The sequence below is a fragment of the Streptomyces sp. NPDC090442 genome (assembly GCF_044769405.1).
Lineage (GTDB): Bacteria > Actinomycetota > Actinomycetes > Streptomycetales > Streptomycetaceae > Streptomyces.
On record NZ_JBIVXW010000003.1, the window covers coordinates 1 to 113743 of the forward strand.

General features: G+C 73.2%; 104 protein-coding genes and 1 riboswitch (1 of these 105 cut by a window edge). Of the genes, 67 read left to right on the forward strand and 37 right to left on the reverse strand.

What is annotated here, in order from left to right; translation table 11 throughout:
- Positions 1 to 199 precede the first annotated feature (199 nt).
- Positions 200 to 481, reverse strand: coding sequence for an Lrp/AsnC ligand binding domain-containing protein (locus tag ACIQU6_RS03425; protein ID WP_248011558.1), 282 nt, complete (start codon positions 479 to 481; stop codon positions 200 to 202).
- Entirely contained in the window at positions 478 to 1209 is a 732-nt protein-coding gene (locus ACIQU6_RS03430; RefSeq protein ID WP_403479943.1) for a rhomboid family intramembrane serine protease, read from the reverse strand. The genes ACIQU6_RS03425 and ACIQU6_RS03430 overlap by 4 nt, the downstream gene beginning before the upstream one ends.
- Before the next feature lie 186 nt (positions 1210 to 1395).
- Between ACIQU6_RS03430 and ACIQU6_RS03435 the strand changes: the two genes are divergently transcribed.
- The 5 genes from ACIQU6_RS03435 (at position 1396) to ACIQU6_RS03455 (ending at position 7089) form a co-directional block, all read left to right on the forward strand.
- Positions 1396 to 1635 carry a hypothetical protein gene (locus tag ACIQU6_RS03435; protein WP_376565916.1) on the forward strand — a complete coding sequence of 80 codons (240 nt, stop codon included), beginning with the start codon at positions 1396 to 1398 and terminating at the stop codon, positions 1633 to 1635.
- An 18-nt stretch (positions 1636 to 1653) separates the two neighbouring features.
- The gene (locus ACIQU6_RS03440; protein WP_403479944.1) at positions 1654 to 3027 is read left to right on the forward strand and encodes an NYN domain-containing protein; all 1374 of its coding nucleotides are present in this window, start codon (positions 1654 to 1656) and stop codon (positions 3025 to 3027) included.
- A 308-nt stretch (positions 3028 to 3335) separates the two neighbouring features.
- Positions 3336 to 4361 (forward strand): NlpC/P60 family protein, encoded by a 1026-nt coding sequence (locus ACIQU6_RS03445; protein WP_403479945.1) that lies wholly within the window; start codon positions 3336 to 3338, stop codon positions 4359 to 4361.
- Between the two features lie 236 nt (positions 4362 to 4597).
- Positions 4598 to 5644, forward strand: a complete 1047-nt coding sequence (locus ACIQU6_RS03450; protein WP_403479946.1) for an NlpC/P60 family protein — start codon at positions 4598 to 4600, stop codon at positions 5642 to 5644.
- Between the two features lie 53 nt (positions 5645 to 5697).
- On the forward strand, positions 5698 to 7089 hold the full coding sequence (locus ACIQU6_RS03455) for a hypothetical protein (RefSeq protein ID WP_403479947.1): 1392 nt from the start codon (positions 5698 to 5700) through the stop codon (positions 7087 to 7089).
- Here ACIQU6_RS03455 and ACIQU6_RS03460 read toward each other — a convergent pair.
- Positions 7046 to 8365 (reverse strand): glycosyltransferase 87 family protein, encoded by a 1320-nt coding sequence (locus ACIQU6_RS03460; RefSeq protein ID WP_403479948.1) that lies wholly within the window; start codon positions 8363 to 8365, stop codon positions 7046 to 7048. The two genes, ACIQU6_RS03455 and ACIQU6_RS03460, sit on opposite strands and share 44 nt — an antisense overlap.
- A 186-nt stretch (positions 8366 to 8551) precedes the next feature.
- On the opposite strand from ACIQU6_RS03460, the gene ACIQU6_RS03465 reads away from it, so the two are divergent.
- Positions 8552 to 9694, forward strand: a complete 1143-nt coding sequence (locus ACIQU6_RS03465; protein WP_403479949.1) for a glycosyltransferase family 4 protein — start codon at positions 8552 to 8554, stop codon at positions 9692 to 9694.
- A gap of 59 nt (positions 9695 to 9753) precedes the next feature.
- On the opposite strand, the gene ACIQU6_RS03470 is transcribed toward ACIQU6_RS03465, so the two are convergent.
- On the reverse strand, positions 9754 to 11550 hold the full coding sequence (locus ACIQU6_RS03470) for an AMP-dependent synthetase/ligase (RefSeq protein WP_403479950.1): 1797 nt from the start codon (positions 11548 to 11550) through the stop codon (positions 9754 to 9756).
- 270 nt (positions 11551 to 11820) lie between these two features.
- Between ACIQU6_RS03470 and ACIQU6_RS03475 the strand changes: the two genes are divergently transcribed.
- From ACIQU6_RS03475 to ACIQU6_RS03500, 6 genes are all read left to right on the forward strand, one after another.
- Positions 11821 to 12597 (forward strand): metallophosphoesterase, encoded by a 777-nt coding sequence (locus ACIQU6_RS03475; RefSeq protein WP_274916110.1) that lies wholly within the window; start codon positions 11821 to 11823, stop codon positions 12595 to 12597.
- Positions 12598 to 12733: 136 nt separating this feature from the next.
- Positions 12734 to 13219, forward strand: a complete 486-nt coding sequence (locus ACIQU6_RS03480; protein WP_403479951.1) for an SRPBCC family protein — start codon at positions 12734 to 12736, stop codon at positions 13217 to 13219.
- Positions 13220 to 13221: 2 nt separating this feature from the next.
- The gene (locus ACIQU6_RS03485) at positions 13222 to 14430 is read left to right on the forward strand and encodes an ArsA family ATPase (protein ID WP_403479952.1); all 1209 of its coding nucleotides are present in this window, start codon (positions 13222 to 13224) and stop codon (positions 14428 to 14430) included.
- Between the two features lie 109 nt (positions 14431 to 14539).
- Positions 14540 to 15013 (forward strand): DUF5304 domain-containing protein, encoded by a 474-nt coding sequence (locus ACIQU6_RS03490; RefSeq protein ID WP_403479953.1) that lies wholly within the window; start codon positions 14540 to 14542, stop codon positions 15011 to 15013.
- A gap of 61 nt (positions 15014 to 15074) precedes the next feature.
- On the forward strand, positions 15075 to 16016 hold the full coding sequence (locus ACIQU6_RS03495) for an ROK family glucokinase (RefSeq protein WP_403479954.1): 942 nt from the start codon (positions 15075 to 15077) through the stop codon (positions 16014 to 16016).
- Positions 16017 to 16114: 98 nt separating this feature from the next.
- Positions 16115 to 16894 (forward strand): endonuclease/exonuclease/phosphatase family protein, encoded by a 780-nt coding sequence (locus ACIQU6_RS03500; RefSeq protein WP_403479955.1) that lies wholly within the window; start codon positions 16115 to 16117, stop codon positions 16892 to 16894.
- A 54-nt stretch (positions 16895 to 16948) separates the two neighbouring features.
- On the opposite strand, the gene ACIQU6_RS03505 is transcribed toward ACIQU6_RS03500, so the two are convergent.
- Together ACIQU6_RS03505 and ACIQU6_RS03510 are read right to left on the reverse strand one after the other, a co-directional pair.
- Entirely contained in the window at positions 16949 to 17557 is a 609-nt protein-coding gene (locus ACIQU6_RS03505) for a hypothetical protein (protein ID WP_403479956.1), read from the reverse strand.
- A complete protein-coding gene (locus ACIQU6_RS03510) occupies positions 17544 to 18341 on the reverse strand; it encodes an alpha/beta hydrolase (protein ID WP_403479957.1) in 798 nt (265 codons plus the stop codon). The genes ACIQU6_RS03505 and ACIQU6_RS03510 overlap by 14 nt, the downstream gene beginning before the upstream one ends.
- 262 nt (positions 18342 to 18603) lie before the next feature.
- On the opposite strand from ACIQU6_RS03510, the gene ACIQU6_RS03515 reads away from it, so the two are divergent.
- From ACIQU6_RS03515 to ACIQU6_RS03535, 5 genes are all read left to right on the forward strand, one after another.
- Positions 18604 to 19305 (forward strand): 1-acyl-sn-glycerol-3-phosphate acyltransferase, encoded by a 702-nt coding sequence (locus ACIQU6_RS03515; RefSeq protein ID WP_274916118.1) that lies wholly within the window; start codon positions 18604 to 18606, stop codon positions 19303 to 19305.
- A 101-nt stretch (positions 19306 to 19406) separates the two neighbouring features.
- Positions 19407 to 20726, forward strand: coding sequence for a MacS family sensor histidine kinase (gene macS / locus ACIQU6_RS03520; protein WP_403479958.1), 1320 nt, complete (start codon positions 19407 to 19409; stop codon positions 20724 to 20726).
- A 66-nt stretch (positions 20727 to 20792) separates the two neighbouring features.
- Positions 20793 to 21464, forward strand: a complete 672-nt coding sequence (locus tag ACIQU6_RS03525) for a response regulator (RefSeq protein WP_383407862.1) — start codon at positions 20793 to 20795, stop codon at positions 21462 to 21464.
- A 187-nt stretch (positions 21465 to 21651) separates the two neighbouring features.
- Positions 21652 to 22680, forward strand: coding sequence for a 6-phosphofructokinase (locus tag ACIQU6_RS03530; protein WP_403479959.1), 1029 nt, complete (start codon positions 21652 to 21654; stop codon positions 22678 to 22680).
- Between the two features lie 143 nt (positions 22681 to 22823).
- The gene (locus ACIQU6_RS03535; RefSeq protein WP_403479960.1) at positions 22824 to 23840 is read left to right on the forward strand and encodes a 2-hydroxyacid dehydrogenase; all 1017 of its coding nucleotides are present in this window, start codon (positions 22824 to 22826) and stop codon (positions 23838 to 23840) included.
- Here ACIQU6_RS03535 and ACIQU6_RS03540 read toward each other — a convergent pair.
- A complete protein-coding gene (locus ACIQU6_RS03540; protein WP_403479961.1) occupies positions 23806 to 25782 on the reverse strand; it encodes an anthranilate synthase family protein in 1977 nt (658 codons plus the stop codon). The two genes, ACIQU6_RS03535 and ACIQU6_RS03540, sit on opposite strands and share 35 nt — an antisense overlap.
- A gap of 262 nt (positions 25783 to 26044) precedes the next feature.
- On the opposite strand from ACIQU6_RS03540, the gene ACIQU6_RS03545 reads away from it, so the two are divergent.
- Positions 26045 to 27394 (forward strand): class II 3-deoxy-7-phosphoheptulonate synthase, encoded by a 1350-nt coding sequence (locus tag ACIQU6_RS03545; protein ID WP_403479962.1) that lies wholly within the window; start codon positions 26045 to 26047, stop codon positions 27392 to 27394.
- A gap of 157 nt (positions 27395 to 27551) precedes the next feature.
- A complete protein-coding gene (locus ACIQU6_RS03550; RefSeq protein ID WP_403479963.1) occupies positions 27552 to 27866 on the forward strand; it encodes a bacterioferritin-associated ferredoxin in 315 nt (104 codons plus the stop codon).
- Between the two features lie 37 nt (positions 27867 to 27903).
- On the opposite strand, the gene bfr is transcribed toward ACIQU6_RS03550, so the two are convergent.
- Entirely contained in the window at positions 27904 to 28380 is a 477-nt protein-coding gene (gene bfr / locus ACIQU6_RS03555; RefSeq protein WP_403479964.1) for a bacterioferritin, read from the reverse strand.
- A gap of 156 nt (positions 28381 to 28536) precedes the next feature.
- Between bfr and ACIQU6_RS03560 the strand changes: the two genes are divergently transcribed.
- A complete protein-coding gene (locus tag ACIQU6_RS03560) occupies positions 28537 to 29157 on the forward strand; it encodes a sulfite oxidase-like oxidoreductase (RefSeq protein ID WP_403479965.1) in 621 nt (206 codons plus the stop codon).
- A gap of 29 nt (positions 29158 to 29186) precedes the next feature.
- Here the strand turns inward: ACIQU6_RS03560 and ACIQU6_RS03565 are convergent, their stop codons facing one another.
- Entirely contained in the window at positions 29187 to 30086 is a 900-nt protein-coding gene (locus ACIQU6_RS03565) for a deoxyribonuclease IV (protein WP_403479966.1), read from the reverse strand.
- Between the two features lie 76 nt (positions 30087 to 30162).
- Positions 30163 to 32133: a Stk1 family PASTA domain-containing Ser/Thr kinase gene (pknB, locus tag ACIQU6_RS03570; protein ID WP_403479967.1), complete on the reverse strand. Its 1971-nt coding sequence runs from the start codon at positions 32131 to 32133 to the stop codon at positions 30163 to 30165.
- 203 nt (positions 32134 to 32336) lie between these two features.
- Between pknB and ACIQU6_RS03575 the strand changes: the two genes are divergently transcribed.
- Positions 32337 to 32738: a MerR family transcriptional regulator gene (locus ACIQU6_RS03575; protein ID WP_403479968.1), complete on the forward strand. Its 402-nt coding sequence runs from the start codon at positions 32337 to 32339 to the stop codon at positions 32736 to 32738.
- Between the two features lie 22 nt (positions 32739 to 32760).
- Here the strand turns inward: ACIQU6_RS03575 and ACIQU6_RS03580 are convergent, their stop codons facing one another.
- From ACIQU6_RS03580 to thiO, 3 genes are all read right to left on the reverse strand, one after another.
- Entirely contained in the window at positions 32761 to 33603 is an 843-nt protein-coding gene (locus tag ACIQU6_RS03580) for a thiazole synthase (protein WP_403479969.1), read from the reverse strand.
- A gap of 7 nt (positions 33604 to 33610) precedes the next feature.
- Entirely contained in the window at positions 33611 to 33862 is a 252-nt protein-coding gene (gene thiS / locus ACIQU6_RS03585) for a sulfur carrier protein ThiS (protein ID WP_403479970.1), read from the reverse strand.
- Entirely contained in the window at positions 33859 to 35091 is a 1233-nt protein-coding gene (gene thiO, locus ACIQU6_RS03590; protein WP_403479971.1) for a glycine oxidase ThiO, read from the reverse strand. Before thiO ends, thiS begins: the two co-directional genes overlap by 4 nt.
- A riboswitch (TPP riboswitch) is annotated at positions 35089 to 35201 on the reverse strand. It overlaps the preceding gene by 3 nt.
- A 139-nt stretch (positions 35202 to 35340) precedes the next feature.
- Between thiO and ACIQU6_RS03595 the strand changes: the two genes are divergently transcribed.
- The 5 genes from ACIQU6_RS03595 (at position 35341) to ACIQU6_RS03615 (ending at position 39993) form a co-directional block, all read left to right on the forward strand.
- Complete coding sequence (locus ACIQU6_RS03595; protein ID WP_403479972.1) at positions 35341 to 36612, forward strand: NAD(P)/FAD-dependent oxidoreductase; 1272 nt, start codon at positions 35341 to 35343, stop codon at positions 36610 to 36612.
- A gap of 110 nt (positions 36613 to 36722) precedes the next feature.
- Positions 36723 to 37088, forward strand: coding sequence for an Rv2175c family DNA-binding protein (locus tag ACIQU6_RS03600; RefSeq protein ID WP_403479973.1), 366 nt, complete (start codon positions 36723 to 36725; stop codon positions 37086 to 37088).
- Positions 37089 to 37191: 103 nt separating this feature from the next.
- Positions 37192 to 37842: a thiamine phosphate synthase gene (thiE, locus tag ACIQU6_RS03605; protein ID WP_403479974.1), complete on the forward strand. Its 651-nt coding sequence runs from the start codon at positions 37192 to 37194 to the stop codon at positions 37840 to 37842.
- Between the two features lie 132 nt (positions 37843 to 37974).
- A complete protein-coding gene (gene metF, locus ACIQU6_RS03610) occupies positions 37975 to 38892 on the forward strand; it encodes a methylenetetrahydrofolate reductase [NAD(P)H] (protein ID WP_403479975.1) in 918 nt (305 codons plus the stop codon).
- Between the two features lie 36 nt (positions 38893 to 38928).
- The gene (locus ACIQU6_RS03615; protein WP_403479976.1) at positions 38929 to 39993 is read left to right on the forward strand and encodes a hypothetical protein; all 1065 of its coding nucleotides are present in this window, start codon (positions 38929 to 38931) and stop codon (positions 39991 to 39993) included.
- A gap of 86 nt (positions 39994 to 40079) precedes the next feature.
- Here ACIQU6_RS03615 and ACIQU6_RS03620 read toward each other — a convergent pair whose 3' ends face one another.
- The 5 genes from ACIQU6_RS03620 to ACIQU6_RS03640 all read right to left on the reverse strand — a co-directional run bounded on the left by ACIQU6_RS03620 (position 40080) and on the right by ACIQU6_RS03640 (position 46276).
- On the reverse strand, positions 40080 to 41603 hold the full coding sequence (locus ACIQU6_RS03620) for a phytoene desaturase family protein (RefSeq protein WP_403479977.1): 1524 nt from the start codon (positions 41601 to 41603) through the stop codon (positions 40080 to 40082).
- A 70-nt stretch (positions 41604 to 41673) separates the two neighbouring features.
- Positions 41674 to 42294, reverse strand: coding sequence for a DUF4126 domain-containing protein (locus tag ACIQU6_RS03625; RefSeq protein WP_403479978.1), 621 nt, complete (start codon positions 42292 to 42294; stop codon positions 41674 to 41676).
- Positions 42295 to 42655: 361 nt separating this feature from the next.
- Positions 42656 to 43270: a TetR/AcrR family transcriptional regulator gene (locus ACIQU6_RS03630; protein ID WP_403479979.1), complete on the reverse strand. Its 615-nt coding sequence runs from the start codon at positions 43268 to 43270 to the stop codon at positions 42656 to 42658.
- A gap of 35 nt (positions 43271 to 43305) precedes the next feature.
- Positions 43306 to 45513 carry a YhgE/Pip family protein gene (locus ACIQU6_RS03635; protein ID WP_403479980.1) on the reverse strand — a complete coding sequence of 736 codons (2208 nt, stop codon included), beginning with the start codon at positions 45511 to 45513 and terminating at the stop codon, positions 43306 to 43308.
- Positions 45485 to 46276, reverse strand: coding sequence for an ATP-binding cassette domain-containing protein (locus ACIQU6_RS03640; RefSeq protein WP_403479981.1), 792 nt, complete (start codon positions 46274 to 46276; stop codon positions 45485 to 45487). The genes ACIQU6_RS03635 and ACIQU6_RS03640 overlap by 29 nt, the downstream gene beginning before the upstream one ends.
- A gap of 231 nt (positions 46277 to 46507) precedes the next feature.
- Between ACIQU6_RS03640 and ACIQU6_RS03645 the strand changes: the two genes are divergently transcribed.
- From ACIQU6_RS03645 to ACIQU6_RS03655, 3 genes are all read left to right on the forward strand, one after another.
- Positions 46508 to 47041 (forward strand): SAV_6107 family HEPN domain-containing protein, encoded by a 534-nt coding sequence (locus ACIQU6_RS03645; protein WP_403479982.1) that lies wholly within the window; start codon positions 46508 to 46510, stop codon positions 47039 to 47041.
- A 105-nt stretch (positions 47042 to 47146) separates the two neighbouring features.
- Positions 47147 to 47902 (forward strand): methyltransferase, encoded by a 756-nt coding sequence (locus tag ACIQU6_RS03650; protein WP_403479983.1) that lies wholly within the window; start codon positions 47147 to 47149, stop codon positions 47900 to 47902.
- Positions 47903 to 48289: 387 nt separating this feature from the next.
- The gene (locus ACIQU6_RS03655; protein ID WP_403479984.1) at positions 48290 to 48688 is read left to right on the forward strand and encodes a DUF3040 domain-containing protein; all 399 of its coding nucleotides are present in this window, start codon (positions 48290 to 48292) and stop codon (positions 48686 to 48688) included.
- Between the two features lie 438 nt (positions 48689 to 49126).
- On the opposite strand, the gene ACIQU6_RS03660 is transcribed toward ACIQU6_RS03655, so the two are convergent.
- The 4 genes from ACIQU6_RS03660 to ACIQU6_RS03675 all read right to left on the reverse strand — a co-directional run bounded on the left by ACIQU6_RS03660 (position 49127) and on the right by ACIQU6_RS03675 (position 54748).
- A complete protein-coding gene (locus ACIQU6_RS03660; RefSeq protein ID WP_403479985.1) occupies positions 49127 to 51541 on the reverse strand; it encodes a transglutaminaseTgpA domain-containing protein in 2415 nt (804 codons plus the stop codon).
- Positions 51538 to 52920 carry a DUF58 domain-containing protein gene (locus ACIQU6_RS03665; protein ID WP_403479986.1) on the reverse strand — a complete coding sequence of 461 codons (1383 nt, stop codon included), beginning with the start codon at positions 52918 to 52920 and terminating at the stop codon, positions 51538 to 51540. Before ACIQU6_RS03665 ends, ACIQU6_RS03660 begins: the two co-directional genes overlap by 4 nt.
- Positions 52920 to 53945 carry an AAA family ATPase gene (locus tag ACIQU6_RS03670; RefSeq protein WP_403479987.1) on the reverse strand — a complete coding sequence of 342 codons (1026 nt, stop codon included), beginning with the start codon at positions 53943 to 53945 and terminating at the stop codon, positions 52920 to 52922. Before ACIQU6_RS03670 ends, ACIQU6_RS03665 begins: the two co-directional genes overlap by 1 nt.
- Positions 53946 to 54199: 254 nt before the next feature.
- Positions 54200 to 54748: a beta-class carbonic anhydrase gene (locus ACIQU6_RS03675; RefSeq protein WP_403479988.1), complete on the reverse strand. Its 549-nt coding sequence runs from the start codon at positions 54746 to 54748 to the stop codon at positions 54200 to 54202.
- 492 nt (positions 54749 to 55240) lie between these two features.
- Here ACIQU6_RS03675 and rsmH point away from each other — a divergent pair, with 492 nt between their 5' ends.
- From rsmH to ACIQU6_RS03755, 16 genes are all read left to right on the forward strand, one after another.
- Entirely contained in the window at positions 55241 to 56200 is a 960-nt protein-coding gene (gene rsmH / locus ACIQU6_RS03680) for a 16S rRNA (cytosine(1402)-N(4))-methyltransferase RsmH (protein WP_403479989.1), read from the forward strand.
- Entirely contained in the window at positions 56197 to 56808 is a 612-nt protein-coding gene (locus tag ACIQU6_RS03685; RefSeq protein ID WP_403479990.1) for a septum formation initiator family protein, read from the forward strand. The genes rsmH and ACIQU6_RS03685 overlap by 4 nt, the downstream gene beginning before the upstream one ends.
- Before the next feature lie 105 nt (positions 56809 to 56913).
- Positions 56914 to 58887, forward strand: coding sequence for a peptidoglycan D,D-transpeptidase FtsI family protein (locus tag ACIQU6_RS03690; protein WP_403479991.1), 1974 nt, complete (start codon positions 56914 to 56916; stop codon positions 58885 to 58887).
- An 18-nt stretch (positions 58888 to 58905) separates the two neighbouring features.
- A complete protein-coding gene (locus ACIQU6_RS03695; protein WP_403479992.1) occupies positions 58906 to 60645 on the forward strand; it encodes a UDP-N-acetylmuramoyl-L-alanyl-D-glutamate--2,6-diaminopimelate ligase in 1740 nt (579 codons plus the stop codon).
- A 62-nt stretch (positions 60646 to 60707) separates the two neighbouring features.
- Positions 60708 to 62150, forward strand: coding sequence for a UDP-N-acetylmuramoyl-tripeptide--D-alanyl-D-alanine ligase (gene murF / locus ACIQU6_RS03700; protein ID WP_403479993.1), 1443 nt, complete (start codon positions 60708 to 60710; stop codon positions 62148 to 62150).
- Between the two features lie 5 nt (positions 62151 to 62155).
- A complete protein-coding gene (gene mraY, locus ACIQU6_RS03705) occupies positions 62156 to 63220 on the forward strand; it encodes a phospho-N-acetylmuramoyl-pentapeptide-transferase (protein WP_274916155.1) in 1065 nt (354 codons plus the stop codon).
- The gene (gene murD, locus ACIQU6_RS03710; protein WP_403479994.1) at positions 63217 to 64668 is read left to right on the forward strand and encodes a UDP-N-acetylmuramoyl-L-alanine--D-glutamate ligase; all 1452 of its coding nucleotides are present in this window, start codon (positions 63217 to 63219) and stop codon (positions 64666 to 64668) included. The genes mraY and murD overlap by 4 nt, the downstream gene beginning before the upstream one ends.
- A 59-nt stretch (positions 64669 to 64727) precedes the next feature.
- Complete coding sequence (gene ftsW / locus ACIQU6_RS03715) at positions 64728 to 66080, forward strand: putative lipid II flippase FtsW (RefSeq protein WP_403479995.1); 1353 nt, start codon at positions 64728 to 64730, stop codon at positions 66078 to 66080.
- A gap of 6 nt (positions 66081 to 66086) precedes the next feature.
- On the forward strand, positions 66087 to 67178 hold the full coding sequence (gene murG, locus ACIQU6_RS03720; protein WP_383407748.1) for an undecaprenyldiphospho-muramoylpentapeptide beta-N-acetylglucosaminyltransferase: 1092 nt from the start codon (positions 66087 to 66089) through the stop codon (positions 67176 to 67178).
- Positions 67179 to 67200: 22 nt separating this feature from the next.
- Positions 67201 to 68016, forward strand: a complete 816-nt coding sequence (locus ACIQU6_RS03725; protein WP_403479996.1) for a cell division protein FtsQ/DivIB — start codon at positions 67201 to 67203, stop codon at positions 68014 to 68016.
- Positions 68017 to 68304: 288 nt separating this feature from the next.
- Positions 68305 to 69546 carry a cell division protein FtsZ gene (gene ftsZ, locus ACIQU6_RS03730; protein WP_403479997.1) on the forward strand — a complete coding sequence of 414 codons (1242 nt, stop codon included), beginning with the start codon at positions 68305 to 68307 and terminating at the stop codon, positions 69544 to 69546.
- Between the two features lie 14 nt (positions 69547 to 69560).
- Positions 69561 to 70313 carry a peptidoglycan editing factor PgeF gene (pgeF, locus tag ACIQU6_RS03735; protein ID WP_403479998.1) on the forward strand — a complete coding sequence of 251 codons (753 nt, stop codon included), beginning with the start codon at positions 69561 to 69563 and terminating at the stop codon, positions 70311 to 70313.
- Positions 70277 to 71044: a YggS family pyridoxal phosphate-dependent enzyme gene (locus tag ACIQU6_RS03740; RefSeq protein ID WP_403479999.1), complete on the forward strand. Its 768-nt coding sequence runs from the start codon at positions 70277 to 70279 to the stop codon at positions 71042 to 71044. Before pgeF ends, ACIQU6_RS03740 begins: the two co-directional genes overlap by 37 nt.
- A 123-nt stretch (positions 71045 to 71167) precedes the next feature.
- Positions 71168 to 71788 carry a cell division protein SepF gene (locus tag ACIQU6_RS03745; protein WP_403480000.1) on the forward strand — a complete coding sequence of 207 codons (621 nt, stop codon included), beginning with the start codon at positions 71168 to 71170 and terminating at the stop codon, positions 71786 to 71788.
- A gap of 68 nt (positions 71789 to 71856) precedes the next feature.
- Positions 71857 to 72150, forward strand: a complete 294-nt coding sequence (locus ACIQU6_RS03750; RefSeq protein ID WP_039637383.1) for a YggT family protein — start codon at positions 71857 to 71859, stop codon at positions 72148 to 72150.
- A gap of 49 nt (positions 72151 to 72199) precedes the next feature.
- Positions 72200 to 73318 (forward strand): DivIVA domain-containing protein, encoded by a 1119-nt coding sequence (locus ACIQU6_RS03755; protein WP_403480001.1) that lies wholly within the window; start codon positions 72200 to 72202, stop codon positions 73316 to 73318.
- Between the two features lie 237 nt (positions 73319 to 73555).
- Here the strand turns inward: ACIQU6_RS03755 and ileS are convergent, their stop codons facing one another.
- Positions 73556 to 76699, reverse strand: a complete 3144-nt coding sequence (gene ileS / locus ACIQU6_RS03760; RefSeq protein ID WP_403480002.1) for an isoleucine--tRNA ligase — start codon at positions 76697 to 76699, stop codon at positions 73556 to 73558.
- 570 nt (positions 76700 to 77269) lie between these two features.
- On the opposite strand from ileS, the gene ACIQU6_RS03765 reads away from it, so the two are divergent.
- The 4 genes from ACIQU6_RS03765 (at position 77270) to ACIQU6_RS03780 (ending at position 81444) form a co-directional block, all read left to right on the forward strand.
- The gene (locus tag ACIQU6_RS03765; RefSeq protein WP_403480003.1) at positions 77270 to 77965 is read left to right on the forward strand and encodes a TraR/DksA family transcriptional regulator; all 696 of its coding nucleotides are present in this window, start codon (positions 77270 to 77272) and stop codon (positions 77963 to 77965) included.
- Positions 77966 to 78092: 127 nt separating this feature from the next.
- Positions 78093 to 78695, forward strand: coding sequence for a signal peptidase II (gene lspA / locus ACIQU6_RS03770; RefSeq protein WP_403480004.1), 603 nt, complete (start codon positions 78093 to 78095; stop codon positions 78693 to 78695).
- Positions 78696 to 78780: 85 nt separating this feature from the next.
- The gene (locus tag ACIQU6_RS03775) at positions 78781 to 79722 is read left to right on the forward strand and encodes an RluA family pseudouridine synthase (protein WP_403480005.1); all 942 of its coding nucleotides are present in this window, start codon (positions 78781 to 78783) and stop codon (positions 79720 to 79722) included.
- Between the two features lie 126 nt (positions 79723 to 79848).
- The gene (locus ACIQU6_RS03780) at positions 79849 to 81444 is read left to right on the forward strand and encodes a Na+/H+ antiporter (protein ID WP_403480006.1); all 1596 of its coding nucleotides are present in this window, start codon (positions 79849 to 79851) and stop codon (positions 81442 to 81444) included.
- 47 nt (positions 81445 to 81491) lie between these two features.
- Here the strand turns inward: ACIQU6_RS03780 and ACIQU6_RS03785 are convergent, their stop codons facing one another.
- Entirely contained in the window at positions 81492 to 82595 is a 1104-nt protein-coding gene (locus ACIQU6_RS03785; RefSeq protein WP_403480130.1) for a mechanosensitive ion channel family protein, read from the reverse strand.
- A 95-nt stretch (positions 82596 to 82690) separates the two neighbouring features.
- Here ACIQU6_RS03785 and ACIQU6_RS03790 point away from each other — a divergent pair, with 95 nt between their 5' ends.
- On the forward strand, positions 82691 to 83311 hold the full coding sequence (locus ACIQU6_RS03790) for a dienelactone hydrolase family protein (protein WP_403480007.1): 621 nt from the start codon (positions 82691 to 82693) through the stop codon (positions 83309 to 83311).
- A gap of 65 nt (positions 83312 to 83376) precedes the next feature.
- Here the strand turns inward: ACIQU6_RS03790 and ACIQU6_RS03795 are convergent, their stop codons facing one another.
- From ACIQU6_RS03795 to ACIQU6_RS03815, 5 genes are all read right to left on the reverse strand, one after another.
- Positions 83377 to 84285 carry a thioredoxin domain-containing protein gene (locus tag ACIQU6_RS03795; RefSeq protein WP_403480008.1) on the reverse strand — a complete coding sequence of 303 codons (909 nt, stop codon included), beginning with the start codon at positions 84283 to 84285 and terminating at the stop codon, positions 83377 to 83379.
- A gap of 59 nt (positions 84286 to 84344) precedes the next feature.
- Positions 84345 to 85040 (reverse strand): hypothetical protein, encoded by a 696-nt coding sequence (locus ACIQU6_RS03800; RefSeq protein ID WP_403480009.1) that lies wholly within the window; start codon positions 85038 to 85040, stop codon positions 84345 to 84347.
- Between the two features lie 121 nt (positions 85041 to 85161).
- Positions 85162 to 86004, reverse strand: a complete 843-nt coding sequence (locus tag ACIQU6_RS03805) for a thioredoxin domain-containing protein (protein ID WP_403480010.1) — start codon at positions 86002 to 86004, stop codon at positions 85162 to 85164.
- A 103-nt stretch (positions 86005 to 86107) separates the two neighbouring features.
- Positions 86108 to 86764, reverse strand: coding sequence for a hypothetical protein (locus tag ACIQU6_RS03810; protein WP_403480131.1), 657 nt, complete (start codon positions 86762 to 86764; stop codon positions 86108 to 86110).
- 58 nt (positions 86765 to 86822) lie between these two features.
- Positions 86823 to 88148, reverse strand: a complete 1326-nt coding sequence (locus ACIQU6_RS03815) for a DUF2252 family protein (RefSeq protein ID WP_403480132.1) — start codon at positions 88146 to 88148, stop codon at positions 86823 to 86825.
- A 250-nt stretch (positions 88149 to 88398) separates the two neighbouring features.
- On the opposite strand from ACIQU6_RS03815, the gene dnaE reads away from it, so the two are divergent.
- Positions 88399 to 91950: a DNA polymerase III subunit alpha gene (gene dnaE / locus ACIQU6_RS03820; protein ID WP_403480011.1), complete on the forward strand. Its 3552-nt coding sequence runs from the start codon at positions 88399 to 88401 to the stop codon at positions 91948 to 91950.
- Between the two features lie 137 nt (positions 91951 to 92087).
- Here dnaE and ACIQU6_RS03825 read toward each other — a convergent pair whose 3' ends face one another.
- Positions 92088 to 92252 carry a hypothetical protein gene (locus ACIQU6_RS03825; protein WP_403480012.1) on the reverse strand — a complete coding sequence of 55 codons (165 nt, stop codon included), beginning with the start codon at positions 92250 to 92252 and terminating at the stop codon, positions 92088 to 92090.
- Between the two features lie 268 nt (positions 92253 to 92520).
- Between ACIQU6_RS03825 and ACIQU6_RS03830 the strand changes: the two genes are divergently transcribed.
- From ACIQU6_RS03830 to ACIQU6_RS03845, 4 genes are all read left to right on the forward strand, one after another.
- The gene (locus ACIQU6_RS03830; RefSeq protein ID WP_403480013.1) at positions 92521 to 93807 is read left to right on the forward strand and encodes an NYN domain-containing protein; all 1287 of its coding nucleotides are present in this window, start codon (positions 92521 to 92523) and stop codon (positions 93805 to 93807) included.
- A 174-nt stretch (positions 93808 to 93981) separates the two neighbouring features.
- Entirely contained in the window at positions 93982 to 94992 is a 1011-nt protein-coding gene (locus ACIQU6_RS03835) for an ABC transporter ATP-binding protein (RefSeq protein WP_403480014.1), read from the forward strand.
- A gap of 121 nt (positions 94993 to 95113) precedes the next feature.
- Positions 95114 to 95929 (forward strand): ABC transporter permease, encoded by an 816-nt coding sequence (locus ACIQU6_RS03840; protein ID WP_403480015.1) that lies wholly within the window; start codon positions 95114 to 95116, stop codon positions 95927 to 95929.
- A gap of 76 nt (positions 95930 to 96005) precedes the next feature.
- The gene (locus tag ACIQU6_RS03845) at positions 96006 to 96632 is read left to right on the forward strand and encodes an ABC transporter permease (protein WP_403480016.1); all 627 of its coding nucleotides are present in this window, start codon (positions 96006 to 96008) and stop codon (positions 96630 to 96632) included.
- Positions 96633 to 96834: 202 nt separating this feature from the next.
- Here the strand turns inward: ACIQU6_RS03845 and ybaK are convergent, their stop codons facing one another.
- The 3 genes from ybaK to ACIQU6_RS03860 form a co-directional block, all read right to left on the reverse strand.
- Complete coding sequence (ybaK, locus tag ACIQU6_RS03850; protein WP_403480017.1) at positions 96835 to 97350, reverse strand: Cys-tRNA(Pro) deacylase; 516 nt, start codon at positions 97348 to 97350, stop codon at positions 96835 to 96837.
- Between the two features lie 83 nt (positions 97351 to 97433).
- Positions 97434 to 98174 (reverse strand): LON peptidase substrate-binding domain-containing protein, encoded by a 741-nt coding sequence (locus tag ACIQU6_RS03855; RefSeq protein WP_403480018.1) that lies wholly within the window; start codon positions 98172 to 98174, stop codon positions 97434 to 97436.
- Between the two features lie 60 nt (positions 98175 to 98234).
- Positions 98235 to 99836, reverse strand: a complete 1602-nt coding sequence (locus tag ACIQU6_RS03860; RefSeq protein WP_403480019.1) for an oxidoreductase — start codon at positions 99834 to 99836, stop codon at positions 98235 to 98237.
- A 397-nt stretch (positions 99837 to 100233) separates the two neighbouring features.
- On the opposite strand from ACIQU6_RS03860, the gene hisD reads away from it, so the two are divergent.
- Genes hisD through hisF form a run of 8 tightly spaced genes read left to right on the forward strand, consistent with a single transcriptional unit; the run spans position 100234 to position 106103 of the window.
- Positions 100234 to 101559, forward strand: coding sequence for a histidinol dehydrogenase (gene hisD, locus ACIQU6_RS03865; protein WP_403480020.1), 1326 nt, complete (start codon positions 100234 to 100236; stop codon positions 101557 to 101559).
- A 26-nt stretch (positions 101560 to 101585) separates the two neighbouring features.
- A complete protein-coding gene (locus tag ACIQU6_RS03870) occupies positions 101586 to 102719 on the forward strand; it encodes a histidinol-phosphate transaminase (RefSeq protein WP_403480021.1) in 1134 nt (377 codons plus the stop codon).
- Positions 102716 to 103321, forward strand: a complete 606-nt coding sequence (gene hisB / locus ACIQU6_RS03875; protein WP_018536733.1) for an imidazoleglycerol-phosphate dehydratase HisB — start codon at positions 102716 to 102718, stop codon at positions 103319 to 103321. Before ACIQU6_RS03870 ends, hisB begins: the two co-directional genes overlap by 4 nt.
- Positions 103321 to 103485 (forward strand): hypothetical protein, encoded by a 165-nt coding sequence (locus ACIQU6_RS03880; RefSeq protein ID WP_018536734.1) that lies wholly within the window; start codon positions 103321 to 103323, stop codon positions 103483 to 103485. The genes hisB and ACIQU6_RS03880 overlap by 1 nt, the downstream gene beginning before the upstream one ends.
- Positions 103476 to 104159 (forward strand): imidazole glycerol phosphate synthase subunit HisH, encoded by a 684-nt coding sequence (gene hisH, locus ACIQU6_RS03885; RefSeq protein ID WP_403480022.1) that lies wholly within the window; start codon positions 103476 to 103478, stop codon positions 104157 to 104159. Before ACIQU6_RS03880 ends, hisH begins: the two co-directional genes overlap by 10 nt.
- A gap of 5 nt (positions 104160 to 104164) precedes the next feature.
- On the forward strand, positions 104165 to 104887 hold the full coding sequence (priA, locus tag ACIQU6_RS03890; protein WP_274919279.1) for a bifunctional 1-(5-phosphoribosyl)-5-((5-phosphoribosylamino)methylideneamino)imidazole-4-carboxamide isomerase/phosphoribosylanthranilate isomerase PriA: 723 nt from the start codon (positions 104165 to 104167) through the stop codon (positions 104885 to 104887).
- A gap of 42 nt (positions 104888 to 104929) precedes the next feature.
- On the forward strand, positions 104930 to 105340 hold the full coding sequence (locus tag ACIQU6_RS03895; RefSeq protein ID WP_274916184.1) for a Rid family hydrolase: 411 nt from the start codon (positions 104930 to 104932) through the stop codon (positions 105338 to 105340).
- A gap of 7 nt (positions 105341 to 105347) precedes the next feature.
- Entirely contained in the window at positions 105348 to 106103 is a 756-nt protein-coding gene (gene hisF, locus ACIQU6_RS03900; protein ID WP_403480023.1) for an imidazole glycerol phosphate synthase subunit HisF, read from the forward strand.
- 71 nt (positions 106104 to 106174) lie between these two features.
- Here the strand turns inward: hisF and ACIQU6_RS03905 are convergent, their stop codons facing one another.
- Genes ACIQU6_RS03905 through ACIQU6_RS03915 form a run of 3 tightly spaced genes read right to left on the reverse strand, consistent with a single transcriptional unit; the run spans position 106175 to position 109566 of the window.
- The gene (locus ACIQU6_RS03905; RefSeq protein WP_403480024.1) at positions 106175 to 106918 is read right to left on the reverse strand and encodes a succinate dehydrogenase/fumarate reductase iron-sulfur subunit; all 744 of its coding nucleotides are present in this window, start codon (positions 106916 to 106918) and stop codon (positions 106175 to 106177) included.
- A complete protein-coding gene (locus tag ACIQU6_RS03910; RefSeq protein WP_403480025.1) occupies positions 106915 to 108861 on the reverse strand; it encodes a fumarate reductase/succinate dehydrogenase flavoprotein subunit in 1947 nt (648 codons plus the stop codon). The genes ACIQU6_RS03905 and ACIQU6_RS03910 overlap by 4 nt, the downstream gene beginning before the upstream one ends.
- Before the next feature lie 3 nt (positions 108862 to 108864).
- Positions 108865 to 109566: a succinate dehydrogenase gene (locus ACIQU6_RS03915; RefSeq protein ID WP_403480026.1), complete on the reverse strand. Its 702-nt coding sequence runs from the start codon at positions 109564 to 109566 to the stop codon at positions 108865 to 108867.
- A gap of 94 nt (positions 109567 to 109660) precedes the next feature.
- On the opposite strand from ACIQU6_RS03915, the gene ACIQU6_RS03920 reads away from it, so the two are divergent.
- Positions 109661 to 110560, forward strand: a complete 900-nt coding sequence (locus tag ACIQU6_RS03920; protein ID WP_403480027.1) for a LysR family transcriptional regulator — start codon at positions 109661 to 109663, stop codon at positions 110558 to 110560.
- 33 nt (positions 110561 to 110593) lie between these two features.
- Here the strand turns inward: ACIQU6_RS03920 and ACIQU6_RS03925 are convergent, their stop codons facing one another.
- Complete coding sequence (locus tag ACIQU6_RS03925; RefSeq protein ID WP_403480028.1) at positions 110594 to 111226, reverse strand: TIGR03085 family metal-binding protein; 633 nt, start codon at positions 111224 to 111226, stop codon at positions 110594 to 110596.
- Between the two features lie 215 nt (positions 111227 to 111441).
- Here ACIQU6_RS03925 and hisI point away from each other — a divergent pair, with 215 nt between their 5' ends.
- The 3 genes in view from hisI to ACIQU6_RS03940 are tightly spaced (at most 55 nt apart) and all read left to right on the forward strand, a layout consistent with a single transcriptional unit that may run on beyond the window.
- Positions 111442 to 111822, forward strand: coding sequence for a phosphoribosyl-AMP cyclohydrolase (hisI, locus tag ACIQU6_RS03930; protein ID WP_403480029.1), 381 nt, complete (start codon positions 111442 to 111444; stop codon positions 111820 to 111822).
- A gap of 11 nt (positions 111823 to 111833) precedes the next feature.
- Positions 111834 to 113369, forward strand: coding sequence for an anthranilate synthase component I (locus tag ACIQU6_RS03935; protein WP_403480030.1), 1536 nt, complete (start codon positions 111834 to 111836; stop codon positions 113367 to 113369).
- A gap of 55 nt (positions 113370 to 113424) precedes the next feature.
- On the forward strand, positions 113425 to 113743 hold the 5' end (the start) of the coding sequence (locus tag ACIQU6_RS03940; protein ID WP_403480031.1) for a TIGR02234 family membrane protein. It continues 335 nt past the right edge of the window; only the first 319 of its 654 coding nucleotides appear in the window; the start codon lies at positions 113425 to 113427; the stop codon falls past the right edge of the window.

Below are 113743 nucleotides of genomic sequence, written 5' to 3' on the forward strand. Positions count from 1 at the left end.
GGTCTCCGGGGGTGGTAGGCCAGACTGCTTCGCTTTACGTCTGGCCTACCACCCCCGGAGGCCCGTCACCGCAGCCGACAGCCCCGCGCAGCGGACAACTCGGCGCGCCCCGCGCAGCGGCCCCGCGCCGCAGGCGCAAAGAACAGCAACCCGCGCGGCGGGAAAGCCAACAACGTGGGAAGCAAAGCCAAGCGCAGCGTCACGCGTCGAGGCCGATGGAGAACGCCGCCTCAAGGTCGTGCTGGGAGTACGTGCGGAACGCGATGTGCGTCTCGGTGGAGGCGACGCCGGGGACCTTGCTGATGCGGCCGGGGATGACGTCCGCGAGGTCGTCGTGGTGGGCGACCCGGACCATCGCGATGAGGTCGTGGGCGCCGGTCACCGAGTAGACCTCGCTGACGCCTTCCAACGCGGCGATCTGCTCGGCGATCTCCGGGATCTGGTCCACGCTGGTCTTGATGAGCACGATCGACGTGATCACGGCTGGCTCTCTTCCTCGGCCGACGGTCCACTGCCCCTGGTGGCCCCCAGGGTATCCCGCCCGTAGCGGGCCCATGCGTAGAGGAAGCCGAGGGCGAAGCCGACGACGTGGGCGAGGTAGGCGACGCCGGGGCCGGCCGGGTCGTGCCGGGCGGCCTGCCACTGGAGGCAGAACCAGAAGAGCAGCACGATCCAGGCGGGGAAGCGCAGCGGGAGGAAGAACAGGAACGGGAAGAGGCTGGTGACCCGGGCCCGGGGGAAGAGGAAGAGGAAGGCGCCCAGGACGCCGGAGATCGAGCCGGAGGCGCCGACCAGGGTCTGGTCCGAGTGCGCGTGCGCGGCCGCGTAGCCGATCAGGGCGAGGTAGCCGACGGCCAGGTAGAAGACGGTGAAGGGGAGCCGGCCCATCCGGGTCTCGGTCATGCCGCCGAAGACGTACAGGAACAGGGCGTTGCCGAGCAGGTGCAGCCAGCTGCCGTGCACGAAGAGCGCGGTGAGCGGGGTGAGCAGGGCCCGCGGGGAGCCCCTCCACAGTTCGAGCGGAATCACGCCCCAGTGCGCGAAGTAGGCGTTCTGGGCGCGGAGCAGGGCGGCGCCGGTGCCGTAGGTCCGCAGCAGGCCGGAGGCGGGGCCGAGCACGAAGAGCGCGCAGCACAGCGCGATCAGCACGTTCGTCATCCGTGAGAACACCGCGCGTAGCGAGTGGGCGGGGTGGGCCGGCGCCGTCATGAAGTGATCATGGCGCAATGCGGGCACACGGGACAGAGTGCCTCGCCGCGTCCCGGCTTCCGGGCGGGCCCGCGCCGGGCCCCTGCCAGGCCGTAGGGTTACAGGCAGTACGTTGCGTATTTCCGCAGTCCGGCGGCGCACCCGCGCGGGGCGCACCGCAGTACGAGTACGAAAGAGGACGACACGATGGCTGTTCCCCTGCCGACGGCGGAAACCCGGTGGCGTTGTGCGCTCTGTGGCAATCTCACCCGGTTTGATGTGACCCGCCGGTCCAAGGTGGTGGAGTACGTGCACCTGGATCTGGCCGGTGAGCCGTCGGTGGAGGAGCGCGAGGTCGTCAGCGAGACCGTGGAGTCCGTGCGCTGCCGCTGGTGCAACGCGGTCGACCAGATCGAGCTGGTGGACCGTCCGGGCGCGAGCGCCTGAGATCGGAGCGATGCAGCCGTGGTGGAACGTCCAGAAGGGGAGCCGGGGGCGGAGCGTGCGGACGCGCCCGGAGGGGTGGCCGACGAGGTGCTCGATCAGCCACTGCCCGAGGGCGTACGGCGGCGCGTCGTGGCGCTCACCGCGGAGTGGTTCGGGGCGCTGACGGTCTCCGAACTCCCGCCCCCCTTGCGGCAGTACGCCCGTTTCACCCCGACCCGTCGGGCCAAGTTCGCCGGGAACGCGATGGCCGCGGCGCTGGAGGGCGACGCGGTGTTCCGGCAGCGGATCGCGGGCAAGCTGCGGCAGGCGCAGCCGGAGCTCGCCGAGGCGCTGGAGCAGGGGACCCTGCCGGCCGCCGCCGACCCGCTGGACGTCGCGGCGGCGGCGTACGTGCTGCGGCCCGAGGGCTGGGTCAAGCTGGTCGCGGCGGCCGGCGAGGAGGCGCAGCGGGCGCGCGCCGAGCGGGCCGGCGAGGAGGCCGAGCGGGAGTTGGCCCGGCTGCGCGAGGAGTTGGCGCAGGCGCGCGGCGAGGCGCGCAGCGAGGCGGACCGGGTCCGGGCGGATCTGGAGGCGGCCCGCAAGGAGAACGAGTCGTTGCAGCGGAAGCTGCGCAGCGCGCTCAGCGACATCCGGCGCGGGGAGGCCGCGGTCCGCAAGGCCGAGGCCGCGCTGGTCGAGGCCCGGGAGCGGGCGGCGACCGACAAGGCGGCGGCGGACAGCGAGGTGCGCCGGCTGAAGGCGCGGATCGCGGAGGCCGAGGCGGCGTTGGAGGCCAGCCGGCGGTCGGCCCGCGAGGGGCGCAGCGTGGAGGACATGCGGCTGCGGCTGCTGTTGGACACGGTGTTGGACGCGGCGCAGGGGCTGCGCCGGGAGTTGGCGCTGCCGCCCGCGGCGGGGCGCCCCGCGGACACCGTCGAGGCGGTCGAGCCGGGCCGGATGACGCCCAAGGACATCGCGACCCGGGCGCTGTCGGAGACCGATCCGGCGCTGCTGGACCAACTCCTGGCGCTGCCCCAGGCGCATCTGGTCGTCGACGGTTACAACGTCACCAAGACCGGCTATCCGACGATGCCGTTGGAGAAGCAGCGGCTGCGGCTGCTGGGCGGGTTGGCGGTGCTGGCGGCCCAGACCGGTGCGGAGATGACGTGCGTCTTCGACGGGGCGGAGCTGGCCGCGCCGGTGCTGTTGGCGCCGCCGCGCGGGGTGCGGGTGCTGTTCAGCAAACCGGGCGTGACGGCCGACGAGTTGATCCGGCAGCTGGTGCGGGCCGAGCCGGCCGGCCGGCCGGTGGTGGTGGTCTCCTCGGACCGTGAGGTGGCCGACGGGGTCGCCAAGGCGGGGGCCCGGCCGGTGGCATCCGCCTTGCTGCTCAGGCGACTTGCCCGAACCTGACATTTCGTGCGCGGACCGGAATATCGCCGGGGGCGTGCGCCCGCGCTTCGTATCGGAGCGTCAAATGCCGCTTACTGGCCGTGTGATGTTGGTAAAAGTTGGGGCCCCCGGCACGGAAATTCCCCGTGAGGATTTGAAGCGATCACAACTCGGTTACTAAGGTCGGGCCTCGAACCTTCATACAGGTGATCATCCACCCGGGACGGTCAGTGAAGGTACCGCCGAGTCCGCGGCGTTCGCGCGGAGCCGGGGACCCCAAGCTCCCCCCACTCCCGGTAGGCGGCTGGAGGAAGAAGGAGCTCGCCCCCGTGGCGTCCCACCGTCGACCCAAGCAGCCGAGCCGTACTCGTGTGACCGTGCTCACCGCGACCGCCGCCGCGGCCGTCGCCCTCTCGTCCCAGGCGGCGCACGCCGATCCGAGCCAGTCGAAGAAGGACGTCAAGTCCGAGGTCGACAGCCTCTACAGCGAGGCGGAGCAGGCCACCGAGAAGTACAACGGCGTCAAGGAGCAGCAGGACAAGCTCCAGAAGGAGGTCGACGACCTCCAGGACAAGGTGGCCCGCGGCCAGGGCGATCTGAACCAGCTGCGCAAGGGCCTCGGCGCGATCGCCTCCGGCCAGTACCGCAGCGGCAGCATCGACCCCTCGGTCCAGCTGTTCCTCTCCGGCAACCCGGACACCTACCTCGAAAAGGCCGCCACGCTCGACCAGTTGAGCGGCAAGCAGGCCGAGCAGCTCAAGACCATCGCGGACAAGCAGCGCCAACTCGCCCAGGAGCGCGCGGAGGCCGCCAGCAAGATCCAGGACCTCTCCGAGACCCGCAAGTCGCTCGGGGACAAGAAGGACGAGATCAAGGCCAAGCTGGCCAAGGCGCAGGAGCTGCTCAACACCCTGACCGCCAAGGAGCGGGCGGCCATGCAGGCCGCGGACGACCGGGCCAACCGCAGCAACGACCGGGTCAACCTCGGCGACGACGTGCCGGCCTCGCAGCGCGGCGCGGCCGCCCTGGCCGCCGCCCAGTCGAAGATAGGTTCCCCGTACGTCTGGGGCGCCACCGGCCCGTCCTCCTTCGACTGCTCGGGCCTGACGTCCTGGGCGTACTCGCAGGCCGGCCAGTCGCTGCCGCGCACCTCGCAGGAGCAGGCCAACGCCGGCACCCGGATCGGCTCGGAGAGCGCCCTGAAGCCCGGCGACCTGGTGCTCTTCTACGGCGACCTGCACCACATCGGCCTCTACGCCGGCAACGGCACCGTGCTGCACGCGCCGAAGCCGGGCGCCGCGGTGCGCTACGAGTCGATCAACAACATGCCGTTCCAGTTCGGCGTGCGGGTCTGAAAAGACGCACAACACCCGCAACCCGCCGCCCGATCGGGCGAATTGCGGCCCCCGCCGCTGACCTGCCGCTCCGCCGGTGACCTGCGAAGTCACCGGCGGAGCGGCTTTTTGGGTACCAAAAGCGGTCTTTGGTCGGCGCACCGCGGCACGGTTACTGTCTGCCCTCGCAGTCGCCGGATCACCGACCGTCCCGCCCGGGCGGACAGGGGCTGCACACGGAAGGAGTTGCGGCCCTCGTGGTGTCCCATCGCCGTACCTCGCAGCGCGGTCAGACCACCCTCGCCTCGGTCACCGTCCTGTCCGCCGCCCTGGCGACCGCGGCCGCCGCGCTGTCGGCCCAGCCGGCCAGCGCCGACCCCGTCGAGCACCCGTCGGCCGGCCGCCAGGACGCCGCCGCCCGGGTCGGCAAGCTCTACGAGGAGGCCGAGCGGGCCACCGAGAAGTACGACGAGGCCAGCGCCCACACCGCCCGACTGCGCGGTGAGGTCTCCGCCCTCCAGGACCGCGCCGCGCGCACCCTGGAGCGGGTCAACGGCATGCGGTCCCGGCTCGGCGCGCTGGCCGCCGCCCAGTACCGGTCCGGCGGGATCGACCCCGCCGTCCGGCTGATGCTCTCCGAACGGCCCGAGAGCTACCTGGAGAAGGCGTCCGCGCTGGACCGGCTCAGCGGCACCCAGGCCCGCGAACTGCACCGGCTCCAGGCCGCCACCCGTCAACTGGACCAGCAGCGCCGGGAAGCGGCCCGGAAGCTGGCCCAACTGGAGGCCGGCCGCGTCGAGGTGGCCCGGCACAAGAAGGACGTCCAGCGGAAGCTGGCCACCGCGCGGCGACTGCTCAACGCCCTGCCCGCGCCGGCCCGGGCCGCGTACGACCGGGCCACCCGCAGCGACGGGCGGGACGAGCAGATGCCGGACCTGAGCGGGGTCGTGGCGGGCACGGACCGGGCCGCCGCGGCGGTCGCCGCGGTGCGCGCCGCGATCGGCTCCCCCTACGCCTGGGGCAGCACCGGCCCCTCGTCGTTCGACTGCTCCGGCCTCACCCAATGGGCCTACGGCAGGGCCGGCGTCTCGCTGCCGCGCACCTCCCAGGCCCAGCGCGGCGCCGGCACCCGGGTCCCGCTGTCCCAGGCCCGCCCCGGCGACCTGGTCATCTACCGCTCGGACGCCAGCCACGTCGGGATGTACGTCGGCAACGGGCAGGTCGTGCACGCGCCCTATCCGGGCGCCCGGGTGCGCTACGACCCGGTCGGCATGATGCCGGTCTCGTCGGTCACCAGGCCCTGAGCCGTCCGACCCTGCGTTTTTGTGCCGGCCGGGCCGCCCTTACGATCGGCCGCATGGCGGACCAGAGGGCGCGACGCAGGGGGCCGGGGCGGGTCGCACGGCCGGTCGGCTGCGCGGTGTCGCTGTGTGCGCTGCTGGTCCCGCTCGCCGGGTGCGCTCCCGCGCAGGGGCTCACCGAGCAGTACCCGGGGGCCCAACAGATGCTCGACGCGCGGGCCGACGCCGTCCGGCGGCACGACACCACGGCCTTCCTGGCCTCCGTCGACCCCCGGGCCACCGGTTTCCGCGCCCGGCAGCGCGACGTCTTCGACCACCTCGCCACCGTCCCGCTCGCCGACTGGCGCTACGACCTGGTCGCCACCGGCGCCTTCCCGCTGCCGGTGGGCGGCGGGAAGCGGCTGGCCGTGCAGGTGCGGCTGCGCTACCGCCTCAAGGGCTTCGACACCGCGCCGGTCACCGGCTTCCAGTACCTCACCCTGACCGAGCGGGACGGCCGTTGGCTGGTCAGCTCCGACTCCGACGGCGCCGCGGACGGCCGGGTCGGCACCCGTCAGCTCTGGGACCAGGGGCCGGTGAAGGTGGTGCGCGGCCGGTACGGCCTGGTGCTGGGCGGGGCCGGCGACCCGGCGCGGCTGCGTGACCTGGCGAAGCGGGTGGACGCGGCGGTGCCCGCGGTCTCCGCCGCCTGGAAGGAGAAGTGGGCCCGGAAGGTGGTGGTGGAGGCGCCCGACACCGTCGAGCAGATGGCCCAACTGATGGGCGGCGACGACCCGTCGGCGTACTCCGGGATCGCGGCGGTCACGACGGGGGAGGCGGGCGCGGAGAGCGCGGCCCCCGCGGACCGGGTGATCGTCAACCCCGATGCCTACGAGGAACTCAACGACCTGGGCCGCACGGTCGTCCTCACCCACGAGACCACCCATGTCGCCACCCGCGCGCTGACCACGCCGGCCACCCCGCTGTGGCTCTCCGAGGGGTTCGCGGACTGGGTCGCCTACCGGGAGGTGCGCCGCCGGCCCGCGTCCACCGCGCCGGAGCTGACCCGTGCGGTCACCGCCGGCCACCCGCCGGCCCGACTGCCGAGCGACGCCGACTTCGGCTTCCGGTCCGGCGCGGAGCGGCTGGCCACCGCGTACGAGGGCGGCTGGCTGGCCTGCCGGATGATCGCCGACAAGTGGGGCGAGGCGCGGCTGATGGCCTTCTACCGGGACACCGGTCGGCGCGGGCTGCGCACCGCCGCGTCCCGTCCGGGCACGGCCCCCATGGAGGCGCGCACCCCCGCCCCGTCGGCGGCGCCCGGATCGGCGGCCCCCGCGGTGGGCGGCACCCCGCGGACCGGCCGCGGGACCGCGGTGGTGGAGCGCGCCATGCGCACCCAACTGGGCGTCGGGATGGCCGAGTTCACCGCGATGTGGCGGGCGTATGTGCGTCAGGAGCTGGACTGAGCGAGGGGCGGGCACCGGGGACGCCGGTGTCGGGCGCGGGCCGGCCGCGACCCTCGGCGGTCCACAGGCGGTGGCAGGCGAGCAGGGACGCGGCGACCAGGAGGCCGTTGCGCGCGGTCAGCAGCGCGATGCCCCAGGGGGTGCTCGTCACCACGTCCGCGAAGTGGACCGGGAACTCCAGCAGCGTCACCCCGGCGGCCAGCAGCACCAGCACGGCCGGCGGCCCCTGCCTGCCGGCCCGTACGGTCAGGCCGGCCGCGGCCGTGCCGACCAGCCACAGCAGGTACTGCGGGCTGATCACCCGGCTCGTGGTGACGAAGAGCAGGACGGCGGTGAAGGCGGCGTCGCCGAGCGTCGCGGGGGTCGGCCCGTCCGCCCGCAGCCGCCAGTGGACCAGCCACGCCAGCGCGGCGCCGGACAGGGCCAGCGCCGCCGCGCTGACCAGGGGGACGCCGGGGCCGAGGAACTCCAGCGAGCCGTAGTGGAGTTGGACCGCGCCGGGCCAGCCGGCGTGCCGGGCGAGGTGCAGCGCCAGCGCGCCCAGCGACTCGACTTCGGTGCCGCGGTCGTGCTGGAAGCCGACGAAGGCGAGCGCGCCCGGCGCGGCCAGGACCGCGACCAGCAGCAGACCCGCGCCCCAGCCGATCGCGCTGCACCACAGGGCGCGGGCCCGGCGGCCGCGCAGCGGCGCCCCGACCAGCAGCAGCACCGGCCACACCTTCAGCAGGGCGCCGCAGGCGAGCAGCGCGCCCGCGGTGCGCGGCCGGCGGGCCGCCGCGAGCAGCGCCGCCGCGGCCACCGCGGCCACCAGCAGGTCGTAGCGGGCGTATGCGGTCGGGCCGAGCAGGGCGACGCCGGCGATCCACGTCCAGGCCCCCGCGCGGCGGTGCCCCGGGCGGCGCCCGGCGCGCAGCAGCAGCGCCAGCGTCGCGGCGTCCACGGCCAGCAGCAGGGCGAAGAACGCGGTGGCGTACGGGAGGAACGGCAGCAGGCGGGGGGCGAGGATCGGCAGCGCGGCGGCCGGCGGGTACTGCCAGGTGACGTCGTCGAGCGGGAAGGTGCCGGAGGCCAGGACGTCGGCCCAGTCGTGGTAGGTCACCGAGACGTCGGTGGCGACGTCCGGGCCGGGGAGTGTCAACACCCGTAGCACGCACAGCAGGAGCAGCGCCCGGGTCGCGGCCCACGCCGCCCAGGCCACCGCGGTTGAGCGGGCGGCGCGGGGGAGTAGGCCGGGGCGGTCCGTCGTCGCGTCCGCCTGGCTGTCGGTGCTGGTCATCGTCACCCCGTCGGTCGTGGTGCCTGCATGATGCCGGGCGGTCGGGGCACGGCCGGGCAGGCCGGGTGCGGGCGTGGCGGGGCGCGGGACCCGGGGCGGACCGGCCACCCGGTACTGTCGGCCCCGGAGCCTCGGGCCGCCCGTGGCCCGCTCGCCGAGAGACCGCGACCGCCTAAAGAGACCACCGTGCACAAGACCCTCATCGTCACCAACGACTTCCCGCCCCGGCCCGGCGGCATCCAGGCATTCCTGCACAGCATGGCGCTGCGGCTGGACCCGGCCCGGGTCGTCGTCTACGCCTCCACCTGGAAGCGGAGCGAGGAGGGCCGGGCGGCCACCGCCGCCTTCGACGCCGAGCAGCCGTTCCCGGTGGTCCGGGACGCCACGACGATGCTGCTGCCGACGCCCCGGGTGACCCGGCGGGCGGTCTCGCTGCTGCGCGAACACGGCTGTTCCTCGGTGTGGTTCGGGGCCGCCGCGCCGCTGGGGCTGATGGCGCCGGCGCTGCGCGCGGCCGGCGCGGAGCGGATCGTGGCGACCACCCACGGCCACGAGGCCGGCTGGGCGCAGCTCCCGGCCGCCCGGCACCTGCTGCGCCGGATCGGCGAGGGCACCGACACCCTCACCTACCTCGGCGAGTACACCCGCTCGCGGATCGCCGCCGCGCTCACCCCGGACGCCGCCGCCCGCATGGTCCAACTCCCGCCCGGCGTCGACGAGAAGACCTTCCACCCGGGCTCGGGCGGCGACGCGGTACGGGCCCGGCTCGGGCTCGCCGACCGGCCGGTGGTGGTCTGCGTCTCCCGGCTCGTCCCGCGCAAGGGGCAGGACACCCTGATCGAGGCGATGCCGAGGATCCTCGCCGAGGTGCCGGACGCGGTGCTGCTGGTCGTCGGCGGCGGCCCGTACGAGGAGCAACTGCACGCGCTGGCGGGGGAGAAGGGCGTCGCCGACGCGGTCCGCTTCACCGGCGCCGTCCCGTGGGAGGAACTGCCCGCCCACTACGGCGCGGGCGACGTCTTCGCGATGCCGTGCCGCACCCGGCGCGGCGGCCTGGACGTCGAGGGCCTGGGCATCGTCTACCTGGAGGCGTCCGCCACCGGACTCCCGGTCGTCGCGGGCGACTCGGGCGGCGCCCCCGACGCGGTGCTGGACGGCGAGACCGGCTGGGTGGTGCCCGGCGGCTCCCCGACGGCCGCCGCCGAACGCATCGTCGCCCTCCTCAAGGACCCCGCCCTGCGCCGCGCCATGGGCGCCCGCGGCCGCGCCTGGGTGGAGGAGAAGTGGCGCTGGGACCTCCTGGCGGAGAAGCTGCGGGAACTGCTGTAGCCACGACGGCGCCCCGCCCGGCGGCCCGCCGTGACCACCCGCGGGAAAAAAGTCCCGCCCTAGGAGCGGTAGATCGCCTCGATCTCCTCCGCGAAGTCCTTGGCGACGACGTTCCGCTTCAGCTTCAGCGACGGCGTCACATGCCCGGACTCCTCGGTGAACTGGGTCGGCAGGATGCGGAACTTGCGGACCGACTCGGCCTTGGAGACCGCCGCGTTGCCGTCGTCGACGGCGCGCTGGACGGCGGCCAACAGCTCGGGGTCGGTGGCGAGTTGGGCCGGCGTGAGGTCCGCCGGGCGGCCGTGCTCCTCGGCCCAGCGGGGCAGGAACTCCTCGTCGAGGGTGACCAGCGCGCCGATGAACGGGCGGCCGTCGCCGACCACCATGCACTCGGCGATCAGCGCATGGGCGCGGATGCGGTCCTCGATGACCGCGGGAGCGACGTTCTTGCCGCCCGCGGTGACGAGTATCTCCTTCTTGCGGCCGGTGATGGCGAGGTAGCCGTCCTCGTCGAGGGTGCCGAGGTCGCCGGTGTGGAACCAGCCGTCGGAGAGCGCCTCTTGGGTGGCCGTCGGGTTGTTCCAGTACTCGGTGAAGAGGTGCTCGCCGTGCAGCAGCACCTCGCCGTCGTCGGCGATCCGGACCACCGAGCCGGGCAGCGGCTGCCCGACGGTGCCGATCTTCTGCCGGTCCCAGGGGTTGAACGCGGTGGCCGCGCAGGACTCGGTGAGGCCGTAGCCCTCCAGGGCGGTGAAGCCGATGCCGCGGTAGAAGTGGCCGAGCCGCTCGCCGAGCGGGGCGCCGCCGGAGATGGCGTGGGTGGCCCGGCCGCCCAGCACCGCCCGCAGCTTGCCGTAGACGAGGCGGTCGAAGAGCTTGTAGCGGAGCTTGAGGCCGAAGGAGGCGCCGCCGGGGGTGTCCAGGGCGCGGCTGTAGGCGATCGCGGTCTCCGCGGCCTTGTCGAAGATCCGGCCCTTGCCGTCGGCCTGCGCCTTGGCCCGGGCGCCGTTGTAGACCTTCTCGAAGACCCGGGGGACGCCCAGGATCAGCGTCGGCCGGAAGGAGGCCAGGTCGTCGGTGAGGTGCTTGATGTCCGGCGCGTGGCCCAGCTTGATCGGGGCCATGACGGAGGCGACCTGCACCAGCCGGCCGAAGACGTGCGCGACCGGCAGGAAGAGCAGCACGGAGGAGTGGCCGGTGCGGAAGAGGGGACGCAGCCGTTCGACGACGTTGCCGCACTCGGCGAAGAAGCTGCGGTGGCTGAGCACACAGCCCTTGGGGCGGCCGGTGGTGCCGGAGGTGTAGACGATGGTGGCGGGGGAGTCCGCGTCGGCCAGCGCGCTGCGCTCGTCGACCTCCGCGTCGGTGATGCCGTCCCCGGCGGCCCGCAGCCGGGCGATCGCGTCCCGCTCGATCTGCCAGATGTTCGCCAGATCCGGCAGCCGGTCGCGGACCGACTCCACCGTCGCCTCGTGGGCGGGCGTCTCCACCAGGCACGCCACCGCGCCGGAGTCGCCGAGGATCCACTGGATCTGCTCGGCGGAACTGGTCTCGTATACGGGGACGGTGATGGCGCCCGCGCTCCAGATGGCGAAGTCCAGCAGCGTCCACTCGTAACGGGTGCGCGACATCAGGCCGACCCGGTCGCCGGGCTGGATCCCGGCGGCCATCAGCCCCTTCGCGGCCGCCCGGACCTCGGCGAGGAAGACGGTGGCGGTGACGTCCTCCCAGGCGCCGTTGACCTTCCGCCCCAGGACCGCGACGTCCGGGTGCTGCGCGGCGTTGCGGCGGATCAGGTCCGTCAGATTGCCGTCCGCGGGGACCTCGTACAGGGCCGGAAGGCTGAACTCGCGCAAGACTGCTGCTCCTTGAAAGCGCCGGCGCCACGACGCTGTGTGCGCACCGGCTGCGGTCCATGATCATGCGGGGGATTGGACGGCCCGGACGTTACCCATCGGTAGTGCGTTGGGGTAGGGGGTTACGGCCAGATGTTCGATGCGTCACATGCTGGGGACACGTCATGGGGACTGCACGCGCAGACTAGACCAGCCCAGAGGTGACCCGAAAGTAACCGCGGAGCCGGCACCGGCCTCCCGCCGCCGCCCGACGCGATCTAGGGTGACGCCATGCGCGTGCATGTGGTCAGTGACGTCCATGGCAACAGTCGGGACCTGGCGGCGGCCGGGGACGGGGCCGACGCCCTGGTCTGCCTCGGCGACCTGGTCCTCTTCCTCGACTACGCGGACCACTCGCGCGGCATCTTCCCCGACCTCTTCGGCGCCGCCAACGCCGACGCCCTGGTCGCACTGCGCACCGCCCGCCGCTTCGACGAGGCCCGCGCGCTGGGCCGCCGGCTCTGGGCCGAGTTGGACGCGAGCGGCGCCAGTCGGGAGGAGGTCATCGAGGCCGCGGTCCGCCGCCAGTACACCGACCTCTTCGCCGCCTTCCCCACCCCGACCTACGCCACCTTCGGCAACGTCGACATGCCGCGGCTCTGGCCCGAGTACGCCGGGCCCGGCACCACCGTCCTCGACGGCGAGCGGGTGGAGATCGGCGGCCGGGTCTTCGGGTTCGTCGGCGGTGGGCTGACCACCCCGATGCGGACGCCCTACGAGATCGGCGACGAGGAGTACGCGGCCAAGGTCGAGGCGCTCGGCGAGGTGGACGTGCTGTGCACCCACATCCCGCCGGACGTCCCCGAGCTCTGCTACGACACCGTCGCCCGCCGCTTCGAACGGGGCAGCGCCGCCCTGTTGGACGCCATCCGCACGACCCGGCCGCGCTACGCCCTCTTCGGCCACGTCCATCAGCCGCTCGCCCACCGGGTGCGGATCGGCGGTACGGAATGCGTCAATGTCGGCCACTTCAACGCGACCGGCACCCCCTACGTGCTGGAGTGGTGAGCCCGCCGCGGCGGCCCGCTGGTGTCGGTCCGTCCCCCGCCGCGCGGTAGCCTTCAGCAGCAGCGACACCTTGGGAACGGGGTCTTCCCCGCAGGGTCGGCGGACCGGCATGAATCGGTATGGAGGAGTCACGGCGATGGCCGAACACACCAGCTCGAACATCACGATCGAGGCGGCACCGGCCGAGGTGATGGGAGTGATCGCCGACTTCGACCGCTATCCGGAGTGGACCGGAGAGGTCAAGGAGGCCGAGATCCTCGCCAGCGACGACCGGGGCCGCGCGGAGAAGGTGCGCCTGGTGCTGGACGCGGGCGCCATCAAGGACGACCACACCCTCGCCTACACCTGGACCGGCGAGGACGAGGTGAGCTGGTCGCTGGTGAAGTCGCAGATGCTGCGCGTCCTGGACGGCTCCTACCGGCTCGCCGCGCTGGACGGCGGCGCCCGCACCGAGGTCACCTACCAGCTCACCGTCGACGTCAAGATCCCGATGCTCGGGATGATCAAGCGCAAGGCCGAGAAGGTCATCATCGACCGGGCGCTGGCCGGCCTGAAGAAGCGCGTGGAGGGCGACCCCGCGACGTCCGCCGCCGCCCCCGCCGACGAGGCCGAGAAGCGCTGAGCGTGCGGACCGTCCTCGTCACCGGCCCCGGCGGCGCGGGCCGCACCACGCTCGCCGCCGCGACCGCCCTGGCCGGTGCCCGCCAAGGCGCCCGGACCCTCCTGCTCACCACCCAGGCGAGCGCCCCGGAGATGGTCCTCGACGCCCGCCCGGGCACCGCCGAACCGACCGCGATAGCCGGGGCCCCCGGCCTCTACGCCCGCCGGATCGACCCCGCGGACCGCTTCCGCCAGGAGTTCCTCGCCTTCCAGGAGCGCGCCGGCGTCGCCCTCGACCTGCTCGGCGCGGCCCCCCTCGACGAGGACGAACTGACCGAACTCCCCGGCTCCGAGCCCTTCGCGCTGCTGCACGCGCTGCGCGCCGCGCACGCCTCGGGCGACTGGGAGCTGCTGGTCGTCGACGCGCCACCGGCCGCCGAAACGATCCGGCTGCTGGCCCTGCCCGCGCAGGTCCGCCGCTACCTCCGCCGCCTGCTGCCGCCCGAGCGCCAGGCGGCCCGCGCGTTGCGCCCGGTCCTCGCCCAGCTCGCCGGCGTCCCGATGCCGGCCCAGAAACTGTACGAGGCCGCCGAGCGCTGGGAGGACGAACTCGCCGCCGTCCAGCGGGTGGTGGACGCCCCCGGCACCTCCGTACGGCTGGTCACCGACGCCGGCCCGGTCGCCCACGCCACCCTGCGCGCGCTGCGCGTCGGGCTCGCGCTGCACGGCCGCCGCACCGACGGCGTCCTGGTCAACCGGCTGCTCCCGGTCGGCTCCGCGGACCCCTTCCTGGCCGGCCTCTCCGACGGCCAGCAGACCGCCCTCAAGGCGCTGCGCGAGGAGTTCCCCGACGTCCCGGTGCACGAGGTGCCCCACCTGGGCCGCGACCCGCAGGGCGTGGCGGAGCTCGGCGCGCTGCTGCCCGCGCCCGCCGGGCACGCCACGGAGCCGCCCGCCGCGCCCACCGACCCCTGGACCGTCGAGGACCGGCTGGCCACCGACGGCATCCTCGTCTGGCGGGTACCGCTGCCCGGCGCCCGACGGGACGGCCTGGGCCTGGTGCGCCGCGGCGACGAGATCGTGGTGACCGTCGGCCGCTTCCGGCGGATCAGGACGCTGCCCTCGGCGCTGCGCCGCTGCACGGTCTCCGGCGCCGCGCTGCGCGACGGCGCCCTGGAGATCCGCTTCACCCCGGACCCGGGACTGTGGCCGCGGAGCGCGCCGAGCGACTGAAGTGGGCACCCCCGTTCGGGTAACGTCGTAAGCGGTCACCGCCCCGCGGTGCCCGCACCGCAGCGCACCGTCCCGGTCCGCACCGTCCGAGGAGTCCACGGAGCCCGCCATGAGTGAAGCCACCGAGCGTCCCGCCGACCACAGCGCCGCGCCGGACGCCGACGCCTGGGAGACGGCCTGCGCCGAGGACCTCGCCGCGGAGCAGGCCCGCCGCCGGGCCGCCTACGGCCCCCCGCCCGGCAGCGCCGCCGACGAGCTGCGCAAGCTGGCCGAGGCGGTCACCGACAAGCTGGCCGGCATCCAACTGCCCGGCGCGCTCGGCGGGATGGCCGCCAGCGGCGCGGTGGGCGGGCTGCTGCGCCAGGCCAAGGCGGCCGTCGAGCCGGTCATCGAGCGCAACCCCGACGTCTTCGACCACCTCGCCGCGGCCGGCTCCGAACTCCTCGCCGCCTACCGCTCGGCGGTCGAGGGCAGCGAGCGCCGCTGGACCCGCGAGGCGGGCACCGACGAGGGCCCCGGGGGCCGGTCCGACGATCCGCGCGACGACGGCTCGTCCGGCACCGAACGCATTGACCTCGACTGACGCTTCCCCCGCCTCCGGTACGGTGGGGCACGGCGGGGTTCGAGCGAAAACTGAGGGACACATGGGACTCACCATCGGCGTTGACATCGGCGGCACGAAGATCGCGGCCGGCGTGGTCGACGAAGAGGGTTCGATCCTTGAGACGTGCAAGGTAGCGACCCCGCGAGCCACCGACGAGCTGACCGAGGCCATCGCCGACGCCGTCCGCACGGTCGGCGCCGGCCACCACGTCGAGGCCGTCGGCATCGGCGCCGCCGGCTACGTGGACGAGAAGCGGGCCACGGTCCTCTTCGCCCCGAACATCGACTGGCGCCACGAGCCGCTCAAGGACAAGGTCGAGCAGCGCGTCGGCCTCCCCGTGGTGGTCGAGAACGACGCCAACGCCGCGGCCTGGGGCGAGTACAAGTTCGGCGCCGGCAAGGGCCACAGCGACGTCATCTGCATCACTCTCGGCACCGGCCTGGGCGGCGGCATCATCATCGGCAACAAGCTGCGCCGCGGCCGCTTCGGCGTCGCCGCGGAGTTCGGCCACATCCGGGTCGTCCCGGACGGCCTGCTGTGCGGCTGCGGCAGCCAGGGCTGCTGGGAGCAGTACGCCTCCGGCCGCGCCCTGCTGCGCTACGCCCGGCAGCGCGCCTTCGCCACCCCGGAGAGCGCCGCGGCGCTGCTCGCGCTCGGCGACGGCACCCCCGAGGGCATCCAGGGCAAGCACATCAGCGAGGCCGCCCGGCACGGCGACCCGGTCGCCATCGACTCGTTCCGCGAGCTGGCCCGTTGGGCCGGCGCCGGCCTCGCCGACCTGGCCTCGCTCTTCGACCCGTCGGCGTTCATCGTCGGCGGCGGGGTCTCGGACGAGGGCGAGCTGGTGCTGGACCCGATCCGCAAGTCCTTCAGACGCTGGCTGGTCGGCAGCCAGTGGCGGCCGCACGCCCAGGTGCTCGCCGCCCAACTCGGCGGCAGGGCCGGGCTGGTGGGCGCGGCCGACCTGGCGCGCCAGGGCTGACGCGGATGGGCGGCGAGCGCTCCGGACGGCCCGCGTCCGGCTCCGCGGGGCCGGGGTCCGAGACCGCAACGGCCGAGCCCACGACCGGACTTGCAGCCTTGGCCAGCGAGACGTGCGCTGCTTCCGAGGTCTGGGAAGAGAGCAGGGGCGGCGCGGAGCGGCACGGTTCGGCGGTCGTCCGGGTGCTCAGCTACAACGTCCGCTCGCTGCGCGACGACACGGCGGCGCTGGCCCGGGTCATCCGGGCCTGCGCCCCCGACGTCGTCCTCGTCCAGGAGGCGCCGCGGTTCTTCCGCTGGCGCAAGGCCGCCGAACGGCTGGCCCGGTCCGCCGGCCTGGTTTACGTCACCGGCGGTGCGACGACCGCCGGCCCGATGGTGCTGGCCACCCTCCGCGCCCATGTCGAGCGCACCGAGGACGTGCTGCTGCCCCGCACCCCCGGGCTGCACCAACGGGGCCTGGCCGCCGCGGTGCTCCGGCTCGGCGGGGCCCGGCTCGGCGTCGTGAGCTGCCATCTGAGCCTGTCCGCACGGGAGCGGTACGCGCAGGCCGGGCTGGTGCTGGAGCGCGTCGCCGGGCTGGGGGTGCGGCACGCGGTGGTCGGCGGGGACCTCAACGACCGCCCGGGCGGCCGGAGTTTCCGGCGGATCGCGGCGGAGCTCCGGGACGGCTGGGCGGCGGCGCCGTGCGGCGGCGAGTTCACCTCCGGCTCGCACGAGCCCCGGCAGCGGATCGACGCGGTGTTCGCCACCGGGGGCGTCGAGGTGCTCGGGTGCGGGGTGCCGCGGGAGCTGCCCGGCCTGCGCCCGGCGGACCTGCGGGCGGCCTCGGACCACCTGCCGGTGCTGGCCGCCCTGCGGGTGCCGGCCGACGGCTGACCGGCCGCCCGGCGGCAACGGCCCGTCCGGGCCGCCGCGTTCGGGCGCCGGCGCTCAGACCACCGCGCCGCCGCCCGGCAGGTCGTCGTCCTCGTCGTGGCCGTTGTTCATCCGGGCGAAGAGGGTGACCAGGCCGCCCAGGAAGCCGCCGACGCCCAGGACGACGATCCACCAGGTGAGCGGCTGCTGGAGGACGACCATGGCGACCAACAGCAGCGGGCCGCCGAGCGCCGCGATCCAGGCGAACTTGGTGGTGGTGTCGGCCTGCGGCAGCGGCGGCGGCTCGGGCGGCGTGAAGTGGCCCTCGTCGTCCTCGTGGAAGTCGTCGTCGGAGGGCTCGCGGGCGGACCAGTCGCGCGGGCCCACGCCGGGGGCGAAGACCACGAAGCTGCCGGGGCGGGACGGGGGGACGTCGCCGGGGGCGCCCGGGTCCGGGGCGCCCGGGGCGGGATGGTCGTCGTCCGCGGGGCGCGGCGCGGGGGAGTCCGGGGCGGTGGCCTCGCCCTCGGCCGGCGCGGTGCCCTCCCGTCGTCCGTCGCCGGTCGCTTCGTCGGTGTCCGGGCCCGGGAACTCCGGGCGCTCGCCGTAGCCCGCCACGATCTCCGCCCAGGCGGCGTCCTCGTCGAGCGGGTCGCGGGGGTCGCGGGGACTACGCTCCGCCACTGGCCGCCGTCCCTTCCTGGACCGCGTCCGGCCGGGCCTCGGGGGCGAGCCGGGTGATGAAGTCATGGGTGTCCGCGAAGATCCGCTCCGCGTCGTGGTCGAGGGTGGCGACGTGGTAGCTGCGCTCAAGCCGGGTGTGCCGGACGTCGGTGGACGAGACCCGGCTGAGGATGCGGTCGGAGTCGGCGGGCCGGACGACGTGGTCCTGCGGGCTGGTCATCACCAGCAACGGCTGGGTGACGCGCGGGAGTTCGTCGTCGACCAGCCGGAAGAACGCCCGCAGCGAGTACGCGGCGTGCAGTGGCACCCGGTCGTAACCGACCTCGGTCGCGCCGGGCTTGGCGATGTCGCTGGCGATGCCCTTCGTGGAGCGGACGACGTGCCGCAGCGCCGGCAGCAGCGGCGCCGCCCGCTCGTGGACCTTGTTGCCCGGATTGACCAGCGCCACCCCGCTGACGGCGTCGCCGTGCCGGGCGGCCAGCCGCAGCGCCAGCGCGCCGCCCATCGACAGGCCGCAGACGAAGACCGTGCCGCAGCGCTCGGTCAGCGCGCGCAGCTCCCGGTCGACCTCGGCGTACCAGTCCTGCCAGGTGGTGAGCTGCATGTCCTGCCACCGGGTGCCGTGGCCGGGCAGCAGCGGGACGGTGACGCTCAGACCCCGATCGGCGAGGTACTCGGCCCAGGGGCGGACGGACTGGGGGGAGCCGGTGAAGCCGTGGCAGACGAGGACGCCGACGTCTCCGCCGTCACGGCGGAACGGCTCGGCTCCGGGGAGGAGCGGCACCGGAGGACTCCGATCGATGAAGGGGCTGGCGGGTTACTTCAGGGTACGCAAAGTAATCGCGGCGGGGTAGGGCCGTGGACGGTGGGAGCGGTGGGCGCAGGAGCGCGGTGCGCCGGGCGCGCGCCGTCCCGGGCGGGACCCGCGCGCGGCCCGCCGGTGGGCGTGCGCGCGGCCCGATGGCCCGCCGCGGCCCCCGGCGCGCCGCGCGGGGGTTAAGGTCATTGCGTCAGACACAGGAGGCAGTCGGTTGATCTACGGCGCAATGAAGTTTTCCATCGGCGGTTCGCTGCGGCTCGCGTTCCGCCCCTGGGTGGAAGGCATCGAGAACGTGCCCGCCGAGGGTGCGGCGATCCTCGCGAGCAACCATCTGTCCTTCTCGGACTCGTTCTTCCTGCCCGCGGTGCTCGACCGCAAGGTGACCTTCATCGCGAAGGCGGAGTACTTCACCTCCCCGGGGGTGAAGGGCAAGTTGACGGCCGCGTTCTTCAAGGGCGTGGGGCAGCTCCCGGTGGACCGCTCCGGCGCCCGCGGCGCGGGCGAGGCGGCGATCAAGAGCGGCATCGAGGTGCTGGAGCGCGGGGAGCTCTTCGGCATCTACCCCGAGGGCACCCGTTCCCCGGACGGCCGGCTCTACCGCGGCAAGCCCGGCGGGCTGGCGCGGGTGGCGCTGGCCACGGGGGCGCCGGTCATCCCGGTGGCGATGATCGACACCGAGAAGGTGCAGCCGCCGGGCAAGGTGCTGCCGAAGATGGTCCGGCCCGGCATCCGGATCGGCAAGCCGCTGGACTTCAGCCGTTACCAGGGCATGGAGAACGACCGGTACATCCTGCGCTCGATCACCGACGAGGTGATGTACGAGATCATGAAGCTCTCCGGCCAGGAGTACGTCGACATCTACGCGACCGCCGCCAAGCGGCAGATCGCCGAGGCGGCCAAGGCCGCGGAGGCGCAGAAGAAGGCGTAGCGCACGGGGCGGTGCGGGCCGGTGGGGGCCGGCGCCGCGGCGGACGGAAGGACGAGTCGAGACCGGGGGCGGCGCGGCCCCCGGTGAGGGGTGGGGCCCGCATGACGGATGCCGACATACAGGACGCCCGGACCGCGGGTGGTGACGCGTCGGGCGCCCGGGACGCGGGAGGCGCGGCCGACGGCGGCCGCCAGCAGGCGCTGCGGATGTCCGTCGAACTGCCGCTGTGGCGGGCGCTGACCGGCTACCGGATCCTGACCCTGGTCTACGCGCTGTGCCTGTGCACCGTGGCCTACCCGCACTACGCGCACCCGTGGGGCGCTGCCGCGTACCTGGCCGTGCTCACCCTCTGGACCGGGCTGACCTGGCGCCGGACGACCTCCGCCGAGCGCTGCACCCGGCGGTTCCTCGTCGTCGACCTCGGCTTCGCGGTCGGCGGCATCCTGCTCACCGCGGTCATCGACACCCAGGCCCGCATCATGGACGGCAGCCCGACGCTCCCGTCCATCTGGACGGCGGGCGCCGTGTTGGGGTTCGCCATCAAGGGCGGCTGGCGGTGGGCGGCGGTGGCCTCCACCATCGTGGCGGCGGCCAACCTCGTCGAGCGCCAGGAGCTGGCCCGGGACACCGTCCACAACGTGGTCCTGGTGTGGGTGGCCAGCGTCGCCATCGGCTACGTCGTCGAGGTGGCGCGGGCCAGTGAGCGCACGCTGGCGCGCGCCCTCCAGATCGAGGCGGCCACCCGCGAGCGGGAGCGGCTGGCCCGCGACATCCACGACAGCGTGCTCCAGGTGCTCGCCATGGTGCAGCGGCGCGGCACCGCGATCGGCGGCGAGGCGGCCGAACTGGGACGGATGGCGGGCGAACAGGAGGTGGCGCTGCGCACGTTGGTGGCCGGCGGGCTGGTGCCCCGGCAACGGGGGGCGGTGACGCCGGCGGACACCACGACGGACGGCGCGGCGGCCCGCGGCCCGGCGCCGGCCGGCTGCGGCGGCCCCTGCGACCTGATGGCGCTGCTCGCCCCGTATGCCGGGGCCGGGGTGACGCTGTCCGGTCCGGGCGGCCCGGTCGCGCTGCCGGCCGTCGCCGCGGGGGAGTTGACCGCCGCTGTCGGTGCCGCGTTGGACAATGTCCGGGTGCACGTGGGGGCCGAGGCCCGCGCGTGGATCCTGGTGGAGGACGAGCCGGACGCGGTGATCGTGACGGTGCGCGACGAGGGCCCCGGCATTCCCGAGGGCCGGCTCGCCGCGGCCGAGCGCGAGGGCCGCCTCGGCGCGGCGCTCTCGATCCGCGGCCGGCTGCGGGAGTTGGGCGGCGGCGCCGAGTGGCTCTCGGTCCCCGGCCAGGGCACGGAAGTGGAGTTGAAGGTTCCCAAGGGCGCCGCGCCCAGGGACGGACGACGGGGGAGGACCGGCGGGTGAACGAGCGCGGCGGAAGCGGCCCTTCGTCGGTGCGTGCCGGGCGGGGCGGGCGAAGCGAGGTGGGGCATGAGTGACGGGACGGGCCTGCGGGTCATGGTGGTCGACGACCACCCGATGTGGCGGGACGCGGTCGCCCGGGATCTGGCGGAGGCCGGGTTCGAGGTGGTGGCGACGGCCGGGGACGGGCCGCAGGCGGTGCGTCGGGCCCAGGCCGCGGCGCCCGACGTGCTGGTCCTGGACCTCAATCTGCCGGGGCTGCCCGGCGTCCAGGTGTGCCGGCAACTGGTCGGCGCCGACCCGTCGTTGCGGGTGCTGGTGCTCTCCGCCAGCGGCGAGCACGCCGACGTCCTGGAGGCGGTGAAGTCCGGCGCCACCGGCTATCTGCTGAAGTCCGCCAGCACCGAGGAACTGCTCGACGCGGTCCGCCGCACCGCCGCCGGCGACCCCGTCTTCACCCCCGGCCTGGCCGGCCTGGTCCTCGGCGAGTACCGCCGGCTGGCGACCGAACCGACCCCGGCGGCCGCCGACGAACCGGACGCCCCCCGGCTGACCGAGCGCGAGACCGAGGTGCTGCGCCTGGTCGCCAAGGGGCTCTCGTACAAGCAGATCGCCGAACGGCTGGTCATCTCGCACCGCACCGTGCAGAACCACGTCCAGAACACCCTGGGCAAGCTCCAACTCCACAACCGCGTCGAGCTGGTGCGCTACGCGATCGAGCGCGGCCTGGACGGCGTCTGACCCGTAGGTCGCACCCGCCGCGCCCGCCCCTTCCGCTCGTACGGGTGAAGAGCGGGCGCCAACTCCCCTGGCACGGAGGGGAATCGGCGCACACCCCATCCCTGGGTGACCCAGATCACCATTAGCGTGACGGTCGTTACGTTCACGGACGGCCGTACGCGGCCACGGACGGGATGAAGGTGAAGCGATGCGGGTCGGAGTACTGACCGGCGGCGGCGACTGCCCGGGTCTGAACGCGGTGATCAGGGGCATCGTCCGCAAGGGCACCCAGGAGTACGGATACGACTTCGTCGGCTTCCGGGACGGCTGGCGCGGACCGCTCAGCGACAGGACGGTGCGGCTGGACATCCCGGCCGTGCGCGGCATCCTGCCCCGCGGCGGGACCGTCCTCGGCTCGTCCAGGACCAACCCCTTCAAGGAGGAGGACGGCGTCCGCCGGATCAAGGAGACCCTCGCCAAGCACGAGACCGAGGCGCTGATCGCGATCGGCGGCGAGGACACCCTCGGCGTCGCCTCCCGGCTCTGCTCGGAGTACGGCGTCCCCTGCGTCGGCGTGCCCAAGACCATCGACAACGACCTGTCGGCCACGGACTACACCTTCGGCTTCGACACCGCCGTCGGCGTCGCCACCGAGGCCATCGACCGGCTGCACACCACCGCCGAGTCGCACATGCGGGTGCTGGTCGTGGAGGTGATGGGCCGGCACGCCGGCTGGATCGCGCTGCACTCCGGCCTGGCCGGCGGCGCCAACGTCATCCTCATCCCGGAGCAGCGCTTCGACGTCGACGAGGTCTGCCGCTGGATCGAGTCCCGCTTCAAGGCCAGCTACGCGCCGATCGTGGTGGTCGCCGAGGGTGCCATGCCCAAGGACGGCGACATGGTCCTCAAGGACGGCAGCACCGACTCCTTCGGCCACGTCCGGCTCTCCGGCGTGGGCGAGTGGCTGGCCAAGGAGATCGAGCGGCGCACCGGCAAGGAGGCCCGCACCACCGTCCTCGGCCACACCCAGCGCGGCGGCACCCCCAGTGCCTTCGACCGCTGGCTGGCCACCCGCTTCGGGCTGCACGCCATCGACGCGGTGCGCGACGGCGACTTCGGCAAGATGGTCGCGCTGCGCGGCACCGACATCGTCCGGGTGCCGCTGACCGAGGCGACCGCCAAGCTCAAGACGGTCGACCCCGCGCTCTACGCCGAGGTCGGCGTCTTCTTCGGCTGACGCCGCCGCCCGCTCCCGGGCGGCACCGCCGGGCGATGGGCCGTATATTCGCCGTGTCGCGACATGTCCGGCCCATTGCTTGTGCGCACCGCCGCCGCCCGGCGCCGCCGCGCCACCACCGGCGGGGGAGAACGGGAGAGAACGTGGAGATCGTCGCCTTCGGTGTGCAGGCGGACGAGCGGCCGCTCCTGGAGAAGGCGTTCGCCGGCCGCCATCAGGTCCGCTGCCTGGACGTCTTCCTCAACCGCGACACCGCCCCCATCGCCCACGGCTACGAGGCCGTCTCCACCAGCGTCAACGACGACCTGACCGCCGAGGTGCTGCAGACCCTCGCGGCCGGCGGCACCAAGATGGTCGCCCAGCGCTCCACCGGCTTCAACAACATCGACCTGGAGGCCGCCGCCGACCTCGGCATGACCATCGGCCGGGTCTCCGCCTACTCGCCGTACGCGGTCGCGGAGTTCGCCTGGCTGCTGGCGCTGGCGGTGAACCGGCGGCTGGTCCCGGCCGCCAACCGCACCCGGAACTTCGACTTCCGGCTGGACGGCCTGATGGGCCGCGATCTGCACGGCCGCACCGCCGGGGTGCTCGGCACCGGCAAGATCGGTGCGGCCTTCGCGAGGATCGCGCACGGCTTCGGGATGGAGCTGCTGGGCTGGGACCTCGTCGAGAACCCCGAGTGCCTGGCGCTGGGCATGCGCTACGTCCCCCGGGAGCGGTTGTTCGCCGAGGCGGACCTGGTCAGCCTGCACGTCCCGTTGACCGAGGAAACCCGGCACCTGGTCGACGCCGCCGCGCTGGCCGCGATGAAGGCCGACGCGATCCTGGTCAACTCCAGCCGCGGCGGGCTGATCGACACCGCGGCCCTGGTGGAGACGCTCAAGGCCGGCCGGCTCACCGGCGTCGGCCTGGACGTCTACGAGGAGGAGGCCGGCCTCTTCTTCTACGACAAGTCCCTGGACGTGATCAGCGACGACACCCTGGCCCGGCTGATGACCTTCGCGAACGTGCTGGTCACCTCGCACCAGGCGTACTTCACCGCGGAGGCGGTCGGCCAGATCGTCGAGACCACCGTGGTCAACGTCGAGGACCATCTGGCCGGCCGCACCAACGGCAACATGCTGGTCACACGAGGACAGCGGCCAGCAACTGTGCGGTGACCGCCGCGCCGTCGAGCGTCAGCACCGACTCGGGGTGGAACTGCACCCCCGCGAAGCCGGGGCCGCGCAGCGCGTGCACCTCGCCGCTCGCCTCGTCCCGGCTCAACTCGACGCGGTGCATGGCCAGTTCGACCGCCGTCCGGTCGTCGCAGCGGGCCGTGAAGGTGTTGTAGAAGCCGACCGTCTCGGGCCGTCCGAAGAAGTCGATCCGCTCCTGGGCGCCCTGGAACGGCACCTCCTTGCGGACGATCTCCAACCCCAGCTCGGCGGCGATGAGTTCGTGGCCGAGGCAGACGCCGAGGAGGGAGCGGCCGGAAGGGGTGCGTTCCGGGGCGGCGGTGGGGCGGCGGTGGCCGGCCACCAGGTCGGCGGCGAGCGCGCGCAGGAAGCGCATCTTGGGGTCGGCGGTGTCGGTCGGGTCGCCGGGGCCCGGGCCCAGCACCACCGGCCCCGGGTGCGCCAGGGCGGCCGCGCGCAGCCCCGGCTCGTCGTAGCGGCGGACCGTCACCGTCAGCCCGGCGGCGCGCAGCAGGTGCGCCAGCATCGCGGTGAAGGTGTCCTCGGCGTCGATCACCAGGGCGTGCCCGTGCAGCCCGGCGACCGGGGCGGTGGTCTGCATCCGCAGCCAGAACGGGGCCAGGTCGGCGCGGCGGGCGTCCAGCGCGGCCCGCACCCGCGGGTCGTCGGCCAGCCGCGGCGCCGGGTCGGCCGCGGCCCGCGCGGGGGCCGGCCGGACGCCCAGCGCGGTCAGCACCCCGGCCGCCTTGGCGTGCGTCTCGGCCACCTCGCCGTGCGGGTCGGAGGCGCGCACCAGGGTGGCGCCGACCGGGACCCGCAGGCGGCCGTCGGCGGCGATGTCCGCGGTGCGGATCAGGATCGGGGAGTCCAGCGTCTGGACGCCGCTCGCGTCCCGGCCGAGCAGCGCCAGCGCGCCGGCGTAGTAGCCGCGGCCGCGGCCGTCCGGAGCGACCGGCTCGTGCCGCTCGATGACCCGGCAGGCGTTCTGCACCGGCGACCCGGTGACCGTCGCCGCGAACATCGTCTCCTTGAGGACCTCGCGCACGTCCAGGGTGGAGCGGCCGCGCAGCTCGTACTCGGTGTGCGCCAGGTGCGCCATCTCCTTGAGCCGGGGCCCGACCACCACCCCGCCCCGGTCGCCGACGGTGCACATCATCTTCAGCTCCTCGTCGACCACCATCGACAGCTCCTCGACCTCCTTGCGGTCGTCGAGGAACGCCAGCAGGCCCTCCGCGGTGGGTCCCTGCGCGGGGTAGCGGTAGGTCCCGCTGATGGGGTTCATCACGACGGTCCCGCCGGCCATCCGGACGTGCACCTCGGGGCTGGCGCCGACCAGCGTGCGCACGCCCGGCCGGTGCACCACGAACGTCCAGTACGCCCCGCGCTCGCCGGCCAGCAGCCGCCGGAACAGCGCCAGTGCGTCGGCCGCCGAGAAGTCCGCGATCCCGCCCTCGAAGGTGCGGCGGACGACGAAGTTGGCGCCCTCGCCGGTGCCGATCTCCTCCCGCACCACCCGCTCGACGATCTCCGCGTAGGCCGCATCGGAGACGTCGAAGGCCCCGCCGTCCACCGTCACCTCGTGCGCCGGCAGCGCCGACAGCAGCGCGGGCAGCGGGAGTTCGTGGTGCTCGTCGGGCCGCAGCACGGCCAGCGGGGTGCCGTCGTCGTGCGCCCGGAAGCCGCGCTCGCGGATCTGCCGGAACGGGACCAGGGCCAGCGCGTCGGTCACCGGCGCGTCCGGCACCCCCGTGCCCAACGGGATGTCGGCCAGGCACTCGACCTCGGTCACCTCGCCGATCAGCACCTCGACGACGGTGCCGTCGAGGCCCGGAGAGTGCCGGCGGAGCAGGGCGAACGGCGGGCAGGCGGGGTCGAGCAGCCGCTGGACCAGCGCGGCGGCGTCGGGCTGGGGCTGGGGGTGCATGGCGGTTCCTTCCGGGAGGTGAGTGCTTCCGGTACGGAGGGAACGGCCGCGGGAACACCGAAGGCCGCCCCTCGGGCGGCCTTCGCGGTTCGTCGTGCGCGTACGCGAATCAGTGGGCCGCCGGTTGGGCGGTCCACCACCAGTTCATGGTCGTGATCGATCGCGTCTGCATGGCGGGAACCCTACCGGATCGCCGGTCACTCGCGTCTCAGAGTCCGGATGCCGGACGGACACCCCCCGGGGACCCCGTAATGTGGGGCATGTGACCGTGAACGCTGAAACCCACGCCGGTGGCCACACCTGGCGAGACCTGCCCGCGGCGCAGCAGCCTGACTGGCCGGACCAAGAGGCTCTGCGCGATGTGATCGCTGAGCTCACGTCCTATCCGCCGCTCGTCTTCGCGGGCGAGTGCGACCAGCTTCGCGAGCGGATCGCCGCGGTCGCCCGGGGCGAGGCGTTCCTGCTCCAGGGCGGCGACTGCGCGGAGGCGTTCGACGCCGTCTCCGCCGAGCACATCCGCAACAAGCTCAAGACCCTGCTCCAGATGGGCGCCGTGCTGACGTACGCAGGGTCCGTCCCGGTGGTCAAGGTCGGCCGGATCGCCGGTCAGTACAGCAAGCCGCGCTCCAAGCCGACCGAGACCCGCGACGGGGTGACCCTGCCGACCTACCGCGGCGACTCCGTCAACGGCTTCGAGTTCACCCCCGAGGCCCGCACCCCGGACCCCGAGCGCCTGAAGCGGATGTACCACGCCTCCGCCTCGACGCTGAACCTCGTCCGGGCCTTCACCACCGGTGGCTACGCCGACCTGCGCCAGGTGCACGCCTGGAACCAGGACTTCGTGAAGTCCTCGCCGTCGGGCCAGCGGTACGAGGCGCTGGCGCGCGAGATCGACCGGGCGATGAACTTCATGAACGCCTGTGGGGTGGACCCGGAGGCGTTCAAGACGGTGGAGTTCTTCTCCTCGCACGAGGCGCTGATCCTCGACTACGAGTCGGCGCTGACCCGCACCGACTCCCGCACCGGCAAGCTCTACGACGTCTCGGGCCACATGGTCTGGATCGGCGAGCGCACCCGTCAACTGGACGGCGCGCACATCGAGTTCGCCTCCCGCATCCGCAATCCGATCGGCGTCAAGCTGGGTCCGACGACGACGGCGTCGGACGCGCTCACCCTGATCGACCGGCTCGACCCGGAGCGCGAGCCGGGCCGGCTGACCTTCATCACCCGCATGGGAGCGGACAAGATCCGCGACAAGCTGCCCGAGCTGGTGGAGAAGGTCACCGCCGCCGGTGCCCAGGTCGCCTGGATCACCGACCCGATGCACGGCAACACCTTCGAGGCGGCCTCGGGCCACAAGACCCGCCGCTTCGACGACGTGCTGGACGAGGTCAAGGGCTTCTTCGAGGTCCACAAGGCGCTCGGCACGCACCCGGGCGGCATCCACGTCGAGCTGACCGGCGACGACGTCACCGAGTGCGTGGGCGGCGGCGACGAGATCTTCGTCGACGACCTGCACCAGCGCTACGAGACCGCCTGCGACCCGCGACTGAACCGCAGCCAGTCGCTGGACCTGGCCTTCCTGGTGGCGGAGATGTACCGCGACCAGTGAGGCGCGCGGCATGACGGTGGGGCGCGGATCCTGTGATCCGCGCCCCACTGCGTTGCCGTGCGTTGTTCCGCGCCCGCCGAGGCGGGTAAGGTAAGGGTAACCTCACCGGCGATCACGGAGATCGGGTCGAGGCGCTCTTATTCGGAGGTGAACCCGCGTGTACGTCTGCTCCTGCTTCGGCATCACCGAGCAGCAGGTTCGTGAGCACGCGGACCGGGGTGCCTGCACGCCCCGCCAGGTCGCCTCCGCCTGCAAGGCCGGTACCGACTGCGGCAGTTGCGTCCGCCGCATCCAGGCGCTGCTGGGTCGCGGTGCGTGCCCCCGCCGGGAGCTGATCGACCGCGGCGCCCCTGATGCGCTGCGCTCGGACTCCGCGGAGTGGGACCAGGCGCCGGACCCGGAGTCCGTGCCCCTGTCGCCGGTCGTGGAGGAGGACGCACCGGGGCCCGTGGGCCTCCCGGCGGCCGCGTGACCTCCCGGGTCGTCCCGCCGGCGCGCACCGCCGGCCCTCAGCTCGGCTGCTCGATCACCTGGGCGAGGTAGAGCGCTTCCCCCAGCTTCTCGACCAGCTCCAGCTGGGTGTCGAGGTAGTCGATGTGGTGCTCCTCGTCCTCCAGGATGGCCTCGAAGATGTTGGCCGAGGTGATGTCCCCCTTGGCGCGCATGACCTCGATGCCGCGCTTGAGGCGGTCGATGGCCTCCACCTCGATCTGCCGGTCGGCCTGGAACATCTCGGTGACGGTCTGCCCGACGCGGACGTGGAACAGTCGCTGGTAGTTCGGCAGCGCCTCCAGGAAGAGGATCCGGTCGGTCAGCGTCTCCGCGTGCTTCATCTCGTCGAAGGACTCGGCGCGGGTGTACTTGGCGAGCTTGTACCAACCGAAGTTCTCCTGCATCTTCGCGTGCAGGAAGTACTGGTTGATCGCGGTCAGCTCGCCGGTCAGCTGCTCGTTGAGGAATTCGATGACCTCGGGGTCGCCCTGCATGGTTGCGGGCCCCTTTCACGCGAGTTACTGGGCAGGTGCCGCGCATCCTCGCACCGCCCCGAGCGCAACGTCCAGTAAGTGCACGCTTAGTACGGTTTGCCTGAATCCGTCCCACCCTGGTCATCGGCACCCTGCACCGTCTGACACCATGGAGGCATGGGTCAGCCGGAGAGTCGCGAAGAGGAGCCGGTGCTGCCTCCGGGTCAGCGGCTCCAGCGGGGCTGGCCGGTCACGCACTACGGTCCGGTGCCGAAATTCCGCCCGGAGCGCTGGGAATTCCGGGTCTTCGGCGCCACCGCCGACGGCGCCAAGCACTGTTGGACGCACGAGGAGTTCACGGCCCTGCCGTACGAAACCGTCGTCGCGGACATGCACTGCGTCACCAAGTTCAGCATGCTCGGCGCCGAGTGGGGCGGGGTGCGCACCCGCACGATCCTTGAGCTCGCACCGCCCGCGCCCGACGTCACGCACGTGATGGTCTGGGCCGAGTACGGCTTCAGCTCCAACCTCCAACTCGCCGACTTCGGCGGGGAGCGGTGCATCTTCGCCACCCACCGCTCCGGCGAACTGCTCACCGCCGAACACGGCTTCCCGGTCCGGCTGATCGTGCCGCACCTCTACGCCTGGAAGGGCCCCAAGTGGGTCCGCGGTATCGAGTACATGACGGCCGACCGCCGCGGCTTCTGGGAGGAGCGCGGCTACCACAACCTCGGCGACCCCTGGCGCGAGCAGCGCTACTCGTACCAGGAGGAGCCGGGCGACGGGCCGGAGTTGTAGGGCCCCGGCGCCGCCCGGCCCGGAGCGCCTCAGGGCGTCCGCAGTTCCTTCAGGCGCGCCACGTCCGCCGCATGCCCCGCCTCGCCGCCCGGGGTCTCGATCACCAACGGGACGCCGGCGGTGGCGGGATGGGCGATCAGCTCGGCGAACGGCTCCGCGCCGATGTGGCCGGCGCCGATGTTGGCGTGCCGGTCCTTGTGCGCGCCGACCACGTCCTTGGAGTCGTTGGCGTGGATCAGCTTCAGCCGGCCCTCGCCGGTGACCTCCACCAGCTCGTCCAGCAGCGCCTTGGTGCCGCCGGGCGCCGCCATATCGTGCCCGGCCGCGAACGCGTGGCAGGTGTCCAGGCACACCCCGAGCCGCGGGTGGTGGTCCAGCGCGTCGAAGTACGGCCCGAGATCCTCGGCCAGCGCGCACAGCGAGGCACCCTGGCCGGCGGTGGGCTCCAGCAGCAGCCACGGGTCGTCGTCCCGCGTCAGCTCGTCCAGCAGCGGCCGCATCTGCTCCCTGACCTGCGCCAGGGCCGTCTCGCGCGGGCGCCCGCCGGTCGCCGAGCCGGTGTGCACGACCACGCCGAGCGCGCCGATCTCCCGGCCGCGGCGCAGCGAGTGGCGCAGCGACTCCACGGACTTCTCCACCGTCGCCGCGGTGTGCGAGCCGAAGTTGATCAGGTACGGCGCGTGCACGTAGGCCGGGATGTCCTCGGCGGCGCAGCGCTCGCGGAACGCGGCGTCCTGCTCGGGGTTGCCGGGCGGGGTCGCCCAGCCGCGCGGGTTGGCGACGAAGACCTGGACGGCCTCGCAGCCGATCTGCCGGGCGTACGAGAGGCCGACCTTGGCCAGGCCGCCGGCCACCGGCACATGGCCGCCGACGGGATTGCGGGCGCGGGCGCGCTGGGCTGCGCCCTCGGGGGACAGGGAAGTGCTCACCCTCCCAAGGGTGCCAGGTCCGCCGTGGCCGCCCACGGGCCACCCGGCACGGTCCGCTCCATCGGGCGGGCCGCGCCTACAGCGCCCCCTTGAGCCGGATCGTGATCATGCTCCCCTTGGGCGCCCGGTCGCCGGCGGCCACCGACTGGGACGCCACGCTGTCCTGCGGGAAGAGGAACGGCTTGTCCACCGTGACCTTGAAGCCGGCGTCGGTCAGGGCCTTGGTGGCGTCCGCGGTGTTCTTGCCGCCGACGTCCGGCACGGCGACCATCTCCGGCCCCTTGGAGAGTGTCAACGTCACCGTCTCGCCCTTGCCGAGGGTGCCGCCCGCGCCGGGCGACTGCTGCGCCACGGTGTCCTTGTCCTGCGGCGCGAAGACCGGTTGGTCGGCGAAGCGCACCCGGAAACCGGCCTCCTTCAGGGCCGTCGCGGCGTCCGCGCGGGGCTTGCCGACCACGTCCGGCACGTCCTCCGGCGCGCCCCGGCTGACGGTCAGGCCCACCGCGGTGTCCGGCCGCCGGGTGCTGCCCGCCGCCGGGTCCGTGGCGATCACCGAGCCCTTGGCGACCTCGTCGCTGAACTGCCGGGTCTCGGTGCCCGGCACCAGACCCAGGTCGCGCAGCTTGCGCCGGGCGTCCGCGAGCGGGGTGCCGGCCAGGTCGGGGAGGGTGACCTTCTCCGGGCCGCGCGAGACGGTCAGGGTGACGGTGCCGTTGCCGCGGATCCGCTTGCCGATCCCCGGGTCCGTCGCCATCACCCGCCCCCGCGCGACGTTGGGGCTGAAGTCCCGCGCCACCTTGATCCGCAGGCCCTCGCCGCGCAGCGTCTGCTCGGCCTTGGCCTGCGGCATGTCCAACACCGCCGGGACGCTGGTGAACTGGCCGGAGTTGATGTACCAGACGCCGGTGCCGACGCCCAGGACCAGCAGCACCGCCGCCACGACCGTCGCGATCCGGCGCCGCCGGGGTCGTCCGCCGGTGCCCGCCGGGGCCGGCGCCGGGCGGAGCCGGGTGGTCCGGTGGTCCGCGGGCGCGGCGCCGGCCGGCGGCATCTCCAGCCGGCTGGTGCGGTCCAGCCTCGCCTCGCCCTCGACGGGCAGCGCGAGCTGCACCCCCGCCGGGCGCGGCAGCACGTTCGTCCGCTCCTCGGCGGCCGCGGCCGCCTCCTCGGCGCGCGGCGGGACGAGGTCGAGCTGGGCGTCGGTCAGGTGCGCCCGGGCCGACCGGGCCCGGGCCAGCAGCGCCACCGCGTCCCGCGGGCGCTCCTCGGGGGAGCGGGCGGCGGCCGCGGCGACCAGCTCGTCCAGCTCCGGCGCCAGGCCCGGCACCAGCTCCGAGGGCGGGGTGACGTCGTCGTGCAGATGGCTGTAGAGGATCTGCGCCGCGGTGCCACCGGTGTGCGGTTTGCCGCCGGTGAGCATCTCGTAGAGCACCACGCCGCAGGCGTAGACGTCGACCCGGGCGTCCGCCGTGCCGTGCTCCATCTGCTCGGGCGCGAGGTAGGAGACGGTGCCCAGGACCGAGCCGGTGGAGGCGGTGGTGTGGGTGTCCACCGCGCGCACCAGGCCGAAGTCGGCGACCTTGACCCGGCCGTCGTCCCCGATCAGGACGTTCTCCGGCTTCATGTCGCGGTGCACCAGGCCGGCGCGGTGCGCGGCCCCCAGCGCGGCCAGGATCGGCTCCAGGATGTCCAGCGCGGCCCGCGGCTGGAGGGCGCCGCGCTCGCGCAGCACGTCGCGCAGGGTGCAGCCGGCGACGTACTCCATGGCCAGGTAGACGTAGGTGCCGTCGGTGCCCTGGTCGAAGACGCCGACCACGTTCGGGTGCGCGAGACGGGCGACGGACTTGGCCTCCCGGATGAAGCGGTCCACGAACGCCCCGTCCACGGCCAGGCTCGGGTGCATCACCTTCAGCGCCAGCACGCGGTCCAGCCGGGTGTCCACGGCCCGGTAGACGGTGGCCATGCCCCCGGCGGCGATGCGCCCCTCGACGCGGTAGCGGCCGTCGAGCAGCTGGCCCTCCAACGGGTCCTGCAGCGTCGTATCCACGGCAGACGAGTCTACGAGCCGCGCCGGCGTGCCCGGACGCTCCGGCCGCCGCCCCGGTACACCGCAGCGGAACCGTGACCGGGCCGGGCCGGGACGGGGACTCCGGGCCGGACCCGGAATAATCCGGACCGGATCATGGTCGCCATGGGACGGCGGCCGGGTCGTGCGGCCGCACGACCACACCGCACCAAAGGGGGAAGGCGATGACGACGCTGCTCATCGGTGAGCTGGCCCGGCGGACCGGCACCACCGAGCGGCTGCTGCGCTACTACGAGGAGCAGGGGCTGCTCCGCCCGGAGCGGACGGCGGCCGGCTACCGCCGCTACGAGGAGGTCGACGTCGCCCAGGTCCGCCGCATCCGCACGCTGCTGACCTCCGGGCTGAACACCGCGACCATCGCGCAGGTGCTGCCCTGCCTGCGCGACGACGACGGCCGACTGGTGCCCACCTGCCCGCAGTTGGTGGGCGAGCTCCACCGGGAGCGGGCCCGGCTCACCGACTCCATCGAGTCCCTGATGGCCTCCCGGGACCTGCTCGACGAGGTGATCACCGCCGCCCCGGAGGAGTTCGCCGGGCGGGCCGGGGCGGCCGCCGGCCCGGCCTGAGGCGGCCCCGCACTCCGGCGCTCTAGAAGGCCGGCCGCTCCGGATCCAGCTCCGCCACGCCGTCGGCGGGCGAGGAGGCCAGCGCGAAGTGGCGGCGCGGGATCCGGCCGGCGCGGTGGGCCAGCCGACCCGCCGCCACCGCGTGCCGCATCGCCGCGGCCATCAACTCCGGCTCCTGCGCGCGGGTCACCGCCGACGCCAGCATCACCGCCGCGCACCCCAACTCCATGGCGAGCGCGGCGTCCGAGGCGGTGCCCGCGCCGGCGTCCAGGACGACCGGGACGCCCGCGCGCTCGGTGATCAGTTGGAAGTTGTGCGGATTGCGGATGCCCAGGCCGGAGCCGATCGGCGAGCCGAGCGGCATGATCGCCGCGCACCCCACGTCCTCCAGCTTCCGGGCCAGCACCGGGTCGTCACTGGTATACGGGAGCACGGTGAAACCGTCGTCCACCAGGGTCTCGGCGGCGTCCAGCAGCTCCACCGGGTCCGGCAGCAGGGTCCGCTCGTCGGCGACCACCTCCAGCTTGACCCAGTCGGTGCCGAGCGCCTCCCTGGCGAGCCGGGCGGTGAGCACCGCCTCGCCGGCGGTGAAGCAGCCCGCGGTGTTCGGCAGCACCCGGATCCCGTGCCGGGCCAGGACGGACAGCACCGAGCCCTGCACGGTCGGGTCCAGCCGCCGCATGGCGACGGTCGTCAGCTCCGTGCCGGAGGCCAGCAGCGCGCGCTCCAGGACGTCGAGGCTGGGCGCGCCGCCGGTGCCCATGATGAGCCGAGACCCGAACGAGGTGCCGGCGATGGTGAGGTGGTCGGCGTCGGCGGCGGGCGCCGCGGAGGCGGTGCCCGGTGCGACTGCGGTGTCGGTCATGGCGCGATCAGCCTCCCTGGACGGCGGTGAGCACTTCGACGCGGTCGCCGTCGCCGAGCGCGGTGCCGGGCCACTGGGAGCGCGGCACCACGGTCTCGTTGACCGCGGCGGCCACCCCGGCAGGGGCCCGGGACAGCGTGGCGACCAGCCGGTCGAGGGTCAGCCCGCCCGGGATCCGGCGGGCCTCGCCGTTGACGGAGACGGACACCGTGGGGCCGTCGGGGGCCTCGGACGGGACGGGGGTACCGGGGGCGCTCATGCGGGCAGCTCCTCGAGGGCGTGGGCGCGCCGGGCCCCTTGGGGGGTGGGGGCGAAGCGCGTGGGGGAGAAGGGGCGGGCCTCTTCCGGGACCGTCCCGGTGGTCAGCGCCTCGGCCATCACGTCCCCGGTGAGCGGCGTCAGCAGGACGCCGTTGCGGTAGTGGCCGGTGGCCAGATGGAGGCCGGGCAGCGCGGTCGGTCCGAGCAGCGGCGCGTTGTCGGGGGAGCCGGGGCGCAGCCCGGCGCGGCTCTCGGTCAGCGGCAACTCGGTGATGCCCGGGACCAGTTCGTGGGCGTCCCGCAGCAGCTCGTAGACGCCGCCCGCGGTGACCGTGGTGTCCCAGCCCAGCTCCTCGTTGGTGGCGCCGAGGACCAGTTCACCGCTCTCCCGCGGCACCAGGTAGACGGGGTTGCCGCGGACGACGGCCCGTACGGTGCGGGAGAGGAACGCCCCGCCCCCCGGGAGCGCGTCCGGCAGCCGCAGCCGCAGCACCACGCCCTTGACGGGCCGCACCGGCGGCCGCACCGCCTCCGGGACGCCGGCCAACCGGCCGCTGAGGCTGCCGCCGGCCAGCACGACCTGACCGGCCACCAGGCGTGTGCCGTCGGCGAGTTCGGCGCCCGTGGCGCGCCCGGCGGCGGTCGTCAGCCGCTCCGCCGACGTCCGGTGGAAGGCCACCCCGGCCCGCTCGCAGGCGGCCAGCAGGGCGCCCGCCAGCCGGCGCGGATCGACCTGGTGGTCGCCGTCCACCCGGAGGCCGCCGCGCACCCCGGGGGCGAGCATCGGCTCCAGCCGGCGGCACTCCCGCCCGGTCAGCCACTCCGACTCCAGGCCCGACCGGACCTGGAGGGCGTGCAACTCCCGTAGGTGGGCACGGTCGTCGGCGTCCAGCGCGACGGCCAGGGTGCCGCACCGCCGGTAGCCGATGCGCTGACCGCTCGCCTCCTGGAGCTCCTCCGTGAAGCGCGGATACCGCTCGGCCGAGGCCAGGTTGAGCCCCAGCAGGGTCTCCTCGCCGTAGTGGAGCTCGGTGACCGCGGCCAGCATGCCGGCCGCGACGAGCGCCGCGCCGCCGCCGGGCGCGGGGTCCGCCATCGCGACGCGCAGGCCCCGGCCGGCCGCCCGCCAGGCGGTGACCAGCCCGATGATGCCGCCGCCGATGACCAGCACATCGGGGTGCCGACCGTCCGGCCGCGGTGGGTTCGATGGTGTGGCAGATGGATGCATGGGCGTCCAGCCCCTCCCTTCGCCGGCATGACCCGGATCAGGTTCGTACGGTCGGAGGCCGGCCAGCCTCCCTCTCAGCCCGGTCCGTCCGGGCTCCCGCGAGTGCGTGCATCCGCCACCCTAGTACGGGGCCGCGACGCGTCGTAAGGGAGCGCACCGGGACCGGGCGCCCCCGACCGGTGACGTTGTGTCAGAGATCTCCTTGCGCGCTGCTGCGGGCCGCGTCGCCCGCCGTCCTAGAGTGAGCGGGTGAGCGAGCAGAGCAACTCTCCCCAGGCCCCTGACCGCACGCCGCGCGTGGTGATCGCCGGCGCGGGGATGGCGGGTGTGCAGACCGCCGTGGCCCTGCGCGAGCACGGCTGGCGCGGGGCGATCACCCTCCTCGGCGACGAGCCCCACCAGCCCTACGACCGCCCGCCGCTGTCCAAGGCCGTGCTGCTCGGCAAGGCCGAGGGCTCCGCGTTCGACATCGACTTCGCCGGCCTCGGCATCGACCTGCAACTCGGCCGCCCGGTCACCGCGCTGCGCCCGGACGACCACGTCGTTCAGACCGCCCAGGGCCCGATCCGGTACGCCTACGCGGTGCTCGCCACCGGCGCCGAACCGATCACCCTGCCCGGCAGCGAGGGTCTGCCCGGCGTGCACCTGCTGCGCACCCTGGACGACGCCGAGCGGCTGCGCCCGGTGCTCGCCGCCCAGCACCGGATCGTGGTGGTGGGCGCCGGCTGGATCGGCGCCGAGTTCGCCACCGCCGCCCGCGAGGCCGGCTGCGAGGTCACGGTCGTGGAGGCCGCCGACCACCCCCTGGCCGGCGCCCTGCCCACCGAGGTCGCCGCGCACATGGCCGGCTGGTACGCCGACGCCGGGGCCGAGCTGCGCACCGGCGCCCGGGTCGCCTCCGTCGCCCCCGGTGCGGTGACCCTCGCCGACGGCACCACCCTGCCCGCCGACGCGGTCGTCGTCGGGATCGGCGCCCGGCCCGCCACCGCCTGGCTGGCCGGCTCCGGCGTCGCCCTCTCCCCCGAGGACGGCTCGGTCCTGGCCGACGAGCGGCTGCACACCTCCGCCCCCGACGTCTACGCGGTCGGCGACTGCGCCTCGTTCCCCTCCGCCCGTTACCGCACCCGGCTCCTGGTCCACCACTGGGACAACGCCCTCCAGGGCCCCCGCACGGTGGCCGAGAACATCGCCCGCGGCACGGCGGAGGGCGTGGTCTACGACCCGGTCCCGTACTTCTGGTCCGAGCAGTTCGGGCGGTTCGTCCAGTACGCCGGCCACCACGGGGACGCCGACGAACTGGTGTGGCGCGGCGACCCGACCGGTGCCGCCTGGTCGGTGCTCTGGCTCCGCCACGAGCCCGGCGCGGGGGCCGGGGAGCCGGCCGGCCGGCTGGTCGCGCTGCTGGCGGTGGGGCGCCCGCGGGACCTGGCCCAGGGGCGCCGGCTGATCGAACGGGGTGCGCTGCTGGACCGGGAGCGCGCGGCGGACGCGGCCGTTCCGCTCAAGTCCGCGGTGCGGTAGCGCGATCCACCGGCACGACGGGCCCGCCCGGCCCCGCCGGCCGACGTGCCGACGTGCTCCACGGCGAGGCCCGGCTACCGACTGTCAGTGGGAGGTGGCAGGCTTGTCCTGTGACCGAGATTGACGCAAACATCGATGGGCTCGTCCCCGCCTGGCTCACCCTCCCCGACATCGCCGAGGAATGCGGCGTCGAGGTGACCCGCGTGCGACAGCTGGTGAAGGAGGGCCAGCTCATCGCCGTGCGCCGCGGTGAGAACCGCGTGCTCCAGGTGCCCGCCGAATTCATCAAGGACGGCAAGGTCGTCAAGGGGCTCGCCGGCACGCTGACCCTCCTCAAGGACGACGGCTTCACCGACGAGGAGATGCTGGAGTGGCTCTTCACCGCGGATGACACCCTGCCCGGCACCCCGGCGCAGGCCCTGCGCGAGAATCGCGGCACGGAGGTCAAGCGCCGGGCCCAGGCGCTCGCCGTCTGACGCACCCGCGTCCCGCAGCAACCACAATCCGTAACCACCACCGCACGGCGTACGGGTCGGCACCGCCCGGCCCGTACGCCGCCGACGAGGGGGAAGCCGCCTGATGGCCACCGTTCGACAGGCCCTGTCCGACGCCCGGCTCTACCTGTGCACCGACGCGCGCACCCGCCAGGGCGATCTCCCGCAGTTCCTGGACGCGGTGCTCTCCTCGGGCGTGGACATCGTCCAACTCCGCGACAAGGGCATGGAGGCCGGCGCGGAGCTGCGCCACCTGGAGGTCTTCGCGGACGCCTGCCGCCGGCACGGCAAGCTGCTCGCGGTCAACGACCGCGCGGACGTCGCCCATGCCGCCGGCGCCGACGTGCTCCACCTCGGCCAGGGCGACCTGCCGGTCCCGGCCGCCCGCGCGCTGCTCGGCCCCGAGCCGCTGATCGGCCGCTCCACCCACGCCGAGGCCGAGGTCGACGCCGCCCTCGCCGAGCCCGGGGTGGACTACTTCTGCACCGGCCCCTGTTGGCCGACGCCCACCAAGCCGGGCCGGCACGCCCCCGGCCTGGACCTCGTCCGGTACGCCGCCGCGCAGGACCCCGAGCGCCCCTGGTTCGCGATCGGCGGGATCGACGCCGGCAACCTCGACGAGGTGCTGGCCGCCGGCGCCCGCCGGGTGGTGGTGGTCCGCGCGCTCACCGAGGCCGACGACCCGGGCGCCGCGGCCGCCGAGCTGGCCAAGCGGATCCGCTCCCACGTCGGCTGACCTGCGCCTTAGGCGTCCGTCGGAGGACGCCGGAGGGCCGTGAGGTGTCCACGTTGTGGACACCGCCGGCGCCAACCAGCCAATACGCCGCCGTCGGTTGGTGTCCGTCCGGCGGGTGGTTAACCTGCCCGTATGGCCCTAGGTACAGCTTCCACCAGGACTGATCGTGCGCGGACGGTGCGCGACCTGCTCGCCTCCGGCAAGCAGTCCTATTCGTTCGAGTTCGCCGCCCCGAAGACCGAGAAGGGCGAGCGGACGTTGTGGAACGCCATTCGCCGCATCGAGGCCGTCGCCCCGACCTTCGTGTCGGTGACCTACGGCGCCGGCGGCACCTCCCGGGACGGAACGGTCCGCGCCACCGAACGCATCGCCACCGACACCACCCTCACCCCGGTCGCCCACCTGACCGCGGTCAACCACTCCACCGCGGAACTGCGCAACATCATCGGCCAGTACGCCGGCGCCGGGATCCGCAACATGCTCGCGCTCCGCGGTGACCCGCCGGGCGACCCCATGGGCGAGTGGGTCCGGCACCCCGACGGCATCAGCTACGCCGCCGACCTGGTCCAACTGATCAAGGAGTCGGGCGACTTCTGCGTCGGCGTGGCCGCCTTCCCCGAGATGCACCCGCGCTCGACGGACTGGGACACCGACATCGGGCACTTCGTCGACAAGTGCCGCGCCGGCGCGGACTTCGCGATCACCCAGATGTTCTTCTACCCGGAGGACTACCTCCGGCTGCGCGACCGGGTCTGTGCCGCGGGCTGCCCGACGCCGATCATCCCGGAGATCATGCCGGTCACCAACGTCCGCCAGATCGAGCGATTCGCGCAGCTCAGCAATGCCGCGTTCCCGCCCGAGCTCGCATCGCGCATCCTCGCGGTCAAGGACGACCCGGCGGCGGTACGCTCCATTGGCATCGAGTACGCGACGGAGCTGTGCGCGCGCTTGATGGCCGAGGACGTGCCCGGGTTGCACTTCATCACCCTGAACCACTCCACGGCGACCCTGGAAATCTACGAGAACCTCGGGCTGCACCAGCGGTCCTGATCACGGTGGCCGGAATCCGGCGGAAGCGGGGCGCATATGGGCTGGACGATCCTCTACCTCGCGTTCGGCCTGGTCGCCCTGTGGTTGCTCGGTGAGGTCCTGTTCCAGCACAAGGCGCCGCTGCGGTGGCGGCTGTTGGCGCTGGGCGGCTTCCTCGGCGTGGTGGCCGGCGTTGTCATCCCGTCGGTCGTCGTGATCGCGCTGGGGGCCATCGCCTTCGCGGTCGGGCAGACCTATGTGACGCTCTCCGTCCGCCGGGGCTACGAGGAGGGCTGGACGATCGGCGGGCGGCCCAAGCCGAGCCGCCGGCGCCGGGCCCGCTCGTCCCGCGCCCCGGCCGCCAAGCCGAAGCTCCAGGTCTCCGGGCTGGCGGAGGAGACCGCCCCGGCCGCCGGCGCGGCCCCGGCCCCCGATCCGGCCGGCCACGGCGTAGAGGGTGCCGGTGACCTGGGCCCGTACCCGCCGCAGCCGGACCCGTCCGCCCCCGGTGCCTTCGGTGCCGCGGACGCCACCGCCGCCTTCGGCGCCGTCGGTGAAGTGCCCGCCGCCGCCCAGGACTTCGGGTACGCCACCGCGGACGCCACCGCCGTCTACGCCCCGCAGCCGATGCCGGACGAGACCGCGGCCTACGGCATCTACAGCCCCGACGCCCGCCCCGACGCGCCGGCCGCCGCTGGCGCCTCCTACGACCTCTTCGGCAACCCCACCGTCGTCGGAGACGCCAACGGCCATGGCTACGACGGCGGTTACGGCCCGACCCCCGGGCACGACGGCTACGCCGACCCCTACCCGTCCTACGACGACGGCGCCTACCAGGGCGGCCACGGGCCCTACTCCGACCCGTACATCGGCACCCAGCAGTACGCCGCGCACTACGACCCCTACGAGGAGCCCGACCCCTTCGGCCGGGCGCCCCACCAGGCCGGGGCCTACGACCCCCTCGGCGGGCAGCCGGCGCAGCACTATCCCCAGGGCTACCCGCCCGAGACCCCGCCCGGCGGCGTCTGGATGCCGCAGCAGCGCGAGACCGGGCACCCGGAGGAGCAGCAGCCCTACCCGCCCCAGCAGCCGGGGTACGACGAGCAGCGGTACCACTACTGAGCGGCGGGGCGGTCTCCCCCCACGGAGGCCAACCGCCGCCGCCCCGGCCCGAGTCGGGCCCGGGCGCGGCCCTCAGGGGCGCGGTCTCACTCCGAGCCACGCCAGCCGTCGCCGTTGACGATCAGGCCCGCGACCAGTGCCCCGGACATCCCGGCGTGCGCCAGCCCGCCGCCGGGGTGGTACCAGCCACCGACGCCGTAGAGCCCGGGTATCCGGGTGCGGTTGCCGGGCCGCAGGAAGCGCCCCTCCTGGCCGGCCAGGGCCGGGCCCGGTACCAGGGAGCCCTCGGTCGGCGGCAGGACCTGCCGCCACAGCATCCGCTCCCGCAGCCCCGGCACGGCCGCCTCGGCGCGCTCGATCATCCGCTCCGCGTCCCGCTCCAGCGCCTCGGGGTCCAGCCGGTCGACCGGGCCGTGCGGGGCGACGGCGGCGGTCAGGGTGACCGCCTCGTGGGAGTCGTCGGGGCGGGTGGCGGGGTCGTCGGGGCGCAGCACCGTGACCGTTGGGTGGGCGCACGGGGCGCGCAGGTCGTGCCCGTCGCCGAAGACGCCGGCCAACTCCGCGGCGCGGTCCGGGGCGTGCACCACCGTGCGGTGCACCGCGTCCGCGGGGCGGGCGCCGCGGAGGGCCAGACAGACCGTCAGCCGGGCCGTGGCGCGGTCGCCGGGCCCGAGGGCGGGCCGGACGTCGTGCTCGCCCCAGGGCTCGTGGCCCGCGCAGAGCTTGGGCAACTGGACCGGATCGACGCCGGCGACCACGAACTCCGCGTCCGCCACCCGCCCGTCGGCGAGCTCCACGCCCGCGGCCCGGCCGCCCTTCTGAAGGATTCCGGTCACCTCGGCGCCGAAGGTGAACTCCACCCCGCGGGCCCGGCAGCGCTCGTACAACGCCCCGGCCAGCGCCCGCATCCCGCCGCGCGCATACCAACTGCCGAAGGTCTGCTCCATGTACGGCAGCACGACCGCGCTCGCAGGGACGGTGCGCGGGTCGAAGCCGTAGGCCAGGGCGTGGCTCTCCAACAGGGCGATCAGGCGCGGATCGGCCAGCTCGCGGCGGGCGACCTCGGCGAGGGTGGCCGTGGTCGGGCCCTTGCCGCCGCGCGGGCCGAACAGGCCGCGCCGGCGCACCGCCGGATACGGATCGCGCCCCAGCACCCGCCAGTCCGCCCACAGCGGCTCCTCCAGGAGCGGCCGGCGGGTGGCGTCCCACGCCTCGCGGGCGCGGACCAGCAGGGCGCTCCAGCGCTCGCCGCCGCCCGCGCCCAGCGCCTCGTCCAGGGCGGAAAGGACGCCGGCGCGCGAGGCGTTGGGCAGATCGACGGCGGTGCCGTCGGCGAAGACGTGCCGGGCGGCCGGGTCGACCTGGGTGAGCTCGACACAGCTCTCCAGGGGCTCGCGGCCGGTCTTGACGAACAGGTCGCGGTAGACCGCCGGGAGGTGCAGCAGACCGGGCCCCGTGTCGAAGGCGAAGCCGTCCCGCTCCAGGCGGCCCACCGCGCCGCCGTACGTCGCACCGCGCTCGAACACCGCCACCCGGTGGCCCGCGACGGCCAGCCGGGCGGCGGCCGCCATCGCGCCCATCCCGGCGCCGATCACCACAGTCCCTGCCATGCCTGCGACTTTATCCGGCGGCACTGACAACGCCGCTCGCGGCCGGACACGGCCCGGGCCGGCGGCGGACTCAGCCGGCCGGCGGCGCCGCGCCGTCGGCCGCGGCCGGCCTCCGCTGCGCGCGCCGTTCCCGACGCCGCCGCAGATACCGGCGGATCCGCGACCACAGGAAGATCACCACCGCGATCCCGGCGACCAGCAGCACCGCCGCGATGCCCGCCGCGATCCACGGGTGGAACAGCGCGAACGCGACGATCCCCGCGACGCCCAGGTCCTCCGCCAGGCTCAGCACGATGTTGCTGGCCGGCTCCGGGGAGGTGTTGACCGCGATCCGGGTGCCCGCCTTGACCAGATGGCTCACCAGCGCCGTGGAGCCGCCCACGGCGCCCGCCGCGAGCTGCGGCAGCGACCCGTCGTGCCCGGCCAGCAGCGCCGCCACCACGCCGCCGGCGAGCGGCCGGATCACCGTGTGCACGGTGTCCCAGACCGAGTCCACGTACGGGATCTTGTCGGCGACCGCCTCGGCCAGGAAGAGCACCCCCGCGGCGATCAGCACGTCGGGGCGCTCCAGCGCGGCGGGCACCTCGTCGGAGACGCCGGTCGCGCCGAGCAGACCGAGGAGCAGGACGACGGCGTAGGCGTTGATCCCGCTCGCCCAGCCGCTGGTGAAGACCAAGGGAAGTACGGACACGCCGCCGATCGTAAGTGGTCCGCCGGCCCGATGGCGGCGGCTTGAGGAGGGATGCTCAGCGCTGAGTATCCGTACTCAGACGCCGAGATGAGTAGGTGCGCGGATGGGTCGGCACCGGCCCGGACGGAAGAGTGGGGACCACGGAAGGGCAGCGGCGCCGCACCGCCGACACGGGGCGGCGGAGCGGCGCGGCTCCCGGCCGGAACGGGGGAACGTCGGGGGGCTCCACGGGGGAGACGGGGGAGCTCGGGGGAACGACGGGGGACGGCGCTGCCCTGGTCGGATCGGACGGGGGAACGATCCGTGCCAGGGCAGCGCACATGTGCGTACCCGGGGACGAACGGGCGGACCGGCTTGCCCTCTAGGCGGGGCGGCCGGTGACCCGCCCCTGGAGGAGCCGCGACAGCGCCGCGTGCACGTCGTCGATCGACCGGTCCGGCTGGTACGACTGCCAGTCCAGGGCGGCCACCAGCACCATGCCGAACAGCGCCGAGGCGGTCAGCGGGATGTCGATCTCGTCGCTCAACTCCCCTGCGGCCACCGCCTCCCGCAACACGTTCTCCACCACCGTGATGGCCCGCTGCCGCACCACCATGAGCGTGGACTGCCACGCCCGGTTGGTGCGCCACAGTTCGGCGACGTAGAGCTGGGTGAGGGCCGGGTAGTGGGCGATGAAGTCCAGGCCGGCCCGGATCATCGCGTCGAGCGCGTCGACCCGGGTGCCGCCCCGGTCGGTGACCTCGTCGGCGGCCGCCTGGAGGGAGGACGCCAACAGCTCGATGCCGTGCCGTAGCAGCTCCTCGAAGAGGACGTTCTTGCTCGCGAAATTGTAGTACACGGTGCCCTTCGCGACCCCCGCCCGTTCGGCGATCTCGTCCACCGTGGTGGAGGAGAAGCCCTGTTCGGCGATGAGCGTGACGGCGGCCTCGAAGAGCTTGCGCCGGGTCGCGTCGCGGCGTGTGTGGGAGCTGTCCATGGGGGTGATTGTGCCGGTCGGCAGGGCCCGCCCGCTCACAGGCTCAGCTCCGGGTGGAGGTCCTTCATCCGCACCACCTGCCGGCCGCGCGCCGTCAGGGCGGTCAGCGCCAGCGCCCCGAGGGTGAACGCCGACAGCACCGCGCCGCCCTGCCATACGGGCGCCAGGTCGCCGCCCGTGATGAGCCGGCGCAGCCCCTCGACGACGTAACTCATCGGCAGGTAGGGGTGGATGGCCCCGAAGAAGCCCGGGCTGGTCTGCACCGGGTAGGTGCCGCCGGCGGACGTGAGCTGGAGCATCAGCAGCGCCAGCACCAGGATCCGGCCGGCCGGTCCGAACTGTGCGTTCAGCCACTGCACCAGCGTCGAGAAGCAGGCCGTGACCAGCACCAGGAAGCCGACCGTGCCGGCCGCCCGGGCCATCTGGAGGCCGAGCGCGAAGTGCAGCACGGTCATCAGCGCCGCGGTCTGGAGCACCCCGATGCCGAACACCGGCAGCCAACCGGACAGCGCCACCCGCCAGGAGGACGCGCCCATCGCCAGCGCCCTCCGATTGAGCGGCGCGATCAGCATGTACGCCACCATCGCGCCGACCCACAGGGACAGCGGGATGAAGTACGGGGCGAACCCGGTGCCGTAGTTGGGCGCCTTGTGGGCGGAACCGGACGCCAGTTGCACCGGGTCGGACATGACCTGGGTGCGCGCGTCGCGGTCCTTCCTGCCGTAGTCGGGGATCTGCCGGACCCCGTCGCGCAGTCCGTCGGCCAGTCGGGCCGAGCCGTCGGAGAGCTGGAACAGCCCGCCGTCCAGCGTCCGCGCGCCGTCCTTGAGCCGGCCTACGCCGGTGTCCAGGTCGGTCATCCCGGAGGTGGCGCGCCCGGTGCCGTCGTGCAGTCGTCGCGCCCCGTCGGTGAGCCGGTCCGCGCCGGTGGCCAACTGGGCGTTGCCCGCGGCCAGTTTGCGGGCGCCCGCGGACACCCTGTGGGCGCCGTCGTTGAGTTCGTTGATCTTGTGGACGGCGGCGTCCATGTCGGCGCCGAGGGTCGGGCCGTGCGCGGCCAGCTCCAGGGCCAGCGAGTGCAGGGTGTCCAGGTCCCGGCCGAGCTGGTCGAGGTTCTTCTGGTCGTGGACGTAGCCGCTGACCTCTTCGGCGGTGTCCGCCGCGGTGGCGGCCTGTGCGGTGAGGCGCTTGAGCTCGGCGCAGTCGGTCGCCAGGGTGACGCCGCTGCCGCAGCGCAACCGGTAGTAGGCGGCGAGGTGGTCGGAGATCCCCCGGGAGAGCCTCGCTCCCGTGGAGGCCGCGGCGGGCAGCTTGTCCAGGTGGTCGCGGACCGACTGGGCGCCGTCCGCGACCAGCCGGGCGGCCTCGCCGATCTCCTTGCCGTGCGCCCGGACGAACGGCCCCACCTTGTCGACGACGCCGTTGACGGTGTCCGCGAGTTGCTGGGTGCCCCGGGCCACCTGCCCGGAGCCGTCGGCCAGTTGACGGGACCCGTCGGCGGCGGTGTCGGCCCCCTTGGCGAGCGCGGCGCTGCCCCGGCTGAGCCGCCCGGCGCCGGCGTCGAGGTCGCCCAGGCCGCCGACCAGTCGGGCGCTCCCGTTCTTGGCGGTGCGCAGGCCGTCGGCCAGTTTGCCGGTGCCGTCCCTCGCCTGCCCGATGCCGTCCTGGAGCCGGTCCGCGCCGTCGGCGGCCTGGGCGGTCTTGCCGTGCAGGGTCGAGAACGACACGAAGATCCTGTCGAGGAAGGTCCGTGACGACTTGGCCGAGGCCGCCGCGCGCACCTCGGAGAACACCGTCCGGGAGATCTGCCCGACGATGTAGTTGTTGGCGTCGTTGGTGCGCACCTTCAGGGCGCCGGTCTCCGGGTGGTCCCCGGCACTGGAGGCGATCCGCCGGCTGAAGTCCCGGGGGATGGAGAGCGAGAGGTAGTACCTGCCGTCCTCCAGGCCGCGACCGGCCTCCGCGGCGTCCACCCGGTGCCAGTCGAAGGTGTGGCTGTCCCGTAGGCCGGCGACGATGCCGTCGCCGGCGGAGATCCGCTGCCCGCCGACGTCCGCGCCGGCGTCCTCGTTGACCAGCGCGACCGGGATCCGGTCCAGCCGCCCGTAGGGGTCCCAGAAGGACCACAGGTACAGCGCGCCGTACAGGAGCGGCAGCAGCAGGAGGGCGGCCAGCGCGGCGCGCGGCAGCTTCCCCCTCCCGAACCGCTTCAGTTCAAGCGCGGCCAGCTTCGGCGAGCGCATCGGCCGCCCCTTCCTCGTCGTGCCCGCCGTCCCCGGGGGCGTCGGCGTCCGGCGCCGCCCGGCCGGTGCGCACCAGCACCACGCCCGCGGTGTCCGCCGGCGGTTCGCCGCACACCGCGAGCACCGTGGTGCCGGCCCGGGCCAGCGACCGCAACAGCGCCCAGGCCGCGGCGCGTTCGTCGTCCGAGAGCTTCAGGTCGGTGTCGTCCACGGCCAGCAACCGGGGGCCGCCGATCAGCGCCAGCGCCACCGAGAGCCGCAGCGCCTCCAGCCGCTCCAGGTCGCGCACGGCGGTGCGGACCCCCTTGGGCAGCGCCGCCGGGTCCAGCCCGGAGGCGGTCAGCGCGCCGTCCACCAGGGCGCGGGCCCGCGCCCTGCGCTCCCGTCGGGGCTTCAGCAGCGTGCGCAGCGAGGCGCCGAACCGCCCGTGCAGCAGGGCGCGTTCGCGCAGGTGCTCGCCCACGGTCAGGGCCGGATCGAGCTCGGCGACGCCGGGCACATGGGCGAGTGCGGTGAACGACCGGACCGCGGCCATATGCTTGGGCAGCGCCGCCCCGCCCACCTCCGCGGTGCCCGCCGCGGACTTCATCCGGCCGGTGAGCGCCAGCACCAGACACGTACGACCGGAGCCCGAAGGGCCCTGCGCGGCGATCAGCGCGCCCGGTTCCGCGGTGACGTCGAGGTCCCTGAACGCCCATCCGCGGGGGCCCTTGACCCCGAAACCCGCGGCCGTGACCGCCGCCCCGCGCGGGGTGCTGTCCACGATCCCTCCCCTTGCACTGACTGGTCAGTGCAACTTAGGGACCCGGTCCCACCCTCCGCAAGGGGTTCTCGAAAATCCGCGAAATCCCGTGCCCGGAACGGCGGTTGGCTGTCCGTTTTCCAGTGGAACCGCAGGTCAAGGCCGATTGTCAGTGGTGTGCCGCACGATGGGTGCATACGGTCCGCATCGTCATGCCGCTCCCAAGTGGCGTGCGACGACAGGAGGTTCGTCATGGCAGCTCGTCCCGCCGCGGGCAGCTCCGCTGCGTACGGTCCCCCGAGCGATGTCCACCCCGTCCCGCGCCGGGCGGCCGCCCCGCCCGCCGCCCTCGACCTGCTCGCCAAGGCCCGGCACGGCCTCGACGAGGCCGCCACCCTGGAATCCGCCAACGAGCGCTTCGCCACCGCGCATCTGGCCGCGCTGCGCGCCGCCGCGGCGGTCCTCGCCGTGCGCGCCCGACCGGAGCCCACCGCGCACCGCGGCCGGCGCGGCCGCCGACCGGCCATCCGCAGCGCCTGGGAGGTGCTGCCCGAGGTCGCGCCCGAACTCGCCGAGTGGAGCGCCCTGTTCGCCTCCGGCGCCGTCCGCCGGGCCCAGGCCGAGGCCGACATATCGGGCGCGGCCAGCCACCGCGACGCCGACGACCTGCTGCGGGACGCCGGGATGTTCCTGCGCCTGGTGGAGCGGATGCTGCGGCTGCACCCCACGTTGCCCCTGCAAGGGGCCGGGGATCCGCCCCGCGAGGGCTGGGGCCGCGCCGGCTGACCGCGCGACCTGCGGCGTCGCGCGGGCCGGGCGCGGCACCCGCCGGAATACGGAATAGGGTGGTGAACGACTGGATGTTCATGCCCCGCCGAGGAGCCACCCACCGTGTCTGACCCGCTGCGCCCCCGCGCATCCCTTCGTACCGCCGTGGTCTGGGACGTCCTCAAGGACGCCCTGGAGCGCCGGGTCAAGGCCGCCGGACGGGACGCCCTGGACGTCCTCGACACCGGCGGCGGCAGCGGCAACTTCGCTGTCCCGGTGGCCCGCCTCGGCCACCGCGTCACCGTCGTCGACCCCAGCCCCAACGCCCTCTTCGCCCTGGAGCGCCGGGCCGCCGAGGCCGGGGTCGCCGACCGGATCCGCGGCGTCCAGGGCGACGCCCACGGCCTGTTCCAGGTCGTCGAGCGCGGCGGCTACGACGCGGTGCTCTGCCACGGCGTGCTGGAGTACGTCGACGACCCGGCCGAGGGCCTGCGCAACGTCGCCGGTGCGCTGCGCCCCGCCGGCACCCTCAGCCTGCTCGCCGCCGGTCTGGGCGGCGCGGTCCTCGCCCGCGCGCTGGCCGGCCACTTCACCGAGGCCCGCCGGGCCCTGACCGACCCCGCGGGCCGCTGGGGCGAGGGCGACCCGGTGCCCCGCCGGTTCACCGCCGAGCAGCTCACCGACCTGGTCACCGCCACCGGCCTCCAGGTCGGCGCGGTGCACGGCGTGCGGGTCTTCGCCGACCTCGTCCCCGGCGTCCTGGTCGACACCGAGCCCGGCGCCATGGACGCCCTGCTGAAGCTGGAGGCCGCCGCGGCCGAGCAGCCCGCCTTCCACTCCGTCGCCACCCAGCTCCACGTCCTCGCCGAGCGCGACTGACGGTGCACCGCGGCGCACCGGCGAACCGCTGACGCACCCCGGTCACGTACGGGTCCGCGCCGCCGCGCACGGGCCCGTACGGTCCCCACGGCGCAGGCGGTGCGGCACCCGGGAGCGCCGCGGACCGGCGCCCGGCCGCGCCCACGGCCAGCGCATGCGGTCGACCACAGGCCACCCGAACAGCCGCTTCGCCCCGTATGATCGGTGTACGACGTTCCGGCATGACGGATTGGCGGGTGGGGAATGCAGCCAGCATCACCATCGGCCGCCGCGGCGGTACGGACGGTGAATTGGCGTAGAGGGGCGGGTTTCACGGGGGCGATTCCCTGCCTATCCTGAAAGGGTCGCACCCGGTCGCCCCCCGCGACCGACGAGTAGGAGGACTCCGTGCCGCTCTCGGAGCACGAGCAGCGCATGCTCGAGCAAATGGAGCGAGCGCTGTACGCCGAAGATCCCAAGTTCGCGACAGCGCTTGAGGGAAGCGGGCTGCGTACGTACACCCGGCGACGGGTCTACCAAGCGGTCGTGGGCTTCCTGGTGGGTATCGCCCTGCTCATGGCCGGCATGGTCGCCCAGCTCATCTGGGTCAGTGTCGTCGGCTTCCTCGTCATGCTCGGCTGCGCCGTGCTCGCCGTCACCGGCTGGCGCAAGGCTCCCAAGTCGGGGGAGCGTGCCGCGGCCCCGGGCGGGCCACAGTCCCGTCGCCAGGCCAGGTCGCGCCGCTCGATGATGGACCGCATCGAGGACCGCTGGCAGCGCCGCCGCGACGAACAGCAAGGCCACTGAGGTCGCTGGCGCTCAGCTTGGTCACCGACCGCTGACGGACCGTTGCTCGCGCGCCGGGATCCGGCCATGCACTCCGCGTCGAACACAGCGAATCCGGCCAATTTCGCGGTTCCCGCGCGTGGAGTGCCCCGTATCCGTGGCCAGTTGTACCGTCGACGGATTGTGCGCCGATGCGTGGTGATGCCGGTCCGCGTCGGGGAATTCCGTGGCGTCGGCGTCGGCACTCGTGCCATTGACTTTCGTGTGGCCCCCGAGGAATCGGGGGCCACACTTTTTGCTCCGCGTGCACGTGTTGCTTTGTGCGGGCTCGGGGCCTCGTGCGCGTTGCGGTCGTCGCAGGCGTAGTGGTCGTCTTGGGACGCGTACGGGGTGGGCGTGGCCGCCGGTGGGGAGTCGCGCCGGGGATATCCGGTGTGGTCTTGCCCGTGCGCGGTCGCCCTAGGCTCGCTCGTCGCGTCGCCAGCCCGTCGTGCGCAGCGTGGTCGCCAAGCGTCGGGCCGTGGTTGCCGGGCGGCTGTTCCGGCAGCGCCGTCGCAGTGCCGACCAGCGGGACGCCCCGGCCCAGCGGAGGCGGGCCGCGGAGCGCGGGGCGAACCGGGCCCGCAGGCGCAGCGCTCGGGGGGCCCCGTCCCACAGGCCGGCGTGCACCAGTCGAACGTCCGCGGCGAGTCCGTCCGGCGGCGCCGGTTGCGGGGCGTAGAGGGCCTGCTCGACCGACGTGGCGACGCGTCGGGCGGCGTCCGCGGCGTCGGGCCGCAGTTCCCCGATGCGAATGATCCGGGCGGCCGCCGAGCGCGGGGTCAGCGCCTCGTCCGGGACGATCCCGTAGTCCCAGCCGGTGTCCAGCAGTTCCTGCCAGACGGCGAGGGTGTGCGCGGTGGGGCCACTGCCCGGGTCGCCCGCCAGCCGCCGGGCGCGGGCCCGGCTCCGCCACAGCAGCGGGATGGTGGGCAGCGTCACGACCACCAGCGCGGCCAGGACGATCAGTGCGAGCGCCCAGGGCGCGGGGCCGCCGCCGGGCGGGGCGGTGGCCGATGTCGAGGCCCCGGCCGCGCAGTCGGGGCCCGTCCGCTGCTCGCCGGGGGCGCAGGACGGGGTCGCGGACGGCCCGGTGGAGGGCAGCTCGGACGGCGCCGGTGCGCGGTCCGGACCGCCGGTGCCGGTGGACTGCGCCGGGTCCGGGTACGCGTAGTCGGGGACGCTGCCGCGACTCGGGGTCGGCTCGAAGCGGGTCCAGCCGACGCCCTGGAAGTACAGCTCGGGCCAGGCGTGCGCGTCCTTCAGCCCCACCGACGTGGTGCCGTCGGGCTGCCGGGTGCCCGGGGTGAAGCCGACCGCCACCCGGGCCGGGATGCCGAGCGTGCGGGCCATCGCCGCCATGGAGAACGAGAAGTGGACGCAGAAGCCCTCCTTGTCCGACAGGAAGCGGGCGATCGCCTCGGAGCCGCTGCCGGCCCGGACCTCGGTGTTGTAGCTGAAGCCGCCGTAGAGCGCGAACCAGTCCTGGAGCTTGACGGCCTTGTCGTACGCGGTGCGGGCGCCGCGGGTGACCTGGCGGGCGGTGGTGCCGACGATGGCCGGCAGGGAGTCCGGGACCTTGGTGTACTCGCGCTGCAGGGCGGCGGGCGGCGGCGGGGCGGTGGCCAACTGGCGGGCGGTGGGCCGCACTTGGAGGCTCTCGACCTGGTACTGGAGGCCGTGGGTGTTCTGCCCGCGGTCGCCGACCAGGGTGCGCCCCTCGGGCTCGAAGCGCCAACGGCCGGGGAGGTCGACCCTGTCCGCCGGGTAGGGCAGCGGCAGCCAGTTCTGGGCGTACCACGGGGCGGTGGAGATGGAGGTGTTGATCCGGGTGACGGACACGTCGGAGCTCAGGCCGGGCGGCCGGGGCAGCTCGGCGGGGACGTCGGTGACGGTGCGCTCGGAGGGCTTCCAGGCCGTGCCGTCGAACTGGTCCAGGGCGACGATCCGCAGATACATCTCGCGGGTGTCGGCCGCGGTGGTGCGGTAGTTGAGGACCTCGCGGTCCTCCGGCTGGTTGAGGCTGTCCTGGAGCGAGACCAGGGGGTTCACCGCGGAGATGGTGCCGCCCCCGCCGCCGGGTCCGGCGCCGCCCGGGGCCGGGCCGAGCAGCCCGCCGCTCAGGGACGGCAGCGCGGCGGGCACCAGCAGCGCGATGCCCAGCGACAGCACGCCGATCCGGCGGCCCGCACGGACCCGGATCCGGCCGCCGTCGGAGTCTCCCCACCGGCGCGCCGGTGGGCCGCCGAAGACCCGGCCCCACTGGGAGAGCCGGTCGCGGCCCTCGGCCAGCAGGAGCAGGAGGTAGCCGGCGGCGGCCACCAGGAACCACAGCCAGCCCGAGCCGCCCTGGGACAGCCCCGCGGCCACCGAGTACAGCGCGAGCAGCGGCAGGCCGGCGGGCGCGGCGCTGCGGTAGGTGACCGCCACCGCGTCCACCACCAGGCCGATCAGCAGCACCCCGGAGACCAGCAGCAGCTTGATGCCGGGGGTGACCGGGGCCGGGATGGCGTACCGGCCGACGTCCCGGGCCCCGTCCTGCGCCAGGTCGACGAGGGCGGTGACGGCCTCCGGACCTGGCAGCAGCCCGGCCAGCGCCTGGCCGCGGGCGAACACCGCCGTCAGCAGCAGCACGGCCGCCAGCGCCTGCGCGGCGACGGTCAGCGGGCGGGCCAACGGGACCCGCCGGGCCAGCGCGCCCACCGCCGTCACCAGCGCCAGCAGCAGCGCCGCCTGGAACAGCCAGGTGACCGGGTCCACCAGCGGCAGCAGCGCGCAGCCGGCGCACAGCGTCGCCGCCATCGCCGCCAAGGTCAGCCGCGCCCGCCCGCTCATGCGTCCGCCCCGCTTCGCTCGGTGTCGCCGGCCCCGCCCTGCCCCGGGACGGCCCCGGCCGGTGCCGCCTCCGCCTGGGCCGCCGCCCGCCACAGATCGGCCAGGGCGGCCCCCGGCCCGACCGGCAGCGCCGTCCAGCCCGCCGCCCGCAGCATCCGCAGCCGCTCGGCGACCGGGGGTCCGCCGGGGGAGAGGCGTATCCCGCCGGGCCCGCGGGAGAAGGCGTCGCCGTCCAGGACGAAGGCGACGGCGGTGGTGCCGCGCCGGCGGAACCGGCCGGCGAGCGCGGCCTGCTCCTCGTCCAACGCGCCGAAGAAGGCGATCAGCAGCCCCTCCGCGCCGTCCCGCAGCGCCTCGTAGGCCGCCGTGAACCCCTCCTCGTCGGAGTGCTCCACGACGGCGAGGCTGTCGAGCAGCAGGCCCGCGGTGTCGGAGGACTCGCCGCCGGCGAAGCCGCCGCCCGCCGGGCCGGGCACCGTGCTCCCGGTGTCGGTCAGCAACCGCACGGCGTAGCCGCGCTCCAGGAGGTGCAGCGCGGCCGAGGCGGCGCCGGCCACCGCCCACTCGAAGGCCGAGTCGGGCCCGGAGCCGTCGTGCGCGACGGCCCGGGTGTCCAACAGGATCGTGCAGCACGCCTTCTGCGGCTGCTCCTCGCGGCGCACCATCAGCTCGCCGTGCCGGGCCGTGGAGCGCCAGTGCACCCGGCGCAGGTCGTCGCCGTGGCGGTAGCCGCGGGGGAGGATGTCGTCCTCGCCGGCCAGCGCGAGCGAGCGGTGGCCGCCGTCGCCGTACCCGGCGGCCTCGCCGGCCAGCCGGACCGGCGGCAGCGGCTCGACGCGCGGCACCACCGTCAGGGTGTCGAACGCCGTGAACGCGCGGGTCAGTTCGCACATGCCGAACGGGTCGGTCAGCCGGAGCTGCAACGGCCCCAGCGGATAGCGGCCCCGCAGATCGGACCGGACGCGGTAGGACACCTCGCGGCTGCCGCCGGGCTCGACCCGGTCCAGGACGAAGCGCGGGCGCGGCCCGAGGACGTAGGGGACGCGGTCCTGGAGCATCAGGACGCCGGTGGGCAGCCGGGCGACGTTCTCCACTCGGAGGCGGACCCGGGACTCGGCCGCCGCCGGCACCCGGGCGGGCGCGAGCGTGCGGCTGCCCGTGACGCGGTAGCGGGTGCGGTGCAGCACCAGGACGCACACCAGCGGCAGCGCGGCCAACAGCAGCCCGACCCGGAGGAGTTCCGCCTGGCCCAGGAGGTAGGCGCAGGCCGCGGCGGCCAACCCGGCCGCCAGGAACGACCGTCCGCGGGTCGTCAGCCCCCCGAGGGCGGCGCGCAGTCCGCCCGGCTCCCGCGTCACACCGCTCCCCCCACCGGCCATCACAACCCCCGTGCGTCGGGCGGCTGCTGGCCGGTGGCAGGCTGCCGCCACTGCGGGGCGGCCGCGTCGGGGACCGGGGTGCGCCGGACGATCTCCAGCACCACCTGCTCGGTGGTGCGGCGGTTCAACTGGGCCTGGGCGGTGGGCAGCAGACGGTGCGCGAGCACCGCCGCCGCCAGTGACTGGATGTCGTCCGGCAGCGCGAACTCCCGCCCGGCCAGGGCCGCCGCGGCCTTCGCGGCGCGCAGCAGGTGCAGCGTGGCCCGGGGCGAGGCGCCGAGCCGCAGATCGGGGTGGTTGCGAGTGGCCGCCACGAGGTCGACGGCGTACCGCCGCACGGCCTCGGCGACATGGACGCCCCGCACCGCCTCGGCCAACCGCACGATCTCTTGGGCGTGCGTCACCGGGCGCAGCCGCTCCAACGGGGAGGCGCCGCCGTGCACGTCGAGCATCTGCAACTCGGCGGCCGGGCTGGGATAACCGATCGACACCCGGGCCATGAAGCGGTCCCGTTGGGCCTCGGGGAGCGGGTAGGTGCCCTCCATCTCGACCGGGTTCTGCGTCGCGACGACCATGAAGGGGCTGGGCAGGTCGTAGGTCTGCCCGTCCATGGTGACCTGGCGTTCCTCCATCGACTCCAGCAGCGCCGACTGGGTCTTGGGGGAGGCGCGGTTGATCTCGTCGCCGATCACGATCTGGGCGAAGATCGCGCCGGGTTTGAACTCGAAGTCCTGCCGCTGCTGGTCGTAGACGCTGACGCCGGTGATGTCCGACGGCAGCAGGTCGGGGGTGAACTGGATGCGCCGGACCGAGCAGTCGATGGACTTGGCCAGCGCCTTGGCGAGCATCGTCTTGCCGACGCCGGGCACGTCCTCGATGAGCAGGTGTCCCTCGGCCAGGAGGACGGTCAGCGCGAGCCGTACGACCTCCGGCTTGCCCTCGATCACGCCCTCCACCGACCGGTGCACCCGCCCGACGGTGGTGGTCAGATCGGCAAGGCTCGCTCGTTCGTCATACGTCGTCACTCGGCCCTCCTCGGCCCCTCCCCGGGTGGCCGCCGCCCCTCGATGGACCCGGCCCTCCCCGCGTGCGCGCCGCGGCCGGCTGCGGCCGCGGCGATGTCACCCAGGCATTCTTGCCGCCCGCGCGGCCTCGCGTCATGACCTGTGGATAACTCGCACCGTTCAAGCCCGACCAACCGGACAAGTCCGGCTAGCCGGGCGTGAAAAGGGGGAGGAGGGTCGGACCCGCCGCTGGTCGCGGCGGGTCCCGCCGCAGGTCAGTCCCGCGGATCGATCTCGCGCAGCAGACCCGTCGTCACGTCGAACACGAATCCGCGGACGTCGTCGGTGTGCAGCAGGAACGGCGAGGTGCGCACCCGCTGCATGGACTGCCGGACGTCCTCGTCGAGGTCCTTGAACGCCTCGACCGCCCAGGTGGGCCGCTGGCCGACCTCGGCCGCCAACTCGTGCCGGAAGTCCTCGGTCAGGCTGAGCAGACCGCAGTTGGTGTGGTGGATGAGGACGACCGACCGCGTGCCCAGGGCACGTTGACTGATCGTCAGGGATCGGATGATGTCGTCCGTCACCACACCGCCGGCGTTGCGGATGGTGTGGCAGTCGCCGAGTTCCAGCCCCAGCGCGGCGTGCAGGTCGAGTCGGGCGTCCATGCACGCCACAACGGCGACCTTGAGGACCGGCCGGGCGTCCATCCCGGGGTCGGTGAAGGCGGCGGCATAGCGCCGGTTCGACGCGACGAGACGGTCGGTGACCGTGCCGGTGGCGCTGTCGGCGGACGGGGGCAGCGGCTGCGACGCAGGTATGGGCATGGATTCACGGTAATCGCTCATGGCTGCTTCAGCCCCTCCTGTCGGTGGGCGTAGGGGGCAACATCACACCTCGTGAGGCGGTCCATAGGGTTGGACGTCCCCGTAGAAAGCGGGAGGAAACCTCCGGGAGCACCGTGCGGGGGACGCGCGGAACCGGTTGATTGACCGGGAGGGCAGGTGGACTAAAGTGGCGCGAAGTGGGAGGCGTGACGCTCTCCTCGGATCCTTCGATCCCTCGCGTGCGTGACCGTACGTACGGTTCGGCCTCCTCCCGCTCCACCGGTCATCCGACGTCACTTCCCCGTCGCCGGAGGGCCACTTCCCCTTCAGAGCGGGCGGGGACCAAGCGGTACGTGCGGCATCCCCCAGCCAACGGCCGGGGACCCACCTGCCGTCCACCATCGGAAGGCATATGAGCGAGCGCAGCGAGCGAATCAGGAAGAGGTGCGCGCTCTGCGAATGCGGGCCCGCTGAGCGAAGCGAGGCTGGCGCATGAGCAGTAACACTCGCCACGTACCCGTCATGCTCCAGCGGTGTCTGGACATGCTCGCCCCCGCGCTCACCGAGCCCGGTGCGGTCGTCGTCGACTGCACGCTCGGACTCGGCGGGCACAGCGAGGCGCTGCTCACCACGTTCCCCGAGGCCCGCCTGGTCGCGCTGGACCGCGACCCGTCGGCGCTCCGCCTGGCGGGGGAGCGGCTGGCCCCCTACGGGGAGCGCGCCACCCTGGTGCACGCGGTCTACGACGAACTCCCCCAGGTCCTCGACCGGCTCGGGCTGCCCCGGGTCCAGGCCGTCCTGTTCGACCTCGGCGTCTCCTCCATGCAGCTCGACGAGGCCGACCGCGGCTTCGCCTACGCCCAGGACGCCCCGCTCGACATGCGGATGGACCAGACGACCGGCATCAGCGCCGCCGAGGTCCTCAACACCTACCCGCCCGGTGAGTTGGTGCGGATCCTGCGCTCCTACGGGGAGGAGAAGCAGGCCAAGCGGATCGTCGCGGCCGTGGTCCGGGAGCGGGAGAAGGAGCCGTTCTCCACCAGCGCCCGGCTGGTGGAGCTGATCCGGGACGCGCTGCCGCAGGCCGCCAAGCGCACCGGCGGCAACCCTGCCAAGCGGACCTTCCAGGCGCTGCGCATCGAGGTCAACGGCGAGTTGGCGTGCGTCGAGCGGGCCATCCCGGCCGCGGTGAAGTCGCTCGCGGTGGGGGGCCGGATCGCCGTGCTGTCGTACCAGTCGCTGGAGGACCGGCTGGTCAAGCAGGTCTTCGCGGCCGGCGCCAGCAACACCGCGCCGCCCGGCCTGCCGGTCGTCCCCGAGCGCTACCAGCCCCGCCTGAAGCTGCTGACCCGCGGCGCCGAGCTCCCCACGGAGGAGGAGATCGCCGAGAACCGGCGCGCGGCCCCCGCCCGGCTGCGCGGCGCCGAGCGCATCCGCGAGGACATCGCATGACCCGGCAGGGGGGCCGGTCGCGCGGCAGAGGGCGCCTGGCCGCGCTGCTGCCCGCCGCCCCCCGCTCCGGCACCGCCGCGCGTACGCCGTTCGTACTGCTCGTCGTGGTGCTGCTGGGCTCCGGGCTGATCTCCCTGTTGCTGCTCAACTCGGCGCTCAACCAAGGGTCGTTCGAGCTGAGCAAACTGGAGCGGAAGACCGGCGAGCTGACGGACGAGCAGCAGGCGCTCCAACAGGAGGTGGACGGCTACTCCGCACCGGACGCGCTGGCGCGGCGGGCCCGCAGGCTGGGCATGGTGCCCGGCGGCAACCCGGCGTTCCTGATGCCGGACGGCACCGTCCGTGGCGCGCCGGGCCCGGTCTCGTCCACCGAGAGCCCGCTGTCCGCGTCGGCCGGGCCGCTGCCGCTCGGCCCGGAGGGCACCCGCCCCACGGCCCCCGGGTCCACCCCGGCGGCCATGGCCCCGCAGCCCGTACGGGTCCCGGCCGTGCCGCTCGCGCCGAGTACGCCGGGCGTCCCGTCGTCCCCGGGACCGCTGGCCACGCCCGCGGCGCCCGCCTCCGTCCTCACGCCCGACTCGCCCACCCCGTCGGCCCCCGGCAGGTGATCCCGTGACGCCCGAACCCGCACTCCGCGGCCGCACTTCCCACGCCGCGACCGGTCGGTCGCACGGCGCCGCGCCGTGCCCCGCGCCCGCCCGGGGGAGAGCGGCATGAGCACGCCCCGGGACCCCCGTCGCGTTCCGCGCCCCGCCCGGTCCGGCGGCCGTCCGCCGTCCCGTCGCCCCGGTACGCCCAAGCCGCCCGCGGCCCGCCGTCCCGTCGGAGCGGGCCGCCTCAGGCAGGTCGGCGGCCCCCTGCGGCCGGTCAACCCGCGTCCCCGGCTGCGCCTGGTCGCGCTGGCGCTGACGCTGGTGATGCTGGCCTTCGTCGTCCGGCTGGTGCAGGTACAGGGCGTGGACGCCGCGGCCTACGCCGCCAAGGCCAACGAGAACCGCTACGTCCCGGTCAAACTCGCCGCCGAGCGCGGCGCGATCACCGATCGCAACGGGGTGGACCTGGCCACCACCGTGGACGCCTACGACATCACCGCCGACCCGAGCCTGCTGGCGCCCGACAAGATCAAGGTCAAGGACGGCCCGCAGCGGGCCGCCGCGCTGCTCGCGCCGCTCCTCGGCGAGTCCCGGGAGAGCCTGGCCGCCAAACTGGACCGCCCCGACTCCCGTTACGTCCTGCTCGCCCGGCAGCGCACCCCCCAGGTCTGGAAGCAGGTCAAGGACCTCCGCAAGCAACTGGACGCCAAGGCGGCCGCCGCCCCCAAGAGCGCGCCCCGCCCCAACGTCCTGGTCGGGGTCTTCGCCGACAAGCACCGCAAGCGCGTCTACCCGAACAGCCAACTCGCCGCCGGCGTCCTGGGCTTCATGAACAGCGCCGGCAAGGGGGCCGCCGGCCTGGAGGCCCAGCTCAACAAGGAGTTGGCCGGCACGGACGGCAAGCTGGTCTACGCCCAGTCCGGCGGCCGCCGGGTGCCCACCGCCAACACCCAGGAGCACCCCGCCGTCCCCGGCACCGACGTGCAGTTGACCCTCGACAGCGACATCCAGTGGGCGGCCCAGAAGGCCATCAGCGAACAGGTCGACAAGTCCGGGGCCGACCGCGGCTACGTCGTCGTCCAGGACACCCGCACCGGCCAGATCCTGGCGCTCGCCAACGCGCCCGGCTTCGACCCCAACGACCTGTCCAGGGCCAACCCGGACGCGCTGGGCAACCCGGCCCTCACCGACGCCTTCGAACCGGGCTCCACCAGCAAGCTGATGACCCTGGCGGCCGTCCTGGAGGAGGGCGCGGCCACCCCGTACACCCGGGTCACCGTGCCCAACCGGCTGCACCGCGGCGATCGGCTGTTCTCGGACGACATCGACCACGAGACCTGGCACCTCACGCTCAACGGCGTACTCGCCAAGTCCAGCAACATCGGCACGATCCTGGCCGCCGGCCAACTGGGCACGACCCAGCCGCAGGCCAACCAGGTCCTCTACTCCTACCTGCGGAAGTTCGGCATCGGCCGGCCCACCGGGCTCAACTTCCCCGGCGAGACCGACGGCATCCTGGCCAAGCCGCAGAACTGGAACACCTCGCAGCAGTACACGATCCCGTTCGGCCAGGGGCTCTCCCTCAACGCCGTCCAGGCCGCCTCCGTCTACTCCACGATCGCCAACGGCGGCGAGCGGATCGCCCCGACCCTCGTCCGCGGCACCACCGGACCGGACGGCCACTACACCCCGGTCCCCGAACCCGCGCACAACCGGGTGGTGAGCAAGAAGACGGCCAGCACCCTGGCCACCATGCTGGAGTCGGTGGTGACCGACCAGGAGGGCACCGGGGCCAAGGCGAAGATCGACGGCTACCGGGTCGGCGGGAAGACCGGTACCTCCAACCGGGTGGACCCGAAGACCGGCCGCTACCACGGCTACACCGCCTCCTTCGCCGGCTTCGCGCCCGCCGACAAGCCCCGCATCACCGTCTACTGCGCCGTGCAGAACCCCAAGCAGGGCAGCTACTTCGGAGGCCAGGTCTGCGGCCCGATCTTCCAGCAGGTCATGACGTTCGCACTGAAGACGCTCCAGGTGCCCCCGACCGGTGCGCAGCCGCCGCGACTGCCGGTCACGTTCAAGCCAGGCGAATGAAATCGAGGCAACACCGCCGTGACGACCATCACCCCCGACGGCCCGCAGCCACCCGGCGACGGAGCCCCGGCGAAGCCCTCACTTCGCCCCGAGCCCGTTCTGCCCGGTACGCTCACCGCCGTGTCACAAGCTGATCAGTCCCCCAAAAACCAAGCAGCGGAGAAGGGCGGCCCCGGCAGATATCCGGGTGCGCCGCGCCCCGAGGAGGTTCGCCCCACCCCTCTGGCGGACCTCGCGTCGCTGCTCGCGCTCCCGCTCCCGGACGGCGCCGAGGCGGTCCAGGTCACCGGCATCACCCACGACTCCCGTGCGGTCCGCCCCGGTGACGTCTACGCCGCGCTGCCCGGTGCCCGCCTGCACGGCGCCGACTTCGTCGCCCAGGCCGCCGACCTCGGCGCCGCCGCGATCCTGACCGACCCGACGGGCGCCGAGCGCGCCGCCGCGACCGGCCTGCCGGTCCTGGCCGTCGAGAACCCGCGGGCCCGGATGGGCGCCCTGGCCGTCTCGATCTACGGGGCGCCGGGCGAGGACCTCCTCCAGATCGGCATCACCGGCACCTCCGGCAAGACCACCACCGCCTACCTCATCGAGGGCGGTCTCCGGGCCGCCGCCGCGAAGGCCGGCGACGGGGGACTGACCGGGCTGATCGGCACCGTCGAGTCCCGGATCGGCGACGAGCGGCTGAAGTCCGAGCGGACCACCCCCGAGGCCACCGACCTCCAGGCGCTGTTCGCGGTGATGCGCGAGCGCGGCGTCCGCTCGGTCGCCATGGAGGTCTCCAGCCACGCGCTGGTGCTCGGCCGGGTCGACGGCTGCGTCTTCGACGTCGCGATCTTCAACAACCTCAGTCCGGAGCACATGGAGTTCCACTCCGGCATGGAGGACTACTTCCAGGCCAAGGCGCAGCTGTTCACCAAGGCGCGCAGCAAGGCCGGCGTGGTCAACCTCGACGACGAGTACGGCCGTCGGCTGGCCGCCGGCGAGTCCGAGGTCCCGGTCACCACGTTCTCCGCCGAGGGCCACCCGGACGCGGACTGGCGCGCCGCCGACGTCGAGCTCGGCGCGCTCGGCTCGACGTTCACCGTGCAGGGCCCCGGGGGCGTGACGCTGCGCGCCGCCTCCCCGATCGCCGGCCCGTTCAACGTCTCCAACGCGCTCGCCGCCATCACGGCGCTGGCCGTCGCCGGCGTGGACCCGCAGACCGCGGCCGACGGCGTCGCCGCGATCCCCGGCGTCCCCGGCCGCCTGGAGCGCGTGGACGTCGGCCAGCCCTATCTGGCGGTCGTGGACTACGCGCACAAGACCGACGCCGTCGAATCGGTTCTGCGCGCCCTGCGCAAGGTCACCACCGGCAGGGTGCACGCCGTCCTCGGCTGCGGTGGCGACCGCGACAAGCAGAAGCGGATGCCGATGGGCGCGGCGGTCGCCCGGCTCGCCGACACCGCCGTGCTGACCTCCGACAACCCCCGCTCCGAGGACCCCCTCGCGATCCTCGCCACCATGCTCGCGGGCGCCGCCGAGGTGCCCGTCCACGAACGCGGCACCGTCCTCGTCGAAGAGGACCGGGCCGCCGCCATCGCCGCCGCCGTCGCGCGTGCCGAGCCCGGCGACACCGTGATCGTCGCGGGCAAGGGCCACGAACAGGGCCAGGACATCGCCGGAGTGGTCCGCTCCTTCGACGACCGTCAGGTGCTGCGCGAGGCGATCGTGAAGGCACAGCAGTCGCAGCACTCACAGCAGCCGAACCACCAGGGATGACACAACGCCATGCGCGCACAATCCTCTTGTTGGCACCTCCTGCACGGCTCCGGGGGTGACCTGTGATCTCCCTGTCCCTCGCCGAGATCGGACGCATCGTCGGCGGGCAGCAGCACGACATACCGGACCCGGACCGCGAGGTCACCGGGCCGGTCGTCTCGGACTCCCGAGCGGTCCGGCCGGGTGGCTTGTTCGTTGCGTTCGCCGGTGAGCGCGTCGACGGCCACGACTTCGCCGCCGGCGCCGTGGAAGCCGGTGCGGTGGCCGTCCTCGCGGCCCGCCCGATCGGCGTGCCGGCGATCGTCGTCGATGACGTCGTCGCAGCTCTCGGCGCGCTCGCCCGCGCCGTCGTGGAGAAGCTGGGCACCACCGTCGTCGGTCTGACCGGCTCGGCCGGCAAGACCAGCACCAAGGACCTGATCGCCCAACTGCTCCAGCGGCACGGCCCGACGGTGTGGCCGGAAGGCAACCTCAACAACGAGATCGGGCTGCCGCTCACCGCGCTGCGCGCCGACGCCACCACCCGGCACCTCGTCCTGGAGATGGGCGCCCGCGGCGTCGGCCACATCCGCTACCTCGCCGAGCTCACCCCGCCCCGCATCGGCGTGGTCCTCAACGTCGGCACCGCACACCTCGGCGAGTTCGGCGGCCGCGAGCAGATCGCGCAGGCCAAGGGCGAGCTCGTCGAGTCGCTGCCCGCGGCCGCGGACGGCGGCGTGGCGGTGCTCAACGCCGACGACCCGTACGTCCGCGCCATGGTGTCCCGCACCAAGGCCCGCACGATCCTCTTCGGCGAGTCCGCGGAGGCCGACGTCCGCGCCGAGAACGTCCGGCTCGTCGGCCTCGGACAGCCCGCCTTCACGCTTCACACACCCTCCGGGTGCAGCGATGTGACCATGCGGCTGTACGGTGAGCACCACGTGTCGAACGCGCTCGCCGCGGCCGCCGTCGCCCATGAGATGGGCATGCCCGTAGACGAGATCGCCACCGCGCTCTCCGAAGCCGGCACGCTCTCCCGCTGGCGGATGGAGGTCACCGAGCGCGCGGACGGCGTGACGGTCGTCAACGATGCCTACAACGCGAACCCCGAGTCCATGCGAGCTGCGCTGCGTGCGCTGGTCGCCATGGGCACCGCCGGCAGGGCACAGGGGGGCCGGACGTGGGCGGTGCTCGGTGAGATGGCCGAGCTGGGCGAGGAGTCGCTCGCCGAACACGACGCGGTCGGGCGGCTGGTCGTCCGGCTCAACGTCAGCAAGCTCGTGACGGTCGGCGGCAGGGAAGCGGCCTGGCTCGACATGGGCGCCAAGAACGAGGGTTCGTGGGGTGAGGAGTCGGTGCACGTGTCCGACACGCGGGCGGCGATCGACCTGTTGCGCAGTGAGCTGCGACCGGGAGACGTCGTGCTGGTGAAGGCATCCAGGTCGGTCGGCCTGGAGCGGGTGGCCGCGGCATTGCTGGACGGCGAGGCCGGTTGCGGCACTGAGGGCGGGGCCGCTTCCCGATGAACTCCATGAAGCAGATCCTCTTCTCCGGAACGATCGGGCTCTTCCTGACCCTGATCGGCACCCCGCTGCTGATCAAGCTGCTGGCCAAGAAGGGGTACGGGCAGTTCATCCGCGATGACGGCCCGCGCACCCACGGCAGCAAGAAGGGCACGCCCACCATGGGCGGCATCTCCTTCATCCTGGCCACGATCATCGCCTACGCCCTGACGAAGGTGATCACCTCCAGCGACCCGACGTTCTCCGGCGTCCTGGTGCTCTTCCTCTTCGCGGGCATGGGCCTGGTCGGCTTCCTCGACGACTACATCAAGATCGTCAAGCAGCGGTCGCTGGGCCTGCGGGCCAAGGCGAAGATGGCCGGCCAGCTGATCGTCGGTATCGCCTTCGCGGTGCTCTCGCTCCAGTTCGCCGACCTGCGCGGGGCGACCCCCGCGTCCGACCGGCTCTCCTTCACCCAGGACTTCGGCTGGCAGATCGGCCCGGTGCTCTTCGTCATCTGGGCGCTGTTCATGATCCTGGCGATGTCCAACGGCGTGAACCTCACCGACGGCCTGGACGGCCTGGCCACCGGCGCCTCGGTGATGGTCTTCGGCGCGTACACCTTCATCGGCATCTGGCAGTACCAGGAGTCCTGCGCCAACCTGCCGACCGCGGGCCCCGGTTGCTACGAGGTGCGCGATCCGCTCGACCTCGCGGTGGTCGCCTCGGCCCTGATGGGCGCGTGCTTCGGCTTCCTGTGGTGGAACACCTCGCCCGCCAAGATCTTCATGGGCGACACCGGTTCGCTGGCCCTCGGCGGCGCGCTCGCCGGCCTGGCGATCTGCTCCCGGACCGAGCTGCTGCTCGCCGTCCTGGGCGGCCTGTTCGTGCTGATCACCATGTCCGTGGTCATCCAGGTCGGTTCGTTCCGGATGACCGGCAAGCGGGTCTTCCGGATGGCGCCACTGCAGCACCACTTCGAACTCAAGGGGTGGTCCGAAGTCCTTGTGGTGGTCCGGTTCTGGATCATCCAGGGCATGTGCGTGATCGTCGGCCTGGGCATCTTCTACGGCGGTTGGCAGGCGGCGAAGTGACCGGGTACGACCCGCGCGAGCCCCGGGACTTCGCCGGACGGCACCTCACCGTGGCCGGCCTCGGCGTGAGCGGCGTCCCCGCCGCCCGCGCCCTGGCCGGCCTCGGCGCCCGCGTCACCGTCGTCAACGGCAGCGACGGCGAACGGGAACGGGCCCAGGCCGCCGAGTTGGAGCGGCTCGGAATCACCGTCCGGCTCGGTGACGGGGAGACCCTTCCCGAGGGCACCGAGGCGGTCGTGACCTCCCCCGGGTGGAAGCCCACCAGCCCGCTCTTCCTGGCGGCCGAGCGGGCCGGCGTCCCGGTGTGGGGCGACGTCGAACTGGCCTGGCGGCTGCGCGGCCCGGACGCCGCGCCCTGGTTGGCGGTCACCGGCACCAACGGCAAGACCACCACCGTCCGGATGCTGGCCTCGATCCTGACCGCGGCCGGTCTGCGCACCGCCGCGGTCGGCAACATCGGCGTCCCGCTGGTCGACGTGGTGCTCGGCGAGGGCCGCGACGAGGAGAGCTCCTACGACGTCCTCGCCGTCGAGCTCTCCAGCTACCAGCTGCACTGGGCCCCGTCCGTACGGGCGCACTCCGCGGCCGTGCTCAACCTCGCCCCGGACCACCTGGACTGGCACGGCTCCATGGAGGCGTACGCCGCCGACAAGGGCCGGATCTACGAGGGCAACACCGTCGCCTGCGTCTACAACGCGGCCGACCCGGCGACCGAGGACCTGGTCCGCGCGGCCGACGTCGAGGAGGGCTGCCGGGCGGTCGGCTTCACCCTCGGCACCCCCGGCCCGTCCCAACTGGGCGTCGTCGAGGGCCTCCTCGTCGACCGGGCCTTCGTCGAGGACCGGCACCGGCAGGCCCAGGAGCTCGCCGAGGTCTCCGACGTGGTGCCGGCCGCGCCGCACAACATCGCCAACGCGCTGGCCGCCGCGGCGCTGGCCCGCGCCTTCGGCGTCCCGGCCGCCGCGGTGCGCGAGGGGCTGCGGGCCTTCCGCCCGGACGCCCACCGCATCCAGCACGTCGCCGACGTCGCCGGCGTCGCCTACGTCGACGACTCCAAGGCCACCAACACCCACGCCGCCGAGGCGTCGTTGGCCGCGTACGAGCACATCGTGTGGATCGCCGGCGGCCTCGCGAAGGGCGCGACCTTCGACGAGCTGGTGCGCACCGCCGCCGGGCGGCTGCGCGGGGCGGTGCTGATCGGCGCCGACCGGGCGTTGATCCGCGAAGCGCTGGCGCGACACGCCCCCGATGTCCCGGTTGTCGACCTTGACCGGACCGACACTGGGGCGATGTCCGAGGCGGTCCGGGAGGCGGCCCGCCTCGCCGGTCCCGGCGACACCGTGCTGCTGGCCCCTGCCTGCGCCTCGATGGACATGTTCGTCAATTACAACAAGCGGGGCGAGGCGTTCGCCGACGCGGTGGGCGACCTGGCCGCCGCGGGTCACTAGCCCGCTTCTCCCCGCTGCCGTCGTCGCCGGCGGCGAGCGCACCCGTGGAGGGGACGAGGATGACCGCCCGATCGGCGAAGCCGGCGCGGCCGCGCCCGGTGCGTCGGACCCCCGCGAAGGCGCGCACCGCGCGGGCCGGCCGGACCCCGGCCGGCCCGCGCGGGTTCTACGTCCGGGCCAAGCGGGCCTGGGACCGCCCGTTGACGGCCTATTACCTCATCCTCGGCGCCCCTCTGTTGATCATCGTCCTGGGCTTGGTGATGGTCTACTCGGCCTCCCAGATCAAGGCGCTCCAGTCCGGGCTGGCCCCGTCGTACTTCTTCCGCAAGCAGTTGCTGGCCGCCGCCCTCGGGGGCGGACTCCTGCTGTTCGCCTCCCGGTTGCCGGTACGCCGGCACCGGGCGCTGGCCTACCCGCTGCTCGTCGGCTCGATGTTCCTGCTGTGCCTGGTGGCCGTCCCGGGCATCGGCGTCTCGGTCAATGGCAACCAGAACTGGCTGAGCCTGGGCGGCCCCTTCCAGGTGCAGCCCAGCGAGTTCGGCAAGCTGGCGCTCGTGCTGTGGGCCGCCGACCTGCTCGCCCGTAAAGAGGAGAAGAAACAACTGACGCAGTGGAAGCAGTTGCTGGTTCCCCTGACGCCGGTGACTTTTCTCCTGCTCGGGCTGATCATGCTCGGCGGCGACATGGGCACCACGGTCATCCTGACCGCGATCCTCTTCGGCCTGCTGTGGCTGGCCGGCGCCCCGACCCGGCTGTTCGCGGGGGTGTTGGGCGCGGCCGCCCTGCTCAGCGCGCTGTTGATCAAGACCAGTGCCCACCGGATGTCCCGACTGGCGTGCATCGGCGCCACCGATCCGGGCCCCGGCGACCAGTGCTGGCAGGCCGTGCACGGCATCTACGCGCTGGCCTCCGGCGGACTCTTCGGTTCCGGCCTCGGGGCGAGTATGGAAAAATGGGGAGAACTCCCGGAACCGCACACCGACTTCATCTTCGCCATCACCGGGGAGGAACTGGGCCTGGCGGGGACGCTGTCGGTGCTCGCCCTCTTCGCGGCTCTAGGCTATGCGGGTATCCGCGTGGCCGGACGCACGGAGGATCCCTTCGTACGGTACGCAGCGGGTGGCGTGATCACCTGGATCATGGCCCAGGCCGTGATCAACATCGGTGCGGTGCTCGGCCTGTTGCCGATCGCCGGTGTCCCGCTCCCGCTGTTCTCCTACGGAGGCTCCGCCCTGCTGCCGACGATGTTCGCCGTCGGGCTGCTGATCGCCTTCGCGCGTGACGAGCCCGCCGCGCGGGCGGCGTTGACGGCGCGGTCGGCGCGGAAGCCAGTGTCCGGCAGGAAACCGGCCGGGGTGAGTTGGAAGACGATGAGACGGCGCGTTAAGAGGCGGCCGTCCGGAGAGCGGTGAATTTCGGTGCATGTCGTACTCGCCGGTGGGGGGACCGCCGGCCACATCGAGCCCGCGCTCGCCCTCGCGGACGCCCTGCGGAGGCAGGACCCGACCGTGGGGATCACGGCCCTCGGCACGGAACGCGGCCTGGAGACCCGGCTGGTCCCCGAGCGCGGCTACGAGCTCGGCCTCATCCCGGCGGTACCGCTGCCCCGCAAGCCCACCCCCGAACTGATCACCGTCCCCGGGCGACTGCGCGGCACGATCAAGGCCGCCGAGCAGATCCTGGAGCGCACCAAGGCGGACTGCGTCGTCGGCTTCGGCGGCTATGTGGCGCTGCCCGGCTATCTGGCCGCCAAGCGGCTCGGGGTGCCGATCGTCGTCCACGAGGCCAACGCCCGCCCCGGCCTGGCCAACAAGATCGGTTCGCGGTACGCGACGTACGTCGCGGTCAGCACCCCGGACAGCAAGCTGCGCGGCGCCCGTTACGTGGGCATCCCGCTGCGCCGCTCGATCGCCACCTTGGACCGGGCCGCGGTCCGGCCCGAGGCGCGCGCCGCGTTCGGGCTCGACCCCAACTTGCCGACGCTGCTGGTGTCCGGCGGTTCCCAGGGCGCCCGCCGACTCAACGAGGTCGTCCAGGCCGCCGTGCCGGTGCTCCAGCGCTCCGGCATCCAGGTGCTGCACGCGGTCGGCCCGAAGAACGAACTGCCGCACGTGGACAACATGCCGGGGATGCCCCCCTATGTCCCGGTACCGTACGTGGACCGGATGGATCTCGCGTACGCCGCGGCCGACATGATGCTCTGCCGGGCGGGCGCGATGACCGTCGCCGAGCTGTCCGCCGTCGGGCTGCCGGCCGCCTTCGTCCCGCTGCCCATCGGCAACGGCGAACAGCGTCTCAACGCCCAGCCGCTGGTCAACGCCGGTGGTGGCCTGCTGGTCGACGACGCCCAGTTGACCCCGGACTGGGTGCAGGACAACGTGCTCCCGGTCCTGAGCGATCCGCACCGGCTGTACGAGATGTCCCGCGCGGCCTCGGAGTTCGGCCGTCGGGACGCCGACGAGCTGCTGGTCGGCATGGTCCACGACGCGATCGAGCAACACCGCAAGTAGCGGACGAGAGAAGGCGGAGAGCGTGGCCGGACCGACCACCGCCAAGCGCGGCACCAAGAAGTCGACGTCCGGCCCGCGCCCTTCGCCGTCCTCCGGCGGGCGGCGCTTCCGGTTGCCGCGCCCGCGACTGCGCCGCCCGGGCCGCCGCGGTGTGATCATCATCGCGGCACTCGCCCTGCTGCTGGGCGGGTTCGGTGCCTGGGCGGTCTACGGCTCCAACTGGCTGCGGCTGGAACGGGTACAGGCCACCGGCACCGACGTGCTCACCCCCCAACAGGTGGTCGCCGCGGCGTCCGCCCCCATGAACGCACCGCTGGCCTCCGTGGACACCGACGCGGTCGAACGCCGGCTGCTCGCCCGACTTCCGCGCCTCAAGAGCGTTGCCGTGACCCGGTCCTGGCCGCACACGCTCGGTCTCGAAGTGACCGAAAGGGCGCCGAAACTACTGCTCGAAACGGACGGGAAGCTCGTCGAAGTGGACGACGAGGGCGTCCGGTTCGGCACCGTGACCCGCGCGCCCAAGGGTGTTCCGCTTCTGAAGCTGACCGTTTCCGATTCCCCGGGTTCCGCACGTTTCGGAACCGGCCGTTTGCTGCGCGCCGCGGTCACCGTCGCCCAGGACCTTCCGGCCGCCGTCCGCAAGGACGTTCGCGCCCTCAGGGTCCGCTCCTACGACTCCGTCACCCTCGAACTCGCAGGTGACCGCACGGTGATGTGGGGCAGCAGCGAACAGGGTGCCGAGAAGGCGAAGGTGCTGGCCGCGCTGTTGAAGGCCGCGCGTGACGCGCGCCACGTCGACGTCTCGGTCCCCAGCGCGCCCGCGGTGTCCGGGAGTTGACGTACCGCGTCGCAGGCCAGCACCCTGGATGGCTACGACTATGGGTGATCACATAGGGTGAAAAGAAAAACGGGAGGTTCGGCGTGTTCGTTGAACGCGCGCACCTTGTCGACTTAGTGTCTCGTTCCAAAGGGACCGTGGAACCAGGAACACAGGCACAGTAACCGTAACCCTAAACTTCAGGGTTAGGGTTCAGGTCGGCGAAGACGGACCACCCCTTCGGCATCAGTCGGCGTCCACACGCAATGTGCGGCGACGACACGTAAATCGAGGCGAGAGGCCTTCGACGTGGCAGCACCGCAGAACTACCTCGCAGTCATCAAGGTCGTCGGGATCGGCGGCGGTGGCGTGAACGCCATCAACCGGATGATCGAGGTCGGGCTCAAGGGCGTCGAGTTCATCGCGATCAACACCGATGCGCAGGCGTTGCTGATGAGCGACGCCGACGTCAAGCTCGACGTCGGCCGCGAGATGACGCGCGGACTCGGCGCCGGCGCCAACCCGGACGTGGGCCGCAAGGCGGCCGAGGACCACCGCGAGGAGATCGAGGAGGTCCTCAAGGGGGCCGACATGGTCTTCGTGACCGCGGGTGAGGGCGGCGGGACCGGCACCGGCGGTGCCCCGGTCGTCGCCAACATCGCCCGCTCGCTGGGCGCCCTGACGATCGGTGTGGTCACCCGGCCGTTCACCTTCGAGGGCCGCCGTCGCGCCAACCAGGCCGAGGACGGCATCGCGAGCCTTCGCGAAGAGGTCGACACCCTCATCGTGATCCCCAACGACCGTCTGCTGTCCATCTCGGACCGCCAGGTGAGCGTGCTCGACGCGTTCAAGTCCGCGGACCAGGTGCTGCTGTCGGGTGTCCAGGGCATCACCGACCTGATCACCACCCCGGGCCTGATCAACCTCGACTTCGCCGACGTCAAGTCCGTGATGTCCGAGGCCGGATCGGCGCTGATGGGCATCGGCTCGGCGCGTGGCGACGACCGCGCGGTGGCCGCGGCGGAGATGGCGATCTCCTCGCCGCTGCTGGAAGCCTCGATCGACGGCGCCCGCGGTGTGCTGCTCTCCATCTCCGGCGGTTCCGACCTCGGCCTCTTCGAGATCAACGAGGCGGCCCAACTGGTCAGCGAGGCCGCGCACCCCGAGGCCAACATCATCTTCGGTGCGGTCATCGACGACGCGCTGGGCGACGAGGTCCGGGTCACCGTCATCGCCGCGGGCTTCGACGGCGGTCAGCCGCCGGCCCGGCGCGACGCGCAGCAGGCCGCCATGCCGGCTCCCAAGCGCGAGGAGCCCGCCCCGGCGCCGGCCCGCCCGACCGTCCCGCCGGTCGAACCGCCGCGCACCGCACCGTCGTTCGGCGGTCTCGGCGCGGTCCCGCCGGTACGGGACGAGGCCCCGGCGCAGTCCGACTCCTCGTCGCTGGGCGAGGTCCCCGCCCCGCCGACCGGTGGCCCGTCGGTTCCCCCGGCCCGTCCGTACTCGGACTCCGCGGCCGAGGAGCTGGACGTTCCCGACTTCCTGAAGTGACGTAAAGCACCGACGTGATAGGGCAACAGCACCACGTGAGCGGCGCGCACTTCGCCTTCACCGACAGGTGGGGCGGGGTGAGCGCCGCTCCGTATGAGCAGCTCAACCTGGGCGGCGCGGTCGGCGACGACCCCGCCGCCGTGCGGACCAACCGCGCCCGCGCCGCCGAGGCGTTGGGTCTCGACCCGGCCGACGTGGTCTGGATGAACCAGGTCCACGGCCGGGACGTGGCGGTGGTCGACGCACCGTGGACGGAGGGTGACGCCCCGCCCGTGGACGCGGTGGTGACGTCCCGTCGGGGACTCGCGCTGGCCGTGCTGACCGCGGACTGCACCCCGGTCCTGCTCGCCGACCCGGTCGCCGGGGTCGCGGGCGCCGCGCACGCCGGCCGGCCGGGCCTGGTCGCCGGGGTCGTGCCGGCGCTCGTCGCCGCCATGACCGAACGGGGCGCCGAGCCCTCCCGGATCCTCGCGCACACCGGACCCTCGGTCTGCGGGCGTTGCTACGAGGTGCCCGAGGAGATGCGCGCGGAGGTCGCCGCGGTGGTGCCGGAGGCGTGGGCAACCACGTCCTGGGGCACGCCGTCGGTGGACGTCACCGCCGGAGTCCGCGCCCAACTGGCCGCGGCAGGCGTGCGGTTGCGTCCGCAACCGCAGCCGTGCACCCGGGAGTCGACGGACCACTTCTCGTACCGTCGCGACCGCACCACCGGGCGGTTGGCGAGCTACGTATGGCTCGGGGACGCCCCCGGAGAGGCTGCGCTGTGACCGACGACCGCAGAACGCAACTGGCCGACAACCTGGCGCAGGTGGAGGATCGTATCTCCACAGCCTGTGCCAAGGCCGGCCGGGCACGCGACGAGGTCTCGCTGATCGTCGTCACCAAGACCTACCCCGCGAGCGACGTCCGACTGCTCGCGGAGTTGGGGGTGCGTCAGGTCGCGGAAAACCGCGATCAGGAAGCGGCACCGAAGGCGGCCGAATGCGCTGACTTGCCGCTGACTTGGCACTTCGTCGGTCAGTTGCAGACCAACAAGGTGCGGTCGGTGGCCCGTTACGCGGGGGTCGTCCAGTCCGTCGACCGGCCGCGGCTGGTGACCGCGCTCGCCAGGGAGGCGGTCCGTGCCGGGCGCGAACTGGGGTGCCTGATCCAGGTGGCGTTTGATGTGGAGTCAGTTGCGGACGGCCGGATGACCGGTGACCGCGGTGGGGTGGCACCGGAGGGCGTCGCCGAGCTCGCCGAGGTGATCGCCGCGTCCCAAGGGCTGCGCCTGGACGGGCTGATGACGGTCGCGCCGCTGGCCGGGCCGTATGCCGGACGCCAACAGGCCGCCTTCGAGCGGCTCATGGAAATCTCATCCGACCTGCGCGCGAACCATCCTGCTGCCACCATGGTGTCGGCAGGGATGAGCGCGGACCTCGAAGACGCGGTGGCTGCCGGGGCGACACATGTACGCATCGGCACCGCGGTACTCGGAGACCGACCACGGCTCGGGTAACGTCGCCAAGCAAGTCGGACCACAGCACAAAATATGGTCATTCCCGCAGGACGCGGGCAGGCCGAGTGGATCCAAGGCCCCTGGTGACGGAGCCGATCCACCACAGAGCGGAGGACGCAGAGAATGGCCGGCGCGATGCGCAAGATGGCGGTCTACCTCGGCCTCGTGGAGGACGATGGGTACGACGGCCGGGGGTTCGACCCCGACGACGAGTTCGAGCCCGAGCTTGACCCGGAGCCCGATCGGGGGCGGCGGCAACAGCACCAAGTGCAGCCCGAGACACGCCCGGAGAGGGAGGAACCGGTCCGCGCCGCAACCCCTCCCGCGCCGCGTGAACCCGCCCCGCTCGCCGCGGAAAGCGGACGACCCGCGCGTATCGCCCCCGTGGCATCTATCACACCCGAACGTCCGAACCTGGAGAAGAACGCACCGGTGATCATGCCCAAAGTTGTGTCCGAGCGGGAGCCTTACCGCATCACCACACTGCACCCCCGGACCTACAACGAAGCCCGTACCATCGGGGAACACTTCCGTGAGGGCACTCCGGTGATCATGAATCTCACGGAGATGGACGACACGGACGCGAAGCGACTTGTCGACTTTGCGGCCGGGTTGGTCTTCGGACTGCACGGGAGCATTGAGCGGGTAACGCAGAAGGTGTTCCTGTTGTCGCCTGCTAACGTCGATGTCACGGCGGAGGACAAGGCCCGTATCGCAGAGGGCGGGTTCTTCAACCAGAGCTGAGACGCACCACTTGGGCACACCAGGCCGTAAGGTCGTAACGCAGGAGCAAGGGGAGAGGGAAGCGCGAGATGAGTGTCGCTGGTCAGGTGATCTACATCGCGCTGTACTGCTTTCTGATCCTGCTGATCTTCCGACTGGTGATGGACTATGTCTTCCAGTTCGCCCGCTCATGGCAACCCGGCAAGGCGATGGTGGTGATTCTTGAGGCCACCTACACTGTCACCGATCCGCCACTCAAACTTCTGCGGCGGGTCATTCCGCCGCTGCGTCTCGGGGGCGTGGCGCTCGACCTGTCCTTCTTCGTATTGATGATCATCGTCTACATCCTGATCACCGTCGTGAGGTCGGTGTTGTTGGTGTGAACGATACGGTCTTGCCGATTGCCGACGACTACGTTGAGGTGAAGTAGAGATGCCGTTGACCCCCGAGGACGTGCGGAACAAGCAGTTCACGACCGTCCGCCTTCGAGAAGGCTATGACGAGGACGAGGTCGATGCCTTCCTCGACGAGGTCGAGGCCGAACTGACCCGCCTGCTGCGGGAGAACGAGGATCTGCGCGCCAAGTTGGCCGCCGCGACTCGGGCCGCCGCGCAGAACCAGCAGCAGGGTCTGCGCAAGGGGCCCGACCAGCAGCAGGAGCAGCAACAGCAGCCGCCGCAGCGGCCTGGGGCTCCGGTGCCCGCCGCCATATCCGGTCCGCAGCCGGTTCCGCCGCAGCAGCAGGGGATGGGTGGCCCGCCCCAACTGCCCGGTGGTGCACCGCAGCTGCCTCCCGGTCCCGGTGGCCACGGTCCCGGTCCGCAGGGCCCGCACGGTCCCGGCCCGATGGGCCAGGGTGGCCCGCTGGGCGGTCCGATGGGCGGCCCCGGACAGCAACTGCCGCAGCCGGCCCAGCAGCAGGGCGGCCCCGGTGGTGACAGCGCGGCCCGCGTGCTGTCGTTGGCGCAGCAGACCGCCGACCAGGCGATCGCGGAGGCCCGTTCCGAGGCCAACAAGATCGTCGGCGAGGCGCGCAGCCGTGCCGAGGGCCTGGAGCGGGACGCCCGCGCCAAGGCCGACGCGCTGGAGCGGGACGCGCAGGAGAAGCACCGCGTGGCGATGGGCTCGTTGGAGTCGGCCCGCGCGACGCTGGAGCGCAAGGTCGAGGACCTGCGCGGCTTCGAGCGCGAGTACCGCACCCGTCTGAAGTCGTACCTGGAGAGCCAGCTGCGCCAGTTGGAGAACCAGTCCGACGACTCGCTGGCCCCGCCGCGGACCCCGGCCGCTCCCTCGCTGCCGCCGTCCCCGTCGATGGCGTCGGCCGGTGCGGGCACCATGGGCGGCAACCACACCATGGGTGGCGGCCCGTCGATGGGTGGCAACCACTCCATGAGCAGCCCGTCCAGCGGCGGTCCGTCCTACGGCGGTCAGCAGCAGATGTCGCCGGCGATGACGCAGCCGATGGCGCCGGTGCGGCCGCAGGGTCCGTCGCCGATGCAGCAGACGCCGTCGCCGATGCGCGGCTTCCTCATTGACGAGGACGACAACTAACCGCGACGTCTGACGCCGGGAACGGCGCGCGGAGTCGGCAATCAGGGCCGGGCCCCGAGGGAACTCCCTCGGGGCCCGGCCCTGTTCGTGGTGGGTGCGGTGCGCGCGCCGTGGTGTTCGCCGGCGTAGTCCGTGCAGGGGGCGCGGCGGTGGTACGCGGGGGGCGGAGAAGGGTGCGGGCCCCGGCGCGCAGTGCGCCGGGGCCCGGTCGTGCCCCCGTCGTGCTTCCGTGCTCCGTTATGCCTTGCGGAGGTGGAAGGTCAGGGCCAGTGCCTCGTCGGTGAAGGCCGGGCCGTAGGACTCCTCCGGCCCGCCGGCGGCGAAGTCGGCGGCCAGTACCTCGTCGGCGATCAGCGGGGCGTGGTCGGTGAGGGCCGTGCGGACCTCGTCGTCGGTGGTCGTCCAGCGCAGGGCGATCTGGTCGGCGACGTCCAGGCCGCTGTTCTTGCGGGCCTCCTGGATGAGCCGGATCGCGTCGCGGGCCAGGCCGGCGCGGCGGAGTTCCGGAGTGATCTCCAGGTCGAGGGCGACCGTCGCGCCGGCGTCGGAGGCCACCGACCAACCCTCGCGCGGGGTTTCGGTGATGATGACCTCTTCGGGGGTGAGGGCGACGGTCTCGCCGTCCACCTCGACGCCGGCGGTGCCCTCGCGCAGGGCGAGCGAGAGGGCGGCGGCGTCCGCGGCGGCGATCGCCTTGGCGACGGCCTGGACGCCCTTGCCGAACCGCCGGCCCAGGGCGCGGAAGTTGGCCTTGGCGGTGGTGTCCACCAGGGAGCCGCCCACGTGGGAGAGCGCGGCCAGCGAGCTGACGTTGAGCTCCTCGGCGATCTGGGCGCGCAGGTCCTCGGAGAGGTCCGCGAAGCCGTGGGCGCCGACCAGCGCGCGGGACAGCGGCTGACGGGTCTTCACCCCGGACTCGGCGCGGGTGGCGCGGCCCAACTCGACCAGCCGGCGCACCAGTTGCATCTGCGCGGAGAGCGCCGGGTCGATCAGGGCGCGGTCGGCGACCGGCCAGGTGGTGAGGTGGACCGAATCCGGGGCGTCCGGGGTGACCGGGACGACCAGGTCCTGCCAGACCCGCTCGGTGATGAACGGGACGAGCGGGGCCATCAGCCGGGTGACGGTCTCGATGACGTCGTGCAGGGTGCGCAGCGCGGCGGCGTCGCCCTGCCAGAAGCGGCGGCGGGAGCGGCGGACGTACCAGTTGGAGAGGTCGTCGACGAACGCGGAGAGCAGCTTGCCGGCGCGCTGGGTGTCGTAGCCCTCCAGGGCGTCGGTCACGCCCTCGACCAGGGTGTTGAGCTCGCCGAGCAGCCAGCGGTCCAGCAGCGGGCGGTCGGCCGGGGCCGGATCGGCCGCGGACGGCGCCCAGTTGGAGGTGCGGGCGTAGAGGGCCTGGAAGGCGACGGTGTTCCAGTACGTCAGCAGGGTCTTGCGGACGACTTCCTGGATGGTGGTGTGACCGACCCGGCGGGCCGACCAGGGGGAGCCGCCGGCGGCCATGAACCAGCGGACCGCGTCGGCGCCGTGCTGGTCCATCAGCGGGATCGGCTGGAGGATGTTGCCCAGGTGCTTGGACATCTTCCGGCCGTCCTCGGCGAGGATGTGGCCGAGGCAGACCACGTTCTCGTACGACGACTTGTCGAAGACGAGGGTGCCGACGGCCATCAGTGTGTAGAACCAGCCGCGGGTCTGGTCGATGGCCTCGGAGATGAACTGCGCCGGGTACCGCTTCTCGAACAGTTCCTTGTTGCGGTACGGGTAGCCCCACTGCGCGAACGGCATCGAGCCGGAGTCGTACCAGGCGTCGATGACCTCGGGGACGCGGGTGGCCTCCAGGGTGCAGCCCTCGTGGGTGCAGCCGAAGGTGATCGCGTCGATGAACGGGCGGTGCGGGTCCAGACCGGACTGGTCGGTGCCGGTCAGCTCGGTCAGCTCGGCGAGCGAGCCGACGCAGGTGAGGTGCCCCTCCTCGCAGCGCCAGATGGGCAGCGGGGTGCCCCAGTAGCGGTTGCGGGACAGCGCCCAGTCGATGTTGTTGGTCAGCCAGTCGCCGAACCGGCCGTGCTTGACCGACTCCGGGAACCAGTTGGTGTTCTCGTTCTCCCGCAGCAGGGCGTCCTTGACCGCGGTGGTGCGGATGTACCAGGAGGGCTGGGCGTAGTAGAGCAGCGCGGTGTGGCAGCGCCAGCAGTGCGGGTAGCTGTGCTCGTAGGCGAGGTGGCGGAAGAGCAGGCCGCGGGCGTCCAGGTCGGCGACCAGGGCCTCGTCGGCCTTCTTGAAGAACTGGCCGCCGACGAGCGGGAGTTGCTCCTCGAAGGTGCCGTCCGGGCGGACCGGGTTGACCACCGGGAGGCCGTACGCGCGGCAGGTCTTGAGGTCGTCCTCACCGAAGGCGGGGGCCTGGTGGACGAGGCCGGTGCCGTCGTCGGTGGTGACGTACTCGGCGTTGACGACGAAGTTGGCGCCGTCGAGGTCGACGAGCGGGAACGGGCGCTGGTAGGTCCAGCGCTCCATCTCGCGGCCGGTGAAGGTCTCGCCGGTGGTCGTCCAGCCCTCGCCCAGCGCCTTCTCCAGCAGCGGCTCGGCGACGACCAGCTGCTCGGTGCCGTCGGTGGCGACGACGTAGGTGACGTCGGGGTGGGCGGCGACGGCGGTGTTGGAGACCAGGGTCCAGGGGGTGGTCGTCCAGATCAGCAGGGCGGCGCGGCCGGCCAGCGGGCCGGAGGTCAGCGGGAGGCGGACGAAGACCGAGGGGTCGACGACCGTCTCGTAGCCCTGGGCCAGCTCGTGGTCCGACAGGCCGGTGCCGCAGCGCGGGCACCAGGGCGCGACGCGGTGGTCCTGGACCAGCAGGCCCTTGCCGAAGATCTCCTTCAGGGACCACCACACCGACTCGATGTAGTCGGAGTCCATGGTGCGGTACGGGGCGTCCAGGTCCGTCCAGTAGCCCATCCGCGTCGTCAACTCGGCGAAGGCGTCGGTGTGCCGGGTCACCGACTCGCGGCACTTGGCGTTGAACTCGGCGATGCCGTACGCCTCGATGTCCTTCTTGCCGTTGAAGCCCAGCTCCTTCTCCACGGCCAGCTCGACCGGGAGGCCGTGGCAGTCCCAGCCGGCCTTGCGGTCGACGTGGTAGCCCTGCATCGTGCGGAACCGGGGGAAGACGTCCTTGAAGACCCGGGCCTCGATGTGGTGCGCGCCGGGCATGCCGTTGGCCGTCGGGGGGCCCTCGTAGAAGACCCACTCGGGGCGGCCCTCGGACTGCTGGAGGGTGCGCGCGAAGACCTTGCGCTCCTGCCAGAAGTCGAGCACCGCGTGCTCAAGGGCGGGCAGGTCTACCTGCGCGGGTACCGGGCGGTACTGGGGCGTGGGACTCATCGGTTCCTCCGGCGGACACCTGGTGCGTTCTCCGTCCGGAGGGACGAGAGCCGTGAGCTCCCGCGGTACCACCCTCCTTGGCGGCGCCGTCGCGCACCGCCCCCTCATTGGGATCGCGCTGCCGGTTCTACTGACCCGCGTCGCGTGCGTACGCGGGCGTTCTTCCGACGGCTCCGGGCTGATCTTCGCGTAGGGCACGCCCCCGGGCTCGCACCGTCCCCGGGTCGCTGAAGGCTGCGTCCGACGCTACTCGTCCCATCGACGCCTCTCGCTGCGCCCCAGTGTACGGGGCCGGGCCGACGGCGGCCGACCGGATTTCGGACGCCGGCGCCGGCCGGGGGAGGCCCCGACCGAACCGCTCCCGTGGGTGACCCGAATGGCGACGCTGTCAGATGCGGGCAATCCGGGCGGATTACGGCGCGGTGGGCGGGCACAACGGAGGCAGGCCGGACGCGCGAACCCGGCGGTGGGGTGGCCGGGCGGTGCGTCCCGTTGCCGCGTGCCGTGCGGCGATTTATCGTTCCCGTCACGATTCGCGCACAAGATCACATATGCGAAGGGGTCGCGGCCATGGTGGCGAAGAAGACCGCCGCGGAGAAGACCACGACGTCCGCCGGGCCCGCTGACGAGGACGTCGCGACGCACTCCGCCCACGAGGACGCAGCCGGGCACCCGGAGGCGCCGAAGAAGACCGTCGCGAGGAAGGCGGCCGCGAAGAAGGCGCCGGCCAAGAAGGCGGCGCCGGCCAAGGCCGCGGCCAAGAAGGCGGCGGCGAAGAGGACGGCCAAGCCGGCCGCCAAGAAGGCCGTGAAGAAGGTGGCGGAGAAGCCCGTGGAGAAGGCCCCCGCCGAGGCGGCGGCGGTCGCGGCGCCCGGTGAGCTCGCGGTCCGGCCGGGCGAGGATCCCTGGACGCCCGCGGAGGTGACCGAGGCGCGGACCGAGCTGAAGGCGGAGGTGGACCGGCTGCGGGCCGAGATCGTCGCCGCCGAGGACGCCATCGCCGGGCTGATGCGGGACTCCGGTGACGGCGCCGGCGACGACGAGGCCGACACCGGCACCAAGAACATCACCCGCGAGCACGAGCTGGCGCTGGCCTCCAACGCGCGGGAGATGCTGCACCAGACCGAGCGCGCCCTGGGGCGCCTGGACGCGGGCACGTACGGGCTGTGCGAGAACTGCGGCCGGCCGATCGGCAAGGCGCGGATGCAGGCGTTCCCGCGGGCGACGCTCTGCGTGGAGTGCAAGCAGAAGCAGGAGCGGCGCTGACCCGCGGCCCGCGACGGTCCGGTGCGGGCCGGCACCCGGCCGGGCCGGGCGCGCGGGGGTGTGCCGTACTCTCGTGGGCAGCCGGGCTGGGCCTGGTGGTGGACTCGACGGGTTGAGGGACGCACACGTGGCAGAGGCGGAACGCATCACCGGTACGCCGGAATCCGAGCCGGGTTCCGGGGCGGAACCCGTGGCGGGATCCGAGGGGGGACGGCCGGCGGAGGGCGAGCGGCCCACCGGGCGCGGGCGGCGGCGGATCGCCGCGCTGCTGCTGGTGGCCGCGGTGGTCTACCTGCTCGACCTGGGCAGCAAGCTGGCGGTGGTCGCCAAGCTGGAGCACCACGCCCCGGTCGAGATCATCGGGACGCTGCTCCAGTTCAACGTCATCCGCAACCGCGGGGCGGCCTTCGGGTTCGGCGAGGCGCTGACGGTCTTCCTGACCATCATCGCCGTGGTGGTGATCGTGGTGATCGCCCGGATCGCGCGCAAGCTCTACAGCCTGCCCTGGGCGATCGCGCTGGGGCTGCTGCTGGGCGGCGCGTTCGGCAACCTCACCGACCGGGTCTTCCGTTCGCCGGGCGTCTTCCAGGGCGCGGTGGTGGACTTCATCGCCCCCGCCCACTTCGCGGTCTTCAACCTCGCCGACTCCGCGATCGTCTGCGGCGGCGTGCTGATCGTGCTGCTGTCCTTCCGGGGGCTGGACCCCGACGGGACCGTCCACAAGGACTGATCGCCCAGGTCGTGGCCCGGGCCCTGGTTCCGGGGCGGGCCCTCCGCCGGGTCGGGCAGTGTCGCGGGACTGCCATACTCGTGGGGTGAGCACGCTTCCCGAGATCCGCACCCTGCCCGTACCGGACGGCCTGGAAGGCGAGCGCGTGGACGCCGCGCTGGCCCGCATGTTCGGCTTTTCCCGTACGAAGGCGGCCGAGCTGGCGTCGGCCGGCAAGGTCCGGGTCGACGGCACCGAGGTGATGAAGTCCGAGCGGGTCCACGGGGGTGCCTGGCTGGAGGTCGAGATGCCGCCGGCGGCCGCGCCGGTGGAGATCGTCGCCGAGCCCGTCGAGGGCATGGAGATCGTCCACGACGACGAGGACGTCGTGGTGATCAGCAAGCCGGTGGGGGTCGCCGCGCACCCCAGCCCCGGTTGGACCGGCACCACCGTGATCGGCGGGCTGGCCGCGGCCGGCTACCGCATCTCCACCTCCGGCGCGGCCGAGCGGCAGGGCATCGTGCACCGCCTCGACGTCGGCACCTCCGGGTTGATGGTGGTCGCCAAGTCGGAGCGGGCGTACACGTCGCTGAAGCGGCAGTTCAAGGAGCGGGTGCCGGACAAGCGCTACCACGCGCTGGTGCAGGGCCACCCGGACCCGATGAGCGGCACCATCGACGCCCCCATCGGGCGGCACCCCAACCACGACTACAAGTGGGCGGTCACCGCCGACGGCAAGGCGTCGGTCACCCACTACGACCTGATCGAGGCGTTCCGGGCCGCCAGCCTGTTGGACATCAAGCTGGAGACCGGGCGGACGCACCAGATCCGGGTGCACATGTCGGCCCACCGGCACCCCTGCGTCGGCGACCTGACGTACGGCGCCGACCCCACGCTCGCCAAGCGGCTGGGCGTCTCCCGGCAGTGGTTGCACGCGGTCCGGCTGGGCTTCGAGCACCCCTCCGACGGGCGCTGGGTCGAGTTCGAGAGCGCGTACCCGGCGGACCTCCAGCACGCGCTGGACACCGTGCGGGACGAGAGCTACTGACCAAGTCCCCGGGGGCAGTTCGGGGTAATTCGGGCGAATCGATCGGCGGAAGCCGGGATTTGACCCTTTCATGGCAGAGTTGGGGCGGAAAGTGATCGGAACCGACCGCTCCGGAGCGTAGTCACCGTGGATCAGTTGGCCCTGCTGTTCGTCCTGCTCCTCGGAGCGGTGGTGATGGTTCCGCTCGGCGACCGGCTGGGCCTGCCCTCACCGGTGTTGATGACGCTGGCCGGTGCGGTGCTGGCGCTGCTGCCGTTCGTGCCCAACGTCCAGGTACCGCCCGAGTACATCCTGCCGATCGTGCTGCCACCGCTGCTCTACGCGGCGGTCCAACGCACCTCCTGGCGGCAGTTCACCGCCAACCTCCGGCCGATCTTCCTGCTCGCGGTGTTGCTGGTGTTCGCCACCACGGCCGCGGTCGCGGCGGTCGCCCAGGCCGTGGTGCCGGGCATGCCGCTGGCCGCCGCGGTGGTGCTGGGCGCGCTGGTCGCCCCGCCCGACCCGGTGGCCGCCACCGCGGTGGCCGGCAAGCTGGGGCTGCCCCGCCGCATGGTCTCCATCCTGGAGGGCGAGGGGCTGTTCAACGACGTCACCGCGATCGTGCTCTACCACGTCGCGCTGGCCGCGGTGATCAGCGGCACCTTCTCGGTGCCCGGCGCGGTGGGCTCGTTGGTGCTCTCCGCCGTCGTCGCGGTGGCGGTCGGCGTGGTGCTCGGCTGGGTGGCGAACAAGCTGATGGGGCGGCTGGGCGACCCCACGCTCCAGATCGGGCTGACGCTGCTGGTGCCGTTCGTCGCGTACGTGCTGGCCGAGGAGTTCAAGGGCTCGGGCGTGCTCGCGGTGCTGACCTCCGGGCTGTTCCTGGCCGAGTACGCGGTCGACGCGGACGACGTGATGGGCCGGCTAGCCGGCTACACCTTCTGGGAAGTGGTCGACACCCTCGTCACCGGCGTCGCCTTCGGGCTGATCGGCCTGGAGCTGCACAACATCATCGGTGCCGCCGGCCGCCACTGGACCTCGATGCTCGGCGCCGGCGCCGCCGTGGTCGCGGTGGTCGTCGTGGTGCGCCTGGTGTGGCTGTTGCCCGCCGCCTGGCTCGCCAAGCGGATGCACAAGCGCCGGGACGTCGAGGAGGACATCCCGATGAGCTGGCGCGAGACGGTCATCATGTGGTGGTCCGGGATGCGCGGGGTGGCCACGGTGGCGTTGGCCCTGGCCATCCCGACCACGGTGGACGGCGGCGGCGCCTTCCCGGCCCGCGACGAGATCCTCTTCATCGCCTTCGCGGTGGTCCTGTCCACCCTGGTCATCCAGGGGCTGACGCTGCCCTGGCTGGTGCGCAAGCTGCGGGTGCGGGCCGACACCGACGCCGCGGACGCGGTGGAGCGGGAGTTGGCGCTGCGGGTGATCAAGGCGTCCAAGCGGCGGCTGAAGGAGATCCTGGAGGTCGAGGAGGTGTCCGACGAGGTCGCCGACCAACTGGCCCGCCGCGCCTACGACATGGGCGCCCGGATCACCCCCGACATCGTCGACGACGAGCGGCGCGAGCTGTTCGAGAAGCGCATCTCCCGGATGAAGAAGGTCCAGCGGATCCAGGGCGAGATGCTCTCGGCCGCCCGGCACGAGGTGCTGTCGGCGCGCAGCGAACCGGGCGCCGACCCGGAGATCGTCGACCGGGTGCTGCGCCACCTGGACATGCGGAGCCTGCGGGCGACCCCGTAGGGCGCGGAACGGGCGGGCCCGGGCGGGGAGTTGGGGTCGCGGGCCGGTCAGCGGCCCCGGAGGCCGTGCGGGCCGTCCGTCGGGTCGGACGGGACGGTGTCCGGCGGCCCCCCGGCGGGCGCGGCGGGCGCGGTGGTGATCCGCGGCAGCGCGTAGGCGTGCTCGGTCCGCAGCCACTCGATCATCCGCTCGCGGACCTTGCAGCGCAGCGTCCACAGCGCGTCCGCGTCCCGGGCGGTGACCAGGGCGCGCACCACGATGGTGGACGGGGTGGTGTCGGTGACCACCAGGCTCCAGGACCGGGCGTCCCACTCCGGGCACTCCTGGAGCAGCTCGTGCAGGTGCTGCCGCATCTTCTCCAACGGGGCGGAGTGGTCGAGGTGGAAGAAGGCCGCACCGGTCATCTGCGCGCCGCCGCGCGACCAGTTCTCGAACGGCTTGCTGGTGAAGTACGAGACCGGCATGGTGATCCGGCGCTCGTCCCAGGTCCGCACGCTCAGGAAGGTCAGGGTGATCTCCTCGACCGTGCCCCACTGGCCGTCCACGACCACGGTGTCCCCGATGCGCACCATGTCGCCGAACGCGATCTGGAGCCCGGCGAAGAGGTTGCCCAGGGTGGACTGGGCGGCGATACCGGCGACGATGCCCACCAGCCCGGCGGAGGCCAGCACGGAGGTGCCCACCGCCCGCATCTGCGGGAACGTCAGCAGCATCGAGGCGGCCGCGACGACGATCACCACCGCGGTGACCACCCGCTGGATCAGCGTCACCTGGGTCCGCACCCGCCGCACCCGCGCCGCGTCCCGGGCGCCGGCCGCGTAACGGGCGTAGGACGAGTCCACGATCGCCGCCGCGGCCCGCACCAGCAGCCAGGCGGTGGCCGCTATCAGCACCAGCGTCAGGAACTGGCCGATGCCCACCGCGTGGTCCAGCACCAGCGGGATCCTGGTCTGGTCGTAGGTGCCGAGCAACAGGGCGAAGGTGAGCATCAGTTGCAGCGGTATCCGGCAGCGCCGCAGCAGCCCCCACAACGGGGTCTCCGGGCGGCGGGTGTCGATCCGCAGCAGGGTCCGGTCGATCAGCCAGACCAGGACGAACGTGACCACGATCGAGCCGCCGACGACGGCGATCGGGCGCAGCACGGCCTCCAGGGACACGGGGCTCCTCCTCGGTGGGTGTGCTCGTTCCGGTGTGGACGACCGTAGCTGGCACGATGGGGGGAGAGCGATCCAACCCCAGGGAAGTGATGTCTGTGCCCTCCGCCGAGCCCGCGACCAGCGGTTCCTCCACCCTCGTGCTGTTTCATTCGGTGTGCGGGCTGCGCCCCGCGGTGCACGCCGGCGCGGACCGGTTGCGCGCCGCGGGCCACGAGGTGATCGTCCCGGACCTGTTCGGCGGCCGGACCGCCGACTCGGTCGTCGACGGCATGGTCATCAAGGAGGAGATCGGCACGGACGAGCTGCTGCGCCGGGCCGTCGCGGCGGTCGCCCCGTACGCCGACCGCGGACTGGTCTACGCCGGCCTCTCCTTCGGCGGCTCGGTCGCGCAGAACCTCGCCCTCGCCGACGAGAAGGCCCGCGGGCTGCTGCTGATGCACGGCACCTCCGACCTCGCCGACGGCGCCAGCGCCGACGAGCTCCCGGTGCAACTGCACGTCGCTGACCCCGACCCGTTCGAGCCGCACGACTGGTTGAACGCCTGGTACCTGCGGATGCGCCGGGCCGGCGCGGACGTGGAGGTGTTCCGCTACGCCGGTGCCGGCCACCTCTTCACCGACCCCGACCTCCCGGACTACGACGCGGAGGCGGCCGAGGCCGCCTGGAAGGTGGCGCTGGGGTTCCTGGCGGACCTGCCGGAGCGGGGCTGACCCCACGCCCCACGGCCGGGCGGGCGGCTCCCGGTGGCCCCAAACGCCCGCCCGGCCCGCGGCCGTCACCGGCCGCCGGTGGGGTCCTTCTCACCCTTGGCGATGCCCTGGCCGGCGCCGTTCTTGTCGCCGCCCTTCGCCGGGCCGAACTCCGCGTCGATCATCTTGCGGAAGTTGGCCCGCGCCACCTGGTCGTACTGCTCCTGCGTCATCTGCTGCTGCGGGATCTCCGCCATCGTCAGCTTCTTGTCGCCGTGCATGAAGGTGGGGGTGCCGCGCACGCCCTTGCGCCCGAACAGCGCGGTCATCTCCATCGCCCAACGGTCGTACGTGCCGCCCTCGACCGCCTTCTGGAACGCCTTGTCGCCCTTCAACTCCGGTACGTCGGCGGCCACTTTGAGCAGCTCGGAGTCCTTGGCGTAGAGGTCCTCGCGCTCGTCGGGGTGGAACTTGGTCGAGTACAGCGCCGCCTTGTACTTCAAGAACGCCTCCGGGCCGACGTTCAGCGCCGCGCCCAGCGCGCTCAGCGCGTTCTTGGAGCCCTCGCCGCCCTGCATGCCGTCGATGAAGGTGTACATGGTGTAGCGGACCCTGAACCGGCCGTCGTGCAGGTCCTTGATCAGCTCCGGGCCGGCGCTCTGCTCGAAGGCCGCGCAGGCCGGGCAGCGGACGTCCTCGAAGACCTCCAGGGTCTGCTGGGCGTTCTTGTCGCCCAGCAGGATCTCGGTGCCGTGCGGGCCCTGGGTGTGCGCCGGGGTGACCAGCTTGGCCTCCTTGGCGGCCTCCCAGCCGGTCGGCTCGTTCGCCTTCACCACGGCGAGGCCGATGCCGCCGGCGACCACCAGGACGCCGACGACCGAGGCCGCCACGACGAGTTGGCGGCGCAGCCGCGCCTTCTTCTTCTCCCGCTCGCGCTCGGCGCGGATCCGTTCGCGGGCCGCTTGCTTCTTCGCCTGGTCGTTCCGGTTGCTCATGGGGGGTGTCCGATCCTTCGGTGCTGCGCTGACTCGGGGGTGTACGGGTGGTACGGGGGTCAGACGGCCACCGGGGACGGGGGACCGCGGCGCCGTACGCAGTGCGCGAGGCGGGGCAGTGGGCGGGCCGGCGCCGGCGGGCGGGGCGGGCGCGGGCACGGACGGGGTGGGACGGCGGCAGCGCGGGCGAGCGCGGCCGCCGTCCGCAGCGGCCGGCCGGCGCCGGTGGCGGCCGCGCGCAGCAGGGTGCCCAGCGCCCGTTGGCCGCGGTGCAGCCAGGCGGCCGCGAGCAGGCCGACGGTCAGGTGGGCGGCGAGCAACAGCCAGCCGGCGGCCGGGCGCAGGGCGGGCAGGCCGTGGGGGAGGCCGGCCGGTCCGGCCGGCCCGGTGCCGCGGCACAGCAGATCGACGCCGACCGCGTGCAGCGGGCCGGTGACGGGACCGCCGGCCGGCCCGTAACAGGTCTGCTGCCCGGTGGTGAAGACGGTGTCGGCGGTCAGTTCCAAGGGGACCAGCAGCGCGGCGGTCCGCCCGTAGCCGCGCTCGCGGCCGGAGTGCGCGTAGGCCGCGGTGAAGACCCCGGCGCAGACCGCGGCGAGGATGGCCGGCGGGAGCGGGCGGTGCGAGAGCAGGACGTGGGAGGTCGCGGAGAGCGGGACGCACAGCGCGGTGAACAGCGCCGCCCGCACTGCCCTGAGCCGGTCGCCGGGTAAGGCCCCACGCCGGGCCGTCGGGCGGTCTCCCCTCCGCTGCATGGCGGGAGTCTGCCATGAACACGGCGGGAATCCGGGTCAAGATTTGGCATCGGCCGGCGTGCACGGGGCACGCCGGCCGATGCCGGTCACCGGGGCGCGGCCCGGCGTCAGGACCCGGGGGTCACTTCTTGAGGTTCTTGTCCACCTGGGCGTTGAAGTCCGCCACCGAGGACGGCGCGACCGGGCCCTGTGCGCTCTGGGTGCCCAGGACGGTGCCGTTCATCTTCACCGTCGGGGTGCTGCGGACGTCCGAGTGGTTGTTGAACTCCTTGGACATCGCCATCGCCCACGCGTCGTAGGTGCCGTCCTTGACCGCCTTCTCGAAGGCGGCGTTGCCCTTCAGCGCCGGGATGGTGTCGGCGACCTTGAGCAGGTAGCTGTCGTCGGCGAACTTGTCCGGGCCGGTCTCGTCCGGGTGGTACTCCTTGGAGTACAGCGCGAACTTGTACTTCAGGAAGGCGTCGGGGGAGACGTTCAGCGCGGCGCCCAGCGCGCTCAGCGCGTTCTTGGAGCCGGTGCCCTGGAGGTTGTTGTCCAGGAACGTCCCGATGTGGTAGGTCGCCTTGTACTTACCGTCGCTGACGTCCTTCTCGATGGTCGAGCCGACGGTCTGCTCGAAGACCGAGCAGCCGGGGCAGCGCGGGTCCTCGAAGAGCTCCAGGGTGTTCTTGGCGTCGGACTTGCCGACGGTGATGGTGGTGCCGTTGGGGCCGCTGGTGTGGGCGGGCGGGACCGGCTTGGCCTTGGCGGCCTTCGCCCAGACGTCGGCGCCCGAGCCGCTGCTGCTGCCGCCGGAGTTGGCGACCGCGAGGCCGATGCCGCCGGCCACCGCCAGCACCGCGACCACGGCGCCGCCGACGATCAACTGGCGGCGGGTGCGGTCCTTCTTGGCCTGCCGCTCGCGCTCGGCGCGCAGCCGCTCGCGGGCTGCCTGCTTGTTGGCCTGACTGTTGCGGTTGCTCATGACTGCTTGGCTCCGTGGGATGAAGTGGTCCGTGGGAAAAGAGTGCGTGCTGCGGGGCGTCTCCGCCCGGTGGGCGGGCGCCGGGCCGCCGACCCGGGGAGGGTCAGGCGGCGAGCGCGCAGGGCGGACCGCGGCGCACCACGGAGTGCACGAGCAGGGGGACGGACCGGGCGGGCGACGTGGTCCGCACGGGGGCGGGCACCGCGCGGCGCGGTGCGGCGACCCGGCCCAGGAACGCGGCCGCGATCAGCAGCGGGCGGAACGCGAAGCCGGCCACCGCGTCCAGCAGTCGCACCAGCGCGGCCTCGCCGCGGCGCAGCCAGCCGGCCGCCAGCAGCCCGACGGCCAGGTGTCCGGCGAGCAGTAGCAGCCAGGCCGGGGCCGGCGCGCCGCCCTCCTGGGCCAGCCGCGCCAGCGGGCTGCCGACCTGGCCGCCGCCGCAGAGCAGCACCGTGCCCAGCGAGCGCAGCGGCCCGGTCGGGCCGCCCTCCGGGCCGAAACAGGTGTGCTGGCCGAGGCTGAAGACGGTGTCGGCGGCCAGCTCCAGGGGGAGCAGCAGCCCGGCGATCCGCCAGTAGCCGCGCTCGCGGCCGGCCAGGGCGTAGGCGAGCGCGAACACCGCGACGCCGGTCACGGCGACGGTGACCGGCGGCAGCGGCATGCGGGAGAGCAGCACATGGGACGCCGAGGACAGCGTCACGCACAGCGCCGTGAAGAGCGCCGCGCGCAGTGCCCGCAGGTGTGCCGCCGAGATGTCCATCGTCAGCGAGTCTGCCATGGGCCCCGCTAAAGGGGTACTAAGGGGGCGCAGGGGGTGGCTACCGGATCGCGATCCGGCCGTCCCGCAGCAGCTCCACGAAGATCCGGTGGTCGGCGCGGGTCCGGGCCGCGCAGGAGTGCGCGAAGTCGGCCAGCAGCGGGCCGAAGCCGTCCTCGTCGGCGGCGAGGGCCGCGTCGATGGCCCGCTCGGGCCGGAACGGCACCAGCGGGTGCCCGCCCTTGCCGTCCCCCGCGGCGTGCGCGGCGGCGGTGACCCGGCCCAGCCCGGCGACGGCCGCGGCGATCTCCTCCGGGTCGTCCAGGCCGGACCAGTCCAGCCCGACCGCGTACGGCGAGACCTCGCCGACCACCAGGCCCGCGCCGTCCAACTCGGCCCAGCCCAGCCACGGATCGGCGTGCGCCTGGAGGGCGCGCCGGGCCAGCACCGCCCGGTGCCCGTCGTGCCGCACCTGGGCTGCGACCTCCGGGACGGCCCGGTAACGGGCGAGCGCCGGGGGCCGCGCCCGCCGCACGGTGAGCACCACATCGCTCTCCAGGGCGTCGCTGCCGCCCTCCAGCAGCAGGTCGTACGCCGCCGCGCCGCCGGCCGCGCCCGGGCCGCGCCGGCCCACCACGTCCTTGACCCGGTACGCCTCGGGGCGGACCGGACCCGTCTCCGCCAGCGTCTCCAGATAGCCGTCGAAGGCCGCCAGGACGGTGTACCGGGCCGCCGCGTCCAGCGCGACGGCGTCCGGGCCGGCGGCGAACCGCCGCTCCCCGTCGGACAGCTCGGTCAGCGGCGCCAGCAGCCCGGCCCGGGTCCGCGCGCGGGCCGCGCGCAGCACGGTCAGCAGCGGCCCGCGCGCGGTGTCCAGGGTGCACGGCGGTGCCGCGCCCGCACCGGAGGCGAGCGCGCGCACCTGCTCCCGGTAGGCCGCGGCGAAGGCCGTCACCAGCTCGGTGATCCGGGCGTCGCTCAGCCCCCGGGCGTGGCCGAGCAGCGCGATCGAGGCCGCGCACCGCTTCAGGTCCCAGGTGAACGGGCCGACGTACCCCTCACCGGAAGCGGTGACGCCGAACGCCAGCCGGCCCGTGGCGTCCAGATACGCGCCGAAGCCGCCGGCGTGCAGATCGCCGTGGATCCACACCCGGCCGGTCCGCTCGTCCAGATACGGGGCACCCGGCGCCCCCGCGCCGGCCACCGCCAGGTCGTGGTGGAAGAGGGCCGCGGCCCCGCGGAAGAAGGCCGCGGGCGAGCCGGCCATCCGCCGCAGGGCGGGGCCGGCGCTGGTGGGGTCGAGGGCGGCGCGGATCTGCTCGGCGCGTCGTGCGGTGTCCTGGCCGTGCCGCGCGGTCTCCCGCGCCGGGGCGTCCTGGATCGGCATCATCGGCATTGCTCACAGCCTCCTGGAGTGCCGGAAAGCGGATCGGAGATCAGACCGGAGAACGCACGGGGAGGCCCGTGAGTGCCCGCCGGCGCCGACGCCGTGCGAGGGCGCCGGGCGACCCCTCGCCGGGCCGGTGCTGTCAGTGCCGGGCCGTAGACTTCAACACCGTCAGAACCATCCTTCCGACCCGGATTCCTCTCCCTCTCCCGACGTCCCTGACAACTGCCGCTCCCGGAGGTTCAGCGCCGTGGCTCCCTCGTCCAGGCCCCCCTTCACGCACCTGCACGTCCACACCCAGTACTCGCTGTTGGACGGTGCGGCGCGGCTGAGCGACATGTTCAAGGCGTGCAACGACATGGGGATGACCCACATCGCCATGTCCGACCACGGCAACCTCCACGGTGCCTACGACTTCTTCCACTCCGCGAAGAAGGCCGGCGTCACCCCGATCATCGGCATCGAGGCGTACGTCGCACCGGAGTCGCGGCGCAACAAGCGCAAGATCCAGTGGGGCCAGCCGCACCAGAAGCGCGATGACGTCTCCGGTTCCGGTGGTTACACCCACAAGACGATCTGGGCGGCGAACAGCACCGGTCTGCACAACCTCTTCCGCCTCTCCTCCGACGCCTACAAGGAGGGCTGGCTCCAGAAGTGGCCCCGGATGGACAAGGAGACCCTCTCCCAGTGGTCCGAGGGCCTGATCGCCTCCACCGGCTGCCCCTCCGGTGAGCTCCAGACCCGGCTGCGCCTGGGCCAGTTCGACGAGGCGCTGAAGTCCGCCGCCGAGTACCAGGAGATCTTCGGCAGGGACCGGTACTTCCTGGAGCTGATGGACCACGGCATCGAGATCGAGCGCCGGGTCCGCGACGGCCTGTTGGAGATCGGCAAGAAGCTGGGCATCCCCCCGCTGGTCACCAACGACTCGCACTACACCTACGCCCACGAGGCGACCGCGCACGACGCCCTGCTCTGCATCCAGACCGGCAAGAACCTCTCCGACCCCGGCCGCTTCAAGTTCGACGGCACCGGCTACTACCTCAAGTCCACCGACGAGATGTACGCCATCGACTCCTCGGACGCCTGGCAGGAGGGCTGCCGCAACACCCTCCTCGTCGCCGAGCAGGTCGACACCACCGGCATGTTCGAGAAGCGCGACCTGATGCCGAAGTTCGACATCCCGGAGGGCTTCACCGAGGTCACCTGGTTCCAGGAGGAGGTCCGGATCGGCATGCAGCGCCGGTTCCCCTCCGGGGTCCCCGAGGACCGCATGAAGCAGGCCGAGTACGAGATGGACGTCATCATCCAGATGGGGTTCCCGGGCTACTTCCTCGTCGTCGCCGACTTCATCATGTGGGCGAAGAACAACGGCATCGCGGTCGGCCCCGGCCGAGGCTCCGCGGCCGGCTCGATCGTCGCCTACGCCATGGGCATCACCGACCTCGACCCGATCGAACACGGCCTGATCTTCGAGCGGTTCCTCAACCCCGAGCGCGTCTCCATGCCCGACGTCGACATCGACTTCGACGAGCGTAGGCGCGTCGAGGTCATCAGGTACGTCACGGAGAAGTACGGCGCCGACAAGGTCGCCATGATCGGCACCTACGGCAAGATCAAGGCGAAGAACGCCATCAAGGACTCGGCCCGCGTGCTGGGTTACCCGTACGCCATGGGCGACCGGATCACCAAGGCGATGCCCGCCGACGTCCTCGGCAAGGGCATCGACCTCGACGGCATCACCAACCCCTCGCACCCGCGCTACAGCGAGGCCGGCGAGGTCCGGGGGATGTACGAGAACGAGCCGGACGTCAAGAAGGTCATCGACACCGCCAAGGGCGTCGAGGGCCTGGTCCGGCAGATGGGCGTGCACGCCGCCGGCGTGATCATGTCGAGTGAGCCGATCATCGACCACGCCCCGGTCTGGGTGCGGCACACCGACGGCGTCACCATCACGCAGTGGGACTACCCGCAGTGTGAGTCGCTCGGCCTGCTGAAGATGGACTTCCTGGGCCTGCGCAACCTCACCATCATGGACGACGCCCTGAAGATGGTGAAGGCCAACAAGGGCATCGACCTGGAGCTGCTCTCCGTCCCGCTCGACGACCCCAAGACCTTCGAACTCCTCTGCCGCGGCGACACCTTGGGCGTCTTCCAGTTCGACGGCGGCCCGATGCGCTCGCTGCTGCGCCAGATGCAGCCCGACAACTTCGAGGACATTTCCGCCGTCTCGGCCCTGTACCGCCCGGGCCCGATGGGCATGAACTCGCACATCAACTACGCCGAGCGGAAGAACGGCCGCCAGGAGATCACCCCGATCCACCCGGAGTTGGCGGATCCGCTCAAGGAGACCCTGGGCCTGACCTACGGCCTGATCGTCTACCAGGAGCAGGTGCAGAAGGCCGCCCAGATCATCGCCGGCTACTCGCTCGGTGAGGCCGACATCCTCCGCCGCGTGATGGGCAAGAAGAAGCCCGAGGAACTGGCCAAGAACTTCACCATCTTCCAGGCCGGCGCCAAGAAGAACGGCTTCTCCGACGAGGCCATCCAGGCCCTGTGGGACGTCCTGGTCCCGTTCGCCGGCTACGCCTTCAACAAGGCGCACTCCTCCGCCTACGGCCTGGTCACCTACTGGACCGCCTATCTGAAGGCCAACTACCCGGCCGAGTACATGTCCGCGCTGCTCACCTCGGTGCGCGACGACAAGGACAAGTCCGCGGTCTACCTCAACGAGTGCCGCAAGATGGGCATCAAGGTCCTCCCGCCGAACGTCAACGAGTCCGAGGCCAACTTCGCGGCCCAGGGCGACGAGATCATCCTCTTCGGCCTCACCGCCGTGCGGAACGTCGGGCAGAACGTCGTCGAGTCGATCATCCGTTGCCGCAAGGCCAAGGGGAAGTACTCCTCGTTCCCCGACTACCTCGACAAGGTCGACGCGGTGGTCTGCAACAAGCGCACCACCGAATCCCTCATCAAGGCCGGCGCGTTCGACGAGATGGGCCACACCCGCAAGGGACTGACCGCGCACTACGAGTCGATGATCGACAACGTCGTCCAGGTCAAGCGCAAGGAGGCGGAGGGCCAGTTCGACCTCTTCGGCGGGATGGGCGACGACTCCTCCGACGACACCCCCGGCTTCGGGCTGGACGTGGAGTTCTCCGAGGACGAGTGGGACAAGACCTATCTCCTCGCCCAGGAACGGGAGATGCTCGGTCTCTACGTCTCCGACCACCCGCTCTTCGGCCTGGAGCACGTGCTGAGCGACAAGGCCGACGCCGCCATCGCCCAGCTCACCGGCGGCGATTACGCGGACGGCTCGATCGTCACCATCGGCGGCATCATCTCCGGCCTCCAGCGCAAGATGACCAAGCAGGGCAACGCCTGGGCGATCGCCACCGTCGAGGACCTCGCCGGCTCCCTCGACTGCATGTTCTTCCCCGCCACGTACCAACTGGTGTCCACCCAACTCGTCGAGGACGCCGTGGTGTTCATCAAGGGCCGGCTGGACAAGCGGGAGGACGTACCGCGGCTGGTCGCCATGGAGTTGATGGTCCCCGACCTCTCGGAGGCCGGCGCCGACGCCCCGGTGACGATCACCATCCCCGCGGTGAAGGTCACCCCGCCGATGGTCGAGAAGCTGGGCGAGGTGCTCAGCAGTCACCGCGGTTCCAGCGAGGTCCGGATCAGGCTCCAGGGCGTGCGGAAGACCACCGTGCTCCGCCTGGACCGCCACCGGGTCACCGCCGACCCGTCGTTGTTCGGCGATCTGAAGGTGCTGCTCGGCCCGTCCTGCCTCGCCGGCTGAGCGGCGACGCCGGGCGGTCGACCACCGGCCGGCGCGGAAACGACGTGAGGGGCGCGCCCGCATCGTGCGGGCGCGCCCCTCAAGTCGTCGGCGGCGCACGGGAGTTGGGCGACCTCCGGGCGGCCGTTCGGGAGGTGTCAGTTGTGGCCGAAGCGGCGCTGGTGCTTGCGTGCGACGTCCGCCGGGCTGGCCTGGGCCTGCGAGTGCGAGATCGCTTCCAGGGTCGACTTCTCGGACTGCTGCTGGCCGCGTTCGGGCTCGCTCGCCTTCGGCTGCTTCCGGTCCTTCTTGTTCTTGGCCATGATCGTGCCTCCTGAGGGGATCTCTGGATCGGCCGGAATCAGCCTTACACGACGGGCAGATCGCTGCATTTCGGGCAATTACCCTGAGTGAAGGCGTCAGTTACGCGCCGTGTCGACGAATACGGCCGAATCCGCCACGCCGAAGATCGAGTTGGTGCAGATAACCCCCGTACGGTCGGGCAGACTCGAAGGAAGCCGAAGAGCACTCGTGCCACGGGCCGAGCCGGGGGGCGACCGGACTTCAGCACCTCAGGGAAGAGGGTGGAACGTGGACCGCTGCGTCGTCCTGGTGGACGCCGGGTATTTGCTCGGGGCCGCCGCCAGCCTGCTCGCCGGAGAACCCGCCCGTTCCCGGATCACCGTCGACCACGCCGCCCTCATCCAGGGGCTGCGCCAGCGCGCGGAGGCCGACACCGAGCGGCCGTTGCTGCGCATCTACTGGTTCGACGGCGCCCCCGACCGCGTCCCGCAGCCCGAGCACCGCCGGCTGCGGGTGATGCCCCGGGTCACCGTCCGGCTGGGCGCGCTGACCCGCAGCGACGGCCGCTGGGCGCAGAAGGGCGTGGACGCCGCGATGCACGCCGAGCTGACCGAACTCGCCCGCAACCGCGCCTGCTCCGACATCGTGCTGGTCACCGGCGACGGCGATCTGCTGCCGGGGCTGATGTCGGCCAAGGAGCACGGCGTCGCGGTCCACCTCTGGGCGGTGCAGGCCGCCGACGGCGACTACAACCAGTCCGAGGACCTGGTCGCCGAGGCCGACGAGCGGCGGGTGTTGGACCGGACCTGGATCACCCGCGCGGTCCGGCCGAAGGAGTTGGGCGGCCCCTGCGCCCCGCCGCCGGTCCCGCGCCCCGAGATCGCCGCGATCCTCTCCGCCCCGCTCCCGGAGTCCGCGGTCGCCGCGGCGACCGCGGCCGCGGCCGGCTCCGGTACGGACTCCGGCGGCCGCGCCGGCACCAACGGCACCGCCCGCCCGGTGTCGGCCGGCGACCGCGCCGAGGGCTCCGGCGAGTCCGGCTCCGGCGGCTCCCGCGGCGTCCCCACCCCCAAGGACCTCGCCGGCCTGGGCCGCCCGCACGCCGCCCAGCAGTCCGGGCAGAACGGCGGTCAGCAGAACGGCAGCCAGCCCGCGGCCACCCTCCGCTGGTCCTCCGACAAGGGCTGGATCGAGCGCGGCGGCCCGCTCGGCGAGCCCGCCGAGACCGCCTCCCTGCCCACCCTCGCCCAGCTCACCAGCGCCGAACAGCGCTGGGCCGACCGCGAGGAGGACATCACCGCGGTCAGCGGCGACCCGTTCGAGGTCGGTCAGGTCTTCGCCCGCCGCTGGACCGACCGGCTCTCCGACACCGTCCACCTCCAGCAGCTGTCCACGGAGTACCCCCGCATCCCGCACCGCATCGACGGTGAACTCCTGCGCTACGCCGCCCGGTTCGGCCTGCTCGCCCACAAGGACGACCAGATCGACGAACACGACCGCTACGCCATCCGCGCCGGCTTCTGGCGCGAGGTCGACCTGCGCACGGCGGCGGAACACGCGCCGGCGGGCGACTGAGGGAGCGGGTGGCGGATCCGTTCCGCGTCCCGTCCGACCGGGCGGCGTCGACCGTCCGGGGGCGCGGCCGGCCCGCCCGTCGGCCGGTCCGAAGCTGTGCGGGCGCTGTGCACCGGCCGGACGGTGGAGACCCGGGACCGGGGGAGGGGCGGGGGACGCGTACCCTCATAGCTCGTGAAGACGGGCGCAAAACAGGTGGACCACGGCGCATCGGTGTGTGTCGTGCGGGACCTGGTCAAGACCTATCCCGCGCTGCGCGGCCGGCGCGGGGCGGACCGGGCACCCGCGGTGCGGGCCAGCGACGGCATCAGCCTCGACGTCCGGCGCGGCGAGATCTTCGGGTTGCTCGGCCCCAACGGCGCCGGCAAGTCGACCCTGGTCCGGCAGCTCACCGCGCTGCTGCGGCCAGACTCCGGCAGCATCACCGTCCTCGGCCACGACCTGGTGCGGCACCCCGAGCGGGCCGCCCGACTGCTCGGCTACCTCGGGCAGGAGTCGACCGCGCTGGACGAACTGACCGTCGCGCTCGCCGTGGAGACCACCGGCCGGCTGCGCGGCCTGGACGCCCGCGCCGCCCGCGCCGAACGGGACGCCGTCCTCGACGAGCTGGACCTCGGCCCGCTCGCCGGTCGGGCGCTGAAGAAGCTCTCCGGCGGCCAGCGCCGACTGGCCTGCTTCGCCACCGTGCTGATCGGCGAGCGGCCGCTGCTGGTGCTGGACGAGCCGACGACCGGCATGGACCCGGTCGCCCGGCGCGCGGTGTGGGCCGCGGTGGACCGCCGCCGCGCCGAGCGGGGCGCCACCGTCGTCCTGGTCACCCACAACGTGCTGGAGGCCGAGAGTGTGCTCGACCGGGTCGCGGTGATCGACCGGGGCCGGGTGATCGCCTGCGACACGCCGGGCCGGCTGAAGGAACTGGTGGGGGAGGAGGTCCGGTTGGAGCTGGTCTGGCGGGACCGGCCCCCGCTCGACGTGCCCGAGGTCGCCGCGCTGGCCGCCGACGCCCGGGTGTCCGGCCGCCGCTGGACCCTGCGGCTCCCCGCCGACCGGGCCCGCACCGCGGTCACCGCGGTCACCGCCGGGCCCGCCTTCGCGGCGCTGGACGACTTCACCCTGGCCACGCCCAGCCTGGAGGACGTCTACGTCTCCCTGGGCGGCCGCGCCGAGGGGCTGGTGAAGGCGTGAGGACGCGGGGACGGATGCGGCGGGCCGTGGCGCGCGAGCGGTTCACTGGGTGTGCCGGCCTGGCGCCGCGCGGTGGTCGCGCGGCGGACCGGGGGCGTGACGAGGAAAGGTGGGCGACGGCGTGAGCGTGGTTTCCGCGGAGGCGGTGACCGGTACGAAGGCGGTGACGGAGGACGACGGGTGCGTCCCGCTCGCGCCCCGGGCCCGGCTGCTGCCCGCGCTCGGCGCCGTCTACCGCGCCCAGCTCTCCCGGGCCCGGGTCGCCCGGATTCCGCTGCTGTTCGTCGCCACCTTCCAGTCCGTCGGGATCATGGTGCTGCTGCGCGGCGTGGTCAGCGGCGGCGCCCCGGCCTACTCGGTGGTCTCCGGCTCCGCGGTGCTGGTCGTCGCCTTCGTCGCGCTGAACCTGCTCGCCCAGTACTTCGGCCAACTGCGGGCCGGCGGCGGCCTCGACCACTACGCGACGCTGCCGGTGCCGCCGGCCGCCGTGGTGCTCGGCGCGGCCGCCGCGTACGCCTCGTTCACGGTGCCGGGCGCGGTGGTCACCGCGGTCACCGGCTGTCTGCTCTTCCACCTGCCGATGGCGCACCTGTGGGTGCTGGTCGCGGTGGTGCCGCTCTCCGGGGCGGCGCTGTCCGGGCTCGGCGCGGCCCTCGGGCTGCTCGCCCCGCGGCAGGAACTGGCCACCCTCGGCGGCCAGTTGGGGATGTCGGCGGCGCTGCTGCTCGGCGTGCTGCCGGCCGACCGGATGCCCGCACCGATCGGCTGGGCCCGCGACCTGCTGCCCTCGACCTACGGCGTGGAGGCGCTGGCCCGCACCTTCGGCCCGCATCCCGACTGGCTGGCGGTCGGCGCCGACCTGGGCATCTGCGCCGCCGTCGGGGTGCTCTCGCTGGCGGTGGCGACCTGGGCGTACCGCCGGGCCGCGGTCCGCTGAGCGCCGCCGACGCCACGCGGGCACGTACGGGCGTCCTGCTGGTGGTGGCGCGGCGCCGGCCTGGCACGATGACAACGTGACCGCACCGCAGACGCCCCACGAGAACCAACCGCCCGACGACCCGCACGGCGCCACAGTCGACCCCGAAGGCGGCCCCGAATTCGCCCGCGAACTGCGCGAAGGCGTGCTGATCGCGCTGGCGGTCGCGGTGAGCGGGGTGCTGCTGGGCGTGCTGTGGGCCTGGCTGGCGCCGCGCGTGCCGCTGATCGCCGACACCCACAACGTCTACCTGAAGAACACCGAGGGCGAGGAGGCGATCGGCGCCGACGGCACCTTCTTCCTGCTGGCGCTCGGGTTCGGCCTGGTCACCGCGGTCGCGGTCTTCCTCTTCCGGCGGCGCGGCGGCATCCCGCTGGTGGTCGCGCTGGCCGTCGGCGGGCTGCTGGGCGCCGTGCTGGGCTGGGTGACCGGCATGTGGCTGGGGCCCACCCCGGACGTGGTCGCGCACGCCAAGCAGGTCGGCCCCGGGGTCGTCTTCGACGGTCCGCTGCGGCTCCAGGCCAAGGGCGCGCTGCTGGCCTGGCCGGTCGCCGGGATGGCCGCGCTGATCGCGCTGACCGGGCTGTTCGGGCCGCGCGACCCGGAGGACGCGGTGGTGCCCGACTGGTCCGGACACCACCACCAGCCGCCGGCGGCGGGCTGACCGCCGCGCCGGCCGGTCGGCCGCATCAGGCCGGTCGGCGACCGTGATTGGCCCGGCGCTTCCGGATGCGCCACTTCCGCTTACGGGTCCTCTTCGACATGGCGTACCTCCTCCCCGGTCGTAACCGAGGACGGGCGCGGAGGGAAGGCCCGCGGGGGCGGCGGGCGGCGGCACCGGGCGCACCCGGCGGCGCCGGCGCGGCTCAGTCCCGCGCGATCGGTGCGACCCGTGCGCCGGTCAGTGCGACCAGGTCGGCCGGGGCCAACTCGACCTCCAGACCGCGCCGTCCGGCCGAGACGCACACCGTGGGCCGGCCCTCGGCCGAGGCGTCCACCACGGTGGGCAGCCGCCTGCGCTGCCCCAGCGGCGAGATCCCGCCGACCACATAACCGGTGCTGCGCTCGGCCGCCGCCGGATCGGCCATCGCGGCCCGCTTGCCGCCCACCGCGGCGGCCAGCGCCTTCAGGTCCAGCGAACCGGAGACCGGCACCACGGCCACCGTCAGCGCCCCGTCGACGTCCGCCAGCAGCGTCTTGAACACCTGGTCGGGGGCGACCCCGAGCGCCTGCGCGGCCTCCTCGCCGTACGACACGGCCGCCGGGTCGTGCGCGTAGGCGTGCACCGTGAACGGGACGCCGGCGGCGGTCAGCGCCACCGTCGCGGGCGTGCCGCCGGTCTGCGCGCCGCCCTTCTTCCCCTGCTTCGCCTTCTTCGCCACTGCGTCTCGCCTCATTCGCGCCCGGACGCCGGTCGGCCCGGTGCGGGGGCGGGCCCGCGACCGGGGCCGGGGAGTTCGGTAGGTCAGTTGGGACTGGTCGGCTGCCGGGTCAGCTCCACCGCCGGCAGCGACGGGAGCTTACCGATCACCGCCGACTCCGCGCGCAGCAGTTTCAGCTCCTGCCGCAGCCGGCCCGCGGTGTCCGGCACCTCCAGCAACTGCTGCTTGGCGGGCACGTCCAGCACCGCCGCGGCGGCCACCAGGTACGACAGCACCGACGGGTCGGCGGGCAGGTCCTGGCCGCTGGCCAGGGTCCGCTCGTTCGCCCACGCCAGCCGCTTCTGGTAGGTGCGGAAGGCCCGCACCACCCCGGAGGCCAGCGCGCCCGCGCCCTCCCCGTCGTCCTCCTCAAACGGCGTCAACTCACCGGTCAGATACGGCCCGGAGGCGTCCACCGAGGACAGTCGGACCCGGGTGGTGCCGGTGGCCAGGACCTCGTAGCCGTCGCCGGACGACTTCTCCCGGATGGTCGCCGCGTCCGCGACGCAGCCGACGGTGTGGAAGGCCCGGATCGGATCGTCGCCGAAGCCCGCGGCCGGGCCGGTGGCGGTCGGCGCGGTGTCGTCCGGCAGGCCCTGCGCGGTCGGGGCGACCTCCCGGCCGTCCCGGATGGCGACCACCGCGAACCGGCGGTCGTCCTCGGGCCGGTCCAGCAGATCGCGCATCATCGCGCGGTAGCGCGCCTCGAAGACGTTCAGCGGCAGCACCAGGCCCGGGAACAGCACGGAGTTGAGCGGGAACAGGGGCAGACGCAGGGAGGACACAGTCCGTAAGCCTAGAGCCTGCGCCGGTGCGGGCCGCCACCCGCACCCGGCGCAGCCGCGCTACTGCCGCTGGAGGAGCCGTGACGCACCGGTCGCCATGGTCGTGGCCAGCACCCATCCGGCCAGGATCATCACCGCCGAGACCCACTGGGCGGTGCCGGCCGGCGCCCAGGCGTCGCCCTGATGGAGATCGACCAGCGGCAGCAGCAGGTCCAGGGAGTACAGGTACGGGTTCCAGTGCGGCATCTCGTCGTGCTTGAGCGGTTCCGGCGGGTTCGAGGAGAAGTACGCGGTGCCGATCGCCCACAGGATCGCCATCCACAGTGCGGCCCGCCCCGGGCGGTAGCCGTAGGCCACCGTCCAGTCCTGGAGGAAGCCCCACGCCTTCGCCGCCAGCGGCAGCGTCTCGCGCCGCCGCCGCTGCTTGGCCAGCAGCACCTCCCGGGCGTCCGCGTCCTCGCCCATGGCGCGCAGCGAGGTGGCCAGCATCTCGTACGGCTCCGGCGCGTACTCCGGGGTCGCCGCGGCCACCCACTGCAGGCGCAGCGCCAGCGGGAAGTGGCCGCGCGGGATCAGCGTCTCGTAGGAGAAGCCGGCCATCATCAGCCCGCCCAGCCCCGGCCAGCTCGCCGACTTGTCGACGAGGTTGACGACCCGGGCGCCGGAGAGGATCACCCGGCCCCGCTGCGGGCGCTCGCCCAGGAAGCGCAGCTCCGGCGTCTGGATCCGGCGCAGCGACAGCTCCTGGTCGGACTCCATGATGAAGCGGGCGTGCTCCAGGTCCACCGCGTCCCCGAACCGCCCGTCGTCCAGCCGCACCCCGCCCTCGCACTCGAAGCGCTGCATGCGGGTGCCGCGGGCCGGGGTGTGGGTGATGCCGTACGGGGGCGTGGCGCCGCTGGAGAACGGGGAGTTGGCCAGGCCGGCGGCGGTGAGGTAGAGGGTGCGCTCGACGGTCAGCTGGGGGGCGTTCAGCGCCCGGCGGCCGAACGGATTGCTCAGGTGGCTGCCGCGCAGGCTCAGCGACACCCCGACGGTGGCGCCGCGCAGCGACAGCTCGCCGTAGGACTCCAGCATCTCGGCCTGGAGGTCCTGGGCGACGGTCAGCCCGTCGGCCATGACCGAGCGGCCCTGCCGGTCCTTGTGCACCACGACCTGATTGAGCATCAGGTCGGTGCCGATGTGCGCGTCGGTGAGCCGGATGCCGGAGTGCACCACGCAGCGCGGCAGGTGCAGATCGCCCTCGGTGTGCAGCCGGGCCGCCTCCAGCCGGGGTATCGCGCAGTTCACCATCCGCAGGGTGGTGAACCGGCTCTCCGGCAGCAGCACCTCGGCCTCGAAGCGGCAGTCCCGCAGCTCCACGAATGGCTTGATCGTGCCGCCCGCAAGGTCGAGAGTGTCCGTGATGTACGCCCCGGTCAGCTTCAGCCCGGGCACCCGCCCGGGCTGCGCCGGCGGCCCGTCGAGCAGCAACAACGCCACCACCCGGGCCCGGATCCGGCGCTCCGGGCCCCACAGGTGCTGCCCGTGCGGGTCGTCCCGGGACGGGTCGCCGGTGTGCAGATTGCAGCTACTGCCGTTGCGGAACGCCTGCCACATGCTCCATTCCGCGGACGTCAGTCGCAGGTCGGCGGGCGCGTCGCCGTCCCTGGCTCCGGTCACTGTGGCTCCCCCTCGCTCTCACGGTGCCTTGCGGCAGGCCGTCTGTACTGGTCCTCGTCGCCGGTCGTCGTCGCCCCTTCGCGGGCGTCGTGCGCGGCCCGGCGTGCGGCGCTGCTCCGCCGTGCGCGCCGGCGCCGGTGGTCCCGGCCGGTGCCCCGGCGGCGCTACCTGTTCGGACGCGTTCCGGCGGGCCCTCTTCCGCCCGCCCCCGTGGGCGCCTCCGATGACGCCCGCACCGACCCCTTGCCCGCCCCGTGACCCGTTGAACACGCGTGGTCAGGGCCAACTCCGGTCAACTTCGACGACCGGGCCGGCGACCGCCCGTCCCGCGCGTCACTACGTATCACTGAGTGATACGGGCGCTCGGCCCCGGCGACGGGTCTGAGACACTGGGGGGGTGATCTCCCGAATCGATCTGCGTGGCGCCGCCCTCCCCGAGGGTGCCGCCCTGCGCGACCTGCTGCCCCGTGCCGAGTTCGACGTGGAAGCCGCCCTGGAGAAGGTGCGGCCGATCTGCGAGGACGTGCACCATCGCGGCACCGCGGCGCTGATCGAGTACGCGCGGCGGTTCGACGGCGTCGAGATCGAGCGGGTCAGGGTCCCGGCGGAGGCGCTCACCGAGGCCCTCGACGCCCTGGACCCGAAGGTCCGCGCCGCCCTGGAGGAGTCCATCCGGCGCGCCCGGACCGTCCACCGCGAGCAGCGCCGCACCGACGTCACCACCAAGGTCGTGCCCGGCGGCACGGTCACCGAGCGCTGGGTCCCGGTCGAGCGGGTCGGCCTCTACGTCCCCGGCGGCCGGTCGGTCTACCCGTCCTCCGTCGTCATGAACGTCGTCCCCGCCCAGGAGGCCGGCGTCGGCTCGCTCGCCGTCGCCTCCCCGCCGCAGCGCGACTTCGGCGGCCTGCCGCACCCCACCATCCTGGCCGCCTGCGCCCTGCTCGGCGTCGACGAGGTCTACGCCGCCGGCGGCGCCCAGGCCGTGGCGATGTTCGCCTACGGCACCGACGAGTGCGCCCCGGTCAATCTGGTCACCGGCCCCGGCAACATCTACGTCGCCGCCGCCAAGCGCCTCCTCAGGGGCCGGATCGGCATCGACTCCGAGGCCGGGCCCACCGAGATCGCGGTCCTCGCCGACGTCACCGCCGACCCGGTGCACGTCGCCGCCGACCTGATCAGCCAGGCCGAGCACGACCCGATGGCCGCCGCCGTCCTGGTCACCGACTCCGAGGAGTTGGCCGACCGCACGGAGAAGGAGCTGGCCCCGCAGGTCGAGGCCAGCAAGCACGTCGAGGACCGGATCGTGCCGGCGTTGTCCGGCCGGCAGTCCGCGATCGTCCTGGTCGACGGCCTCGACGAGGGCCTGAAGGTCGTCGACGCCTACGGCGCCGAGCACCTGGAGGTCCAGACCGCCGACGCCGCCGCGGTCGCCGCCCGGGTCCGCAACGCCGGCGCGATCTTCGTCGGCCCCTACGCCCCGGTCTCGCTCGGCGACTACTGCGCCGGCTCCAACCACGTCCTGCCCACCGGCGGTTGCGCCTGCCACTCCTCCGGCCTGTCCGTCCAGTCGTTCCTGCGCGGCATCCACGTCGTGGACTACAGCCGCGAGGCGCTGGCCGAGGTCGCCCACCACGTGGTGACCCTCGCCGAGGCCGAGGACCTCCCGGCCCACGGCGCGGCGATCAGGGCGCGGTACGACTGGACGGTCCCCCAGAGCAAGTGAGCACGCACGTGACGAAGAACGCCCCCGTGTCCAGGATGGACGAGCTGCCCATCCGGGACGAGCTGCGCGGCAAGTCCCCTTATGGCGCACCGCAGTTGGACGTCCCGGTGCGCCTGAACACCAACGAGAACCCCTACCCGCTGCCCGAGCCGCTGGTGCGGCGGATCGCCGAGCGGGTCACCGAGGCCGCCCGGCACCTCAACCGCTACCCCGACCGGGACGCGGTCGAGCTGCGCACCGCGCTGGCCGGCTACCTCACCCGCACCGCGGGCCACGAGGTCACCGCCGCCCAGGTCTGGGCCGCCAACGGCTCCAACGAGATCATCCAGCAGCTGCTCCAGACCTTCGGCGGCCCCGGCCGCACCGCCCTCGGCTTCGAGCCGTCGTACTCCATGCACGCGCTGATCTCGCGCGGCACCGGCACCGGTTGGCTCTCCGGCCCCCGCAACGACGACTTCACCATCGACGTCGAGGCGGCCAGGGAGGCCATCGCCGCGCACCGGCCCGACGTGGTCTTCGTCTGCTCGCCGAACAACCCCACCGGCACCGCCGTCGAGGCCGACACCGTCCTGGCGCTGTACGAGGCGGCCCAGGCCGCCAGGGCGGACAGCGGCGGAGCGCTGGTGGTGCTCGACGAGGCGTACGGCGAGTTCAGCCACCGGCCCTCGCTGCTGCCGCTGATCGAGGGCCGGCCCAACCTGGTGCTCTCCCGCACCATGTCCAAGGCGTTCGGCGCCGCCGGGCTGCGGCTGGGCTACCTCGCCGCCGACCCGGCCGTGGTCGACGCCGTCCAACTGGTCCGACTGCCGTACCACCTCTCGTCCGTCACCCAGGCCACCGCGCTCGCGGCCCTGGAGCACACCGATACGCTGCTGGCATACGTCGAGCAGCTCAAGGGCGAGCGGGACCGTCTGGTCACCGAACTGCGCGCGATCGGCTGCCAGGTCGTCGCCTCGGACGCCAACTTCGTCCAGTTCGGCCTCTTCGACGACGCGCACGCCGCCTGGCAGTCGATCCTCGACCACGGCGTGCTGGTCCGCGACAACGGCGTACCGGGCTGGTTGCGGGTCACCGCCGGCACCCCGGCCGAGAACGACGCGTTCCTCGACGCGGTGCGCGCGGTGTGCAAAGAACGCAGCCTGAAGGAGAACAAGCGATGAGCGGGGCGACCGCCCGCGTGGGGCGCGTGGAGCGCACCACCAAGGAGACCACCGTGCTGGTCGAGATCGATCTCGACGGCACCGGTCAGGTCGACGTCTCGACCGGCGTCGGCTTCTACGACCACATGCTCGACCAGCTCGGCCGGCACGGCCTCTTCGACCTGAAGGTCAAGACCGACGGCGATCTGCACATCGACACCCACCACACCATCGAGGACACCGCCCTCGCGCTGGGCGCCGCCTTCAAGCAGGCGCTCGGCGACAAGGTCGGCATCTACCGCTTCGGCAACTGCACCGTCCCGCTGGACGAGTCGCTGGCCCAGGTCACCGTCGACCTCTCAGGTCGCCCGTACCTGGTGCACACCGAGCCGGAGAACATGGCGCCGATGATCGGCACCTACGACACCACGATGACCCGGCACATACTGGAGTCGTTCGTCGCCCAGGCGCAGATCGCGCTGCACGTCCACGTCCCGTACGGGCGCAACGCCCACCACATCGTGGAGTGCCAGTTCAAGGCGCTGGCCCGGGCGCTGCGCTACGCCAGCGAGCGGGACCCGCGGGCCGCGGGCATCCTCCCGTCCACGAAGGGCGCCCTCTGATGAACGGCCTGTCCACCGTCTTCATCCTGGTGGGACTCTTCCTGCTCGGCGGCGTCTACTCGTTCTGGAAGCAGAAGATCCCCAAGTCCGTGATCACCCTCATGGCCATCGCCTCGGCGATGTGCCTGGTGGCCGGTGTGATGCGCCTGGAGGTATGGAATTGAGCGCCGCGCAGCAGGCCACGCAGCAGGCCGCGGGGAAGGCCGCCAAGAAGGTCGTGGTCCTCGACTACGGCTTCGGCAACGTCCGGTCCGCCGAGCGGGCGCTGGCGCACGTCGGCGCGGACGTGACGATCACCCGCGACTACGACACCGCGATGAACGCCGACGGGCTGCTGGTGCCCGGCGTCGGCGCGTTCGACGCGTGCATGCGGGGGCTGAAGGAGGTCCGCGGCGACTGGATCGTGGGGCGCCGACTGGCCGGCGGGCGGCCGGTGATGGGCATCTGCGTCGGCATGCAGATCCTCTTCGGCCGCGGCATCGAGCACGGCGTGGAGACCGACGGCCTCGACGAATGGCCCGGCACGGTCGGCCCGCTCAAGGCCGAGGTGGTCCCGCACATGGGCTGGAACACCGTGCGCGCCGCGGAGGGTTCGCGGCTCTTCGCCGGGCTGCCCACCGACGCCCGCTACTACTTCGTGCACTCCTACGCGGTCCACGACTGGGAGTTGGAGGTCGGCAACGCCGCGATCGCCGCCCCCAAGGTCACCTGGGCCACCCACGGCGAGCCGTTCATCGCCGCGGTGGAGAACGGCCCGCTGTGGGCCACCCAGTTCCACCCCGAGAAGTCCGGCGACGCCGGTGCCCAGCTCCTCACCAACTGGATCGAAACGCTGTGAACCCCGTGAAGAAGCTCGAACTGCTGCCCGCCGTCGACGTCCGCGACGGCCAGGCCGTCCGCCTGGTGCACGGCGAGTCCGGCTCGGAGACCTCCTACGGTGACCCGATGCAGGCCGCCCTCGCCTGGCAGGCCGCCGGCGCCGAGTGGCTGCACCTGGTCGACCTGGACGCCGCCTTCGGCACCGGCGACAACCGCGCGCAGATCGCCGAGGTCGCCCGCTCCATGGACCTCAAGGTCGAGCTGTCCGGCGGCATCCGCGACGACGACTCGCTGGCCGCCGCGCTGGCCACCGGCTGCACCCGGGTCAACATCGGCACCGCGGCGCTGGAGGACCCGGAGTGGGTCGCCAAGATCATCGCCGAGCACGGCGACCGGATCGCGGTCGGCCTGGACGTCCGCGGCACCACCCTGCGCGGCCGCGGCTGGACCCGGGACGGCGGCGACCTCTACGAGACCCTGGCCCGCCTGGACTCCGAGGGTTGCGCCCGCTACGTCGTCACCGACATCAACAAGGACGGCACCCTCCAGGGCCCCAACCTGGAACTGCTGAGGAACGTCTGCGCGGCCACCGACCGCCCGGTCGTCGCCTCCGGCGGCGTCTCCTCCCTCGACGACCTGCGGGCGATCGCCGCGCTGGTGCCCGAGGGTGTGGAGGGCTCGATCGTCGGCAAGGCGCTCTACGCGAAGGCGTTCACCCTCGAAGAGGCGCTGGCGGCGGTCTCCTAGAGGCCGCGGGTGCCGCAACCGACCGCACAGGAAGGCGGCGTGATGAGCATCGAGCGCGTACGGACCGACAGTCCGTGGGAAGAGACCATCGGCTTCGCGCGCGCGGTGGCCGCCGGCGACCGGGTCCTGGTCGCCGGCACCATGCCGCTGGTCGGTGGTGTCCTCCAGGGCGAGGGCGACCCCTACGTCCAGACCAAGGTCGCCTTCGGCAACGCGCTGGCGGCGATCAAACCCTTCGGGCTGGGCGCCGCCGAGGTGCTGCGCACCCGGATGTACCTGACCCACCTGCGGGACGCGGACGCCGCCGCCCGTGCCCACCGCGAGCTGTTCGACGCCGCGCCGCCGGCCACCACCATGGTCGTGGTCTCCGGCTTCGTCGACTCCCGCGTCCTGGTGGAAGTAGAACTAGAAGCGTTCCGGGACCCGTCCCGGGACACCGAGCGAGAGGGCTGAAGACGAGATGACCCTGGCGGTCCGCGTCATTCCCTGCCTGGACGTCGACAACGGCCGCGTGGTCAAGGGCGTCAACTTCCAGAACCTCCGCGACGCCGGGGACCCGGTCGAGATGGCGAAGGTCTACGGCGACGAGGGCGCCGACGAGCTGACCTTCCTCGACATCACCGCGTCCTCCGGCAACCGCGAGACCACCTACGACGTGGTCCGCCGCACCGCCGAGCAGGTCTTCATCCCGCTCACCGTCGGCGGCGGGGTGCGCACCGCCGAGGACGTCGACAAGCTGCTGCGGGCCGGCGCCGACAAGGTCGGGGTGAACACCGCGGCGATCGCCCGCCCCGAGCTGATCAAGGAGATCGCCGAGCGGTTCGGCAGCCAGGTGCTGGTGCTCTCGGTCGACGCCCGCCGCACCGCGTCGGGCGCGTTCGAGGTCACCACGCACGGCGGCCGCCGCTCGGCCGGCATCGACGCCGTCGAATGGGCGCACCGCGCCGCGGAGTTGGGCGCCGGCGAGATCCTGCTGAACTCCATGGACGCGGACGGCACCAAGGACGGCTACGACGTGGCGATGATCGAGGCGGTGCGCCGACACGTCAGTGTCCCGGTCATCGCCTCCGGCGGCGCCGGCAAGCTGGCCGACTTCGCCCCCGCGGTGGCCGCCGGCGCCGACGCGGTGCTGGCCGCCTCCGTCTTCCACTTCGGCGATCTGCGGATCGGCCAGGTCAAGGACGCACTGCGGGAGGCCGGCCACCCGGTGCGCTGAGCGCGCGTACGGCACGAGGCCCCCTCCGCCCGGTGCAAAGGGGGCCTCGTCGCGTTCCGACGGCCGCCGGGTCAGCGGCCCTTGCGGGTCGCGCGGAGGAACTCCCGGTTCATCGCGGTGATGCTGAACAGCGGGATGCCCTTGGGGCAGGCGGTGGCGCACTCGCCGGCCAGGGTGCAGCCGCCGAAGCCCTCCTCGTCCATCTGCGCCACCATGTCCAGCACCCGGGACTCGCGCTCCGGCGCGCCCTGCGGCAGCACGCCCAGGTGGTTGACCTTGGCCGAGGTGAACAGCATCGCCGCGCCGTTGGGGCAGGCCGCCACGCAGGCGCCGCAGCCGATGCACTCGGCGTGCTCGAAGGCGAAGTCGGCGTCGGGCTTGGGCACCGGCGTGGCGTGCGCCTCGGGGGCGGCGCCGGTCGGTGCGGTGATGTAGCCGCCGGCCTGGATGATCCGGTCGAAGGCCGAGCGGTCCACGACGAGGTCCTTGACGACCGGGAAGGCCGCGGCCCGCCACGGTTCGACGTCGAGGGTGTCGCCGTCCTTGAAGGACCGCATGTGCAACTGGCAGGTGGTGGTGCGCTCCGGGCCGTGCGCATCGCCGTTGATGACGAGCGAACAGGCGCCGCAGATGCCCTCGCGGCAGTCGTGGTCGAAGGCCACCGGGTCGTCTCCGGCCAGGATGAGCCGTTCGTTGAGGACGTCCAGCATCTCCAGGAAGGACATGTCGGGCGAGATGCCGTCCACCTCGTACGTGGACATGGCGCCGTCGGCGTCGGCGTGTGGTTGCCGCCAGACGCGCAGGGTGAGCTTCATGCGTAGCTCCGCTGGGTGGGGTGGACGTACTCGAAGACCAGGTCTTCCTTGTGCAGGGTGGGGGCCGCGCCGGTGCCGGTGAACTCCCAGGCGGCCGCGTAGGAGAACGCCTCGTCCTGGCGGGCGGCCTCGCCGTCCGGGGTCTGCGACTCCTCGCGGAAGTGGCCGCCGCAGGACTCGGCCCGGTGCAGCGCGTCGAGGCACATCAGCTCGGCGAGCTCCAGGTAGTCGACGATCCGGTTGGCCTTCTCCAGCGACTGGTTGAACTCCTCGCCGGTGCCCGGGACCTTGATGCGCCGCCAGAACTCCTCGCGGATCTGCGGGATCCGGTCCAGCGCCTTGCGCAGGCCGGCGTCGGTGCGGGCCATCCCACAGTGCTCCCACATGAGTTCACCGAGCTCGCGGTGGAAGGAGTCCGGGGTGCGGTCGCCGTCGACGGCCAGCAGCAGGTTCAGCCGGTCCTCGGTCTCGGCCAACACGCCCTGGACCGCCGGGTGTTCGGCGGTCAGGGGTTCCTGGCCCGGATGGCGCGCCAGGTAGTCGTTGATGGTGGCGGGCAGTACGAAGTAGCCGTCGGCCAGGCCCTGCATCAGGGCGCTGGCGCCCAGGCGGTTGGCGCCGTGGTCGGAGAAGTTGGCCTCGCCGACCGCGAACAGGCCCGGGATCGTGGTCTGGAGGTCGTAGTCGACCCACAGGCCGCCCATCGTGTAGTGCACCGCCGGGTAGATCCGCATCGGCACCCGGTACGGGTCCTCGTCGGTGATCCGCTGGTACATGTCGAAGAGGTTGCCGTACTTGGCCTCGACGGCCTTGCGGCCCATCCGCGCGATGGCGTCGGCGAAGTCCAGGTAGACGCCCTGCCCGCCGGGGCCCACGCCGCGGCCCTCGTCGCAGACGTTCTTCGCGGCCCGGGAGGCGATGTCGCGGGGGACGAGGTTGCCGAACGACGGGTAGATCCGCTCCAGGTAGTAGTCGCGCTCGTCCTCGGGGATCTCGTTCGCCGGGCGGGTGTCTCCCTCGGCCTTGGGCACCCAGATCCGGCCGTCGTTGCGCAGCGACTCGCTCATCAGGGTCAGCTTGGACTGGTGGGCGCCGGTGCGCGGGATGCAGGTCGGATGGATCTGGGTGAAGCAGGGGTTGGCGAAGTAGGCGCCGCGCCGGTGGGCCCGCCACACGGCCGTGGCGTTGGAGTTCATGGCGTTGGTCGACAGGTAGAAGACGTTGCCGTAGCCCCCGGAGGCGAGCACCACCGCGTCCGCGAAGTGGCTGGAGACCTTCCCGGTGATCAGGTCGCGGGCGACGATGCCGCGGGCCCGGCCGTCGACGACGATCAGGTCGAGCATCTCGGTGCGCGGGTGCAACTCGACGTTGCCGGCGGCGATCTGCCGCGACAGCGCCTGGTAGGCGCCGAGCAGGAGCTGCTGCCCCGTCTGGCCGCGGGCGTAGAAGGTGCGGGAGACCTGGACGCCGCCGAAGGAGCGGGTGTCGAGCAGGCCGCCGTACTCGCGGGCGAACGGGACGCCCTGCGCCACGCACTGGTCGATGATCTCCACCGAGATCTGCGCGAGGCGGTGGACGTTGGACTCCCGGGCGCGGAAGTCGCCGCCCTTGACGGTGTCGTAGAAGAGCCGGTGGACGGAGTCGCCGTCGTTGCGGTAGTTCTTCGCGGCGTTGATGCCGCCCTGCGCGGCGATGGAGTGGGCCCGGCGCGGCGAGTCCTGATAGCAGAACTGGACGACGTGGTAGCCCTGTTCGGCCAGGGTGGCGCCGGCCGAGCCGCCGGCCAGGCCGGTGCCGACGACGATGACGGTGTGCTTGCGGCGGTTGGCCGGATTGACCAGCTTGGCCTCGAAGCGGCGGGTGTCCCAGCGCTCGGCGATCGGGCCGGCGGGGGCCGTGGCGTCGGCGACCGGCTCCCCGGTCGCGTAGTCGGTGTAGTTCACGGGTCAGCTCACCACTTTGGTCATGACGCCCACGGGGACGGCGATGAAGCCGACCGTGAGCAGCAGCGCGAGGATGTTGGCGGAAGCCTTCAGGGCCCGGTCGCGGGTGCGGCTGCCGGCGCCGAGGGTCTGGGCGGCGCTCCAGAAGCCGTGCCGGATGTGCAGCCCGAGCGCGAGCATCGCGACGAGGTAGATGACGTTGCCGTACCAGGTGGAGAAGGTGCCCACGACGTTCTGGTACGGGTGTCCCGCCCGGAAGTCGGGGTGCACGGTGCCGGTCGTCAGGTCCATCAGGTGCCAGACGATGAACAGGCCGAGGATGATCCCGCCCCACCGCATGGTGCGGGTGGCGTAGCTGGCCCGCGGCTTGCGGTGCACGTACCTGCTGGGGCGGGCCCGGATGTCGCGGCGGCTGAGCTGGTAGGCGGAGACCGCGTGCGCGACCACCGCGACGACCAGCACGACGCGGATCAGCCACAGCGTCCACTCGTAGTGCATGAAGGGCTCGCCGACGGTGCGCAGCCAGTGCGCGTAGTGGTCGAACTCCCCGGGCCCGAAGAAGATCTTGAGGTTCCCGATCATGTGGGCGACCAGGTAGAGCAGCATGATCAGGCCGCTGACGGCCATCACCGTCTTCTTGCCGACGGTGGAGCGCCACACCGTCAGTGCCTTGGACGGCCGATCCGTCCGCGTTGCCAATGCCATGAGTCACGACGCTAGGGATGCGCCCGCCATCAGTCCAAGACATGGTCCGGCTCATCTCCATAGGCTGCGCCTATCGCGGCTCTATAGTCGTCCCATGCAGCTACAGCAGCTCCGCTACTTCACGGCCGTGGCCGAAACCCGCCACTTCACCCGCGCCGCCGAGCGCGAACACGTCGCCCAGCCCTCGCTCTCCCAGCAGATCCGGGCGCTGGAGAGGGAGTTGGGCGCCGAGCTCTTCCACCGCGCCCGCGGCCACATCGCCCTCACCGACGCCGGCGAGACCCTGCTGCCGCTGGCCCGCCGGATCCTCGCCGACACCGAGACCGCCCGCCGCGAGGTCCAGGAGGTCGCCCAACTCCGCCGCGGCCGGCTCCGGCTCGGCGCCCCGCCCAGCCTCTGCGCCAGCCTCGTCCCCGACGTGCTCAGCGCCTTCCACACCGCCTACCCGGGCGTCGAGTTGATCGTCACCGAGGACGGCTCCCAGGACCTCGTCCGGGCCCTGGCCGACGGCGCCCTGGACCTGGCGCTGATCATCACGCCGCTGCCCGGCCAGGCCCCGGCGCTGGCCACCGCCGAGCTGCTGCGCGAGGAGCTGGTGGTGGTCTCCGCCCCCGACCGCCCGGCACCGGTGACCGGCCGGCGCACCCGGATCCGGGTGGCCGACCTCCGCGGCCGCCCGCTCGCCATGTTCCGCCGCGGCTACGACCTGCGGGAGTTCACCACCGCCGCGTGCCGCGCGGCCGGCTTCGAGCCGACCTTCACCGTCGAGGGCGGCGAGATGGACGCGGTCCTCGGCTTCGTCCGCGCCGGGCTCGGCGTCGCCGTCGTCCCCAGCATGGTCGCCGAGCGCTCCGGCCTGCGGATCACCCCGTTCGCCACCCCCGACATGCACCGGGTGGTCTCGGTGGCGCACCGCGGCGACGTCTCCCCCTCCCGCGCCGCCCGCGAACTGGAACGCATCCTGCGCGCGCACCTGGCCGACGGCCCCCGCTGACCGGCACCGGGAGACCGGGGGAGACGCCCCGGCTCACACCCCCAGCTTCGCCGCCCGCAGCTTCGCCACCGCGTCCTCGTCGCCGTCCCACTCCACCTTCGCGGCGTCCTGCCGGCCGAAGGCGAACATCGTCAGCTCGCCCGGCTCGCCGGTGACCGTCACCACCGGGGTGCCCCGGTGCGCCACCGCGGTCTGCCCGTCCGGCCGCCGCAGCACCACCCCGACCGGCGCCTTCCGGCCCAGCACCCGGGCCGCCCGCTCCAGCCGCGCCCAGAGCGCGTCCGCGAACACCGGGTCCGGCTCGCGCGGGGTCCAGTCCGGCTGGGCCCGCCGCACGTCCTCGGCGTGGACGTAGAACTCCACGGTGTTGGACGCCTCGTCGACCTGCTTCAGTGCGAACGGCGACATCTTCGGCGGCCCCGTCCTGATGAGCTGGATCAGCTCCTCGTACGGCTTCGCCGCGAACTCCGCCTGCACCCGCTCCAGCCGGGCCGCCAGCGGCTTGACCAAGATCCCGGCGGACGCGTCGGCCCGCCGCTCGCGGACCACCACGTGCGCGGCGAGATCCCGCGTCGTCCAGTCCTCGCACAGCGTGGGCGCCTCGGGCCCCGCGCTCTCCAACAGGTCGGCCAGAAGGAGCCGTTCACGCTTCGCATGGGTCGACATACGGTCAGCCTACGACCGCCCCGCGCGCCCTGCCACGGCGCACCGCCCCCGGCCGGCGCCCCCTCAATCCCGCAGCACCACCACGGCCACCACCACCGCGGCCACCAGCGCCGCCACGAACACCACCACCATCACCCGCACCGCGACCCTGGCCACCTGGTCCGGTGGCGGCTGCTGATCCATTCCAGCAGGATGCCGCACGGCACAATGGACCCATGACCACCAGCCGTGTCACCGCATCCTCCCTGGATCCCGCCGTCGCCGCCCGCCTCAAGCGCGACGCCGACGGCCTGTTCCCGGCCATCGCCCAGCAGTACGACACCGGCGAGGTGCTGATGCTCGGCTGGATGGACGACGAGGCGCTGCACCGCACCCTCACCACCGGCCGCTGCACCTACTGGTCCCGCAGCCGCCGCGAGTACTGGGTCAAGGGCGATACTTCCGGCCACGTCCAACACGTCAGGTCCGTCGCCCTGGACTGCGACGCCGACACCGTCCTGGTCAAGGTCGACCAGGTCGGCGCCGCCTGCCACACCGGCACCCGCACGTGCTTCGATGCGGACGTATTGGCGAACGGGCCGGCCACCGACCAGTAGGCTCCGCTGCCATGACCACGGGAACCACGGGCACCGCCACACCGGACCTCGACACCTTCCGCACGCTCGCCAAGGACCGGCGGGTCATCCCCGTCACCCGGCGCCTCCTCGCGGACGGCGACACCCCGGTCGGGCTCTACCGCAAGCTGGCCGGCGAGCGCCCCGGCACCTTCCTGCTGGAATCCGCCGAGAACGGCCGCACGTGGTCGCGGTACTCCTTCGTCGGCGTCCGCAGCGCCGCGACCCTCACCGCCCGTGACGGGCAGGCGCATTGGCTCGGCACCCCGCCGGTCGGCGTCCCCACCGACGGCGACCCGCTCGCCGCCCTGCGCGCCACCGTCGAGACCCTGCACACCCCGCACGACCTCGTCGAGGGCGAGGGCCTGCCCCCGTTCACCGGCGGCATGGTCGGCTACCTCGGCTACGACGTGGTGCGCCGGCTGGAGAAGGTCGGCCAGCACACCGTCGACGACCTCGGCCTGCCCGAGCTGACCATGCTGCTCACCTCCGACCTCGCGGTCCTGGACCACTGGAGCGGCACGGTCCTGCTGATCGCCAACGCGATCAACCACAACGACCTGGAGACCGGCGTCGACGAGGCGTACGCGGACGCGGTGGCCCGCCTGGACACCATGGCCGACGACCTCGCCCGCCCCGCCCCCGCCAGCGCCGCCGCGCTCCCGCCGTCCGCCGTGCCCCCGTACACCGGCGAGTGGGGCGCCGAGTCCTTCATGGCCGCCGTCGAGGACGTCAAGGAGCGCATCCGGGCCGGCGAGGCGTTCCAGGTGGTGCCCTCGCAGCGGTTCGAAACCCCCTGCACGGCAAGCGCGTTGGACGTCTACCGGGCGCTGCGGGCGACCAACCCCAGCCCGTACATGTACCTCTTCCGTTTCGAGGACGGCGACGGCGGCGCGTTCGACGTGGTCGGCTCCAGCCCCGAGGCGCTGGTCAAGGTCGAGGGCGGCCGCGCCATGGTGCATCCGATCGCCGGCACCCGCCCGCGCGGCGCGACGGTCCAGGAGGACCAGGCGCTCGCCGACGAGTTGATGGCCGACCCCAAGGAGCGCGCCGAGCACCTGATGCTGGTCGACCTGGGCCGCAACGACCTGGGCCGGGTCTGCGAGCCGGGCAGCGTCGAGGTCGTCGACTTCATGTCCGTCGAGCGCTACAGCCACGTCATGCACATCGTCTCGACGGTGACCGGGACGGTCGCCGAGGGCCGCACCGCCTTCGACGTGCTCACCGCCTGCTTCCCCGCCGGCACCCTCTCCGGCGCCCCCAAGCCGCGCGCCCTGCAGATCATCGAGGAGCTGGAGCCGACCCGGCGCGGCCTCTACGGCGGCTGCGTGGGCTACCTGGACTTCGCCGGCGACTCCGACACCGCCATCGCCATCCGCACCGCCCTGCTGCGGAACGGCACCGCCTACGTCCAGGCCGGCGCCGGCATCGTCGCCGACTCCGACCCGGTCGCCGAGGACACCGAGTGCCGCAACAAGGCCGCCGCCGTCCTCCGCGCCGTGCACACCGCCAACCACCTGGGGAAATGATCCGGCGTACCCCCGCCCACCGGCCCGCGGGGGCCGGTGGGCGATAGTGGTGTGCGTGAGTGCCGTACCCCAGCCCCGTACCGACGCCGAGCCGGCCGCGCCGCCGGCCCGGCCCGCGCGCAGCGCCAAGCGCTCCCTCGCCCTGGCGCTGCTGCTCGGCGCCGCCGGCGCGAGCCTGGCCCTGCTGGCCTCCGGCCGTATCTGGGCGCGCGGCACCGCGGTGCTGGCCCAGGGCGAGCTGCCGCGCACCGTGACCGGCGCCGACGTGACCGGGGTGCCCGGTGCGCTGGCGGTGGTCGGGCTGGCCGCCCTGGTCGCCGTCTTCGCGGTCCGCCGGGTCGGCCGGATCGTGGTCGCCGCGCTGCTCGCCCTCA

Bases quoted from the DNA above. Each gene is read 5' to 3' on its own strand.
- ACIQU6_RS03430 (WP_403479943.1), bottom strand. From the start codon at position 1,209: ATGACGGCGCCGGCCCACCCCGCCCACTCGCTACGCGCGGTGTTCTCA.
- ACIQU6_RS03435 (WP_376565916.1), top strand. From the start codon at position 1,396: ATGGCTGTTCCCCTGCCGACGGCGGAAACCCGGTGGCGTTGTGCGCTC.
- ACIQU6_RS03455 (WP_403479947.1), top strand. From the start codon at position 5,698: ATGGCGGACCAGAGGGCGCGACGCAGGGGGCCGGGGCGGGTCGCACGG.
- ACIQU6_RS03460 (WP_403479948.1), bottom strand. From the start codon at position 8,365: ATGACCAGCACCGACAGCCAGGCGGACGCGACGACGGACCGCCCCGGC.
- ACIQU6_RS03475 (WP_274916110.1), top strand. From the start codon at position 11,821: ATGCGCGTGCATGTGGTCAGTGACGTCCATGGCAACAGTCGGGACCTG.
- ACIQU6_RS03480 (WP_403479951.1), top strand. From the start codon at position 12,734: ATGGCCGAACACACCAGCTCGAACATCACGATCGAGGCGGCACCGGCC.
- ACIQU6_RS03490 (WP_403479953.1), top strand. From the start codon at position 14,540: ATGAGTGAAGCCACCGAGCGTCCCGCCGACCACAGCGCCGCGCCGGAC.
- ACIQU6_RS03495 (WP_403479954.1), top strand. From the start codon at position 15,075: ATGGGACTCACCATCGGCGTTGACATCGGCGGCACGAAGATCGCGGCC.
- ACIQU6_RS03515 (WP_274916118.1), top strand. From the start codon at position 18,604: ATGAAGTTTTCCATCGGCGGTTCGCTGCGGCTCGCGTTCCGCCCCTGG.
- macS (WP_403479958.1), top strand. From the start codon at position 19,407: ATGACGGATGCCGACATACAGGACGCCCGGACCGCGGGTGGTGACGCG.
- ACIQU6_RS03525 (WP_383407862.1), top strand. From the start codon at position 20,793: ATGAGTGACGGGACGGGCCTGCGGGTCATGGTGGTCGACGACCACCCG.
- ACIQU6_RS03530 (WP_403479959.1), top strand. From the start codon at position 21,652: ATGCGGGTCGGAGTACTGACCGGCGGCGGCGACTGCCCGGGTCTGAAC.
- ACIQU6_RS03540 (WP_403479961.1), bottom strand. From the start codon at position 25,782: ATGCACCCCCAGCCCCAGCCCGACGCCGCCGCGCTGGTCCAGCGGCTG.
- bfr (WP_403479964.1), bottom strand. From the start codon at position 28,380: ATGCAGGGCGACCCCGAGGTCATCGAATTCCTCAACGAGCAGCTGACC.
- ACIQU6_RS03560 (WP_403479965.1), top strand. From the start codon at position 28,537: ATGGGTCAGCCGGAGAGTCGCGAAGAGGAGCCGGTGCTGCCTCCGGGT.
- ACIQU6_RS03575 (WP_403479968.1), top strand. From the start codon at position 32,337: ATGACGACGCTGCTCATCGGTGAGCTGGCCCGGCGGACCGGCACCACC.
- ACIQU6_RS03580 (WP_403479969.1), bottom strand. From the start codon at position 33,603: ATGACCGACACCGCAGTCGCACCGGGCACCGCCTCCGCGGCGCCCGCC.
- thiS (WP_403479970.1), bottom strand. From the start codon at position 33,862: ATGAGCGCCCCCGGTACCCCCGTCCCGTCCGAGGCCCCCGACGGCCCC.
- thiO (WP_403479971.1), bottom strand. From the start codon at position 35,091: ATGCATCCATCTGCCACACCATCGAACCCACCGCGGCCGGACGGTCGG.
- thiE (WP_403479974.1), top strand. From the start codon at position 37,192: ATGGCCACCGTTCGACAGGCCCTGTCCGACGCCCGGCTCTACCTGTGC.
- metF (WP_403479975.1), top strand. From the start codon at position 37,975: ATGGCCCTAGGTACAGCTTCCACCAGGACTGATCGTGCGCGGACGGTG.
- ACIQU6_RS03615 (WP_403479976.1), top strand. From the start codon at position 38,929: ATGGGCTGGACGATCCTCTACCTCGCGTTCGGCCTGGTCGCCCTGTGG.
- ACIQU6_RS03620 (WP_403479977.1), bottom strand. From the start codon at position 41,603: ATGGCAGGGACTGTGGTGATCGGCGCCGGGATGGGCGCGATGGCGGCC.
- ACIQU6_RS03630 (WP_403479979.1), bottom strand. From the start codon at position 43,270: ATGGACAGCTCCCACACACGCCGCGACGCGACCCGGCGCAAGCTCTTC.
- ACIQU6_RS03635 (WP_403479980.1), bottom strand. From the start codon at position 45,513: ATGCGCTCGCCGAAGCTGGCCGCGCTTGAACTGAAGCGGTTCGGGAGG.
- ACIQU6_RS03645 (WP_403479982.1), top strand. From the start codon at position 46,508: ATGGCAGCTCGTCCCGCCGCGGGCAGCTCCGCTGCGTACGGTCCCCCG.
- ACIQU6_RS03660 (WP_403479985.1), bottom strand. From the start codon at position 51,541: ATGAGCGGGCGGGCGCGGCTGACCTTGGCGGCGATGGCGGCGACGCTG.
- ACIQU6_RS03665 (WP_403479986.1), bottom strand. From the start codon at position 52,920: ATGGCCGGTGGGGGGAGCGGTGTGACGCGGGAGCCGGGCGGACTGCGC.
- ACIQU6_RS03675 (WP_403479988.1), bottom strand. From the start codon at position 54,748: ATGCCCATACCTGCGTCGCAGCCGCTGCCCCCGTCCGCCGACAGCGCC.
- rsmH (WP_403479989.1), top strand. From the start codon at position 55,241: ATGAGCAGTAACACTCGCCACGTACCCGTCATGCTCCAGCGGTGTCTG.
- ACIQU6_RS03685 (WP_403479990.1), top strand. From the start codon at position 56,197: ATGACCCGGCAGGGGGGCCGGTCGCGCGGCAGAGGGCGCCTGGCCGCG.
- ACIQU6_RS03690 (WP_403479991.1), top strand. From the start codon at position 56,914: ATGAGCACGCCCCGGGACCCCCGTCGCGTTCCGCGCCCCGCCCGGTCC.
- mraY (WP_274916155.1), top strand. From the start codon at position 62,156: ATGAAGCAGATCCTCTTCTCCGGAACGATCGGGCTCTTCCTGACCCTG.
- ftsW (WP_403479995.1), top strand. From the start codon at position 64,728: ATGACCGCCCGATCGGCGAAGCCGGCGCGGCCGCGCCCGGTGCGTCGG.
- ACIQU6_RS03740 (WP_403479999.1), top strand. From the start codon at position 70,277: ATGGCTCGGGGACGCCCCCGGAGAGGCTGCGCTGTGACCGACGACCGC.
- ACIQU6_RS03745 (WP_403480000.1), top strand. From the start codon at position 71,168: ATGGCCGGCGCGATGCGCAAGATGGCGGTCTACCTCGGCCTCGTGGAG.
- ACIQU6_RS03750 (WP_039637383.1), top strand. From the start codon at position 71,857: ATGAGTGTCGCTGGTCAGGTGATCTACATCGCGCTGTACTGCTTTCTG.
- ACIQU6_RS03755 (WP_403480001.1), top strand. From the start codon at position 72,200: ATGCCGTTGACCCCCGAGGACGTGCGGAACAAGCAGTTCACGACCGTC.
- ileS (WP_403480002.1), bottom strand. From the start codon at position 76,699: ATGAGTCCCACGCCCCAGTACCGCCCGGTACCCGCGCAGGTAGACCTG.
- ACIQU6_RS03765 (WP_403480003.1), top strand. From the start codon at position 77,270: ATGGTGGCGAAGAAGACCGCCGCGGAGAAGACCACGACGTCCGCCGGG.
- ACIQU6_RS03790 (WP_403480007.1), top strand. From the start codon at position 82,691: ATGTCTGTGCCCTCCGCCGAGCCCGCGACCAGCGGTTCCTCCACCCTC.
- ACIQU6_RS03795 (WP_403480008.1), bottom strand. From the start codon at position 84,285: ATGAGCAACCGGAACGACCAGGCGAAGAAGCAAGCGGCCCGCGAACGG.
- ACIQU6_RS03800 (WP_403480009.1), bottom strand. From the start codon at position 85,040: ATGCAGCGGAGGGGAGACCGCCCGACGGCCCGGCGTGGGGCCTTACCC.
- ACIQU6_RS03805 (WP_403480010.1), bottom strand. From the start codon at position 86,004: ATGAGCAACCGCAACAGTCAGGCCAACAAGCAGGCAGCCCGCGAGCGG.
- ACIQU6_RS03810 (WP_403480131.1), bottom strand. From the start codon at position 86,764: ATGGACATCTCGGCGGCACACCTGCGGGCACTGCGCGCGGCGCTCTTC.
- ACIQU6_RS03815 (WP_403480132.1), bottom strand. From the start codon at position 88,148: ATGCCGATCCAGGACGCCCCGGCGCGGGAGACCGCGCGGCACGGCCAG.
- ACIQU6_RS03825 (WP_403480012.1), bottom strand. From the start codon at position 92,252: ATGGCCAAGAACAAGAAGGACCGGAAGCAGCCGAAGGCGAGCGAGCCC.
- hisB (WP_018536733.1), top strand. From the start codon at position 102,716: ATGAGCGGGGCGACCGCCCGCGTGGGGCGCGTGGAGCGCACCACCAAG.
- ACIQU6_RS03880 (WP_018536734.1), top strand. From the start codon at position 103,321: ATGAACGGCCTGTCCACCGTCTTCATCCTGGTGGGACTCTTCCTGCTC.
- hisH (WP_403480022.1), top strand. From the start codon at position 103,476: ATGGAATTGAGCGCCGCGCAGCAGGCCACGCAGCAGGCCGCGGGGAAG.
- ACIQU6_RS03895 (WP_274916184.1), top strand. From the start codon at position 104,930: ATGAGCATCGAGCGCGTACGGACCGACAGTCCGTGGGAAGAGACCATC.
- hisF (WP_403480023.1), top strand. From the start codon at position 105,348: ATGACCCTGGCGGTCCGCGTCATTCCCTGCCTGGACGTCGACAACGGC.
- ACIQU6_RS03905 (WP_403480024.1), bottom strand. From the start codon at position 106,918: ATGAAGCTCACCCTGCGCGTCTGGCGGCAACCACACGCCGACGCCGAC.
- ACIQU6_RS03915 (WP_403480026.1), bottom strand. From the start codon at position 109,566: ATGGCATTGGCAACGCGGACGGATCGGCCGTCCAAGGCACTGACGGTG.
- ACIQU6_RS03920 (WP_403480027.1), top strand. From the start codon at position 109,661: ATGCAGCTACAGCAGCTCCGCTACTTCACGGCCGTGGCCGAAACCCGC.
- ACIQU6_RS03925 (WP_403480028.1), bottom strand. From the start codon at position 111,226: ATGTCGACCCATGCGAAGCGTGAACGGCTCCTTCTGGCCGACCTGTTG.
- hisI (WP_403480029.1), top strand. From the start codon at position 111,442: ATGACCACCAGCCGTGTCACCGCATCCTCCCTGGATCCCGCCGTCGCC.
- ACIQU6_RS03935 (WP_403480030.1), top strand. From the start codon at position 111,834: ATGACCACGGGAACCACGGGCACCGCCACACCGGACCTCGACACCTTC.